The sequence below is a fragment of the Burkholderia sp. Z1 genome (genome assembly GCF_014893795.1).
GTDB classification, from domain to species: domain Bacteria; phylum Pseudomonadota; class Gammaproteobacteria; order Burkholderiales; family Burkholderiaceae; genus Burkholderia; species Burkholderia theae.
This window is the reverse complement of the sequence record NZ_JACFYL010000001.1, coordinates 114,022-229,364: the sequence shown is the minus strand read 5'-3', so window position 1 is coordinate 229,364 and position 115,343 is coordinate 114,022. Positions and strand designations below refer to the sequence as shown.

The 115,343-nt window shown below is 67.3% G+C and carries 96 protein-coding genes, 1 tRNA gene, 1 pseudogene and 3 riboswitches (1 of these 101 running past the window's edge); of the genes and pseudogenes, 35 read left to right on the top strand and 63 right to left on the bottom strand.

Annotation, left to right across the window (positions count from 1 at the left end):
- Positions 1 to 22: 22 nt before the first annotated feature.
- Positions 23 to 1,501, top strand: coding sequence for an amidase (locus H3H55_RS00995; protein ID WP_193097448.1), 1,479 nt, complete (start codon positions 23 to 25; stop codon positions 1,499 to 1,501).
- 87 nt (positions 1,502 to 1,588) lie between these two features.
- On the opposite strand, the gene metF is transcribed toward H3H55_RS00995, so the two are convergent.
- The 25 genes from metF to flhD all read right to left on the bottom strand — a co-directional run bounded on the left by metF (position 1,589) and on the right by flhD (position 27,277).
- Positions 1,589 to 2,419: a methylenetetrahydrofolate reductase [NAD(P)H] gene (gene metF / locus H3H55_RS00990; RefSeq protein ID WP_048248132.1), complete on the bottom strand. Its 831-nt coding sequence runs from the start codon at positions 2,417 to 2,419 to the stop codon at positions 1,589 to 1,591.
- A 19-nt stretch (positions 2,420 to 2,438) separates the two neighbouring features.
- Positions 2,439 to 2,792: a phage holin family protein gene (locus H3H55_RS00985; protein ID WP_011882923.1), complete on the bottom strand. Its 354-nt coding sequence runs from the start codon at positions 2,790 to 2,792 to the stop codon at positions 2,439 to 2,441.
- Positions 2,793 to 2,872: 80 nt separating this feature from the next.
- Positions 2,873 to 4,291, bottom strand: coding sequence for an adenosylhomocysteinase (gene ahcY, locus H3H55_RS00980; RefSeq protein ID WP_193097447.1), 1,419 nt, complete (start codon positions 4,289 to 4,291; stop codon positions 2,873 to 2,875).
- A gap of 32 nt (positions 4,292 to 4,323) precedes the next feature.
- Positions 4,324 to 4,451: riboswitch (S-adenosyl-L-homocysteine riboswitch) on the bottom strand.
- Positions 4,452 to 4,536: 85 nt separating this feature from the next.
- Positions 4,537 to 5,271, bottom strand: coding sequence for an RNA polymerase sigma factor FliA (locus tag H3H55_RS00975; RefSeq protein ID WP_006484033.1), 735 nt, complete (start codon positions 5,269 to 5,271; stop codon positions 4,537 to 4,539).
- 22 nt (positions 5,272 to 5,293) lie between these two features.
- Positions 5,294 to 6,112, bottom strand: a complete 819-nt coding sequence (locus H3H55_RS00970) for a MinD/ParA family protein (RefSeq protein WP_193097446.1) — start codon at positions 6,110 to 6,112, stop codon at positions 5,294 to 5,296.
- Positions 6,105 to 7,856, bottom strand: a complete 1,752-nt coding sequence (flhF, locus tag H3H55_RS00965) for a flagellar biosynthesis protein FlhF (protein WP_193097445.1) — start codon at positions 7,854 to 7,856, stop codon at positions 6,105 to 6,107. Before flhF ends, H3H55_RS00970 begins: the two co-directional genes overlap by 8 nt.
- Entirely contained in the window at positions 7,853 to 9,952 is a 2,100-nt protein-coding gene (gene flhA / locus H3H55_RS00960) for a flagellar biosynthesis protein FlhA (RefSeq protein ID WP_129513457.1), read from the bottom strand. Before flhA ends, flhF begins: the two co-directional genes overlap by 4 nt.
- Entirely contained in the window at positions 9,949 to 11,148 is a 1,200-nt protein-coding gene (gene flhB / locus H3H55_RS00955) for a flagellar biosynthesis protein FlhB (RefSeq protein WP_193097444.1), read from the bottom strand. The genes flhA and flhB overlap by 4 nt, the downstream gene beginning before the upstream one ends.
- Before the next feature lie 322 nt (positions 11,149 to 11,470).
- The gene (locus tag H3H55_RS00950) at positions 11,471 to 11,851 is read right to left on the bottom strand and encodes a DUF805 domain-containing protein (protein ID WP_129513455.1); all 381 of its coding nucleotides are present in this window, start codon (positions 11,849 to 11,851) and stop codon (positions 11,471 to 11,473) included.
- 390 nt (positions 11,852 to 12,241) lie between these two features.
- Complete coding sequence (locus H3H55_RS00945) at positions 12,242 to 12,739, bottom strand: VOC family protein (protein WP_193097443.1); 498 nt, start codon at positions 12,737 to 12,739, stop codon at positions 12,242 to 12,244.
- A gap of 162 nt (positions 12,740 to 12,901) precedes the next feature.
- On the bottom strand, positions 12,902 to 14,140 hold the full coding sequence (locus H3H55_RS00940; RefSeq protein ID WP_193097442.1) for a DUF3443 family protein: 1,239 nt from the start codon (positions 14,138 to 14,140) through the stop codon (positions 12,902 to 12,904).
- A 16-nt stretch (positions 14,141 to 14,156) separates the two neighbouring features.
- The gene (locus H3H55_RS00935) at positions 14,157 to 14,660 is read right to left on the bottom strand and encodes a DUF2844 domain-containing protein (protein WP_193097441.1); all 504 of its coding nucleotides are present in this window, start codon (positions 14,658 to 14,660) and stop codon (positions 14,157 to 14,159) included.
- Between the two features lie 265 nt (positions 14,661 to 14,925).
- Positions 14,926 to 15,657 (bottom strand): protein phosphatase CheZ, encoded by a 732-nt coding sequence (gene cheZ / locus H3H55_RS00930; protein WP_048248123.1) that lies wholly within the window; start codon positions 15,655 to 15,657, stop codon positions 14,926 to 14,928.
- 1 nt (position 15,658) lies between these two features.
- The gene (gene cheY, locus H3H55_RS00925) at positions 15,659 to 16,054 is read right to left on the bottom strand and encodes a chemotaxis response regulator CheY (protein WP_128843665.1); all 396 of its coding nucleotides are present in this window, start codon (positions 16,052 to 16,054) and stop codon (positions 15,659 to 15,661) included.
- A 67-nt stretch (positions 16,055 to 16,121) separates the two neighbouring features.
- On the bottom strand, positions 16,122 to 17,213 hold the full coding sequence (locus H3H55_RS00920; RefSeq protein ID WP_129513451.1) for a protein-glutamate methylesterase/protein-glutamine glutaminase: 1,092 nt from the start codon (positions 17,211 to 17,213) through the stop codon (positions 16,122 to 16,124).
- Positions 17,210 to 17,989, bottom strand: coding sequence for a chemoreceptor glutamine deamidase CheD (cheD, locus tag H3H55_RS00915; protein WP_048248121.1), 780 nt, complete (start codon positions 17,987 to 17,989; stop codon positions 17,210 to 17,212). The genes H3H55_RS00920 and cheD overlap by 4 nt, the downstream gene beginning before the upstream one ends.
- Positions 17,986 to 18,972 (bottom strand): CheR family methyltransferase, encoded by a 987-nt coding sequence (locus tag H3H55_RS00910; RefSeq protein ID WP_193097440.1) that lies wholly within the window; start codon positions 18,970 to 18,972, stop codon positions 17,986 to 17,988. Before H3H55_RS00910 ends, cheD begins: the two co-directional genes overlap by 4 nt.
- Before the next feature lie 3 nt (positions 18,973 to 18,975).
- Positions 18,976 to 20,940, bottom strand: coding sequence for a methyl-accepting chemotaxis protein (locus H3H55_RS00905; protein ID WP_193097439.1), 1,965 nt, complete (start codon positions 20,938 to 20,940; stop codon positions 18,976 to 18,978).
- Between the two features lie 37 nt (positions 20,941 to 20,977).
- Complete coding sequence (gene cheW / locus H3H55_RS00900; protein ID WP_129513448.1) at positions 20,978 to 21,493, bottom strand: chemotaxis protein CheW; 516 nt, start codon at positions 21,491 to 21,493, stop codon at positions 20,978 to 20,980.
- 48 nt (positions 21,494 to 21,541) lie between these two features.
- Positions 21,542 to 23,800, bottom strand: coding sequence for a chemotaxis protein CheA (gene cheA, locus H3H55_RS00895; RefSeq protein ID WP_193097438.1), 2,259 nt, complete (start codon positions 23,798 to 23,800; stop codon positions 21,542 to 21,544).
- A 33-nt stretch (positions 23,801 to 23,833) separates the two neighbouring features.
- Positions 23,834 to 24,211 (bottom strand): response regulator, encoded by a 378-nt coding sequence (locus H3H55_RS00890; protein WP_114175555.1) that lies wholly within the window; start codon positions 24,209 to 24,211, stop codon positions 23,834 to 23,836.
- 24 nt (positions 24,212 to 24,235) lie between these two features.
- The gene (gene motB / locus H3H55_RS00885) at positions 24,236 to 25,255 is read right to left on the bottom strand and encodes a flagellar motor protein MotB (protein WP_048248116.1); all 1,020 of its coding nucleotides are present in this window, start codon (positions 25,253 to 25,255) and stop codon (positions 24,236 to 24,238) included.
- Positions 25,256 to 25,268: 13 nt separating this feature from the next.
- A complete protein-coding gene (gene motA / locus H3H55_RS00880; protein WP_069255464.1) occupies positions 25,269 to 26,129 on the bottom strand; it encodes a flagellar motor stator protein MotA in 861 nt (286 codons plus the stop codon).
- A gap of 180 nt (positions 26,130 to 26,309) precedes the next feature.
- Positions 26,310 to 26,864 carry a flagellar transcriptional regulator FlhC gene (gene flhC, locus H3H55_RS00875; protein ID WP_011350591.1) on the bottom strand — a complete coding sequence of 185 codons (555 nt, stop codon included), beginning with the start codon at positions 26,862 to 26,864 and terminating at the stop codon, positions 26,310 to 26,312.
- Between the two features lie 92 nt (positions 26,865 to 26,956).
- The gene (gene flhD / locus H3H55_RS00870; protein WP_039346834.1) at positions 26,957 to 27,277 is read right to left on the bottom strand and encodes a flagellar transcriptional regulator FlhD; all 321 of its coding nucleotides are present in this window, start codon (positions 27,275 to 27,277) and stop codon (positions 26,957 to 26,959) included.
- On the opposite strand from flhD, the gene H3H55_RS00865 reads away from it, so the two are divergent.
- Both H3H55_RS00865 and H3H55_RS00860 read left to right on the top strand, forming a co-directional pair.
- Positions 27,276 to 27,713, top strand: coding sequence for a hypothetical protein (locus H3H55_RS00865; protein ID WP_193099507.1), 438 nt, complete (start codon positions 27,276 to 27,278; stop codon positions 27,711 to 27,713). The genes flhD and H3H55_RS00865 overlap by 2 nt on opposite strands.
- A gap of 230 nt (positions 27,714 to 27,943) precedes the next feature.
- Positions 27,944 to 29,008, top strand: a complete 1,065-nt coding sequence (locus H3H55_RS00860; protein WP_129513446.1) for a glycosyltransferase family 4 protein — start codon at positions 27,944 to 27,946, stop codon at positions 29,006 to 29,008.
- A 105-nt stretch (positions 29,009 to 29,113) separates the two neighbouring features.
- Here the strand turns inward: H3H55_RS00860 and H3H55_RS00855 are convergent, their stop codons facing one another.
- Entirely contained in the window at positions 29,114 to 29,410 is a 297-nt protein-coding gene (locus tag H3H55_RS00855; protein WP_129513445.1) for an H-NS histone family protein, read from the bottom strand.
- 301 nt (positions 29,411 to 29,711) lie between these two features.
- On the opposite strand from H3H55_RS00855, the gene aqpZ reads away from it, so the two are divergent.
- On the top strand, positions 29,712 to 30,452 hold the full coding sequence (gene aqpZ, locus H3H55_RS00850; RefSeq protein WP_129513444.1) for an aquaporin Z: 741 nt from the start codon (positions 29,712 to 29,714) through the stop codon (positions 30,450 to 30,452).
- Between the two features lie 130 nt (positions 30,453 to 30,582).
- On the opposite strand, the gene H3H55_RS00845 is transcribed toward aqpZ, so the two are convergent.
- Both H3H55_RS00845 and H3H55_RS00840 read right to left on the bottom strand, forming a co-directional pair.
- Positions 30,583 to 31,407: a Cof-type HAD-IIB family hydrolase gene (locus H3H55_RS00845; RefSeq protein WP_129513443.1), complete on the bottom strand. Its 825-nt coding sequence runs from the start codon at positions 31,405 to 31,407 to the stop codon at positions 30,583 to 30,585.
- 135 nt (positions 31,408 to 31,542) lie between these two features.
- Positions 31,543 to 32,424 (bottom strand): BadF/BadG/BcrA/BcrD ATPase family protein, encoded by an 882-nt coding sequence (locus H3H55_RS00840; protein ID WP_193097437.1) that lies wholly within the window; start codon positions 32,422 to 32,424, stop codon positions 31,543 to 31,545.
- A gap of 142 nt (positions 32,425 to 32,566) precedes the next feature.
- Between H3H55_RS00840 and H3H55_RS00835 the strand changes: the two genes are divergently transcribed.
- A complete protein-coding gene (locus H3H55_RS00835) occupies positions 32,567 to 33,169 on the top strand; it encodes a DNA-3-methyladenine glycosylase I (RefSeq protein ID WP_193097436.1) in 603 nt (200 codons plus the stop codon).
- A 63-nt stretch (positions 33,170 to 33,232) separates the two neighbouring features.
- On the opposite strand, the gene H3H55_RS00830 is transcribed toward H3H55_RS00835, so the two are convergent.
- The 3 genes from H3H55_RS00830 to H3H55_RS00820 form a co-directional block, all read right to left on the bottom strand.
- The gene (locus H3H55_RS00830) at positions 33,233 to 34,468 is read right to left on the bottom strand and encodes a PepSY-associated TM helix domain-containing protein (RefSeq protein WP_193097435.1); all 1,236 of its coding nucleotides are present in this window, start codon (positions 34,466 to 34,468) and stop codon (positions 33,233 to 33,235) included.
- Between the two features lie 431 nt (positions 34,469 to 34,899).
- Entirely contained in the window at positions 34,900 to 35,112 is a 213-nt protein-coding gene (rpsU, locus tag H3H55_RS00825) for a 30S ribosomal protein S21 (RefSeq protein ID WP_006401410.1), read from the bottom strand.
- Positions 35,113 to 35,438: 326 nt separating this feature from the next.
- The gene (locus H3H55_RS00820; protein ID WP_193097434.1) at positions 35,439 to 35,633 is read right to left on the bottom strand and encodes a hypothetical protein; all 195 of its coding nucleotides are present in this window, start codon (positions 35,631 to 35,633) and stop codon (positions 35,439 to 35,441) included.
- On the opposite strand from H3H55_RS00820, the gene H3H55_RS00815 reads away from it, so the two are divergent.
- The 5 genes from H3H55_RS00815 (at position 35,632) to vioA (ending at position 42,545) form a co-directional block, all read left to right on the top strand.
- Positions 35,632 to 36,789 (top strand): flagellin, encoded by a 1,158-nt coding sequence (locus H3H55_RS00815; protein WP_129513439.1) that lies wholly within the window; start codon positions 35,632 to 35,634, stop codon positions 36,787 to 36,789. The genes H3H55_RS00820 and H3H55_RS00815 overlap by 2 nt on opposite strands.
- Before the next feature lie 132 nt (positions 36,790 to 36,921).
- Complete coding sequence (gene fliD / locus H3H55_RS00810) at positions 36,922 to 38,445, top strand: flagellar filament capping protein FliD (RefSeq protein WP_193097433.1); 1,524 nt, start codon at positions 36,922 to 36,924, stop codon at positions 38,443 to 38,445.
- Between the two features lie 25 nt (positions 38,446 to 38,470).
- Positions 38,471 to 38,770 carry a flagellar protein FliT gene (locus H3H55_RS00805; protein WP_129513437.1) on the top strand — a complete coding sequence of 100 codons (300 nt, stop codon included), beginning with the start codon at positions 38,471 to 38,473 and terminating at the stop codon, positions 38,768 to 38,770.
- 252 nt (positions 38,771 to 39,022) lie between these two features.
- Complete coding sequence (locus H3H55_RS00800; protein WP_193097432.1) at positions 39,023 to 41,374, top strand: tetratricopeptide repeat protein; 2,352 nt, start codon at positions 39,023 to 39,025, stop codon at positions 41,372 to 41,374.
- 28 nt (positions 41,375 to 41,402) lie between these two features.
- Entirely contained in the window at positions 41,403 to 42,545 is a 1,143-nt protein-coding gene (gene vioA, locus H3H55_RS00795) for a dTDP-4-amino-4,6-dideoxy-D-glucose aminotransferase VioA (protein WP_193097431.1), read from the top strand.
- 10 nt (positions 42,546 to 42,555) lie between these two features.
- On the opposite strand, the gene H3H55_RS00790 is transcribed toward vioA, so the two are convergent.
- From H3H55_RS00790 to H3H55_RS00775, 4 genes are all read right to left on the bottom strand, one after another.
- Positions 42,556 to 43,218 (bottom strand): acetyltransferase, encoded by a 663-nt coding sequence (locus tag H3H55_RS00790; RefSeq protein WP_193097430.1) that lies wholly within the window; start codon positions 43,216 to 43,218, stop codon positions 42,556 to 42,558.
- Between the two features lie 93 nt (positions 43,219 to 43,311).
- Positions 43,312 to 45,252: a tetratricopeptide repeat protein gene (locus tag H3H55_RS00785; protein WP_193097429.1), complete on the bottom strand. Its 1,941-nt coding sequence runs from the start codon at positions 45,250 to 45,252 to the stop codon at positions 43,312 to 43,314.
- Positions 45,253 to 45,290: 38 nt separating this feature from the next.
- Positions 45,291 to 46,034, bottom strand: coding sequence for an acetyltransferase (locus H3H55_RS00780; protein ID WP_193097428.1), 744 nt, complete (start codon positions 46,032 to 46,034; stop codon positions 45,291 to 45,293).
- A 208-nt stretch (positions 46,035 to 46,242) separates the two neighbouring features.
- Positions 46,243 to 47,883 carry a TIGR04222 domain-containing membrane protein gene (locus H3H55_RS00775; protein WP_193097427.1) on the bottom strand — a complete coding sequence of 547 codons (1,641 nt, stop codon included), beginning with the start codon at positions 47,881 to 47,883 and terminating at the stop codon, positions 46,243 to 46,245.
- A 694-nt stretch (positions 47,884 to 48,577) separates the two neighbouring features.
- Between H3H55_RS00775 and H3H55_RS00770 the strand changes: the two genes are divergently transcribed.
- Positions 48,578 to 49,915: an ATP-binding protein gene (locus H3H55_RS00770; RefSeq protein WP_193097426.1), complete on the top strand. Its 1,338-nt coding sequence runs from the start codon at positions 48,578 to 48,580 to the stop codon at positions 49,913 to 49,915.
- Positions 49,902 to 50,858: an O-methyltransferase gene (locus H3H55_RS00765; protein ID WP_193097425.1), complete on the top strand. Its 957-nt coding sequence runs from the start codon at positions 49,902 to 49,904 to the stop codon at positions 50,856 to 50,858. The genes H3H55_RS00770 and H3H55_RS00765 overlap by 14 nt, the downstream gene beginning before the upstream one ends.
- A 2-nt stretch (positions 50,859 to 50,860) precedes the next feature.
- Here H3H55_RS00765 and H3H55_RS00760 read toward each other — a convergent pair whose 3' ends face one another.
- Together H3H55_RS00760 and H3H55_RS00755 are read right to left on the bottom strand one after the other, a co-directional pair.
- Positions 50,861 to 51,976, bottom strand: a complete 1,116-nt coding sequence (locus H3H55_RS00760; protein WP_319022285.1) for a DNA cytosine methyltransferase — start codon at positions 51,974 to 51,976, stop codon at positions 50,861 to 50,863.
- Between the two features lie 105 nt (positions 51,977 to 52,081).
- Complete coding sequence (locus H3H55_RS00755; RefSeq protein ID WP_193097423.1) at positions 52,082 to 52,498, bottom strand: very short patch repair endonuclease; 417 nt, start codon at positions 52,496 to 52,498, stop codon at positions 52,082 to 52,084.
- A 1,330-nt stretch (positions 52,499 to 53,828) separates the two neighbouring features.
- Between H3H55_RS00755 and H3H55_RS37740 the strand changes: the two are divergent.
- Positions 53,829 to 54,065: pseudogene (locus tag H3H55_RS37740) on the top strand (helix-turn-helix domain-containing protein); the annotation flags it as partial.
- Between the two features lie 65 nt (positions 54,066 to 54,130).
- Positions 54,131 to 55,246, top strand: a complete 1,116-nt coding sequence (locus H3H55_RS00750) for a tyrosine-type recombinase/integrase (protein WP_193097422.1) — start codon at positions 54,131 to 54,133, stop codon at positions 55,244 to 55,246.
- Positions 55,247 to 55,261: 15 nt separating this feature from the next.
- On the opposite strand, the gene H3H55_RS00745 is transcribed toward H3H55_RS00750, so the two are convergent.
- Positions 55,262 to 55,337: transfer RNA gene (locus H3H55_RS00745), tRNA-Arg, on the bottom strand.
- A gap of 252 nt (positions 55,338 to 55,589) precedes the next feature.
- Between H3H55_RS00745 and H3H55_RS00740 the strand changes: the two genes are divergently transcribed.
- On the top strand, positions 55,590 to 56,474 hold the full coding sequence (locus H3H55_RS00740; protein ID WP_193097421.1) for a c-type cytochrome: 885 nt from the start codon (positions 55,590 to 55,592) through the stop codon (positions 56,472 to 56,474).
- Between the two features lie 100 nt (positions 56,475 to 56,574).
- Here H3H55_RS00740 and H3H55_RS00735 read toward each other — a convergent pair whose 3' ends face one another.
- Positions 56,575 to 58,662: a UvrD-helicase domain-containing protein gene (locus H3H55_RS00735; protein ID WP_193097420.1), complete on the bottom strand. Its 2,088-nt coding sequence runs from the start codon at positions 58,660 to 58,662 to the stop codon at positions 56,575 to 56,577.
- A gap of 274 nt (positions 58,663 to 58,936) precedes the next feature.
- Here H3H55_RS00735 and H3H55_RS00730 point away from each other — a divergent pair, with 274 nt between their 5' ends.
- The 10 genes from H3H55_RS00730 to H3H55_RS00685 all read left to right on the top strand — a co-directional run bounded on the left by H3H55_RS00730 (position 58,937) and on the right by H3H55_RS00685 (position 72,165).
- Positions 58,937 to 59,644: an SGNH/GDSL hydrolase family protein gene (locus H3H55_RS00730; protein WP_193097419.1), complete on the top strand. Its 708-nt coding sequence runs from the start codon at positions 58,937 to 58,939 to the stop codon at positions 59,642 to 59,644.
- A gap of 233 nt (positions 59,645 to 59,877) precedes the next feature.
- Positions 59,878 to 60,930, top strand: coding sequence for an oxidoreductase (locus tag H3H55_RS00725; RefSeq protein ID WP_193097418.1), 1,053 nt, complete (start codon positions 59,878 to 59,880; stop codon positions 60,928 to 60,930).
- A 158-nt stretch (positions 60,931 to 61,088) separates the two neighbouring features.
- A complete protein-coding gene (locus H3H55_RS00720; RefSeq protein WP_048247837.1) occupies positions 61,089 to 61,451 on the top strand; it encodes a hypothetical protein in 363 nt (120 codons plus the stop codon).
- Positions 61,452 to 61,564: 113 nt separating this feature from the next.
- A riboswitch (glycine riboswitch) is annotated at positions 61,565 to 61,668 on the top strand.
- 31 nt (positions 61,669 to 61,699) lie between these two features.
- Positions 61,700 to 61,833, top strand: a riboswitch (glycine riboswitch).
- A gap of 84 nt (positions 61,834 to 61,917) precedes the next feature.
- The gene (gcvT, locus tag H3H55_RS00715) at positions 61,918 to 63,036 is read left to right on the top strand and encodes a glycine cleavage system aminomethyltransferase GcvT (protein WP_129513403.1); all 1,119 of its coding nucleotides are present in this window, start codon (positions 61,918 to 61,920) and stop codon (positions 63,034 to 63,036) included.
- A gap of 116 nt (positions 63,037 to 63,152) precedes the next feature.
- A complete protein-coding gene (gcvH, locus tag H3H55_RS00710; protein WP_048247841.1) occupies positions 63,153 to 63,533 on the top strand; it encodes a glycine cleavage system protein GcvH in 381 nt (126 codons plus the stop codon).
- Between the two features lie 65 nt (positions 63,534 to 63,598).
- Complete coding sequence (gcvP, locus tag H3H55_RS00705) at positions 63,599 to 66,526, top strand: aminomethyl-transferring glycine dehydrogenase (RefSeq protein ID WP_193097417.1); 2,928 nt, start codon at positions 63,599 to 63,601, stop codon at positions 66,524 to 66,526.
- Between the two features lie 151 nt (positions 66,527 to 66,677).
- Positions 66,678 to 67,820, top strand: coding sequence for an alginate lyase family protein (locus tag H3H55_RS00700; RefSeq protein ID WP_048247844.1), 1,143 nt, complete (start codon positions 66,678 to 66,680; stop codon positions 67,818 to 67,820).
- A gap of 30 nt (positions 67,821 to 67,850) precedes the next feature.
- Positions 67,851 to 69,239, top strand: a complete 1,389-nt coding sequence (locus H3H55_RS00695) for an L-serine ammonia-lyase (RefSeq protein WP_193097416.1) — start codon at positions 67,851 to 67,853, stop codon at positions 69,237 to 69,239.
- 122 nt (positions 69,240 to 69,361) lie between these two features.
- The gene (locus tag H3H55_RS00690) at positions 69,362 to 71,065 is read left to right on the top strand and encodes a thiamine pyrophosphate-binding protein (RefSeq protein ID WP_193097415.1); all 1,704 of its coding nucleotides are present in this window, start codon (positions 69,362 to 69,364) and stop codon (positions 71,063 to 71,065) included.
- A complete protein-coding gene (locus tag H3H55_RS00685) occupies positions 71,062 to 72,165 on the top strand; it encodes an ADP-heptose--LPS heptosyltransferase (protein ID WP_193097414.1) in 1,104 nt (367 codons plus the stop codon). Before H3H55_RS00690 ends, H3H55_RS00685 begins: the two co-directional genes overlap by 4 nt.
- A gap of 48 nt (positions 72,166 to 72,213) precedes the next feature.
- On the opposite strand, the gene H3H55_RS00680 is transcribed toward H3H55_RS00685, so the two are convergent.
- The 3 genes from H3H55_RS00680 to H3H55_RS00670 all read right to left on the bottom strand — a co-directional run bounded on the left by H3H55_RS00680 (position 72,214) and on the right by H3H55_RS00670 (position 75,695).
- Positions 72,214 to 73,248 (bottom strand): helix-turn-helix domain-containing protein, encoded by a 1,035-nt coding sequence (locus tag H3H55_RS00680; protein WP_193097413.1) that lies wholly within the window; start codon positions 73,246 to 73,248, stop codon positions 72,214 to 72,216.
- A gap of 200 nt (positions 73,249 to 73,448) precedes the next feature.
- Complete coding sequence (locus H3H55_RS00675; protein ID WP_193097412.1) at positions 73,449 to 74,000, bottom strand: hypothetical protein; 552 nt, start codon at positions 73,998 to 74,000, stop codon at positions 73,449 to 73,451.
- A gap of 168 nt (positions 74,001 to 74,168) precedes the next feature.
- Complete coding sequence (locus H3H55_RS00670; RefSeq protein ID WP_193097411.1) at positions 74,169 to 75,695, bottom strand: aldehyde dehydrogenase family protein; 1,527 nt, start codon at positions 75,693 to 75,695, stop codon at positions 74,169 to 74,171.
- A 336-nt stretch (positions 75,696 to 76,031) separates the two neighbouring features.
- Between H3H55_RS00670 and H3H55_RS00665 the strand changes: the two genes are divergently transcribed.
- Entirely contained in the window at positions 76,032 to 76,460 is a 429-nt protein-coding gene (locus H3H55_RS00665) for a pyridoxamine 5'-phosphate oxidase family protein (protein ID WP_129513394.1), read from the top strand.
- A gap of 111 nt (positions 76,461 to 76,571) precedes the next feature.
- Here the strand turns inward: H3H55_RS00665 and H3H55_RS00660 are convergent, their stop codons facing one another.
- Complete coding sequence (locus H3H55_RS00660) at positions 76,572 to 78,185, bottom strand: MFS transporter (RefSeq protein WP_193097410.1); 1,614 nt, start codon at positions 78,183 to 78,185, stop codon at positions 76,572 to 76,574.
- 150 nt (positions 78,186 to 78,335) lie between these two features.
- Here H3H55_RS00660 and H3H55_RS00655 point away from each other — a divergent pair, with 150 nt between their 5' ends.
- Positions 78,336 to 79,220 carry a LysR family transcriptional regulator gene (locus H3H55_RS00655; RefSeq protein WP_048247861.1) on the top strand — a complete coding sequence of 295 codons (885 nt, stop codon included), beginning with the start codon at positions 78,336 to 78,338 and terminating at the stop codon, positions 79,218 to 79,220.
- A gap of 10 nt (positions 79,221 to 79,230) precedes the next feature.
- On the opposite strand, the gene eutC is transcribed toward H3H55_RS00655, so the two are convergent.
- The 4 genes from eutC to H3H55_RS00635 all read right to left on the bottom strand — a co-directional run bounded on the left by eutC (position 79,231) and on the right by H3H55_RS00635 (position 84,570).
- Positions 79,231 to 80,022 (bottom strand): ethanolamine ammonia-lyase subunit EutC, encoded by a 792-nt coding sequence (eutC, locus tag H3H55_RS00650; protein ID WP_193097409.1) that lies wholly within the window; start codon positions 80,020 to 80,022, stop codon positions 79,231 to 79,233.
- The gene (locus H3H55_RS00645) at positions 80,019 to 81,416 is read right to left on the bottom strand and encodes an ethanolamine ammonia-lyase subunit EutB (protein ID WP_193097408.1); all 1,398 of its coding nucleotides are present in this window, start codon (positions 81,414 to 81,416) and stop codon (positions 80,019 to 80,021) included. The genes eutC and H3H55_RS00645 overlap by 4 nt, the downstream gene beginning before the upstream one ends.
- A gap of 91 nt (positions 81,417 to 81,507) precedes the next feature.
- Positions 81,508 to 82,920, bottom strand: coding sequence for an ethanolamine permease (gene eat, locus H3H55_RS00640; RefSeq protein ID WP_048247867.1), 1,413 nt, complete (start codon positions 82,918 to 82,920; stop codon positions 81,508 to 81,510).
- Positions 82,921 to 83,106: 186 nt separating this feature from the next.
- Positions 83,107 to 84,570, bottom strand: a complete 1,464-nt coding sequence (locus H3H55_RS00635) for a mechanosensitive ion channel (protein ID WP_193097407.1) — start codon at positions 84,568 to 84,570, stop codon at positions 83,107 to 83,109.
- Positions 84,571 to 84,846: 276 nt separating this feature from the next.
- Between H3H55_RS00635 and H3H55_RS00630 the strand changes: the two genes are divergently transcribed.
- Entirely contained in the window at positions 84,847 to 85,725 is an 879-nt protein-coding gene (locus H3H55_RS00630) for an AraC family transcriptional regulator (protein WP_193097406.1), read from the top strand.
- A gap of 80 nt (positions 85,726 to 85,805) precedes the next feature.
- On the opposite strand, the gene H3H55_RS00625 is transcribed toward H3H55_RS00630, so the two are convergent.
- Both H3H55_RS00625 and H3H55_RS00620 read right to left on the bottom strand, forming a co-directional pair.
- Positions 85,806 to 86,171, bottom strand: a complete 366-nt coding sequence (locus H3H55_RS00625) for a zinc ribbon domain-containing protein (RefSeq protein ID WP_193097405.1) — start codon at positions 86,169 to 86,171, stop codon at positions 85,806 to 85,808.
- 10 nt (positions 86,172 to 86,181) lie between these two features.
- Positions 86,182 to 88,287 (bottom strand): heavy metal translocating P-type ATPase, encoded by a 2,106-nt coding sequence (locus H3H55_RS00620; RefSeq protein ID WP_226799896.1) that lies wholly within the window; start codon positions 88,285 to 88,287, stop codon positions 86,182 to 86,184.
- 4 nt (positions 88,288 to 88,291) lie between these two features.
- Between H3H55_RS00620 and H3H55_RS37535 the strand changes: the two genes are divergently transcribed.
- From H3H55_RS37535 to H3H55_RS00610, 4 genes are all read left to right on the top strand, one after another.
- The gene (locus tag H3H55_RS37535) at positions 88,292 to 88,426 is read left to right on the top strand and encodes a hypothetical protein (protein WP_256218026.1); all 135 of its coding nucleotides are present in this window, start codon (positions 88,292 to 88,294) and stop codon (positions 88,424 to 88,426) included.
- Complete coding sequence (locus tag H3H55_RS37220) at positions 88,393 to 88,800, top strand: hypothetical protein (protein WP_319022247.1); 408 nt, start codon at positions 88,393 to 88,395, stop codon at positions 88,798 to 88,800. The genes H3H55_RS37535 and H3H55_RS37220 overlap by 34 nt, the downstream gene beginning before the upstream one ends.
- A 51-nt stretch (positions 88,801 to 88,851) precedes the next feature.
- Positions 88,852 to 89,283 carry a Cd(II)/Pb(II)-responsive transcriptional regulator gene (cadR, locus tag H3H55_RS00615; RefSeq protein WP_048247878.1) on the top strand — a complete coding sequence of 144 codons (432 nt, stop codon included), beginning with the start codon at positions 88,852 to 88,854 and terminating at the stop codon, positions 89,281 to 89,283.
- A 68-nt stretch (positions 89,284 to 89,351) separates the two neighbouring features.
- On the top strand, positions 89,352 to 89,924 hold the full coding sequence (locus H3H55_RS00610; RefSeq protein WP_193097403.1) for a PadR family transcriptional regulator: 573 nt from the start codon (positions 89,352 to 89,354) through the stop codon (positions 89,922 to 89,924).
- A gap of 45 nt (positions 89,925 to 89,969) precedes the next feature.
- Here H3H55_RS00610 and H3H55_RS00605 read toward each other — a convergent pair whose 3' ends face one another.
- From H3H55_RS00605 to H3H55_RS00590, 4 genes are all read right to left on the bottom strand, one after another.
- On the bottom strand, positions 89,970 to 91,400 hold the full coding sequence (locus H3H55_RS00605; protein WP_193097402.1) for an FAD-binding oxidoreductase: 1,431 nt from the start codon (positions 91,398 to 91,400) through the stop codon (positions 89,970 to 89,972).
- Positions 91,401 to 91,413: 13 nt separating this feature from the next.
- Positions 91,414 to 92,202, bottom strand: a complete 789-nt coding sequence (locus tag H3H55_RS00600; protein WP_193097401.1) for an ABC transporter substrate-binding protein — start codon at positions 92,200 to 92,202, stop codon at positions 91,414 to 91,416.
- A gap of 52 nt (positions 92,203 to 92,254) precedes the next feature.
- A complete protein-coding gene (locus tag H3H55_RS00595; RefSeq protein ID WP_129513381.1) occupies positions 92,255 to 93,409 on the bottom strand; it encodes a pyridoxal phosphate-dependent aminotransferase in 1,155 nt (384 codons plus the stop codon).
- A gap of 211 nt (positions 93,410 to 93,620) precedes the next feature.
- Positions 93,621 to 94,289, bottom strand: coding sequence for a TetR/AcrR family transcriptional regulator (locus H3H55_RS00590; protein ID WP_193097400.1), 669 nt, complete (start codon positions 94,287 to 94,289; stop codon positions 93,621 to 93,623).
- 120 nt (positions 94,290 to 94,409) lie between these two features.
- On the opposite strand from H3H55_RS00590, the gene H3H55_RS00585 reads away from it, so the two are divergent.
- Positions 94,410 to 96,062 carry an acyl-CoA dehydrogenase family protein gene (locus H3H55_RS00585; RefSeq protein ID WP_193097399.1) on the top strand — a complete coding sequence of 551 codons (1,653 nt, stop codon included), beginning with the start codon at positions 94,410 to 94,412 and terminating at the stop codon, positions 96,060 to 96,062.
- Between the two features lie 46 nt (positions 96,063 to 96,108).
- Positions 96,109 to 97,620 carry a class I adenylate-forming enzyme family protein gene (locus tag H3H55_RS00580; protein WP_193097398.1) on the top strand — a complete coding sequence of 504 codons (1,512 nt, stop codon included), beginning with the start codon at positions 96,109 to 96,111 and terminating at the stop codon, positions 97,618 to 97,620.
- 108 nt (positions 97,621 to 97,728) lie between these two features.
- Here the strand turns inward: H3H55_RS00580 and H3H55_RS00575 are convergent, their stop codons facing one another.
- From H3H55_RS00575 to hemE, 4 genes are all read right to left on the bottom strand, one after another.
- Complete coding sequence (locus tag H3H55_RS00575) at positions 97,729 to 98,868, bottom strand: branched-chain amino acid ABC transporter substrate-binding protein (protein ID WP_048247892.1); 1,140 nt, start codon at positions 98,866 to 98,868, stop codon at positions 97,729 to 97,731.
- A gap of 84 nt (positions 98,869 to 98,952) precedes the next feature.
- Complete coding sequence (gene putA, locus H3H55_RS00570; protein WP_193097397.1) at positions 98,953 to 102,885, bottom strand: trifunctional transcriptional regulator/proline dehydrogenase/L-glutamate gamma-semialdehyde dehydrogenase; 3,933 nt, start codon at positions 102,883 to 102,885, stop codon at positions 98,953 to 98,955.
- 379 nt (positions 102,886 to 103,264) lie between these two features.
- On the bottom strand, positions 103,265 to 105,526 hold the full coding sequence (locus H3H55_RS00565; RefSeq protein WP_193097396.1) for a primosomal protein N': 2,262 nt from the start codon (positions 105,524 to 105,526) through the stop codon (positions 103,265 to 103,267).
- Between the two features lie 448 nt (positions 105,527 to 105,974).
- Positions 105,975 to 107,069: a uroporphyrinogen decarboxylase gene (gene hemE, locus H3H55_RS00560; RefSeq protein ID WP_319022246.1), complete on the bottom strand. Its 1,095-nt coding sequence runs from the start codon at positions 107,067 to 107,069 to the stop codon at positions 105,975 to 105,977.
- A 148-nt stretch (positions 107,070 to 107,217) separates the two neighbouring features.
- Between hemE and H3H55_RS00555 the strand changes: the two genes are divergently transcribed.
- Positions 107,218 to 108,018: a transporter substrate-binding domain-containing protein gene (locus H3H55_RS00555; RefSeq protein ID WP_193097394.1), complete on the top strand. Its 801-nt coding sequence runs from the start codon at positions 107,218 to 107,220 to the stop codon at positions 108,016 to 108,018.
- A gap of 732 nt (positions 108,019 to 108,750) precedes the next feature.
- On the opposite strand, the gene H3H55_RS00550 is transcribed toward H3H55_RS00555, so the two are convergent.
- The 6 genes from H3H55_RS00550 to H3H55_RS00525 all read right to left on the bottom strand — a co-directional run.
- Positions 108,751 to 110,478 (bottom strand): AMP-binding protein, encoded by a 1,728-nt coding sequence (locus tag H3H55_RS00550; protein WP_193097393.1) that lies wholly within the window; start codon positions 110,476 to 110,478, stop codon positions 108,751 to 108,753.
- A gap of 243 nt (positions 110,479 to 110,721) precedes the next feature.
- On the bottom strand, positions 110,722 to 111,147 hold the full coding sequence (locus tag H3H55_RS00545) for a F0F1 ATP synthase subunit epsilon (protein ID WP_048247907.1): 426 nt from the start codon (positions 111,145 to 111,147) through the stop codon (positions 110,722 to 110,724).
- 148 nt (positions 111,148 to 111,295) lie between these two features.
- Complete coding sequence (gene atpD / locus H3H55_RS00540; protein ID WP_048247909.1) at positions 111,296 to 112,690, bottom strand: F0F1 ATP synthase subunit beta; 1,395 nt, start codon at positions 112,688 to 112,690, stop codon at positions 111,296 to 111,298.
- Between the two features lie 66 nt (positions 112,691 to 112,756).
- Positions 112,757 to 113,632, bottom strand: a complete 876-nt coding sequence (atpG, locus tag H3H55_RS00535) for a F0F1 ATP synthase subunit gamma (protein ID WP_193097392.1) — start codon at positions 113,630 to 113,632, stop codon at positions 112,757 to 112,759.
- Between the two features lie 70 nt (positions 113,633 to 113,702).
- A complete protein-coding gene (gene atpA, locus H3H55_RS00530) occupies positions 113,703 to 115,244 on the bottom strand; it encodes a F0F1 ATP synthase subunit alpha (RefSeq protein WP_096506711.1) in 1,542 nt (513 codons plus the stop codon).
- A 48-nt stretch (positions 115,245 to 115,292) separates the two neighbouring features.
- Positions 115,293 to 115,343 carry the 3' end of a F0F1 ATP synthase subunit delta gene (locus H3H55_RS00525; protein ID WP_048247914.1) on the bottom strand. Its footprint extends 489 nt past the window's final position, so the window shows 51 of its 540 coding nt (coding positions 490–540); its start codon lies beyond the right edge, outside the window; the stop codon is at positions 115,293 to 115,295.

Sequence of the window (115,343 nt, the reverse complement as noted above, 5' to 3'; positions counted from 1 at the left end):
CGTCACAACGGGGGTGACAGCGATGCACTCGGACTATCTCGCGCACGACGCGATCGGCCTCGCCGCACTCGTGCGCGAACGCAAGGTGAGCCCGCGCGAACTGCTCGACGCCGCGATCGGTCAGGCCGAAGCGGTCAACGGCGCGATCAACGCGATCGTGCTGCAGGACTACGAAGCCGCGCGCCAGCGTACGGCCGCGGCGCCCGATGGCGACACCGACGCGCCGTTCGCGGGCGTGCCGTATCTCGTCAAGGATCTCGGCGCGGCGGTCGCCGGGCTGCCGCTGTCGATGGGCAGCCGGCACTACCGTTATTTCGTGCCCGGCGACGATTCGCCGGTGATCGCGCGCAGCCGCGCGGCCGGCCTCAACGTGTTCGGCAAGACCAACACGTCGGAGATCGGCCAGATGCCGTACACGGAACCCGTCCTGTTCGGCGCATGCCGCAACCCGTGGAATCTCGACCACACGCCCGGCGGCTCGAGCGGCGGCGCGGCGGCGGCGGTCGCGGCCGGTATCGTGCCGCTCGCGCATGCGTCCGACGGCGGCGGCTCGATCCGCATTCCGGCATCGTGCTGCGGGCTGTTCGGCCTGAAGCCGAGCCGCAACCCGGTGCTCGTCGACCTGCCGTCGAACGGCGAACTCGTCGTCCAGCATGCGGTCTCGCGCAGCGTGCGCGACAGCGCGCTGCTGCTCGACGTGACGACCGGCCAGACGCTGCCGCATGGCGCACCCGGCACGTTCCTCGGCGCGCTCGACACGCCGCCCGGCCCGCTGCGGATCGGCCTCGTCGTCGATCCGATGCTCGCGCCGGCACTCGCCGACGACACGCGCGCGGCGCTCGACGATGCGGCCGCGCTGCTCGAATCGCTCGGCCACCATGTCGAACCGGCGACGCTGCGCGTCGACTATGCACGCGCGGCCGAAACCTTCCTCACGCTGTGGGCGACGATCGCCGAGGAGATGGTGCTCGGCGCGCGCGCGCTGACCGGTCGCACGCCGCGGCGCGGCGAATTCGAAGCCGCAACCTGGGCGATGGCCGTGATCGGCCGGCGCCTCGCGCGCACGCGCCTGACGGACGTGCTCGAATGGCAGCGCCAGCTCACCGTACAGGTGTCGGGCCTCGTGTCGCGCTACGACGCGATTCTGTGCGCGTCGCTCGCGGGCCCGCCGGTGAAGATCGGCGAATTGCTGCCGACGCCGTTCGAATCGGCGCAGATGAAGCTGCTCGCCGCGCTGCCGGTCAAGCCGCTGCTGAAGGAAATGCTCGCGAAGGCGTCGAACAAGGCGTTCACGTGGGCCGGCTGCACCGAGCTGTTCAACCTGACCGGCCAGCCGGCGATGTCGGTGCCGCTCTACTGGAACGCGCGCGGGCTGCCGATCGGCGTGCAGTTCGCCGCGCGCCACAACGACGACGAATTGCTGCTCAGGCTCGCGCGGCAGCTCGAACAGGCGCGGCCGTGGTTCGACCGCCGCCCGCCGCTGATGCAGGCGCAGCGCTGATACCAGCGCCATCGGCATCGGCATCAAAAAAAAGCCCCGCCGGCGAAACCGGCGGGGCTTTTGCACATACGAAACGCGCGGCGGCGCTTACACGTCGAGCCGTTCGCAGATCGTCCGCGTCGCGGCCGCTGCGTTCAGCGTGTAGAAGTGCAGCCCCGGCACGCCCGCGTCGATCAGGCGCCGGCACAGATCGGTGACGACGTCCGCGCCGAACGCGCGGATCGCGTCGCGATCGTCGCCGAAGCTCTCGAGCCGGCGCGCGACCCAGCGCGGCACTTCGGCGCCGCACATTTCGGAGAAGCGCATCAGCTGCGAGAAGTTCGTGATCGGCATGATGCCCGGCACGATCGGCACGTCCACGCCCAGCTTGCGCGCATCGTCGACGAAGCGGAAATACGCGTCGGCGTTGAAGAAGTACTGCGTGATCGCGGAATTCGCGCCGGCTTTCACCTTGCGCGCGAAATTCTCGAGATCGGCCTTCGGCGAACGCGATTGCGGGTGGTACTCCGGATAACCGGCGACCTCGATGTGGAACCAGTCGCCATGCTCGGCGCGGATGAAGCTGACGAGCTCGGACGCATAGCGCAACTCGCCGACCTCGCCCATCCCCGACGGCAGGTCGCCGCGCAGCGCGACGATATGCCGGATGCCGTGCGAGCGGTACTGGTCGAGGATCGCGCGCAGGCTGTCGCGCGACGAGCCGATGCACGACAGGTGCGGCGCGGCCTCGAGGCCGTCCTTCTGCATGTCGAGCACGGTATCGAGCGTACCCTGCTGCGTCGAGCCGCCGGCGCCGAACGTCACGGAGACGAATTTCGGCTTCAGCGGCAGCAGCTGCGCACGCGTCGCGCGCAGCTTTTCGACGCCGTCCGCCGTCTTCGGCGGGAAGAATTCAAACGAGAGTTCGATCGGTTTCATGATTCGATGGGTTCAGCCCTCAGCCGATGTCGCGCTGGCCGAAGATCAGGGCGGACAGCAGCCACGACACGATGCTGTACAGGATCGAACCGAAGAACGCGGACCAGAATCCCGACACCTCGAAGCCCTTCAGCAGCGACGACGCGAACCAGAAGCACAGCGCGTTCACGACGAGGATGAACACCCCGAGCGTAACGATCGTGACGGGCAGCGTCAGCAGGATCAGCACCGGGCGGATCACCGTGTTGATCAGGCCGAGCACGACCGCGACGATCAGCGCCGTGCCGAAGCTCTTGATGTGGATCGACGGCACGAGGTACGTGATGATCAGCAGCGCGAGCGCATTGATGACCCAGGTGAGGATGACGCTCATGGAGTGCTCCGGTTCGATGGTCGAGCGGTACGATCAGTGGCCGCCGCCCGTGCCCGAAGGCACGGCGCGGCGGCGGCGCATCAGTAGCGGTAGTGGTTCGGCTTGAACGGGCCGTCCTTCTGCACGCCGATGTACGAAGCCTGTTCGTCCGACAGCACGGACAGGTTCGCGCCGATGCGCGCGAGGTGCAGGCGCGCGACCTTTTCATCGAGATGCTTCGGCAGCACGTACACCTTGTTCTCGTACTCGGCGCCGCGCACGAACAGCTCGATCTGCGCGAGCGTCTGGTTCGCGAACGAGTTCGACATCACGAACGACGGGTGGCCGGTCGCGCAGCCGAGGTTCACGAGGCGGCCTTCCGCCAGCAGAATCACGCGCTTGCCGTCCGGGAAGATGATGTGGTCGACCTGCGGCTTGATGTTTTCCCACTGGTACTGGCGGGTCGACGCGACGTCGATTTCCGAGTCGAAGTGACCGATGTTGCAGACGATCGCGTTGTGGCGCATGGCCTTCATGTGATCGTGGCCGATCACGTGGAAGTTGCCGGTGGCCGTCACGAAGATGTCGGCCTTGTCGGCCGCGTATTCCATCGTCACGACGCGGTAGCCTTCCATCGCCGCCTGCAGCGCGCAGATCGGATCGATTTCGGTGACCCACACGGTCGCGCCGAGGCCGCGCAGCGACTGCGCGCAGCCCTTGCCCACGTCGCCGTAGCCCGCGACGACCGCGACCTTGCCCGCGATCATCACGTCGGTCGCGCGCTTGATGCCGTCGACGAGCGACTCACGGCAGCCGTACAGGTTGTCGAACTTCGACTTCGTGACCGAGTCGTTCACGTTGAACGCCGGGAACGGCAGGCGGCCGTCCTTTTCCATCTGGTACAGGCGGTGCACGCCGGTCGTGGTTTCTTCGGTCACGCCCTTGATGTGCGCGAGGCGCTTCGAGTACCAGGTCGCGTCGACGTCGAGGTGCGCAGCGATCGACTTGTACAGCGCGACTTCTTCCTCGTTGGTCGGCTTCGAAATCACCGAACGGTCCTTCTCGGCCTTCGCGCCGAGGATCAGCAGCAGCGTTGCGTCGCCGCCGTCGTCCAGGATCATGTTCGCGAATTCGCCGTTCGGCCATTCGAAGATGCGGTGCGAGAACTCCCAGTATTCGTCGAGCGATTCGCCCTTGAACGCGAACACCGGCGTGCCGGCTTCGACGATCGCGGCCGCGGCGTGGTCCTGCGTCGAGAAGATGTTGCACGACGCCCAGCGGACGTCCGCGCCGAGCGCCTTCAGCGTCTCGATCAGCACACCGGTCTGGATCGTCATGTGCAGCGAACCGGCGATGCGCGCGCCCTTCAGCGGCTGCTGTGCCTTGTATTCGTCGCGGATCTGCACGAGGCCCGGCATTTCGGTCTCGGCGATGTTCAGTTCCTTGCGGCCCCAGCCGGCCAGCGCCATGTCGGCGACGACGTAATCCTTGGAAGCTTGCGAATCGATAATGGCGTTCATCACGCCCTCCTTTCTAAAAAGTTTCTAGATTGGTGACGTGAGCGCCGTTCAGGAAGCGGAGCCGGCGCGACGGTCGCGAAACGCGCGCCGCACGGCTGCTTGGTGAAGCCTTCCGAGCCTGGCGGACCTGGAACGGTCCGTCGCAACGCTCCTCGGAAAACGGGAAGGATTGTAGCAAATCGGCGCGCAAAATGCGCAAGCGGCTCAAGCGCGCGGCGTCGGCGCGCGTGGCCGTCGAGAAAGGGTCAGGACTCCGCGCCGACCCACGCCTGTTCGCGCAGCCGCGCACGCAGGCGCGCGACGGCCTGGCTGTGCAGCTGGCACACGCGCGATTCGCTCACTTCGAGCACCGCGCCGATCTCGCGCAGATTCAGACCCCGTTCGTAGTACAGCGACATCAGCAGCTTCTCGCGTTCCGGCAGCCGCTCGATCGCCTCGACGAGCGCCTCGCGCAGGTGCTCGTCGAGCAGCGCCGACAGCGGATCGGCGTGATCGACGCGATAGCGGTCGAGGAACGGCTCGTCGTCGGCCGCGCGGTCGAAATCCTCGTAGTAGATGAGCTGGCTGCCGTGCAGGTCCTGCAGCATCCCCTGGTATTCGTCGAGCGGCATGTTCAGGTGCTGCGCGATCTCGGTCTCGCTCGCCGAGCGGCCGAGATGCTGCTCGACCTGGTGCACCGCGTGCTCGACCTCGCGCGACGTCTTGCGCAGGCTGCGCGGCAGCCAGTCGTTGCTGCGCAGCTCGTCGAGCATCGCGCCGCGGATGCGCTGCGTCGCGTAGGTCTCGAACTGCGCGCCCTGGTCTTCCTTGTAGCGGCCGGCCGCGTCCATCAGGCCGATCATGCCGGCCTGGATCAGGTCGTCGAGGTCGACGCTCGCCGGCATCTTCGCGACGAGCTGCAGCCCGAGGCGCCGCACGAGCGGCGCATATTGCGCGAGCACGTCCGCCTGGGACATCTTTCCTTGAGCGTTGTACATCATGGCTCTCTCCTTCCGGTGGTGCTCACGCGGCGTGTGCCGCGCCCGCCTCGTACGACGGCTTGCCGCCGGTACGGACGGCACGGCCCGCACCCGAACGCGGGCGCATCGGCCAATACAGCAGGTCGGCGGCAATCTGCCGGTAATCGCGCGCGGCGGACGACGACGGAAACGCGTCGACCGCGGCATGCATCAGTTCGCGCGCGTGCTCGACGAGCGGATCGGCGCCCACGCAGCCCGCGTCGGCGATCGACACGGTCAGGTAGCGGCTCGCGACGCCCGCGAGGTTGTCGAACGCCGTCTTCGCATCGGCGTGGCTGGCGACGTGATTGGTCAGCACGCGGAACTGCGCGAACGCGTGCGCGAAATGCAGCCGCTTCATGCACGCGTACGCCTCGGTGATCGCCTGCGCGGCGACCCGCGTGACGACCAGCACGTCGTGCGCTTCGCGCGCGAGCGCCGAGAACGAGCCATCGGCGCCGAGCTGCGCGTCGACCAGGACGATGTCGGCCGGGCCGTCGATGAAGTCGCTCAGTTGCGCGTCGCTGTAGCCGGCACGCGCGAGCCGCGCGGCCGCGCACAGGCCGAACCCGGCGGCCACCCGCGTGCGCTCGCCGTCGCGCAGCCACGCGCCCGCCAGCGTCGCGCTGGCCGAATGCACGTCGGCGCGCTCGTCGACGACGAGCACATCCTTGCCGAGCGATGCGAGCGCCGCCGCCAGATTCACGATGGTGGACGTGCAGCCGACACCCGCCGGCCCGCCCGTCACCGCGACGATGCGCGACGCGCGCCCGGCCAGCAGGCGCCGCAGCCCTTCGGCCTGGTCGATGATTCGTTTATCCAAATCGCACCTCGTGCAGCTCGGCGGTGGAACGTGCGGTCAGTGCGGAAAGCAGCGTCGGCATGTCCTCGTCTTGCGGCACGAAGGGCGAGCCGTCGCGCGGCACACAGAACGCGCTCTTCAGCAGGAATTTGGTCGAGGCGACGTACAGGTTCTCCGGCACCTTCTGGCCGGTCGACACGTAGTGGACCGGCAGCTTGTAGCGGATCACCGTATCGAGCACGCCGCCGAGGTGGGTCGCCTCGTCGAGCTTCGTGAGGATGCAGCCGGCGAGGTCCGGATGCTCGCCCGCGCTGCGGTACGCCTGCACGACTTCGTTGAGCGTGTCGCCGTGGCTCGTCGCGTTGAGCAGCAGCAGGCGCTGCACCGGCGCGTTCGCGCCGTGCAGCATCGCGATCTGGTCGGACACCGCGCGGTCGCGCTGGCTCATGCCGATCGTGTCGATCAGCACGATGTGCTTGTTGCGCAGCTCGGACAGCGCGAGCGCGAGATCGCCCGCGTCCTTCACCGCGTGCACGGGCACGCCGAGGATCTTGCCGAAGATGCGCAGCTGTTCGTGGCCGCCGATCCGGTAGCTGTCGGTGGTCAGCAGCGCGACCTTGCTCGCGCCGAAACGCATCACGCAGCGCGCGGCCAGCTTCGCGGTGGTGGTCGTCTTGCCGACACCCGTCGGCCCCATCAGCGCGAACACGCCGCCGCGCTCCATCAGCGCGTCCTCGCTGTCGAGCACCGGCAGGTTCGCCGCGAGCACCGACTGCGCCCATTCGGCCGCTTGTTCGAAGGTCTGCGCGCCGTCGCCGGACGGCAGGTTGTCGACGAGCATCCGCACGAGCTGCGCGGAAAAACCGGCCGCGAACAGGTGCTTGGTCAGCGCGCCATGCACGGCGCTGCGACGCTGGCGGTCGTGCCACATCAGGTTGTCGAACTGCTCTTCCATCATCCCGCGCAGTTCGCCGAGCTCGTGCATCACCGTGTCGTTGACGATCCGCTCGATGCGCGACTTCACCGCATCGGCCACCACGGCGGCCGCGTCGGCCGACAGGCGCGTGCGCTCGGCCGCCTTCGCGGCATGCGCGGCGCTCGGGTCCGGCGCGCGGGGGGCGGCGGCCGGGATCCGTCGTTCGGCGTCGCGCACGATGTCGCGCGCCCAGTCGGGCGACGTGGTGCTCGCGGCGCGCTGCTCGACCGGTGCGCTCGCTTGCGGCGCGGCCGGCGTGGCCTGGGTGCGCGCGATCAGCGCGTCGCGCTGCTGCGTCAGGCGTTTCGCGTGCTCGACGAGCCACGGCGCGGGTTCGGAAGCGCCTGCGGCGGGCACACCGGCGGCCGGTGCGGCGACCGACGGCGCTACCGCGGCCGGCATGTCCGCATCGATCGTCGACGGTTGCACCGCCGTGTCCTCCGCATCGGCGCTGGCGCCGAACACCGACGAGAACACGTCCGGCAGCCCGCCGTCGCCCGCCGCATACGGATTGACGGCCGGGCGCGCGAGCGCGGCGCCCGGGCGCGACACGATGCCCTGCACGGCGGCGGCCGGCACGGATTCCGGCAGTCGCGGCGCGGCGATTCGCGGCCGCGCGGCAGCCGGGGGCGTCACCGCGGCGAGGTCCGAATCGGCGAGTGCGACGATTTCGACGCTGCCGTCATCGAGCGTGCGGTTCGACAGCACGACCGCGTCGGCGCCGAGCGCCTCGCGCACCAGACGAAGTGCGTCGCGGCTCGTTGCGCCGGTGAATTTGCGAATGTTCAAGCGGAACCCCCGATGACGTTAACGACTTTGATCGTGCGTGTGTCCGGCACTTCGGCATACGACAGCACTTTCAATTGCGGCAGGCTGCGGCGCAGGAAACGCGCGAGCATCGCGCGCAGCGCGTGCTGCACGAGCAGCACGGGCGGCAGCCCGAGATTCTGTTGACGCAGCATCGCTTGCTGCGTGCCGGTCAGAAGGTTGTGTGCGAGGCCGGGTTCGAGGCCCGGGTTCGCGCCGGTGGCGAGCGCCTGCGACAGCACGCGTTCGAGATTCGAGTCGAGGCCCATCACCTGCATCTCGCCCGCGCCCGGATACCACTGCTGGGTGATCGCGCGGCCGAGCGAGAGCCGCACCGCGGCCGTGATCTCGAACGCGTCGCCGCGGCCCGCATGTTCGGACACGGCCTCGAGGATCGTGCGCATGTCGCGGATCGGCACGCCTTCCTCGAGCAGGTTCTGCAGCACCTTCTGCAGCGTCGTCAGCGAGATCGTCTTCGGCACGAGGTCCTCGACGAGCGACGGCGCGTCCTTGCCGGTGCGCTCGACGAGCGCCTGCACTTCCTGGCGGCCGAGCAGCTCGGCCGCGTGCTGGACAACGAGATGGTTCAGGTGCGTCGCGACGACCGTGCTCGCGTCGACCACGGTGTAGCCGTACACCTGCGCCTGTTCGCGCAGCGCGACGTCGATCCACACGGCCGGCAGCCCGAACGCGGGATCCTGCGTGACGGCGCCGGGCAGCGCGGCCGTCACCTGGCCGGGGTTGATCGCGAGCCACTGGCCCGGGAACACTTCGCCGATGCCGATCTCGACGCCCTTCAGCGCGATCCGGTATGCGTTCGGCCGCAGTTCGAGGTTGTCGCGGATATGGATCACCGGCGGCAGGAAGCCGATTTCCTGCGCGAATTTCTTGCGGATGCTCTTGATGCGCTTGAGCAGTTCGCCGTCGCTGTTCTTGTCGACGAGCGGGATCAGCCGGTAGCCGACCTCGAGGCCGAGCGGGTCGATCAGCTGCACGTCGTCCCAGGTCGCCTCGTGGCTGTCGGACGGCAGCACGGCGGGCGGCGCGATGTCGGTCACGTCGCCGGCCGCCTTGCGGGCCGCCGCGCGCTTCGTCAGCGAGCGGGACAGCCAGATCGCGCCGCCGCCGAGCCCGAGGAACGCGAAGTGCGGCATCCCGGGGATCAGCCCCATCAGCACGATGATCACGCCGGTGATCATCAGCACGCGCGGGTTCGTGAACAGCTGGCCGGTGATCTGCGTGCCGATGTCCTCGTCGGTCGCGACGCGCGACACGATCACGCCGGCCGCGGTCGAGATCACGAGCGACGGGATCTGCGCGACGAGGCCGTCGCCGATCGTCAGCAGCGTGTAGTTCGTGCCGGCCGCCGCGAAGCTCATGTCGTGCTGGACCATCCCGACGATCAGCCCGCCGATCACGTTGATCGCCATGATGATCAGGCCGGCGATCGCGTCGCCGCGCACGAACTTCGACGCGCCGTCCATCGACCCGTAGAACTCGGCTTCCTGCGACACGGCCAGGCGGCGCTTGCGCGCCTGTTCCTCGTTGATGAGGCCCGCGTTCAGGTCGGCGTCGATCGCCATCTGCTTGCCGGGCATCGCGTCGAGCGTGAAGCGCGCGGACACTTCGGCGATCCGCCCCGCGCCCTTCGTGATCACCATGAAGTTGATGATCATCAGGATCACGAACACGACGATGCCGACCGCGAAGTTGCCGCCGACCAGGAAGTGGCCGAACGCCTCGATCACCTGGCCGGCCGCGTCGGGGCCCGTGTGGCCCTCGAGCAGCACGACGCGCGTCGACGCGACGTTCAGCGACAGGCGCAGCAGCGTCGAGAACAGCAGCACGCTCGGGAACGCCGCGAAATCGAGCGGCTTCATCGTGTACATGCTGACGAGCAGCACCATCACCGACAGCGCGATGTTGAACGTGAACAGCAGATCCAGCAGCAGCGGCGGCAGCGGCAGGATCATCATCCCCAGGATCATGCAGATGAGAACCGGGCCCGCGAGCGCGCGCAGGTTGGTGCCCGCGAACGGGTTCGGGCGTTTCCCGAGCAGGCCGGTCGGGGTGCTCATGCGGATGCTCCTTGCTTGCCGAGCGTGTCCTCGGCTTCTTCGCGTTCATCGTCGGCGGGCACCGACGTGCCCTTGTCGAGGTCGGCCGGCACGTCGAGATCGACCGGCACCGCGGGGAACGCGCCGCCTTCCGAACGGAAGCGCTTGAGCTGGTAGACCCACGCGAGCACTTCGGCGACGGCCGAGTACAGCGAACCGGGAATCTCGCGCTCGAGTTCGACGTTGTGATACAGCGCACGCGCGAGCGGCGGCGCTTCGAGCAGCGGCACGTTGTGTTCGGCGGCGAGTTCGCGGATGCGCGCGGCGACGAGGTTCACGCCCTTCGCGACGACCTTCGGCGCGCGCATCTCGCCGTCCGTGTATTGCAGCGCGACGGCGAAGTGCGTCGGGTTCGTGACGACCACGTCGGCCTTCGGCACGGCCGCCATCATCCGGCGGCGCGCGATCGCGCGCTGCTGCTGGCGGATCCGCCCCTTCACGTGCGGATCGCCTTCGTTCTCGCGATGCTCGCGCTTCACTTCTTCCTTCGTCATGCGCAACTTCTTGTTGTACTGCCAGATTTGGTAAGGCACATCGAGCGCGGCGACCACCAGCATCCCGGCGACCGTCGTGCCGCAGCACACGGCGACCAGGTGCAGCGCATCGGGGAGCGCCGCGCCGAGCGGCTGCATCGCGAGGCCGAGCAGTTCGTCCTTGCTGCGCCAGATCGCGACGCCGCCGATTCCGCCGACGACGAGGGTCTTCACGAGCGACATCCCGAGCTGGATCGGCCCCTGGATCGAGAAGATCCGGCCGAGGCCCGAGATCGGGTTGAGGCGGTCGAACTTCAGCTCGAACGTCTTTTGCGAGATCAGCCAGCCGCCGAGCGCCATCGGCGCGAGCAACGCGGCGAGACCGCTGAGCACGAGGATCGGCAGCAACGCGGCGAAGCCTTCGAGGCTCGCGCTGCCGGCTGCCGACAGCATCCGGTTCGTGTCGAACGCGGTCGCGCGATCGAACGTGAAAGCACCGCGCAGCATCGCCTGCAGATGCGCACCCGACGGACCCGCGAGCAGCCATGCGCCGTAGAACCCGGCCGCGAGCAGCGCGAACGAAGCCAGTTCGCGCGAGCGCGCGACCTGCCCCTCCTCGCGCGCCTTCTCGCGGCGTCTGGGAGTGGCGGCTTCGGTCTTGTCGAGATCGCTCTCGTCTGCCACGGGGCCTCCAGTCGGGTACGGCGGAATGCCGCTTTCCAGTGACACCGATTATTCATGGAGGCGTCAAACGCCGATCGGTCGAGCAAAGCCGGGAAAGGGGGGTATTTCGGGGAATCGGGCGAGCCGGTGCGAACGGGGCTGGATCCGGGGCGAAGCGACGCGCGACGGGGCGGGAAAACCTGCCGGTCAGCGGCGTGGCGAAGCGTCGGTCCCGGACGGGACGGTGACGCAGGGAAGCGGCGAAACGGTGAAGCGGCGAGGCGAAAAAAGCAGGGAAATCAGGCCCCGACGCGGCAACGTCGCGCGTCGGGGCAGGCGCCGGTCAGACCGCCGGGATCGGATCCGAGCCGAAGCGATTCGGGCCTTCGGTGCCGCGCGAGCACATCCACACGAGCAGCAGGATCCCGCCGACGATCGGAATGAACCCGAGCAGCAGGAACCAGCCCGAGCGGCCCGTGTCGTGCAGGCGGCGGACGCTGACCGCGATGCCCGGAATGATCAGGGCCAGCGAAACCAGGAAGATCACGCCGAGCAGCAGCAGCGTGATCAGGCCTGCATCGCGGCCCACCGCGCCGATCACCTGGCCGACGACCGACAGAATGCCGCTCAACAGCGCGAAATACCAGTATTCAGCACGACGCGCACGGCCTTCGAATTTCGCGTATTGATTGAGTACGGAACGAACGGCTTCAGAAAAATTCATCTTATTACCCTCCTGTTTTATATTGGCACCCCGGAAACAACGCGGGAATTATATGTTTGAATTTCGACAGGCTCCATCTCTTTTCACATGTTGGTCAGGGCGTACACCCCGTCGCGTCGCGCGCCGATACGGCGCGGGAACGGCTGCCATAGCGTATTGCGGCGCCGCAGGCTTGCATGTCGCGTCATTTAAATAATCTTCAATACCTGACAGAAACTGCAGCCTCGATAATCCAGCGTTTGATTACAACCGAATGAAACCGGGCGCGATCGATAATCGGCGCGCGAGCGCGGCATTCGATTAACCGGCCGACCGGCAATACGCCAATGCGCGAGTCGCGCCACGCTTCGCCACTCCCGATCCCGATCGAATCGCACCATGCGCGCCGACCTAGCCGGCCGCTGCGCGCTGCAGGGCGGCGAGATCGAGCTTCTTCATCGTCATCACCTGCGCCATCACGCGCTCGGCGCGCGCCGGATCGCCCGTCATCAGCTCGGATATCTGCACGGGCACGACCTGCCACGACACGCCGAAGCGGTCGCGCAGCCAGCCGCACTGCTGCGCGCGCTCGTCGCCGCCTTCGGACAGGTGCGCCCAATAGCGGTCGATCTCGTCCTGGTCGCGGCAGTTGACGACGAACGACACGGCCGGCGTGATCTGGAATGCCGGGCCGCCGTTCAGCGCGACGAACGCCTGCCCGTCGAGTTCGAACGCGACGGTCATTACCGCCCCCTCCGCCTGCCGGGACGCGTGTGCGCCGGCCTTGCCGTAGCGCGCGACATGCACGATGCGCGCATGGTCGAATACCGACACGTAGAAATCGGCTGCCGCCTCGGCGTCGTGGTCGAACCACAGGAACGGCGTGATGCGTTGTATCCGCGGGCTCATGTCGCTGCCTCCTCGATGTCGTGCCGGCCCCTGTGCCGGTCTTACATCTTAGGCGCTGCGCCCGCGCGCGGCGGCGATCCGGCCCGTAGTCCGCGCGCGGCCCGGGAATAAAAAAAGGGGGCGATCGCTCGCCCCCTTGTTCCTGCGTGCGGCCGTGCCGCGTCAGAACGCGACGAAAGGCGCCGCGCCGCCGCTTGCCGTCTTGTCCATCCCGAAGTAGATCGTCCTGCCGTAGAACTGCGGCATGCCGATGTCGAGCCAGGCGGACGAGCCGAACGGGCCCGCGATGTTGTTGAACGCGAACGTCGACGGGTTCGAGAACAGCGAATCCGCGTTCGCGACGGACATCGACACGTTGCCCGACACGCCGTTCTGGCCGGTCAGCGTCGCCCCATAGGCGGCCGTGGACGCCGGGCAGTAGAACTGCGTATTCCTCGTGCAGACCGTCTGCGACGAATCGTTGAAGAAATACGCGTTCGAACCCGTATCGAAGAACGCGGTCACGCTGCGCCCGAGGAACGACGCGCTGACGTCGCCCGTCGTGGTCGACGTCATCACGGTCTTTCCGGTCAGATCCGGCAGGCCGAATGTCAGCGTCCCGGTCGCGCTCGCCTGCCCGTTGCTCGAGATGCTCGGCATCTGCACGCTCACGCCGTTGCTGTCGGCGAAACGATGCACCGGATTGGCCACCTGCTGCGCCACCGGCACGAGCGCGATCGCGCAGTTCGCGTTGCTGCCGTTCGGGCACGCATAGTAGTTGTTGCTGGTCGACGTCGACGTCGCGCAGAGCGTGCCGCAGTCGTTCGGCGCCGGCCCGATGCCGAGGATCCCGTTCGCGCCGAGCGCGCTCGCCGAGTTGGCCGACGTGCCGCCGTTCGTGCACGAACTCGGCACGTTCGTGGTGCCGAGGTCGCCGATGATCTGCACGGGCAGCGACGCCGCCTGCTCGGTGCCGATCGACAGGTCGACCGTGCGCACCGAACCCCACGTGTAGCTCGACACGAACTTGCCGCACTCGGCGACCGGCGAACCGCCGCTCGTCACCTGCGGCAGGTTGTTGAGCACGCCCGACACCGCGCTGCCGACGAGCCGCAGCCCGTAGGACGCGGTATCGACGAGCACGTTGGTGACCACCTGGCAGTTCGACGTGCCCGGCGCGCAGACCTTCACGCTGACGGTCGGGATGTTGATCACGTTCGCGACGCCGGTGCCGACCGTGATGACGGCCGTGTTCCCGCTGTTGCCGTCCGATCCGCCCGAACCGTTGCCGTTACCGTTGCCGTTGCTGCCGGAACTGCTGCCGCCGCCGTCGCCGCCGCCACATGCCGTCACGAGCACGGCCGTCGCGGCCGCGAGACCCAGCACGCCGAGCCAGCGCTTGAATGTACGAGGAATTCTCAAGATCACTCTCCCGCTGTCACTGGATGTCGGTGCCGGCGAAGCCGGCAGGCAACGCCGCCGGCAGCCACGCCTGGCCCGAGAAGGCGCCCATGTGGCCGCCGGTCCGGATCACGAGGCCGCTCGTCTCGACGGCCACGGGCGCGCGCCAGCCGCGCGCCGCGTGCGCGGCCTGGACACCGGCGGTGTACTGCGGGAAATAGCTGCCGAGCAGCGATGCGAGGTCCGGCATCGTCGGCCCGCGCCATGCGAGGCCGAACACGCTGCCGGCGGCAGAGGTGTATTCGTGGATGACGGTGCCCGATCCGAGCGTGATCTCGCGGACGGTATAGGCGGCCGTGCTCGCCTGCATGCCGTCGGCCGAACGCATCGCACGCTGCATCGTGCGCGCGCTTGCAGCCTGATCGTCCGCCGGCGGCGACATCGGCGCGCCGCCCAGTTCAGCGTATGCGTGGACGCTCCACAGCACACCCGTTGCAGCCGCCGCGTGCGCGACGGCCCAGCCCAAGCGTTTAAGCTTCAAGTTCCCTCCCAGGGACTGGCTTCGTTGCCGGCGGCGCGGCCATCGTGCCCGCGTCGCCTGCCAACATATGAAATCGTATGAATGACGCTCCGTTGCTGCTGACGCGTAGTATGCCTGCAGCATGTGTCGACGTGTCAATTCGACCCATGCTGCACCGGGCCGCATGGGTGCGGCAAGCACGGGTAAACGTTGGGGAAAGGGCGTGACGCGTGCATCGGGCGGCCCCGCGAAACGGGGCGCGCCGATGCAATGCGATGCGGCAGGGTCAGAAGCCCAGGCTCGCGAGCAGGTCGTCGACCTGCCCCTGGTCCTGGACCACGTCGGATTTACCTTCCGGCGCGATCTGCGGGCCGTTCAGCAGCGACTCGGGGCTGCCGGTCGCGCTCATCTGCTCGGCCGCGAGCGCGGCCGCGGTGGCCGCGAACTGCTCGCGCCGCTCGGGCGCGATGTTCTCGACGAGCACGGTGAGGAGCTGCTGCTCGATCAGGTAGACCATGTCCATGATCTTCTTGATCACTTGCCCCGTCAGATCCTGGAAATCCTGCGCGAGCATGATCTCGAGCAGCTGCGCGCTGGTCGCCGACGTCGACTCGGGCAGCGTGCGCAGGAACGTGCGCGTATCGTCCATCAGCTCGCGCACTTCCGCGTGCTCGATCGGCGCCGCGTACCACTGCGCCCAGCGCGCGTCGAGCGCCTCGGCCTCGTTCTGCACGCGTTCCTGCATCGGCTTCGCGATCTCGATCGCATTCAGCACGCGCACGGCCGCCTGCTCGGTCATCGTCGCGACGTAGCGCAGCCGGTCGCGCGCATCGGGCACGGCTTCCGCCGCACGCTCGACATGCTTGTCGAGCCCGAGCTCGCGCATCGAATCGCGCAGCGCGCGCGTGACCTGGCCGATGCGCGCGAGGATGCGGTCGCTCGCGAAATCGGCGCCTTCTGGGTGGCTGTCGGCGTTGAACCCCGCGCCGGCGAGCGCCGCATGGATCGGCTCGTTCACGTCAGCTCCCGGTCTTCGCCATCTTGTCGATAATCTTGTTCAGCTTCTCGTCGAGCGTCGCGGCCGTGAACGGTTTCACGACGTAGCCGCTCGCGCCCGCCTGCGCGGCCGCGATGATGTTCTCCTTCTTCGACTCGGCCGTGACCATCAGCACCGGCAGGTGCGTGAGCGTCGCGTCCGCGCGAATTTCCTTCAGCATCGCGAGGCCGTCGAGGTTCGGCATGTTCCAGTCCGAGATCACGAATTCGTAGCCGCCGCCGCGCAGCCGCGCGAGGCCGGCCAGGCCGTCCTCGGCCTCGTCGACGTTCGAATAGCCCAGTTCCTTGAGCAGGTTGCGGACGATCCGGCGCATCGTCGGGAAATCGTCCACCACCAGGATTTTCATGCTCTTGTCCATCGTCGTTCCTTTCCAGATTCGTTTCCGTCGGGACGCGTATCGTGGCACGCGCCCCGTGACATTCCATTCAAACGCGCTGCACGCGGTCGCCCATCGTCGCCAGTCGCGCCATCACGCGGCGGCTCATCTCGGCGAGCGGCGCGATCTCGTCCGCGCCGCCAAGCGCGATCGCCTCGCGCGGCATCCCGAACACGATGCAGCTTGCTTCATCCTGCGCGAACGTGTGGGCGCCCGCGCGTTTCATTTCCAGCAGGCCGGCCGCGCCGTCGCGGCCCATCCCGGTAAGAATTACACCGATCGCGTTCTTGCCCGCGTGCGTCGCCGCCGAGCGGAACAGCACGTCGACCGACGGGCGGTGACGGTTCACCGGCGGCTCGTCCGACAGTTGCGCAATATAGTTCGCACCGCTTCTCGCGAGCAACAGGTGCGCATGGCCCGGCGCGATATACGCATGCCCCGGCAGCACGCGCTCGCCGTGCTCGGCTTCCTTCACCGCGATCCGGCACAGGCCGTTCAGCCGCTGCGCGAACGATTTCGTGAAGCCGGGCGGCATGTGCTGCGCGATCAGCACGGCCGGCGCATCCGGCGGCAGCGGCGTCAGCACTTCGCGGATCGCCTCGGTGCCGCCCGTCGATGCGCCGATGATGATCAGCTTCTCGGTACTGACGAGCGGGTTGTTGACCATCGGCGCGGCCGCCGGGCTGTCCGCCGCGCGTGCAACCGCTTGCGGCTGCGGCGCCTGGCGCACGCGCGCGCGCGACGCCGCGCGGATCTTGTCGGCGAGCTTCTCCGCGTAGTCGAGCATCCCGTCGCGAATCCCGACGCGCGGTTTCGTGACGAAATCCACCGCGCCGAGTTCGAGCGCGCGCAGCGTGATTTCCGAACCGCGCTCGGTCAGCGACGACACCATCACGACCGGCATCGGCCGCAGGCGCATCAGCTTCTCGAGGAAGTCGAGCCCGTCCATGCGCGGCATTTCGACGTCCAGCGTGAGCACGTCGGGATTGTGCTGCTTGATGAGCTCGCGCGCGACGAGCGGATCGGGCGCGGTCGCGCACACCGTCATGTCGGGCTGGCTGTTGATGATCTCGGTCATCAGGCTGCGGATCAGCGCCGAATCGTCGACGCACAATACTTTGATCTTCTGCACTGCGGTCATGCCTCCTGCTTTCTTGATAGATTCGCCGCATACGGGCCTCCGGCGCCCGGGCTCCCCGGGTTCGCCGCCCGCACGCCGCCGGCACTCGCGCTGCCGCCCGGCGCCGCACCGCGCGCGCCGAACAGCTCGATGCGCGGGCGCGCCGGCTGCGGCGCGGCCGGCCGCTTCGCCTGGAACAGCTCGACATGCGCGCGCGGCCGTGCGGCACGCAAGCGGTCGGCCTCGCGTGCCAGCGCGGCTTCGCGCTCGGTCACGCCCGGCACCTGCAGCCGCAGCTTCTTCACCATCGCGCGACCCGTGCGCGGCATGAACGCGACCTTGCGCGGATGGACGTCCTGCAGGTCCTCCGCCGTGATGCGGATGCGCTCGAGCGCCAGGTAGCGGCGCACGAAATCCGCGTTGCGATCGCCGATGTTGATGGTCGTCATCCCGGCCAGCACGGCCGCGCCGCCGAACACCTTCGCCTCGAGGCGCTCGCGGCGCCCGCCGGCCTTGATCAGCTCGTTGATCAGCACTTCCATCGCATACGCGCCGTAACGCATCGATTCGGACGCGGTCGCGCCCGCATCGGCGCCGTCGTCGGGCAGCATGAAGTGGTTCATCCCGCCGATGCCGGCGTACGGATCGTGAATGCACGCGGCGACGCACGAGCCGAGCACGGTCATCAGCACCATGTCCTCGGACGTTGTGTAGAACTCGTTCGGCAACAGCTTCACGCCGGGACAGCCGAAATGGTTGTCGAAGTAGCGATTCGTCGCGATCGGCAGGGCACTCATCCGCGATCTCCATAAGCGGGCGCGGCGGCCCGCGCCGGAGCGCGCGACGGCATGGCCGCCGCCGCGGGCGCCTGCGCAGCACGCGGCCGCGCACCCTGCGCGGCGTCGCGTGTCAGTTCGTACACCGTCTGCCCGCGCAGCCGGAATCCCTGCGTGACGTACGTGAAGTTTTCCGAATGGCCGGCGAACAGCAGCCCGCCCGGCTTCACCAGCGGCTCGAAGCGCGACAGCACCTGCCCCTGCGTCGGCTTGTCGAAGTAGATCATCACGTTGCGGCAGAAGATCGCGTCGAACGGCTTCGCGATCCCGTAGTCCGCATCGGTCAGGTTCAGTTGCTCGAAGCGGATCATCGCGCGCAGCTCGGGGCGCACCTTCACGCGGCCGGCCTGCGGGCCCGTGCCCTTCAGGAAGAAGCGCTTCAGCCGCTCCGGCGTCAGGTGCTTGACCTGGTCGTACGTATAGATGCCGGCTTCCGCCTTCGCGAGCACCTGCGTGTCGAGATCGGTCGCGAGGATCGACGCGCCGCGCGCCGCCGATTCGCCGAGCGCCTCGATCAGCGTGATCGCAATCGAATAAGGCTCCTCGCCGGTCGACGCCGCCGAGCACCAGACCGACACGGGTGCCGGCCGCCCCTTCACGAAATCCGCCAGGATCGGGAAATGGTGCGACTCGCGGAAGAACGCGGTCAGGTTCGTGGTCAGCGCATTGGTGAACGCTTCCCACTCGAGCGGATCGTCTTCCTGCTCGAGCAGGTCGAGGTAGTCGCGGAACGTGTCGAGACCGCGCGCACGCAGCCGCCGCGCGAGACGGCTGTACGCCATGTCGCGCTTGTGCTCGGACAGCGAGATCCCCGCACGTTGGTGGATCAGCGCGCGAATGCGCGCGAAATCCGCGCCCGTGAACGCAAAGTCGCGCCCCGGCTCGCCCGCTCGGGGCGCGGCATCCGGTGCATCGGGTCGAAATGGCGCGCGCGCGTGCGGCATGGTTTAGAAGGTCTCCCAGTCGTCGTCGGACGTGCCGGCCGCGGCCGCGGCCGGCTTCTCGCCGTTCAGCGCCGGGCGCACGAGCGCGGGCTTCGCGGCCGGCTTGTCCGCCGGTGCGGCCGTCTTCGCGAGACGCGGGCCGTAGCCGCCGGCGGCGGTGCCACGGCCTGCCGGTGCCTCTTTCGGCGTGCGCGGCGCGGGTTCCGCCGCGCGCTTCGGTTCGCGGCTGGCGACCGGCGCGGCGGCATGCGACGCCGGCGCGGCGCGCCGTGCGGATGACGCGGCAGCCTGCGGTGCCGGCAACGCGGCAACCGGCGCGGCGTCGTAACGCGGCTCCGACGGCAACGCCGGCACGGCCGCCGCTTCATGCGCGATCGACCGCACGGCGCTGCGCGACGGCGCGAGCACGATGCCGCCCGCCACGCGCCAGTCCGACACGATCGCCTTCATCTGGCGCGTCTGCTCCTCGAGCGACGCAGCCGCAGCGGCCGCCTGCTCGACGAGCGCCGCGTTCTGCTGCGTGACCGAATCCATCTGGCCGACCGCGCGATTGACCTGCTCGATGCCGGTCGACTGCTCGTCCGACGCGGCGCTGATCTCGCCCATGATGTCGGTCACGCGGCGCACGGCCTGCACGATCTCGTCCATCGTCGAGCCCGCGCGCGCGACGAGCGCCGACCCGCTCTCGACCTTCTCGGACGAATCGCCGATCAGCTGCTTGATTTCCTTCGCGGCGCTCGCGCTGCGCTGCGCGAGCGAGCGCACCTCGCCCGCGACCACCGCGAAGCCGCGGCCCTGCTCGCCCGCGCGTGCGGCTTCGACCGCCGCGTTCAGCGCGAGGATGTTGGTCTGGAACGCGATGCCCTCGATCGTGCCGATGATGTCGACGACCTTGCCCGAGCTCGCCGCGATGTCCTGCATCGTCGACACGACCTGGCCGACCACGTCGCCGCCCTGCGTCGCGATGTCCGACGCGTTCACCGCGAGCTGGCTCGCCTGCCGCGCGTTCTCCGCGTTCTGCCGCACGGTGCCCGTCAGCTGCTCCATGCTCGACGCGGTTTCCTGCAGCGACGCGGCCTGCTCCTCGGTGCGCTGCGACAGGTCGACGTTGCCGGTCGCGATCTCGCGTGCGCCGACGTCGATCGATTCGGTGCCGCGATGCACGGCCTGCACCATCGTCGTGACGGCGTCCTGCATCCGCTTGATGCCGCCGAACAGGCGGCCGATCTCGTTCGTGCTGAACACGTTCACCGGCTGCGTGAGGTCGCCGCCGGCGATGCGCTCGAAGTGCGCGATCGCATCCTCGAGCGGCTTCACGATCAGCCCGCGCAGCGCGAAGCGGATCAAGATCACGACGACGAACGCGATCGCGATGCCGGCCGCGATCAGCGCGACCATCAGCGAGATCTGCGACTGCGTCGCGGCCTGGCGGTCTTCCGCGCGCTTCTGCAGCGACGCGACCACGGCCGACGCGGCGAGGTCGTAAGCGACGAACATCGGGCTGATCTTCGTGTCGGCGACCGCGTGGTACGCGGCCATGTCGCCCGCGCGCGCGGCCGCGAACTCGGGCTCGACGCCTTCCTTCACGATCGTCGCGTAACGTGCGGACAACTCGTCGACGAGCGCCTGCTCGACCCCGAGCTTCGGCGTCGACTGGAACGCCTGCCAGTTCTGGTTCGACTTCGCGTACAGCTCCTGCGCGCGGTCGAGTACCTTGGCCGCGTCGGCCGTGTTGCCGGCTTCCGTCAGCGACCGGAAGCGGTCGAGCGACACGCGTGCGCGCAGCAGATACGACGACGTGTCGTCGAGCGCATGGATCGCCGGCAGGTCGACGTGCGCGATCTCGTCGAGCGAGCGGCTCGCATGATTGAGCGCGTAGAGGCCGAGCCCGCCGACCGCGGCGGCCAGGCACACGAGGATGAGTCCGACCGCCGTCAGCGTCGTGCGGATCGACCAGTTATGCAACATTGCAGATTCTCCCGAAATTCCTGCGCGCGCGGCGCGCTTACCCGCCGAGCGTCTCGATCAGCGCCATTTCACGGCTCGACATCAGCTTCTCGATGTCCATCAGGATCAGCATCCGGCCGTCGACCGTGCCGAGGCCCGTCAGGTACTCGGTCGTCAGCGTCGCGCCGAATTCCGGCGCCGGCATGATCTGGTCGGTCTGCAGCGTCAGCACGTCCGACACGCCGTCGACCACCATCCCGACCACGCGATGCGCGACGTTCAGGATGATCACGACGGTCTGGTGGTCGTACTCGACGCGGCCGAGATGGAACTTGATCCGCATGTCGACGATCGGCACGATGATCCCGCGCAGGTTGATCACGCCCTTGATGAATTCCGGCGCGTTCGCGATGCGCGTGACGCTGTCGTAGCCGCGGATTTCCTGCACCTTCAGGATGTCGATCCCGTATTCCTCGTCACCGAGCGTGAACACGAGGAATTCCTGGCCCGTCGCATCGCCTTGTTCCGCGTCACGGCGGCTGTTTGCCGCGTTCGCCGCGGCCGGATTGATCATTTGGACTTCAGCAGGCACGTTTGCCCCCAATCGGTTGAATGGCGAGAGTCAGAACATCGCGAGCTCGGCGCCGGCACGGGCGCCGTGCATCGCACGGGTTTCGCGGTTCAGCGCCGCGACGTCGACGATCAGCGCGACACTGCCGTCGCCGAGGATGGTCGCCGCCGAGATGCCATGCACCTTGCGGTAATTCGTTTCGAGGTTCTTCACGACGACCTGCTGCTGGCCGACCAGCTCGTCGATCAGCATCGCGAAGCGACGCCCCTCGGTTTCCATGATCGTGACGATCCCCTGCGTCGGGTCGGTGCGCGCGTCCTCGACCGAGAACACTTCGTGCAGCGCGACGAGCGGCAGGTATTCGCCGCGCACGCGCACCACGCGCTCGCCGTTGCCGACCGTGTAGATGTCGTCGTTCGACGGCTGCAGCGACTCCATCACGAAGTTCAGCGGCAGGATGAAGATCTCGTTGCCGACCTTCACCGACATCCCGTCGAGGATTGCCAGCGTGAGCGGCAGCACGATCCGCGTGGTCGTGCCGCGGCCGGCCAGCGACGTGATCTCGACGTGGCCGCCCATCGACTGGATGTTGCGCTTCACGACGTCCATCCCGACACCGCGGCCCGACACGTCGGTCACGGTCTCGGCGGTCGAGAAGCCCGGCGCGAATATCAGGTTCCACACCTCTTCGTCGCTGATGTTGTCGGACACCTGCATGCCCTGCTTCGCGGCCTTCGCGAGGATCCGTTCGCGGTTCAGGCCCGCGCCGTCGTCGCTCACCTCGATCACGATGTTGCCGCCGTGATGCGCGGCCGACAGCACGAGCTGGCCGACAGCGTCCTTGCCGGCGGCGACGCGCTTGTCGACGGTTTCGATCCCGTGGTCGAGGCTGTTGCGCACCAGGTGCGTGAGCGGATCGATGATCCGTTCGATCAGGCTCTTGTCGAGCTCGGTCGCCTGGCCGAACGTGACGAGCTCGACCTGCTTGCCGAGCTTGCCGGCGAGGTCGCGCACGAGCCGCGGGAAGCGGCTGAACACGTAGTCCATCGGCATCATGCGGATCGACATCACGGCTTCCTGCAGGTCGCGCGCATTGCGCTCGAGCTGCGCCATCCCGTTGAACAGGCGGTCGTGCAGTGCCGGATCGAAGGCGGTCGCCGTCTCCGCGAGCATCGCCTGTGTGATCACGAGCTCGCCGACGAGGTTGATCAGCTGGTCGACCTTCTCGACGCCGACGCGGATCGAGCTGCCTTCGGCGCCCGATGCGGCCGCGGCGGCCGGGCGCGCGCGCTTGTCGTCGTGGTGCACGGCGGCCTGCGCCGCGTGTTCGGCCTGCGGCTGCTGGGGTTGTTGCTGCGGTTGTGCGGCGGCGGCCGGCTCCGCGGCGGCGGTCGCCGGTGCCGGTGCGACGGCCTGAGGCGCGAACACCTCGACCCGCGCGGCGGGTTGTGCGGCCGCGGCCGGTTCGACAGTCGGTTCGGCAGCTGGTGCCGCGACGTCCTGCGCGGCGGCCGGTGCCGCCGGCGCGGCAGGCGCCGTGCCGTGCGCGACGCGGATCTGGCTTTCGTCGATCACGAAGCAGCACACCGCGACGATGTCGTCGGACGGCACGTCCGATTCGAGCCACAGCGTCAGGTCGGCGCCCGCTTCCTCGCGGCCAACGATCCGGCCGAGGTTGCCGAGTTCCTCGCTGAGCAGCGCCTGGTCCTTCGCGTCGACGCCCAGCAGCGTGATCTTCAGGTGCGGGCCGCTTTCGCCGGCTTCGGCCGCCGGATGCGCGGCCGCGACCGCCTGCTCGATCACGTGATCGGGCGCACGATCGCCGCTGGCGGCGGGCTCCGCGGCCGGTGCGGCCGGTGCAGCAGCCACGGCAACAGGCGCGACAGGCGCAGCAGGCACGGCCGCCGGTGCCCCCGCGCCGCTCTCGGCCTTCAGCCGTTCGAGCTTCGCGCAGATCGTCGCGGCGGCGGCCGCGTCCGGTTCGGCGCTCGCGCGGTAGTCGACGAGCTGGTCGGACAGCACGTCCTTGGTCTCGAGGAACGCATCGACCATTTCCTTGGTCAGCGTCAGCTCATGGTTGCGCGCGCGGTCGAGCAGCGATTCGAGGATGTGCGTCGTATCGGTCAGCGCGGAAAAGCCGAACGTCGCCGCGCCGCCCTTGATCGAATGCGCGGCACGGAAAATCGCGGCAAGATCCTCGGGGTCGGGCGAGCCGACGTCGAGGTTCAGCAGCAATTGCTCCATCTGCGCGAGCAACTCGTCCGCTTCGTCGAAAAAGGTCTGGTAGAACTGCGTGATGTCGAGAGTCATGCCCGGTCACCGGTTGGATTCGTCGCGTTCATGTCAGGAGGCGGCCGGCTCGGACAGCGTCGCGACCAGGTCGACCAGCACGGCCGGGTCGATCGGCTTCTCGATCCAGCCGGTCGCACCCGCGTCGCGTGCGGCGTCCTTGAAGGCATCGCTGCCCTCCGTTGTCAGTACGAGGATCGGCGTGTCCGCATACGCGGTCAGCTTGCGCAGCGCGGCGATCACCTCGAGCCCGCTCTTGCGCGGCATGTTCTGGTCGGTCAGCACCAGGTCGTACGGCGCGGTCGCGGCCATGTCGAAGCCGGCTTCGCCGTCCGGCGCCACCGTCACGTCGTAGCCGGCCTGCGCAAGCGTTGCCTGCAGCAGCGCACGCATGGTCGCGGAGTCGTCGATGGCGAGAATGGTTCGGATCATGTCTGTCTCGGAATCTTGGATACGTCAGGGTTTCGGCGCCGCGACGGCGGCGCTCGCGACCACCGGACGCGCGGCCGGCGACGGGCCGCCGAGCTGCTGCGCGAGCAGCTTCGAGCCCGCCGCGTCGGCCGACAGCGTCGTGGTCGTCGCGTCGTCGCGCATCAGCGCTTCTTCGGATTTGCGGTTCAGCACGATCACGCTGATCCGGCGGTTTTCCGGATCGAGCGGGTCGGCCTTGTTCAGGTTCTGCGTCGACGCGAGCCCGAGCACGCGCAGCACTTTCGCCTCGTCCATGCCGCCGGAGATCAATTCGCGGCGCGACGCGTTCGCGCGGTCGGCCGACAGCTCCCAGTTGCTGTAGCCGCCCTCGCCGCCCGCGTACGGCACGGCGTCGGTGTGGCCCTGGACGATGATCCGGTTCGGCACGTCGTTCAGCGTCTTGCCGATCTCGCGCAGGATGTCGCGCATGTACGGCTCGACGTGGTCGCTCGACATCGCGAACATCGGCCGCTTCTGCGTATCGACGATCTCGATGCGCAGCCCCATCAGCGTCGAGTCGATGCGGATCTGCTGCTTGAACTGGCGCAGCGTCGGATTGGCCTCGATCGCGGCCATCAGCTTGATCTGCAGGTCGTGCAGGCGCGCCTGCTCGCGCCGCTCGATCGCGCCCTGCGCCTGCGCTTGCGCCTGCTCGTCGACCGGCTTCGCGACCCGCTCGGCCAGCGACGTCGTGCCGTCGGTGCGGCGCAGCGTGCCGGCGTCGACGCTCGACAGGTCGCGGCCGCCGGCGTTGATGATGCTGGAGTCCTGCGAGTTGCGGTCGCCGCTGCCGAGCAGCGCGGCCTTCAGCGGCGTGTTGAAGTATTCGGCGATCCCCTTCAGCTGCACCGGCGTGACCGAGCTCAGCAGCCACATCAGCAGGAAGAACGCCATCATCGCGGTCATGAAGTCCGCGTACGCGAGCTTCCATGCGCCGCCGTGGTGGCCCTTCTTCGCCGGGGCCACCCGCTTGACGACGATCGCGCGATCCTTGCTCTTGCTCATCGTGCGCTCCGCGTCACTTCGCCTTCACGCGGCGCACGTGCTCTTCGAGCTCGGAAAACGACGGCCGCTCGGTCGAGAACAGCACCTTGCGGCCGAACTCGACGGCAATCGCCGGTGCATAGCCGTTCAGCGTCGCGAGGATCGTCACCTTGATGCACTGGAACATCTTGGTCGACTCGGCGACGCGCTGCTCCGCGAGGCTCGCGAGCGGCCCGATCAGCCCGTACGACAGCAGGATCCCGAGGAACGTGCCGACCAGCGCCTGCGCGATCATCGCGCCGAGCACCGCGGGCGGCTTGTCGGCGGACGCCATCGTGTGCACGACGCCCATCACGGCCGCGACGATACCGAACGCCGGCATCGCGTCGCCGACGCGCATCAGCGCGTGCGCGGGGCCTTCGCCTTCCGCGTGGTGCGTCTCGATCTCCTCGTCCATCAGGCTCTCGATCTCGAACGCGTTCATGTTGCCGCCCACCATCAGGCGCAGGTAGTCGGTCAGGAATTCGACGATGTGGCGATCGGCGAGGATTTTCGGGTATTGCGTGAAGATCGGGCTCTTTTCCGGATCGTCGATGTCGGCCTCGAGCGTCAGCGTGCCTTCCTTGCGCGCCTTCGCGAGCAGCACGTACAGGAGCGCCATCAGCTCCATATAGACGTCCTTCGTGTATTTCGAGCCCTTGAAGAGCGTCGGCAGCACGCGCAGCGTCGCCTTGATGGTCTTGCCGCCGTTGCCGAGGATGAATGCGCCGACACCGGCGCCCGCGATCATCAGGATCTCGACGGGCTGGATCAAGGCGCCCAGATGCCCGCCTGCCAGCGCATAACCGCCGAAGACGGACAACAGCGTCACGAGTGTTCCCACGATAATCAGCACTGCCTGTCCCTCACGAAAGACCGGCGGGGAGACCGCCGTTAATCAGGTTTACGGCAGTCGGCAGGAAAACTTTCGCGGCCGCTCGATGACGGCCCGGCGGTGTTTACCAGCAATTCGCAGACGATTCGCGCGGCCCGCGGGCGCCGCTCGCGCCCCGTCCGGCCCCGCCCGGCCCGGCGCTCAGGCCGCGGCGGCGGCCAGTTCTGCGCGCGCGGCGGCGGCCTTGCGGGTCTTGCCCGCGCGCGACGGCGGCTGGCACAGGCCGCAGACGAAACCTTGATGCGGATCATGCGCATGCGCGACGAAGTGGCCGCCGCAGCGCGTGCACGGGGTCATCTGCAGCATCCCCGAATCGAAGAAGCGCACGAGCGTCCACGCGCGCGTGAGGCTCAGCGCGGCCTCGTCGCCGGACAGGTTCACGTGCTCCTGATAGAGCCGGTACGCCTTCACGATCGACTGGATCGGCTCGCAGCGGCCGTGGTCCTGCATGAACCGGTAGATGTTGTAGAACAGCGACGAGTGGATGTTCGGCTGCCACGTCATGAACCAGTCGGTCGAGAACGGCAGCATCCCCTTCGGCGGCGACACGCCCTTCAGTTCCTTGTACAGCTTGATCAGACGGTCCCGCGACAGGCTCGTCTCCGCCTCCAGCAATTGCAGCCGGGCGCCCAGTTCGATCAGTTCGATGGCGAGGGTGATTTCCTTCACCTCGATCACGACGCTTTTGCTTGCCATGGTGAAAACCGTCCGCTTGACGTTGTTCGGATGGATGGCCAATACGCTGCCCGCCGGCGCGGCACGCCGGGACACACGCAAGGCGGGATGGATCAGCGGACGCCTTCGACCTGCTGTCCGGCCATCAGGATGGCCGAGTGGGCGTGCGCGACGACATCGCTGCGGCCTTTGTCGGCGAGCGAGGACAGCAGCGCGTGATCGTCGAAGCGGAAACGGCACAGCATCTGGTTGGACGCGGCGAGCTTCACGGTCTGTGCGAGCGTGAGGTTCGCGAGCAGGTCGGCCAGTTCCTGGGAAATTCCCATGCGGAACATGCCCATCGCCTTGTCTTCCCGCAGCAGGCGTTGCGCGAGGAGGAGGTACGACAGGTTGACCTCTTTGATCTCACTGAGCATTTCGCTGGTAGCGCTCATGATTCCCCCGTTAAAGAGCTTTGCTTTGGCCATTCATGTTATGAAAACGTTTGCTCGCTCGGAGCGCTCTTGGCGCTCGGTCGGCTCGTTTATAGTCTTACAGGGCGAATTTTGGCCAAACGGCATTTATGCCGGTATCAGCGAAGTGGCGTATGCCATGCAGGATTTGTCTGTAAACCGTGTAGGAATTTTTCCGACAAGGCGAATTGAAAGGAACCGGAAGGAAAACGACGGGTGGCGCGGGTTCCGCCGTGATGTGCCCGATGGCCGCCGCGCAATGGCGGAAGGCTTGCCGGCAAGGCTGCCGACAATCGGATCGGTAAAAATTATAGAGCTTTTTCACGTTGACGCAACAATAGATGCGTCTATCTCCATTTGTGTTTCCGCGCCCTTTTTCTCGGGGTTTTCGTGTATTTCATCGTGTAACAAGCCTTAAGTGTTTGAAAAATCACTCGAACCCTACAGTGCGATATCGATAATGACCTCCAATGGGCGGCGGCGCGAGCCGTGCCGGCCCGCCCCGCAGCTTGCCGTCCGGCGCCCCGCGCACCCCGCCCAGGGCCCGGCCACGTACCGCCAACAGCGTGCGTCGGCGAGTTCCGCAACCTTGTAGGGGATCCGTATTGGCGCCCAAGCGCCCAAGCGGATCGACACCGGAGATCACCCATGCGAATTGCCCAGATCGCGCCGCTTTACGAAGCCGTTCCGCCGAAACTCTATGGCGGCACCGAGCGTGTCGTGTCCTACCTCACCGAGGCGCTCGTCGAACTTGGCCACGACGTCACGCTGTTCGCGAGCGGCGACTCCGTTACGTCGGCCCGTCTCGAGGCGGCCTGGCCGCGCGCACTGCGGCTCGACCCGTCGATCCGCGACTCGATGGCGCCCCATATGCGGCTCCTCGAGCAGGTCGCCCGTGTCGCGCACGAATTCGACGTGCTGCACTTCCACCTCGACTACCTGCCGTTCCCGCTGATGTCGCGCCTCGACACGCCTTACGTGACGACGCTGCACGGCCGCCTCGACTTGCCCGAGCTGCAGCCCGTGTTCGACGCGTTCCCGGACGCACCGGTCGTGTCGATCTCGAACAACCAGCGCAAGCCGCTGCCGCAGGCCGCGTGGGCCGGCACCGTGTATCACGGGCTGCCCGACACGCTGCTCACGCCGCAGCCGGGCGTGAAGCCCGAATACCTCGCGTTCCTCGGCCGCATCTGCCCCGAAAAGCGCGTCGACACGGCAATCCGGATCGCCGCGCAAAGCGGGCTCCCGCTGAAGATCGCCGCGAAGGTCGACAAGGCCGACGCCGACTATTTCAAGGAAGTGATCGAGCCGCTGCTCGGCGAGGCGCACGTCGAGTTCATCGGCGAGATCAACGAAGCGCAGAAGCCCGCCTTCCTGTCCGGCGCGAAGGCGCTGCTGTTCCCGATCGACTGGCCGGAACCGTTCGGCCTCGTGATGATCGAGGCGATGGCCTGCGGCACGCCGGTCGTCGCGTTCAACCGCGGTTCGGTGCCGGAAGTGATCGAGGACGGCGTGACCGGCTTCATCGTCGAGGACGTGCAGGGCGCGGTCGGCGCGCTGCACCGGATCGACAGCCTGTCGCGCACCGCGATCCGCGAACGTTTCGACACGCGTTTCAGCTCGAAGGCAATGGCGCAGCGTTATGTCGAAACTTACGAAACGCTTTGCACGACGACCCGGCAACCGACATTGCGCCGGGTTGCAGGCGCCTGACGCGGAAATCCGCGCGGAAATATTCCGTAAAATTCGCGCCGAAATCGGCGCGCAATACAAAAGAGCCGCATCGACGATGCGGCTCTTTTCTTTTGGGGCTTTCAGTCATTCGATCAGGAATCGATCGCGGTTTTTCCCGACGATCCAATTCGGCGGCTTGCCGCGCCCGCTCCAGGTCGCGCCGGACTTCGGATCGCGAAATTTCGGCGGCAGCGGCGACTTCTTGGGCGGACGGCCGCGCCGTGCCCGCTCCGCGAAGCCCAGGTCCTGGGCCGTCAAGCCGTATTCGGCAATCATTCGCTGGACGTCGGCAATGACGGCCGCCACTTCCTGGCGGCGCACGTCGTCCGCCTGGGCCTGCAGATCAGCGATCTGCGCCTTGAGTTTCGCGTATTGAGACATTTTTCGACTCCCTTTTTTCGATGATGCGGCCCCGGCGAATCCACCGGGACACAAACATCCGTTACGTCATCCGCACTGCCGCCCTACCCTTCGAAATAAATGCTGTCATCTTTAACCGAATCGGCTATATCGAGAATGCGGACTTATTCTAATAAAAGGCATTCGTCAGCCATTCAAATTTAACAATCGTTGACCCTCCCGGACCCGATTCATTTCCTATAATCCAGACCAATTCCGGGCGATCGAATAAATCCGTCGTGTCGTCCGGTCGTCTTCAACCCACTTGAACAAGGTCCCTTACATGAATCTTTCTCAGCGTCTCGCTGCAGAGGTATTCGGCACGTTCTGGCTGGTGCTCGGCGGGTGCGGAAGCGCCGTGCTGGCCGCCGCCTTTCCGGGCCTCGGCATCGGCTTTGCCGGTGTCGCACTTGCCTTCGGCCTGACCGTGCTGACGATGGCATTCGCGATCGGACACATTTCGGGCTGCCACCTGAATCCGGCGGTGAGCGTCGGCCTGACGGTCGCCGGCCGCTTCCCGGCGCGCGATCTCGCGCCGTACATCGTCGCGCAGGTGGTCGGCGCGACGCTCGGTGCGTTCGTGCTGTACCTGATCGCGACCGGCAAGCCGGGCTTCGACGTGGTCGGCAGCGGCTTTGCGACGAACGGCTTCGGCGAACGCTCGCCCGGCCACTACGCGCTCGGCGCGGCGTTCATCTGCGAAGTCGTGATGACGGCGTTCTTCCTGTTCGTGATCCTCGGCGCGACCGACAAGCGCGCGCCGGCCGGCTTCGCGCCGATCGCGATCGGCCTGTGCCTGACGCTGATTCACCTGATCTCGATTCCGGTCACCAACACGTCGGTGAACCCGGCCCGCTCGACCGGCCCCGCGCTGTTCGTCGGCGGCGAGGCGATCGGCCAGCTGTGGCTGTTCTGGGTGGCGCCGATCATCGGCGCGGTACTCGCAGGGATCATTTACCCGCTGGTCGCGGGGCGTGACAACGCCGTCGACCTGCTGCCGGCATCGGCTCGCACAAGCGAATAAAACACTACGGGGTCACGCGAGCAGAGCAGCGAGCCTCACGCTGTCCAAGAACACGAGGCAAGCAATTTCGACGGGCGCCCTTGGCGCCCGTTTTTCATTTCCGCCCGGGAAGCGCGCCTGAGCAGGGCGCTCAGGAAGCGGCGACGTTGCCCTCGAGCGAGAACAGCGTGCGCAGGTGGCGGGCGACGCCCGCGTCGAAGTTGTTGCCGATCCGCGGGATGTGCGGCAGCCGCGCGACCAGGTCGGGATTTGCGTTGTTCATCATGAACGCGTGACCGGCGGTTTCAAGCAGATCGATATCGTTCATGTTGTCGCCGAACGCGATGCAGTGGCCGGTGTCGACGCCGAGCCGCGCGAGCACCGTGCGCAGCGCGCGGCCCTTCGACACGTTCGCGGTCATCACTTCGAGACAGTCGGGCAGCGAGTACGTGACGTACAGCGCATCGCCGAAACGCACGCGCATCTGCTCGGCGACGACCGCCAGATCGGCCGGCTCGCCGATATACAGCACCTTCGCGATATTGGCGCCGTCGTGGGCGGCCATGTCGATCACGTCGTACCGGAAGCCCGAATCCTGGTGGAATTCGAGCAGGTGCGGCGCATCGCGGTCGATCAGCCAGCCCTGGTTGGTGAACAGGTTGACGATCACGCGGCCGTGCGCGCCGACGACGTCCGGCTGCACGAGGCCACGGACGATCGCGGGATCGATGTCCTGCGCGTGGATCATCGTGTCGTCCGGCGCATGCACGCGCGCGCCGTTCGACGTGATCAGGTACGGCCGGATGCCGAGCACGTCGCGAATGCCGGCGACGTCCGCGTAATGGCGCCCCGTGGCGATCACGAACTGCAGGCCGTCGCCGTCGAGGCGGCGGACGGTGTCGATCGTGTACGGATCGAGCTGGTGGTCGCTGTTCAGCAGGGTACCGTCGAGATCGGTGGCGATGACTTTGTACATGGGACGGAAGAATGGCGCTCAGGGCTCTGCGGAACGGCCATTTTAACGTCGTGCCCGATTGCGCGCCGGACGGTTCCCGGTCGAGCGCCGCCTTCGGCCCTGCTTCAGCGCATCGTCAACCGCCTTCCACCGCCTTCAGCCACCCTCCGCCGCCCGCAGCGCCTGCAGCGCGAGCCGCAGCGCGCCGTGCGCGGAATCGTCGAGCGGCGCGCGCAGCCGCGCGGCGTGGCGCGCCGGCACGGCCGGTGCGAGCGCGTCCGCCAACCCGCCGCACAGCGCGACCGGCAGTGCCTGCTGCGGATCGAGCGCATCGATCATCTTGCCGATCTCGTCGCCCGCCTGCGCGATCAGCGCGCTCGCGACCGGATGCGAGCGGTGCGCGAACACGATCGGCGCGAGGCGCGCGTAGATCGTCTGGTTCGCATCGCACGACCACTGGACGAGCGCGTCGCGATCCTGCGCGCCCGTTTCCGCGAGCAGCGCGTCGGCGAATGCATCCCGCGGCACGCGGCCGTCGAGCGCCTGTTGCGCGTACGCGAGCGCGCGCACGCCGAGCCACGCGCCGCTCGCCTCGTCGCCGGACGGAAAACCGAAACCGCCGGCGATGCGGCAGGCGCCGGCCGCATCGAGCGCCGCCGCGATGCTGCCGGTGCCGAGCGCGACGATGAGCCCCGGCGCGCCGCCGTGCGCGCCGACGACGGTCGTATAGGCGTCGCTCTCGACCGCGAGCGCACCGAGCGGCGCCTGCGCGCGGAACGCGGCGAGCCACGCCGCATTGTTGACGCCCGCAAGCCCGCAGCCGAGCGCGCACTGCGACCATTCGAACGCGAAACCGGCTTGCGTGAATGCGTCCGCGCAGGCCGCGCCGATCGACGCCCACGCGCGCTCGATACCGAGACCGAGCCCCGACGGGCCGCCGCGCCCCTGCGCGAGTTCGCGCCCTTGCCGGTCTGCCAGCACCGCGCGGGTGCCCGAGCCGCCGCCGTCGATGCCGATCGCAAAAAGTAATGCCGTCATGCCTTCATCCCGCTGATTCGAACAGGCGCCAAGCTTAACCGGATCGGCGCCGTGCGCCCATCTGCCGTTCGGCCGGCTATCCCGTGAAAAGGGCTTCCGCTATGCTGGCGCGATCGAATCGACACTGAAAACGAGGCTGACGATGTCGCAGCGGTGCAACTGGGTGAAGACGGAAGCGGACGCTCACTATCACGATACCGAGTGGGGGCGGCCGTCGCACGACGATCGCCACCTGTTCGAAATGCTGATCCTCGAAGGCGCGCAGGCCGGGCTGTCCTGGTCGACGATCCTGAACAAGCGCGCGGGTTATCGCGACGCATTCGCCGATTTCGATGTCGACACCGTCGCGCGCTTCACGCCGAAGCGCATCGAAAAATTGCTGGAGAACCCCGGCATCGTGCGCAACCGCGCAAAGGTCGAATCCGCGGTGAACAACGCGCGCGCCGTGCAGCGCATCCGCGACGAGCACGGGTCGCTTGCCGCGTTCCTGTGGTCGTTCGTCGGCGACACGCCGGTCCAGAACGCGTGGCAGTCGTACCGCGACGCACCCGCGTCGACCGAGCAGTCCGACGCGCTCAGCAAGGCGCTGAAGGCGTACGGCTGCAAGTTCGTCGGTTCGACGATCTGCTACGCGCTGATGCAGGCGACCGGCATGGTCAACGATCACGAGGTCGATTGCCCGTGCCACGCGCCGTGCGCGGCGCTCGGCGGCAAACAGCCGGCACGCCGGCGCAAGGCGGGCTGACGGCGCCGGCCCCCGCCGGCCGCCCACCCATCGCCCCTGCCCTGCAGTTGTCCCGCCGTCCGCTTACCGCGCGGTGCGCGACGACGCCGGCACGACTGCCCGTGTGCTCCGCGCGGCCCGCACGCGCGCGCTGCGCTTCTTCACCCAGATGCAGATGCCCGTCACGCTCAGCATCGCGATGACGACGCCGAGCACGCTCACCGCGACGCGGCCCGCGACGCCGGCGATCCGCCCCGAGTGCAACGGAAACTGCGCCTGCATGAACAGGTCGCCGGCCGAGCCGCGGCCCGGCACCTGGGCGGCGACGGGCTTGCCGGTCACCGCGTCCCAGTAAAGCCACGCATTGCCGAGCCCGACGTCGCCGTGGTCGTTGCCGGGCGTGAAGAACCCGACCGCATAGACATTCATCGCCGGCGCGAACAGCAGCGCGCCGGGCGGCGCGGCGATCCCCGCGTCGCGCCCGGCCGCACGCGCGATCTCGACGATCCGCTCGCGCGGCAGTACCTTGCTGCCCGGCGGCGCGGGCGGGAAGTGCTCGGGATTCGTGTAAGGCGTTTCGGCGAGCGGCGAGAACAGCGACACGAGCGGTCGCACGAGCGGATTGCCGAGATTCATCGAGATCGATGTGACCGCAACGACAAGCAGCAGCCCCCACACCCAGACGCCGCCCGAGCGGTGCAGGTCGAACACGAGCGGATAACCGCCGCGCCGCACGCGGAACGCGAACGACTTGCGCCAGCTTTTCAGGTTCGGAAACGCGAGCACGAGCGCGATCAGGCTGTCGAGCGCCCACACGATGCCGACCACGCCCATCACCCAGAATCCGAAGTTGATCCCGCCGTACTCGGGCAGGAACAGCGAGTAGTGCAACCGGTAGATGAACGGCATCAGGTCGAGCCGCGCGACCGATAGCGCCCCCCATTCGCGGCGGCCCTGCACCGCACCGGTCGCGGGATCGACGGCGATCTGGCTGAAATCGAGCGCGTGCGGCCGGCCGGTCGCCGGATCGGTGCGCGGCATCACGCCCGCCTGCAGCGTGTGCCCCGGTTCGACCGCGAGCGGCAGGTAGGTCACCTGCACGCGCGGGTCGGCGGCCTCGATGCGCGCCGCAAGCGCGAGCGGCGCAAGCGGTGCCGCGCCGCTGTGGGCGACGTAGAAATCCGGGTTCAGCGCCGCATCGAGCTCGTGGTCCCACGCAATCAGCGCACCGGTGAGCCCCGCGACGAACAGGAACAGCGCGATGGCCAGGCCGAACCAGCGATGCAGACGGACGAGAAACGGTCGCAGGAACGCATTCATCGCGGGCACAGCAAACGGTAAGCGGGCCGGCACGAGCGGCGGCCCCGATTCGGCGGGATCCAGGTCATTTGAGGTCAGGCGCCGCACAAGAGCCGGCCCCCCCCCAGGCGAGGCCGAATGCCCTTGCGCACGGCATGGAAGTGTTGCGCGTTCGACGGGTGTCGTTACGATGCGCGGCATTTTAATTCAATGCGAATGATTCTTGTTTTCGTTATTGCTCATTCGCGATGATTGTCGGCTTCGCCCGCCTTCCCGCTCTCCCATGCTGCCTGGTCGCCGCCCTCGCCAGCTTCTCCGCGTCGCTCGCGTATGCGGGCGATTCGCCCAGCGCGGCTGCGGCTCCAGGCCTTTCCCGGCCCCCAAAAGCAAAACGGCGGAGCGGCTTCTTTCGAAGCACACTCCGCCGTTTCGCGGCGAACCAGAAGACGCTCTTAGTGGAGCTTCTTCGGCAGCATCTGGCTGCGCAGGCGCTTGTGCAGGCGCTTGACGGCTGCTGCCTTCTTGCGCTTGCGGACTGCGGTCGGCTTTTCGTAAGACTGGCGCTCGCGCAGTTCAGCGATCAGGCCGTTTTTTTCGATAGCGCGACGAAAGCGGCGAATCGCCACTTCGAACGGCTCGTTTTCTTTCAGAAGAATCGTCGTCATGTCGTTCCTAAATTGCTTATACGGTCAAAAACGTAGCGGCCAAGCGCCACGCACCGGCCATCCGAGCGTCCCCACAACAGGCGAAACGAGCGGAAATACGGCCTCGGAGGCCGGAAAAGAGAGGCGGAAAGCACCGCGAGTACGCTTCACAACCGCGTGCAGCGCCGCGTTTGACTGCCAGCAAACATGCCGAGAACGGCAAAGGCGTGACAGAAAATCTCAATTCAGCCCGCCATCATATCAGGGAATCACAGACAAAACCATCCTTTTGTCGATTCCGTGTGCACAGCATTGTCACTCCGTCGGCAGGCCGGTCTCTGCCCCCGTTAACCGGGCCGTACGGCCGGACCCGTCAGAAATGACAAAGAAGGATAAAAAATCGGGCCGAATCTCAACGCGCCCCTCAAGTTTTGTTTTGGTACGCCGAAATCCTGCTCTGAGGCGGCCAGCAATGAACGAGTGCTTCCGCCGACGCCAAAACGGCTTTCCAGGGCTTTCGGCTTAAACAGGAGATTTTCCATGCTCGGAATTAACAGCAACATCAACTCGCTGGTTGCACAGCAGAACCTCAACGGCTCGCAGAACGCCCTGTCGCAGGCAATCACCCGCCTGTCGTCGGGCAAGCGCATCAACAGCGCAGCGGACGACGCAGCAGGCCTCGCGATCTCGACCCGGATGCAGACGCAGATCAACGGTCTGAACCAGGGCGTGTCGAACGCCAACGACGGCGTGTCGATGATTCAAACGGCATCGAGCGCACTGTCGTCGCTGACGAACAGCCTGCAACGTATCCGCCAGCTGGCCGTCCAGGCGTCGACGGGCACGATGTCCACGACCGACCAGGCAGCACTGCAACAGGAAGTCGCGCAGCAGATCCAGGAAGTGAACCGTATCGCGTCGCAAACGACGTACAACGGCACGAACATCCTGAACGGCAACGCAGGCATCGTGTCGTTCCAGGTTGGCGCGAACGTCGGCCAGACGATCTCGCTGGACCTGAGCCAAAGCATGTCGGCCGCACAAATCGGCGGCGGCGTCGTGCAGACGGGCCAGACCGTCGGCACGGTCACGGGCCTGAGCCTCGACTCGACCGGCAAGTACACGTCGTCGGGCGCAGCGATCACGGCTGTCAACGTGACGTCGGACGGCAAGGGCGGCTTCACGTTCACCGACCAGAACGGCACGGCGATCACGGGCGCAACGGCATCGGCAATCTTCACGACGTCGGCCGGTACCGCATCCAACGGTGCATCGGTCACGCAGATCACGATCAGCTCGAGCGCAACCAGCACGAGCATGTCGGCAGCATCGCTCACCGCGATCACGAACGCCGTCGCGCAGATCAACGCCGTCAACAAGCCGGCAACCGTGTCGGGCCTCGACATCAGCACGGTCAGCGGCGCCAACGTCGCGATGGTGTCGATCGACAACGCACTGCAAACGGTGAACAACCTGCAAGCAGCACTCGGCGCAGCGCAAAACCGCTTCACGGCGATCGCAACGTCGCAGCAGGCAGAATCGACCGACCTGTCGTCGGCACAATCGCAGATCACCGACGCGAACTTCGCGCAGGAAACCGCGAACATGTCGAAGAACCAGGTGCTGCAACAAGCAGGCATCTCGGTGCTCGCACAGGCGAACTCGCTGCCGCAGCAGGTCCTGAAGCTCCTGCAGTAATCGCGTAGCAACCCGCGGCCGGGCCTCGCGTAACGCGAGGCCCGGCCGCAAGCACTTGGCGCGCGGGGCCTTGCCCCGCAGCCAGGTCTTCACCCAGAATCTCACGGATCATCCGCCGCACGGAGCAATACGATGTCGACGATCAATTCCGCCGTCACCGCCGCCAACAGCTCGGCCAACAGCCAGTTGCAACAGGCTGCCCAATCGATCATCAGCGGTTCGACCGGCAACTCGTCGATGGACGTCAACTCGCTCGTGACGGCACTCGTCAATGCGAAGACCGCCGGTCAGGCTGCCGCGCTCAGCGCGCAGCAGAGCAGCGACAACACCCAGATTTCCGCGTACGGCGCCCTTTCGGCCGCGCTGAGCGCACTGCAGGCCAGCCTCACGACACTGTCGAACGGCTCGCTGCAGAACACCTTCACCGCAACTGCAAGCGGCACCGGCGTCACCGCGACCGCGGGCGCCGGCGCCGTCGCCGGCAGCTATTCGCTCGGCGTCACGCAGATCGCGACGTCGCAATCGTTGTCGTCGGCCGCCTTCGGTTCGTCGACGGCGCTCGGCACCGGCACGATGACGCTGTCGCTCGGCAGCCAGTCGTTCACGGTCAACGTGAACAGCACGAACAACACGCTGTCCGGCATCGCCGCCGCGATCAACAACACGACCGGCAACCCGGGCATCGTCGCATCGGTCGTCAACGGCAGCGACGGCGCGCACCTCGTGCTCAGCTCGACGCCGACCGGCGCGGCGAACACGATCAGCGTCGCGCTCAGCAACGTGTCCGGCGACAACGGCCTGTCCAGCCTCGGCGTCACGTCGACGGCCAGCACGACGGGCGGGCAGTCGACCTTCACGTCCGCGAACAGCGGCGCCGCATGGAAGCAAAGCACGGCCGCGCAGGACGCCGCGTTCACGATCAACGGCATCGCCGGCACGAGCGCGAGCAACACCGTGACGAGCGCGATCACCGGCGTCACGCTGAACCTGACCAGCGCCGCCGTCAATGCGAGCCAGACCCAGACGCTGACGGTCGCGGCCGACACCAAATCCCAGGCCGCCGCGATCAACAACTTCGCGACGCTGTACAACACGCTCGTCACGACGATGGGCTCGCTGTCGAGCTTCACGTCCGGCGCATCGTCGCAAGGCCCGCTGCTCGGCGACTCGACGCTGAACACGATCAACAACGCACTCGCGTCGATCGTCGCAAGCGGCGTGAACGGCAGCGGTGCGAACGGCAGCGGCGCGACGGTCAACCTCGCGTCGATCGGCGTCACGCTGCAGGCCGACGGCACGCTGCAGGTCAACAACACGACGCTCAACTCGGCACTGCAGAGCAACCCGTCGGGTGTTGCGACCCTGTTCAACTCCACGAACGGGATCGGCCAGCAGTTGACGACCAACATCACGAACTACACGCAGGCGAACGGACTGATCGCCGCGCGCACGAACGCGCTCACCAATGATCTGAAGAGCGTCACGCAGCAGCAGTCGAACCTGTCGGACTACGTCGCCCAGCTGACCACCCAGTATCAGGCCCAGTTCACCGCGCTCAACACGCTGATGGCGACGATGAACAGCAACTCCCAGTACCTGACGCAGCTGTTCGGCGGCGCGAACAGCGCCGGCGCGATGTCGAACAACAAGAGCTGATCGCTAGCCGGACAGGAGAGTCCAGATGGAACAGACCGAACTGATTGCGCAGATCGACGCACTCACCGATGCGATCGAACATGCGGCCGCGATGGCCGACTGGACCGAGGCGGTGCGCCTCGTCGATGCGCGCTGGTCGCTCGTCGCGATGCTCGCGGCCGTCCAGCAGCCCGACGGCATCGCCGCGATCCGCCGCATGCAGACCAGCAACGAGCGCATCTTCACCGATGCGCAACGCGCGCAGCAGGAACTGACCGACGAATACCAGGCGGCGATGAGCCGCGTGCAGGCCGTCGGCCAGTACCAGGCCATCGCGAACCGCTGACGCGCCGCCGGCGCCGCGCGCGATCGCGCGCACCCACCCGACAACAAGAACTACACGCTGATGTGAGGGCGTGCTCGTTCGCCTCCGCCCGCCTCGTGCGGGCGTTTTTTTTTGCGCCACCGGCCGGGGCGCCCGTGCCGCGGCCACCCGTTCAATCGGCCAAACTGACCGGGCTTTTACCGTCACCTCGCGGCATCGGCGCGGCGGCACGCTACCGATAATGGTATCGACCGACTCTCCGCAGATTTCATCATGCTCTCGTTCGAACTGTCCGCCTCCGCCACGCTTACGCCCGAACAGCAGCTTGCGCAGGACATCGCGCTCGTCATGGACAATGCGCTCGAGCGCCAGCGCAGCGGCGCTTTCGACGACGCGCGGGCGCTGTACGAGGCGATCCTCGACGCGGTACCGACCCACGCGGACGCGCACTACAACCTCGCGGTGCTGCTGGTCGATACGGGCCGCCCGGCCGATGCGGTGCCGCATTTCGAAGCCGCAATCGGCGCGAATCCGGCCAACGGCTACTACTGGGTCAGCTACATTCACGCGCTGCATCGCAGCGGGCAGACGCCCGCCGCATGGATCGCCGTCGAGATCGCGCAACAGCGCGGCGTGCGCGGCCCCGCGCTCGACGGGCTGATTGCACAGATGGCGATGCCCGACACGGTGCTCGCGACTGCGGCGGTGGCAGCCGCGGTACCGAGTGGTGTCGAGCTAGCCATCATCGCGGAAACCGCCAACGGTACGGCCGTGCACCACGACGCCGGCAAGCCGGTCCGCCGCGCGAGTCAGAATCTGCTGCAGAAGCACGCGGCATTGTTCGCCAAGGGCAAGTTCGCGGAAGCCACCGCGCATGCGCAACGGCTTGTCGCCACGTATCCGGACGACGGCGCATGCTGGCGCGCGCTGTCCGCGTCGCTGCACAAGGACGGTCGCTTCGCGGAGATGATCGACGCCGGCCTGCGCACGGTCGAATTGCTGCCGGACGAAGTGCTCGTGCGCATCCTGCTTGCCGATACGCTGCGCGTGATGAGCCGTCTTGCGGAAGCCGACGAACAGTGCCGGCGCCTGCTCGAACTCCAGCCGGACCACCCCGAGGGGCTGCGGATCCAGGGCCTGGTGCTGTTCGCGCTGCGCCGCACGGATGAAGCGATCGCCGCCTGCCGGCGCGCGGTCGAGCTCGCACCCGGCCACCCCGCCCCGAACGGCACGCTCGGGTTCGTGCTGCTCGAAATGGGCGCCACGCAGGAGGCGCTCGGCTGGCTGCGGCGTGCGATCGAACTCGACCCGACCGACAGCGTGACCCACAGCAGCATGCTGTTCTGCATTGCGCACAGCAGCGATTTCGGTCCGCAAGCGCTCGTCGACGAACACCGCAAGTTCGGCCAGCGTTACGACAGCCACAAACGCAAGCGTACGGCCGGTTTCTCGAACTCACGGGATCCGGCGCGCCAGTTGCAGATCGGCTTCGTGTCGGGCGACCTGTTCGGCCACGCGGTCGCCTCCTACGCGGTGCCCGTGATCGAGCATCTCGCGAACGATCCCGGTATCGCGATGCACTTCTATCACAATCACGTCGAGGAAGATCAGACGTCCGAACGCTTCAAGGCCCACGCGACGAACTGGCGCAACGTCGCCGGCATGAGCGATCAGGCCTTCCTCGAGCGCCTGCGCAACGACCGGATCGACATCGTGATCGACCTGTCGGGCCACACCGGCCGCAACCGGCTCGTCGCGCTGGCGCAGCGCGCGGCACCGGTTCAGGCGTCGTGGATCGGCTATCCGGCCACGACCGGCCTCGCCGAGATGGACTACTACCTGACGGACCGCTTCGTCGCACCGTACGGCGCATTTGAAGACCAGTTCGTCGAGCAGATCGTGCGGCTGCCCGCGATCGCGCCGTACATGCCGCCGCCGAACTGTCCGCCGGTCAACCTGCTGCCGGCGCTGCACAACGGCTATACGACGTACGGCAGCTTCAACCGCCTGAACAAGCTGAGCCCGCACGTGATCGAAGTCTGGACACGCGTGCTGCACGCGGATCCGACCGCGCGCATGGTGCTCGGCGCGATCGGCAACGAAGGCGACCAGCGCGCGCTGACCGAATGGTTTGCCGCCGCGGGCATCGAGGTCGGCCGCCTGACCTTCCACCGGCGCTCGAACATTCCTGTCTACATGCAGCAGCATCACGGCGTCGATCTCTGTCTCGACACGTTCCCGTACACGGGTTCGACGACCACGCTGAACTCGCTGTGGATGGGCGTGCCGACCGTGACGATCTCCGGCCCGACGCTCGCCGGACGAGGCAGCGCGGGCTGGTTGCAGCACGTCGGACTCGACGCGTACATCACCCATGGCGAGGACGAGTTCGTCGCGAAGGCACTGGCCCTCGGCCGAGACACCGCCGCGCTGCAGACGCTGCGCACGGGCCTGCGTGCGCGCTGCTTGCAATCCGCCGCGTTCCAGCCGGCCATCGTCGCGGCCGGGCTGTCGTCGGCGCTGCGCACGATGTGGACCCGCTGGTGCGCGGACGAACCCGTCACTGCATTCGACACGCCGCTGTTCGACGACACGGCCACCGCACAGGCCGCGGCCGAGGCCTGAGCTCCACGCGTCACCGAGAGAGATCACCATGACCGCCAGCCTGCCCGCGTCGTCCGTCGCGCAACTGCCGCACGAACGCATCTACGTCACGCAGCCGCACCTGCCGCCGCTCGAGGAATTCCTGCCTTATCTCGAGAAGATCTGGGAGAGCCGGACGCTGACCAACGGCGGCCCGTTCCACCAGCAGTTCGAACGCGCGCTGTGCGAGTATCTCGGCGTGCCGTACCTGTCGCTGTTCGCGAACGGCACGCTCGCGCTCGTCACCGCGCTGCAGGCGCTGCGCATCACCGGCGAGGTGATCACGACGCCGTACTCGTTCGTCGCAACCGCGCATTCGCTGCTGTGGAACGGCATCAAGCCGGTATTCGTCGACGTCACGCCCGGCACGCTCAATCTCGACCCCGCGCGCATCGAGGCGGCGATCACGCCGCAGACCACCGCGATCCTGCCCGTGCACTGCTACGGCAACCCGTGCGACGTCGACGCGATCCAGAAGATCGCCGACAACTACAACCTGCGCGTGATCTACGACGCCGCACATGCGTTCGGTGTGCAAAACGCCAGCGGCAGCGTGCTCACCCACGGCGACCTGTCGGTGCTGAGCTTCCACGCGACGAAGGTGTTCAACACGTTCGAAGGCGGCGCGATCATCTGCCCGGACGCGAAGACCAAGCAGCGGATCGACCACCTGAAGAACTTCGGTTTCGTCGACGAAGTCACGGTCGTCGCACCCGGCATCAACGGCAAGATGAGCGAGATCAACGCCGCCTTCGGGATGCTCCAGCTGCAGCACATCGACGGCGCGCTCGCACGCCGCCGCGAAATCGACACGCTGTACCGCACGCTGCTGGCCGACGTGCGCGGCATCCGCTGCGTGCCGCTCGGCGGCCAGACCGTCGCGAACCACGCGTACTTCGCGATCCTCGTCGACGAAGACTATCCGCTCGACCGCGATGCGCTGTATCAGAAGCTGCGCGACTACGACGTGTACGCGCGCCGCTACTTCCATCCGCTGATTTCGGAATTCCCGATGTATCGCGGGCTGCCGTCCGCCAACCGCGACAACCTGCCCGTCGCGTCGGAAGCCGCGCGCAAGGTGCTGTGCCTGCCGATCTACCCGGCACTCACCGACGACATGGTCCGCCGTATCGTCGAGCTGATCGCGCACTGACGCGCGGCGCCTACAGGTAACGCTCGCCGGCCGCGCGCGCGCGGATCCGGCGCGCCGGATTGCCGTACGCGACCGTGTACGGCTCGACGTCGCGCAGCACGATCGCGCCCGCGCCGACGACGCTGTGCTCGCCGACCGCGATCCGGTGCCGCAGCATCGCACCGAGGCCGATCGCCGCGCCCCGGCCGATCCGGCAGTTGCCGCCCGTGACGACGCCTGGCGCGAGGCTCGAGAAATCCTCCATCACACCGTCGTGGTCGAGCGACGCATTCGTGTTGACGATGCACCCGTCGCCGATCGCGCAGCACGGATTGATCACCACGCCGGCCATCACGACCGTGCCCGCGCCGATCGTCGACGCCTTGCCGATGCGGGCAGCCGGATGCACGGCCGACACGCACGGCAAGCCGGGCACGAGCGCCGCGAGATCGGCCGTCACGTTCGCGCGTGCGTGGTTGTCGCCAATGGCGACCAGCAGCCCGGCGATCCCGTGCACGGCGATCAGGTCCGGCAGGTCGCGCTCGGTGCCCAGCACCGGGTAGCCGAGCGTCTCCTCGCCGCGGGGCCGGAACGCGTCGATCAGCCCGGCGATCCGGTACTGGCCGGCCTGTTCGACGATGTCGATCACGACCTTTGCGTGACCGGACGAGCCGACGATGACGATGTTTTCCACGAGGGCCTCGATTGATCTGAAATGCGGAGGCGGCATAACCGCGTTCCCCGCAGTATGCCGGGTCGCCGCGCCTGCGCGGCACGCGCCATCTGGTCAGGCGGTGCGCGCCGTTTCGTCCGCCGCCGCGCGACGGACCGCGAAATGCGCCGCGAACGCCTCGCGCATGCGCTCGGCCATCCGGATCCAGTTGTCGTCGCGCCCGCGCCGGAACAGCCGCACCGTGCCGGGATACCACGGCGAATCCTCGCGGTCGTGCATCCAGCGCCAGTCCACGTCCTGATTCGGCAGCAGCACCCAGCAAGGCTTGCCGAGCGACGCGGCCAGATGCGCGGTCGACGTATCGACGCACACCACGAGATCGAGCTGGGCGACGATCGCGGCCGTATCGGCGAAATCGTCGATCTCCGAGCCCAGATGCAGCAACGGCAGGCCGCCCGGCGGCTGGCGCGCCTCATCTTCGCCCTGCCCCTTCTGCAGGCTCACGAAGTTCACGCCCGGCACGCTCCACAGCGGCGTCAGCAACGCGAGCGACGGCAGCGAGCGGTGCGCATCGTTGTGATGCTTCGGATTGCCTTTCCACACGAGCCCGACGCGCGGGCCGGCCGGCAGCGCATCGAGGCGCGCGCGCCAGCGCGCGACGCGAACCGGATCAGCTGCGAGCCGCACCGGCGGCGGAATCGTGTCGAGCGTCGTGCCCACGTGCATCGGCGCGCTCAGCAGGCTCGTCCAGTAGTCGAATTGCGCGGCGCGCGCCATGGCCGCGTCGTGATCGAGCACTTCGTCGACGCCGTCGACCGTCTCCATCAGCCGATGCAGCGCGGGCTGGCACGCGAACACGACGCGCGACGCGTGCCGTGCGCGAAACTCCGCGAAATAACGACTGAACTGCAACATGTCGCCCAGGCCGTCCTCCTGCCAGACGAGCAGCGTCTTGCCGGCAAGCGGCTCGCCCTGCCACTGCGCACACTGCAGCACCTCGCGCGTCCGGCGATGCACGAAGGCCGACTGCTCGTAGCGCGATTCGTAGCGCCGCCAGCCTTCCTCGAAGCGGCCGAGGCCGAGCAGCAGCGTCGCCAGCCCGAAACGCGCGTCGTCATAGTCGGCGCGCAGCTCGAGCGCGCGGCGGTACGCGCGTTCGGCGTCGTCGTGACGACCGGCATGCGCGAACGTCGTGCCGAGGTTGTAGTGCACTTCGGCCATGTCCGGCGCAAGCGCAAGCGCATCGGCGAACGCGGCCATCGCCTCGTCGTGGCGGCCCTGCGCACGCACGACGCAGCCGAGATTGTTGTGCGGCTGCGGCAGGCCGGGGCGGCAGCGAATCGCGTCGCGATAGGCCGCTTCCGCTTCGGGCAGGCGATCGAGATTCTGCAGCGCGACGCCGAGGTTGTAATGCGCTTCCGGGTGGTCCGGACACAGCGCGAGCGCCTGCCGGCTGGCTGCTTCCGCTTCCGGCAGCCGCTGCATGTCGACGAGGATCGCGCCGAGATTCGCATGGGCGAGCGCGTGGTCGGCACGCACGGCAATCGCGAGCCGGTAGGCGAGTTCCGCCTCGGCCGGCCGGCCGAGGACGCGGAGCACATTGCCGAGATCGGTCAGCACGTCGGCGGACTGCGGCTCGATCAGCAGCGCCTGCCCGAACGCCTGTTCGGCTTCATCGAGCCGGCCGAGCGCTTCGAGCACCTTGCCGAACCGGTGATGGTGCGACGCGTGCAACGGCGTGACGGACGCGAGCTGCCGGCGCACGATCGCCTCGGCTTCCGGCAGACGCCCCTGCGACACGAGCAGCGCGCCGAGGCCGTCGTACGGCGGATCGAACGTCGGCATCGCGTCTATCGCGCGCCGCCACCAGGCTTCCGCGTTGGCCAGCCGGTTCAGGCCGAGCTCGCAGACGGCCGCGACGTGCAACGCCGCGATCGCCGGCGCCGGCCTGTCGAGCAGCGGCGCGACGAGAGACAGCGCGTCGGCGAACCGTCCGTTCTGGCACAGGGTCGCGGCGTGTTGAACCAGCGCGGATTCGTCGGAAGCAGGCGTCATGTCATGCGGCGATGCGCGATGCGCATCGCGAAAGACGATCAGACGGGGGCCGCTGCGGCGGCCGGACGCCCGGACTGGCTCACCGCACGGTCCTTGGCCTCCTTGAGCGCCGCGAGCGTGTCGAGCGCACGCCCTTCGTCGGCATCGAGATCGACCAGAAATGCGTCGTTGTTCTGCTTGATCCAGTCGAGCGGCATGTCCCACCACGCGAGCTGCAGCAGTTGTTCGCGCACTTTCTCCGTGAAGCGGAAACGAACCAGACGGGCCGGCGAGCCCGCATAGATCCCGTAAGCCTCGGTGCGGAAATTGGGCGGAACGACGGCCCGCGCGCCAATCACGCATCCGCTCTCGATCTGGCTGCCGCCCAGGAACAGCGCTTCATCGCCGATCCAGACGTCGTTGTGGATCACGGTATCGGCGTACTGCGGCATCGACGCATTGGTGAGGCCGTTGCCGTAGATGCTGAACAGCGTCGTGGAAATGGTCCGGATCTCGTGCTGACCGTTCAGCAGGAATCGCAGGCGCATCCCGCCGGCCACGTTCTTGCCGATCACGAGTTTCTGCTCCCCCTGGTCGTACTTCGCGATCGAGCCCACGCCGAGCGTCGAGCAACGGCCGATATGAAAGGTGCCGACCTGGGCCTCTTCGTCGAGCCAGTTGCGGAAAAAGTTGTTCGGAATAGCCGAAAAGGCGCTATCCCGGTAGCCCAGCACGATGAAATGCTTCGCCCACGGATGGTCGGACAGCACGCCAATACAATCGTCGGAGGTCGTAACGTTCATTTGCGGTCGCAAGTATGCCGGCGCAGCATCTCGATGCAGAGACTGCTCGGTACGGGACTGGGAAACGACGCGGCACATCGGCCGCGATCCTGGACGATGCAGTATAGAAAGCGTGCGGCAACGATCGACAATGAATAAGAACGGCGTTCTGACTTCTGTTCCGTCGATGGGGGTCGGGGATCCCAAGTTGACCGGATGGTCCCGCCCCTCAGTTGCTCGACGAGCACCCGCCGCAACTGCTCGAGCTGCATGAGCTGGAACTGGAGCTGCACGAACTCGACGAACTGCAACTCGACGACGAACAGCTGCTGTCCGACGAGCTCGAACCGCCGCCGGTCCTCACCGCTCCGGCCCCGAACAGCGGCGGCGCCAGCACGATGCCCGAGTACGCGGCCCAAGCGGTACCGGCCAGCGCGCCTGCGCCGAACAGTGCGGCGGTCCACAACAGGTCGTCCGCCGCCGCGCGCTCGCCGTTGCGCGCGTCGGGCGTGCCGGCGGCATCCCGCACCACGCCCGCGTCGTGCACGGCGCGCGCATCGTGCGAGATCCGGCGGGCGACGAGCGCCGCCTGTCCGGCGGCCGTCGTCCCGCCCTGCCCGAAGCCCGTCAGGCGCCGCACGAGAATCCGGTACGCAATCGCGAACACGGCCATGCAAATGACGAGCAGCAGCACCGGCCGACCGCGGCTCAGCCCGACCGCGAGTTTCGCGGCGCCGGCGCCCAGCACGAGCAGCACGATCGCACGGGCGGCCAGCCGCGACGCTCGCATCTCGCCGGGTGCCCACAGCCAGCCCTGTGCACGCAGCCCGTCGGCCAGCTCCTGCGCATACCGCGCGAGCCGCTGGCGAAACGCGCTGTAGCGCACTTCGCCGTCCGGCTGCTCGCTCAGCCACGAACAATGGTCGTCGTACGGGCCCGCGCGCTGCAGGTCGCCGATCTTCACATACGCGCCGTGCTTCGGGACGGTTCGCAATTCGACCGCGCCCGCATGCGCGAGCGACATCGTCACGACCTGCGCGAGCCGCGCTTCGCCGCCGGTGAGAAAGGCGGCTTCATCGACCGTCAGTTCGTCGGACGTCTTGCGGGTGCGCTTGCCCCAGCGCCGCCACCGGTACTCGATCCATTGCAGGCCCGCGATCAGCAACAACGCGACGACGCAGGCCGGCACGTAGAGCGCGAGAAACTGCGGCCCCGTATAGTTCAGCACGTCGAAGTCCTGCGCCGATGCGCAGGTCGCGGCGACGCTCGCGGCGGCCGCCAGCCACACGAGTTTCGGCAGCCGGTTGCGCCAGGTTCTGCCGGCGGGCGGGACGGACGGCGGGTCCGCTTCTTCCGGTCGGCCCTCAGCCGGCAAGGCCGAAACCGGCGATTCGGATGCGGCGGGCTGGCCGGCGAGCGGCGGCCAGATCGACTCGGGCGGCTCGCAGCCGAACAGCCGGCGATAGCTGTCGAGCGTGTCGCGATAGCGCTGCGCGTACACGGCGGCCTCGTCCGGCGCACCCGTGCCGGGCATGTGATGCAGCCGCGCGCGCAGCACGCCGGCACAGAAGACGTCCCAGTATTCGAGCGTGTACTGGAGATGGAAATGCCAGGCGGCATCGACCGCGACCGACGGCGTGACCGGGTGCCCGGCCGCTTGCGCGAGAAACGCGAAGCGCTTGTATTCGTCGATCACGGCCAGCGCGTGCGCGTGCGACCAGCCTTCCGCGTCGGCGAGGCGTCGGCTGTACGGCAGCGGCGCGTTCGGATCGTCGGGGGAATAGTCTTGCAGACGCGCGAACAGTGCCTGCTGCGCGTCGGTCAGCGCGCGGGTATCGACTGCGATCGAGGTAGACGGAATGGCAGCCATCGGGAGTCGGCGCGATGCGCGGACGGCCGCCGCGATCGACGCTTGGAGTGGTCGTTGCGGACGATTCTCGCACAGCGGCGTGGCGGCACGACACGGCCTCGAGCACTTTCGGCAGGTCGAGCGAGCGACAGCCACCAACCGGCCGGGACGTTACTGCAAGCGGGAAAACGACGATGTGGCGAAACCGCCGAGAACCTGAACAGGCATGTTTTGGCGCACCCGGCTGGGATCGAACCAGCAACCCCTGCCTTCGGAGTTTTATCCGCACGCCACAACCCCTTACAAATCAATGCCTTGCGCAGCTCGCAACTTGCAAAATCAAGGCTAATCAAGGTCAATCAGGGCTATCCAAGCTCGTCCACACTAAAATTTCACTGTCCTTTGATCAAAGCATGGTGACGCAGTTCGTGGCGCTTAATCCCAACCACCATACCGTCGCAACATGTGGCCAGGATGACCTTACTGTTTAGTCGAGCGGCTGGACGCTCGCGACCGCGCCTGACGTATGCAAATGAATATTAGTCACACGCCAACGCGGCGGCTGCCGTCAGCGAAAGTGCGCATCGTTGCATCCGATTGTGCCAGCTCGCAGATCGTGAAATATACTTCTAGACAGCTCGTCGTTGAGACCATGAGCTCAGAGGGCAGGAAGTAGAACCGCTGCGAACACATACTGAAAATCGGGGGAAAAAGCGTGTCCTGGACAGCAAACGCGAAGCCGACAAAAGAGTTTTTTATCAATATGATCACTCGCGACATTGGTCTAGACGAGTGTATTTTTGATTTGCTCGACAATAGTATAGATGGCGCGAAACGAGGAACATCAAATGATCCCGCAAAGCGATACGCTGGATTTCACGCCAAAATAATCATAAACAAAGATCAGTTCATCCTCACAGACAATTGCGGCGGCATCAGTTTGAACGACGCCGTAAATTATGCCTTCCACTTTGGAAGACGATCAGACGCCCCACCAACAGAAGGCCAATCCATCGGCCTATATGGCATCGGCATGAAACGGGCCATTTTCAAAATGGGGAAGGACATCAAAATCAAGTCCGCCACCGAATTGAAATCCGCCGAGGCCTTTCAAACACACATCGTAGTAGACAATTGGGCAGCTACCGATGATTGGGATTTCACACTCAATCAATGGGATGCAGATTTTGTTGGAACCGAAATCGAAATTAAGTCCCTAAGAGAGGGCACGTCATCCGAATTTTCCGACGAAATGTTTTTAAACAAACTTCGGAGGGATATTGGCAAATACTACTCATTTATCATTCAAGATGGATTTGAAATATTTGTTAACGGAAAGATTGTTGCCGCCTACGATTTTCGCCTGCGCCACAGTAGCGAAATTGCCCCAATCTCTCTCTTATATTCTGACAACGTCGACACTGACGTAACCGTGCGAATTACAGCAGGTCTCGCCGGGGCAATTCCTGACGATGTTTCAGATCCCGAACTAGGCGTAAAGGATGCCGAGTATTGGGGTTGGTTCGTCGTTTGTAACGACCGAGTCGTACTCGCAGGCGACAAGACTGATAAGACAGTCTGGGGAGATTCAGGGTTTGCAGTATGGCATCCGCAATATAACGGCTTTATGGGTATCGTCGAATTTAGTTCAAGTTCACCTCGAAAGCTTCCGTGGACCACAACCAAGCGCCAGATCGACGACACCACGCCGATCTATCGTCGAGCCGTCGTAAAGATGAAAGAGGCAACGCGCACGTTTACTACATACACAACCGCGAGAAAAGCTGACCTCGATAAGGCTCGACAGTCCGAAATTGCTGCGCCGCTGACGCCCATTCGCAACCTCGCGACTCAGCCTGCAATGAAATTGCCAGTGTTTCAATCGCCAAATGCAGTGCAAATGGCGACTATTTCATTTCAACGTCCCAAAAAAGAAGTGGCTCGAGTGGCCGAATCGCTCGGCAACAAAAATATGACCAACAGACAGGTTGGTTTAGAAACGTTTAAGTACTATCTGGAAAATGAAGTCGGAGGCTCGGATGGCCTCATTTGAGTCTGTTAACTATACGCTGCGACTTAATAAAAACGTTGAGCGGAAGCTGATGTTTGAGGCGCTGCAATGCATCGGCCATAAGATATCGCTCATTGATTATCAATATATCGGCATGGGATCGATGTGGTTTGTTGATTTGATAATGGCCCACCGCCTTCTCCACATCCAAGACCTCATCTCACTCGAACACTCCGACTACGCCGATCGTGCAATCTTCAATAAACCGTACAACTGCGTGCAAGTTGTGCCCGGCGACACATCGACCCTACTCCCGACATTAGATTGGGGGAAAAAAACCATCATTTGGTTGGACTATGACACTGGAGTCTCCGGGCCACTCTTCGACGACTTAACGATAGTCGGAGAGAAAATAAATGCCGGATCGATAATAATGATTACCGCCAAGGCACACATCGGCGACCTTCCTACGAAAAAGGAAGATGGATCGGAGTTTACTCGACGTGAGGCCATGGAGTATACGCTCGGACAATATATCCCGCAGGACATGCAACCTGTAAAAGCGAGTCAGTATCCGGAGATCCTCGGACGCTCGATTTTCGTCGCCCTTCGCAGCCACCTCCGCGTGCGCTCTGCTGGCTTATCCCTCCTTCCTATTTTTCATTTTTATTATAAGGATGGGGCACCTATGGTCACGGTTGGTGCGATTGTCTTGGATGAAACACAAGGGTATCGCGAGCTCGTCGAATCAAGCGGAGTATTCTCTCGCTTCCCTTACTTCACTGGTGAGACGCAATATACGATCAAGGTTCCCCCACTTACCCAAAAGGAAAAAATGGCCCTCGATAATATGATGCCTTCGATAAGCGCCCCCAAAGAGCTTTTGGTAAAAGCAAAGTACGGATTTTCAATTGATCAAGAATTACTCGATAATTTTTTCCAACTTTACCGAGCGTATCCGACCTTCAGTGAACTCACGATATAGCGTTAGCGCAATTTCCTCTTAATCGCCGCCAACACTGACTCCGCCAATAGGGGACTCACACTGTTCCCTATCTGGCGGAATGAATGCCACTTCGTCGGATGAAACGTAAACCAGTCAGGAAAGCCCTGAATCCGTGCTGCCTCGCGAGGAGTAATGACGCGTGGGGATCCATAGTGAATCGGACGCACGGCCTGAAAGCTTCCACGTTCGGCACCCGTTCCGGCCCGAAGGGTCGGACAAAGTCCGTCGCGGCTTAGACGCATCGCCCTCGAAACCGGATCTTTCGCGCCTGGACGGAGCTTTCGAAATCGCTCGACGGTCGCCTCTTCATGAACCGTGCCGAAACAACCCGAAACCTCTCCCTTTGCCGTATATCGCTCCAACGCCGTTGGCTCTCCGACGTTATCGGGGACCCGCTCTTGAGCACTCCGGTGAAAAAACGTGTCCGGCAGCCGTCCAATCCGTCGCCACGACTGCTGCTCCGTACCCCAGTCAGCCCGGACCGACGGCAATCCCGCGAACGCGTCTCCGACCGTCGTGGCAATTACCTCTGCTCCCGGGACAAAGATATCCCCATTCAGATCGTCCATTTGCATAGGATCGAAGCCCACGAAGAAGCAGCGCTTTCGCGTTGTAGCGGCACCGAAGGTGCTTGCGACGAGCAATGTCGGATCCAATAAGACGTAGTGTCTAGGAACACGGGCAAGCGCCGCCTGCACAACGTCAGAATTTCGCTCCGCTAGCACACCCGGCACGTTTTCGGCGATGAAGAACGCCGGTCGAATTTCGCTTACAAGACGGAAGAAATGCCCCAACAGTTGATTGCGGGGGTCGGCTGCATTCTTCTTACCAATTTCGCTAAATCCTTGGCATGGTGGTCCCCCAATCAGTCCTGACACTTCACCGGCGCGCAGATCGCACTGTTGCAGCAGCGCAGAGCCAGTGAGAGACCCCACATCAGCGTCAATGTGACGTGTGCTCGGGAAATTTAGCGCGTGAGTTGTGACCGCGATCCGGTCCAGCTCGACTGCCCCCGCCACCTCAAAGCCGGCGCGAGCAGCCCCGAGGCTAAGCCCGCCAACCCCTGCAAACAAGTCGATTACTTTTGGTTTATGCACAATCAAGCCACGCTATTTGGATGGGTGGCATCTTAATCGATTCGTTTGTGTTCGTCGATCGCGGCGTCCGGCAAACGCCGGCTGGTACTACGTAACAACCGATATTTAGATCGTATTCCCAATGAGCAAAAACGCTACCACACGCTCAACAAGACTGTCGAAATCTCGAAACTCGCATTGCCAGACTACCAAGACCGACCAATCCGACTGCTCCAGGAGATTGATCACGGATGCGTCGCGCGCCTGATTCCGGACCACTTTTTGAGACCAAAAATCAACGTTTGACTTTGGCAATCGCCCGAGCCGACAGCCGTGCCCGTGCCAGAAGCAGCCGTGCACGAAGACGATCTTCCGACGACTTGGAAAAACCAAGTCGGGCGAGCCCGGCAGTCGCTTCACGTGCAGGCGATAACGGTACCCTAACGCGTGTAACGCTCGGCGAAGCTGGAGCTCAATTCCAGTATTCTTACTTCCAACCGCGCGCATGATCGCGCTACGTTTTGCCTTCTCAACCTTGTCCATGACGATGCTGCCCTGCAGTTCTGTGACACATCGCGCCTAGTTGCGGCTTTCATGCGATCTTGCACGAATACGGGCGAAAGCGCAGGAGGCGCGCCAAGGCCACCTAACTAAGGTGCATAAATTCGCATCGTCGCGCAGCAAAACGCACGATTTCCGCGCGTCACGAATTGCCCGGAGCCTCGCGCCACGAGGGCCGCCAAGCCTCTCGGCCTGGTGCACTAAAACCGCCCTGCCAAGCGAAGCCCGCAGGCGGGGAGGGGACCGCGCGGCGGCGCAAGGGGAGCCGTTTGCAGTGCTTAGGAAAACGGCGCCGCGACGCGAAAAAATCTGCGGCTACGATCGGAATCCTCGACAACTTATTGGAAACCGAAATGGCAAAACTCTTCCAACGTCGTCCCGAGTACGTCACCTGCCGAAACCACGACTGCGGCCGGTTACTGAAGCTCGCCGACTACCGCTCCTACTCCGACGCAACCACGAATTGTCACTACGTCCCGGATCCGCGACTCGCCGGAGACCGTGTAATGTGCAGCACCTGCGGGCATTACACCGAGTTTTACGGCCCCGCCGAGGACCGGCGAAGCATCGGCCATGCTGAGACTGCATAACCAAGGCGCATAAAAGTGCATAGAGGAATCGGGCCGCCGGTCTCCGCACGATCCGCACCGGGCGGCCCCGAGCGCCTGGCGCTTACTGCATAAAAACCGTTCATTTTTACGGGCAGGTGGGGCGGGGTCACAACTGCGCGGGCCGGGTCTGAATCGTCATCCCAGGAGCAGGGTCCGGCTCTTGGGGTGGCGCCTCAGGCGCGTCAGGCGACCCGCCACGGCCCTGCGACGGGCTGGCCCGACCCCTTGGGTGCATCTAGGCGGCGGCCGCCCTGAGGCGCTCTAATCCGCCGGGGCCGCGCCCAGGCGACGGACGCAAAAAAGCCGCCGGCACCGAAGTGCCCGGCGGCTTTGCTTTGCCAGGTGTGCCCTCGGGCGTCAGCCCTTCGGTATCTCGAAGTCCTTGAACCGCACAACCTCGACGCCGAGCCAGTCGTTCACCTCGCGCACCCGCCCCGCATTGCCTCGCATTTGCCCCTAGTTGCATCGATTTTGCCCCTAGTCCGATTTTTGCGCCGGCCGCGGTCGCCCCTTCCTCTTCTCTCTCTAATTCATTGAAAAAGAAGAAGAAAGAATACGAAGAGAGGCAAGGAATCGACCCAAACGCAATGCCCCGAGTCGTGCCCGTTTTGCCCCCAATCGCGGACGCTGCCTATTTTTTAGGCCCCCAATTAGAAGGGGGCGCCCCGTTTAATTGAGGATCAATAGGGGCAAGGAAATTCATGTCAAATCAACAAGTTACGAGCCATTTTTTGCCCCCCCCCAATCCCCGAGTTGCGCTGCGTGTGCCTCCCCCGCGCCACTACAAAAACGGTGAATCGATGAACACGATCAACCTCGAGCAAGCCGCCGTGCTGCTTGGCGCGCATCCCGAAACGGTGCGTCTGAAAGCGAAGGCCGGCGCGCTGCCTGGTCGGAAGGTCGGCAAGCGCTGCATGTTTTCGACGGTTGCCCTGCAGCGCTACCTCGCCGGAGAATGGATTCCGCGAGTTGTGCAGGGCGACCCGCAGGAGAAATTGGAATCATGTCGCTCTATAAACGCAGTAACAGTCCCAACTGGTATTACCGTCTCACCCCGCCTGGCGGTGGTCCGGTCGTACAGGGCAGCACTGGCACCAGCAACAAAGCCCAGGCGGAAGAGCTTCACGACCGGCCGAAGGTCGATCTGTGGAACCAGGCGCGGCTCGGCCACAAGCCGCGCTACACCGGGAACGACGCGGTCGTGCGCTACATCAGCGACCGCGAAGGGCTGTCGAGCCTGGAGACGTCGAAAACGCACCTACGCTGGCTCGACCAACACCTTTCTGGCGTCGCGCTGGCCGACATCGACCGCAACCGCATCGACGCGATCGCGCTCGCCAAGCGGCGGGAGCCGAAAGTGATCCGCACGAAGGGCGGGATCGTGACCACCGACCAGTGCGTCAGCGCAGGCACCGTGACGCGCGTGGTCGGCGTGCTGAAGGCGGTGCTGAACGCGGCCGTCGAGTGGGAATGGTTGGACCGCGTGCCGGTCACGAAGCGCGCGAAAGTCGTGCAGAAGCGGATCCGCTGGCTGACGCAGACCCAGGCCGAACGGTTGATCGCCGAGCGGCCCGATCACCTGCCCGAGTTGGCGCGCTTCGCGCTGGAGACGGGGCTTCGCCGCTCGAACGTGACCGGGTTGCAGTGGTCGCAAGTCGACCTTGCGCGGCGCGTCGCGTGGATCCACCCGGACCAGGCGAAGGCGCGCAAGGCGATCACGGTGCCGCTGTCGGATACCGCGATCGCCGTGCTGCAGCGCCAGCGCGCGAACCCGCGGGCGCCGGAATACGCGGACAGCGTGTTCACGTATCGCGGCAAGGCGGTCTATCAGACGGCCACGGCCGCATGGGCCAAGGCGCTGCAGCGCGCCGGCCTGCGCGACTTCCGCTGGCACGACCTGCGTCACACCTGGGCGAGCTGGCACGTGCAGCGCGGCACGCCGCTGCAGGTCCTCAAGGAACTGGGCGGATGGGAAACGATGGAAATGGTGCAGCGGTATGCGCACCTGTCGGCGGATCACCTGGCGCAATGGGTCACGCCGCTGACGGCCGAGCCCGCACCGATGCCAGCTGCAATTCAGCTGCAACGAAACTGTGCGACGACGGGAGAAAACCGCTGAGAGCCTGACTAGACTTGGCGCGCCCGGCTGGGATCGAACCAGCAACCCCTGCCTTCGGAGGGCAGTACTCTATCCATTGAGCTACGGGCGCGTGAGACAGTGAAGCGACCCCAATATACAGGCCGCCCACAATTGGCAAGACGGCAAGGATACCCGGTTTCCCATGACGCGTCCACCTTGCCCGCCGAATCCCCGTCGGGGCCCGCTGCGTGCGGGTAAACACGCGCCATCGTGCCGCTCGCCGTGATGTAAACGTTCCGTCTATAATCGTCCGAGCTTCATTGGACTGCCATTTTGCCGTTGCACCGCGCTCACAATTCCTATTCATGGAGACGAGGCAAGCATGAGCGAAGCATCCCACGAATCTCCCGTCAAAACCCCCGGGCAGCTGATTGCCGTCATCATCGCGTCGTTCGCGATTCCGATCGTCCTGATCATCCTGCTCGCCAACTATGCGAACCATGCGCTCCGTTCCGGCGCCGGCACGGACGCACTATCCGACGAGCAGGTCGCCGCGCGTATCGCACCGCTCGCGCAAGTCGACGTGAAGGACGCCAACGCGCCCCGCACGTTCAAGACAGGCGAGGAGGTCTACAAGGCCGTCTGCGTGACCTGCCACGGCACGGGTGCCGCCGGCGCGCCGAAGTTCGGCAACAAGGACGACTGGGCGCCGCGCATCTCGCAAGGCTTCGACACGCTGCTGAAAACGGCCCTGTCCGGCAAGGGCGCGATGCCGCCGCGCGGCGGCACGAGCCCCGACGACGTCAGCGACTATGAAATCGCCCGCGCGATCGTCTACATGGCGAACAACGACGGCGCGAACTTCCCCGAACCGGCCGCACCGGCCGCCAACGCGGCACCCGCCGCCGGCGCCGCCGCATCGGGCGCCGACGCGTCGAACGCGCAGGCCGCCGCCGCGATGGCTGCGATCGCCGCGCTCCCGAAGCCCGGCGAACAGCCCGCCGCCGCACCGGCCAGCGCCGATGCGGCAACCGCCGGCAAGGCGCTGTACACGTCGACCTGCCAGGCCTGCCACGCGGCAGGCGTGCTCGGCGCGCCGAAGTTCGGCAGCAAGGAAGACTGGGCGCCGCGCCTGAAGGACTCGATGGATACGGTCTACAACTACGCGCTGCACGGCAAGGGCGCGATGCCGCCGAAGGGCGGGTCGACCGCGTCGGACGCCGACGTGAAGGCGGCCGTCGACTACATGGTCAACGCGTCGAAGTAACGCCGGCCGGCCAGTAAAAAACCCCCGCGACGCACGCGCATCGCGGGGGTTTTGTTTTGCAGGATCGCCGGGCCGCGTACGCCCGACGGCGCCCGCCGCATCACTTCTGCAGCAACGCCTTCAGGCTCGCGAGCCGGTCCTTCGGCGACATCGGTGCTTCTTCCGGCGTCGGCGGCGGCGCTTCGTCGAGCCCCATCTCGGGGATGAAGCGCGACGGTTCGCACACGACCGTCTCGCGCGCCCGCTTGCGCTTCTTGCACCAGTTCAGGTGCAGGCTGCGCTGCGCGCGCGTGATCGCGACGTACATCAGCCGGCGCTCCTCCTCGATCCGCTCGTTGTCGATCGGGCCGTCGTCCTCGCTGCCGCCGCGGTGCGGCATGATGCCCTCCTCGACGCCGACGAGGAACACGTGCGGATACTCGAGCCCCTTCGACGCATGGACGGTCGACAGCCGCACGGCGTCCGGATCCTCGTCCTTGCCCTCGAGCATCGACATCAGCGCGACGGTCTGGATCAGGCCGAGCAGGTTCTTGCCCGTATCGGCGAGCCCGTCCGCGTTGTGGAAACCTTCGGCCTCGCCGTCGACGGCCGCCGTCTCCGGCTTCGTGCCCTTGCGCTTCAGCCATTCGAGGAATTCGAGTACGTTCTGCCACTTCGACTGCGCCTGCCGCTCGTCGAACGCGTCGTACAGGTAGGCCTCGTAGTGGATCGCTTCCATCATGTCGTCGAGCACGACGGTGGCGGGTTCCTTGTCCGCGCGATCGGTCAGGCGCTGGATGAAGTCGCAGAACATGCGCAGCGGCTCGATCTGACGCGCGGACAGCCGCGCCTCGATCCCGCCCATGTACACGGCTTCGAACAGCGACACCTTGGCCTGGCCCGCGAACGAGCCGAGCGCTTCGAGCGTCGTGTTGCCGATCCCGCGGCGCGGCGTCGTGACCGCGCGGATGAACGCGGGATCGTCGTCGGCGTTCGCGATCAGCCGCAGGTACGCGCACAGATCCTTGATCTCGGCCTTGTCGAAGAACGACTGGCCGCCCGACAGCACGTACGGGATCCGCTCGCGCCGCAGCACCTGCTCGAAGATCCGCGCCTGGAAGTTGCCGCGGTACAGGATCGCGTAGTCGCGGAACTGCGCGCGCCGCTCGAACTTGTGCGCGGACAGCCGGAACACGACCGATTCGGCTTCATGTTCCTCGTCGTTGCACGGCGTGACGGTGATCGAATCGCCCATCCCGTGCTCGGACCACAGCTTCTTCTCGAACAGCTTCGGGTTGTTCGCGATCACGTTGTTGGCGGCGGTCAGGATCCGCACCGTCGACCGGTAGTTCTGCTCCAGCTTGACCAGGTGCAGCTTCGGGAAATCCTTGCCGAGCTGCGCGAGGTTCTCGAGCGTCGCGCCGCGCCAGCCGTAGATCGCCTGGTCGTCGTCGCCGACCGCCGTAAACGCGGCGCGCGGGCCCGCGAGCTGCTTCAGCAGCTCGTACTGGCACGCGTTGGTGTCCTGGTATTCGTCGATCAGCAGGTAGCGCAGCTTGTTCTGCCAGCGGTCGCGCACCTGCTCGTTCTTCGCGAACAGCTCGGCGGGCAGGCGGATCAGGTCGTCGAAGTCGACCGCCTGGTACGCATGCAGCGTCGCGACGTAGTTGCGGTAGACCAGCGCGGCCTGATGCTCGTCCTCGTTGGCCGCGATCGCCATCGCCTCGTCGGGCATGATCAGGCCGTTCTTCCACAGCGAGATGATGCTCTGGATCTTGCGGATCAGCCCCTTGTCGGTCGTGCCGAGCTGCTCCTGGATCATCCCGAAGCAGTCGTCCGAATCCATGATCGAAAACTGCGGCTTCAGGCCGACGTGCTCGGCCTCCTGGCGCAGGATCTGCACGCCGAGCGAGTGGAATGTGCAGACGGTGAGCTGGTTGACGGGTACCTTGCGGCCTTCCTTGCCGGGCGTGGTGAGCGTCTTGCCCTCGAGCAGCTTCCCCACGCGCTCGCGCATTTCGGCGGCCGCCTTGTTCGTGAACGTGACGGCGGCGATGTGGCGCGGCTCGAAACCTTTCGCTTCGATCAGGTGCGCGATCTTCTGCGTGATCACGCGGGTCTTGCCGCTGCCCGCGCCGGCGAGCACGAGACAGGGACCGTCGAGGTAGCGCACCGCTTCGTTCTGGGCGGGATTGAGGCCTGCGGACATGATGGCGGATGGTGTTGCGGTTGACGGCGGAGCGCCGGGAGGATGCCGTGCGCGGCAGGCTGGCGAAGCAGGCAGACCGCAGGCAGGACGCGCATGTTAACACGTCGGCGGCGCGCATTTCGGGAGCGCCGCCGGACGGGGCCGAGCGGGCGTACCGCCCGGCCGCACCCTGTCCGTTCGGCCAATCCGGCCCCGTTCGCGCATCGATCGGCCACAATATGCACACCCTCGGCGGCGCCTCGCGCCAGCCCGCATCAACCACCGGATCGACACCATGGGATACCCGCTCGCCACCGCCGCTCTCGGCCCGCTGCTGTTCGCGCAGGGGCGCTACGTGCGTCGCGTCACGCCGCGGCTGCCCGAGGCGGCCGGCCCGCGCGAGGGGGTTGCCGGCGACGGCCCGCCGCTGCGCGTGCTGGTGGTCGGCGATTCGGCCGCCGCGGGCGTCGGCGTCGCGACGCAGCACGACGCGCTGTCCGGGCACCTGGCGCGTGCGCTGGCGGCCACGCACCGCGTGAGCTGGAAGCTGCTCGCGCGCACGGGCCTCACCACGCGGGAGCTCGTCGACTGGCTGGCCGCCGAGCCGGCCGAACCGTTCGACGTGGCCGTGACGTCGCTCGGCGTCAACGACGTGACGGGCGGCGTGCCGCCGGCCCGCTGGCAGGCGCAGCAGGCCGAACTCGTCCGGCTGCTCGCCGGGCGCTTCCAGGTCGGGCACGCGATCCTGTCGGCGGTGCCGCCGATGGAGCGCTTTCCGGCGCTGCCGCAGCCGCTCGCGTGGTATCTCGGGCGGCGCGCGAAGCGGCTCAACGCCGCGCTCACCGGCTGGGCCGCCACGCAGCCGCACTGCACGTTCCTGCGGGTGGCGCTGCCGCTCGAACGCCACCTGATGGCCGCCGACGGCTTCCATCCAGGCGAAGCCGCCTGCGCCGTCTGGGCCGAGCAGGTCGCGGCCGCCGTGCTGCGGCGGGCACCCGCGTGACGCGGCACGACGCCCGCGCACCGACCGCCCGCCGCGCCACCGGGCAGCCGGCCATGTGCACCCGGCGCGCGGGCCTGCGCAAAATGCCGGCTTCCCTTGTGCACGCGCCGCGCCCTCCCGCGCGTTTCGCCCAACGCCCCGGTGCAAGCGGCGGCGCCATGCCAAAATAGCCGGTCGTCTTCGCGCCGCCTCGGCGCGCCATCCTTTAGTTTCCTTCGTAGCCAGGGATTGCCATGTCGTCATTGCTCAGGATTGGTTTGATGGGTTTCGGTTTCGCCGGCGCGACGTTCCACGCGCCCGTGATCGCCACGAGCGGCCGCACCGAAGTGGCCGCGATCGCGACGGGTCAGCCCGAGCGCGCGCAAGCCGCGTACCCGGGCGCGCGCGTCGTCCCCGACCTCGACGCGCTGCTCGGCCTCGACGACATCGAGTGCGTGGTGATCGCCACGCCGAACGACACGCACTTCACGCTCGCCCGCAAGGTGCTCGAAGCCGGCCGGCACGCGGTCGTCGACAAGCCCGTCACGCTCACCGCCGACGAGGCGCTCGCGCTCGCCCGGCTCGCGAACGCGCGCAGCCGGCTGTTCGCGCCGTTCCACAACCGCCGCTGGGACGGCGATTTCCTCACCGTGCGCCGCGTCGTCGAATCGGGCGAGCTCGGCCGCCTGACCTACTTCGCATCGCACTTCGACCGCTTCCGGCCGACGCCGCGCACGCGCTGGCGCGAGGAGCCCGCCCGCGGCGGCGGCCTGCTGCTCGACCTCGGCCCGCACCTGATCGATCAGGCGCTCGCGCTGTTCGGCCTGCCGGAAACGGTGGCCGCGACCGTCAAGACGCGCCGCGAGAACGGCACGGCACCCGACTTCGTGCACCTGCTGCTCGGTTATCCGGACAAGGACGTCGCGCTGCATGCGAGTGCGCTGTCGGCGATCGAACCCGCGCGCTTCACGCTGCACGGCACGCGCGGCAGCTACCAGAAGTTCGGGCTCGACACGCAGGAGGACCAGCTCAAGGCCGGCCTCACCGCGGACGACGTCGAATTCGGCGGCGGCAACCCGCCCGGCCTGTTGCGCGTGCTCGACGGCGACCTCGAGGTCGAGCGCCCGGTGCCGACGCTCGACGGCCAGTACGCGGAGTTCTACCGCGCGCTCGCCGCATCGATCCGCGACGGCGCGCCGTTCCCGGTCACCGCGCAGGACGCCGTCGACGTGATGACGATCATCGAGCTGGCCGCGCAGAGCGAGCACGACGGCCGCCGGCTGCCGTTCGTACGTCGCACGGTCTGACACCGCGCGCCGGCCGGTTGCGGCCGGCCGGCACGCCGCGCTTGGATCAATCGGAACATTCGGTTACAAATGCCGGGGGAACGAAAGTCAGCGGGTGACCGGTCTGACGCGTTTCTTAAAAAAAGTCGATCCGACACCAATCCGTCAGGAGAATGTTGATGCAACGGTTGATTCGCGCGGCAGTGTGCTGCGCCCTGGTTTCCTCGCTCGCGGCCTGTATCGTGCAGCCGCAGCAACCGGTCCGTCCGGCCCCCCCGCCGCGGCCGAATCCGCAAGTCGTCGCGAACGAGCGGATGCAACAGATCCAGGGCCGGATCGACAACCTGCACCGCCGCATCGATGCGCGCGTGAACGGCGGCTACTATCCGCCGCCCTATGGCGCGCAGCTTCACCATCGCCTCGACGTGATCCGCCAGGAAGCGAACGACATGTCGGCGCAGCACAGCGGCGGCCTGTCCGGCGACGAGCAGCGCGTGCTGAACCAGGAACTCGACACGGCCGCGCGCGCGATCGGCGAGTAACGCACCGGCGCCCGCCGGAGCGGAAAAAGCGGCGGCACGCGCTGCCGCCGCTTGTCGCGAAGCGACATTCTTTTGCTCAAATTGACAAGGCCAACCTGCTCGCGTACAGTCGCCCGCACGCGTCGGGAGAGCGTGTGACCGCGTTGCTGAAACGCCGGTCGCGCCGCCGAAGGGGCACACCCGCAAACTCTCAGGCAAAAGGACCGACCGCGTCGGGGAATCCCGTCCGCGCATTGCGCGGGCCGCACTCCCCGCACTCTGGAGAGCGGCAGTAGCCCGCTGCGCACATGCTGCGCGGGCAAGCTGCCCACCGAAGGGGCGCGCGTTCACCGGGCTTGGCCCGCAACGCAATCTCTCAGGTATCGAGGACAGAGGGGCATGTACCGGATCGCTCGCGCGCCATGCGCCGCGGCGGACGGCACATGGCCGTTCTGATCCGCGCGCAAGCGCCTTGCCTGAGGCCTCGATGACTGCACTGAATCACACCCCGCTCAACGCCGCGCACCGCGCGCTCAATGCCCGCATGGTCGACTTCGGCGGCTGGGACATGCCCGTCAACTACGGCTCGCAGATCGAAGAACATGAAGCCGTGCGCACCGACGCCGGCATGTTCGACGTGTCGCACATGTGCGTCGTCGATTTCACCGGCAGCCGCGTGCGCGCGTTCTTCGAGCATGCGATCGCGAACAACGTCGGCAAGCTCAAGACGCCCGGCAAGGCACTCTACTCGTGCCTGCTCAATCCGCAGGGCGGCGTCATCGACGACCTGATCGTCTATTACTTCACCGAAGACTTCTTCCGCGTCGTCGTCAACGCCGGCACCGCCGAGAAAGACATCGCGTGGTTCAACCAGCTGAACGAGCAAGGCGGCTACGGCCTCACGATCGCGCCGCGCCGCGATTTCGCGATCGTCGCCGTACAGGGCCCGAACGCCCGCGAAAAGGCCTGGGCGACGGTGCCCGCCGCGCGCGCCGCGACGAGCGAACTGAAGCCGTTCAACGCCGCGCAGGTCGCCGGCACGCCGTTCGGCGATCTCACCATCGCGCGCACCGGCTATACCGGTGAAGACGGCTTCGAGGTGATCGTCCCGGCCGTGCACGTCGAAGCGCTGTGGCACGCACTGCAGCAAAACGGCGTGCGCCCGTGCGGGCTCGGCGCGCGCGACACGCTGCGCCTCGAGGCCGGCATGAACCTGTACGGCCAGGACATGGACGACAACGTCTCCCCGCTCGACGCGGGCCTCGCATGGACGGTCGACCTCAGCGCGCCGCGCGACTTCGTCGGCCGCGCCGCGCTCGAGCGCGACGGCTCGCGCGCCGCATTCGTCGGCCTGATCCTGCAAAAGGAAAACGGCAAGGCGGGCGGCGTGCTGCGCGCACACCAGAAGGTCGTCACGCCGCACGGCGAAGGCGAAATCACGAGCGGCACGTTCTCGCCGTCGATGCAGGAATCGATCGCGTTCGCACGCGTGCCGGCAGCCGTCCAGATCGGCGACACGATCCAGGTGCAAATTCGAGACAAGAATCTTCCCGCGCGCGTGGTAAAACTGCCGTTCGTGCGCAACGGCAAGGTCCTCGCTGCGTAACGGCCGGGGGGCCTGCCTCCCGGGAAGCCGGGAGATGGCGCCCGGCGCAACCACACCCGGCGTGCCCCGGTGGCGCGCCAGCAAAACGAACAAACCCCTTTTATCAGGAGCATCCGATGAGCAACGTCCCGGCCGATCTGAAGTACACCGACGAACACGAGTGGATCCGCACTGAAGCCGACGGCACGCTGACGATCGGCATCACCGATCACGCGCAGAACACGCTCGGCGACATCGTTTTCCTCGAACTGCCGCCCGTCGGCAAGCAAGTGAAGGCAGGCGACGCGATCGGCGTCGTCGAATCCGTGAAAGCCGCGTCGGACATCTATTCGCCGGTGTCGGGCGAGGTGGTCGCGATCAACGCGGACGCAGTCGACACGCCGGAAGAGGTGAACAGCGACGCGTACGACACGTGGCTGTTCAAGGTCAAGCTCGCGGCCGGCGCATCGACCGACAGCCTGCTCGACGCTGCCGCCTACTCCAAGCTGATCGACTAATTTCCTTACCCGAACCGCGCGGGGCCGGTCAGCCGCCCCGTCCCGCGCGGGACCAGAGTCACGCCATGAAGCTCGAACACCCGGACCGCCTGATGAACCGCACGCCCCTCTCGCTCGCCGCGCTCGAAACGCACGACGCGTTCGCCGAACGCCACATCGGCCCCGACGCCGCCAGCCAGCAGGCCATGCTCGACACGCTCGGCTTTGCGTCGCGCGCCGCCCTGATGGACGCCGTGATCCCGGCCTCGATCCGCCGCGCCGAAACGCTGCCGCTCGGCCCGTTCGCGCAGCCGAAGAGCGAGGCCGAAGCCCTCGCCGCGCTGCGTGTTCTCGCGGACAAGAACCAGGTGTTCCGCTCGTATATCGGTCAGGGTTACCACGACACGCACACGCCGGCCGTCATCCTGCGCAACGTGCTCGAAAACCCGGCTTGGTACACGGCCTACACGCCGTACCAGCCCGAAATTTCCCAGGGTCGCCTCGAGGCGCTCCTGAACTTCCAGCAGATGGTGGCCGACCTCACGGGCCTCGCGATCTCGAACGCGTCGCTGCTCGACGAGGCCACCGCCGCGGCCGAAGCGATGACGCTGCTGCAGCGCACCGGCAAGCCGACGTCGAACGTGTTCTACGTTGCCGACGACGTGCTGCCGCAGACGCTCGAAGTGATCCGCACGCGCGCGCTGCCGGTCGGCATCGAAGTCAAGACGGGCCCGGCCGCCGACGCCGCACAAGCCAACGCGTTCGGCGTGCTGCTGCAATACCCGGGCGTGAACGGCGACGTGCGCGACTACCGCGCGCTCACCGACGCGATCCACGCAGCCGGCGGCCACGTGGTGGTCGCGGCCGACCTGCTCGCGCTCACCGTGCTGACGCCGCCCGGCGAATGGGGCGCGGACGTCGCGATCGGCAACACGCAGCGCTTCGGCGTGCCGATGGGCTTCGGTGGCCCGCACGCCGCGTATCTCGCGGTGCGCGACGAATTCAAGCGCCAGATGCCGGGCCGCCTCGTCGGCGTGACCGTCGACGCGCAGGGCAAGCCCGCGCTGCGCCTCGCGCTGCAGACGCGCGAACAGCACATCCGCCGCGAGAAGGCGACGTCGAACGTGTGTACCGCGCAGGCGCTGCTCGCGATCATGGCCAGCATGTACGCGGTCTACCACGGTCCGCACGGGCTGAAGACGATCGCGCTGCGCGTGAACCGCATCGCGGCGCTGCTCGCCGCCGGCGTGAAGCAGCTCGGCTTCGCGACCGTCAACGACACGTTCTTCGACACGCTGACGATCGACACCGGCGCGCGCACCGCGCAGGTTCATGAATTCGCGAAGGCGAAGCGCATCAACCTGCGCCGCGTGAGCGACACGCAAGTCGGCGTGTCGGTCGACGAAACGACGACGCGCGACGACCTCGCCGATCTACTCGCCGTGTTCGCGCAGGCAGCCGGCGGCACCGCACCGGCCGTCGACGCGCTGGACGCGGGCCTCGGCGGCGTCGCCGCGCTGCCGGCCGGCCTCGAGCGCACGAGCGCGTACCTGACGCACCACGTGTTCAACCGCCACCATTCCGAAACCGAAATGCTGCGCTACCTGCGCAGCCTGTCGGACAAGGATCTCGCGCTCGACCGCTCGATGATCCCGCTCGGCTCGTGCACGATGAAGCTGAACGCGACGTCGGAAATGCTGCCCGTCACGTGGCCCGAATTCGGCGGCATCCACCCGTTCGCACCGGCCGAGCAGACCGTCGGCTACCGCGAGATGATCGACCAGCTCGAGCAGATGCTCGTCGCGGCCACCGGCTACGCAGCCGTGTCGCTGCAGCCGAACGCGGGCTCGCAGGGCGAGTACGCGGGCCTGCTGATCATCCACGCGTACCACGCATCGCGCGGCGAAAGCCACCGCGACATCTGCCTGATCCCGGCGTCCGCGCACGGCACGAACCCGGCATCCGCGCACATGGCCGGCATGAAGGTCGTGGTCGTCGCGTGCGACGCGCAGGGCAACGTCGACATCGCGGACCTGAAGGCGAAGGCCGACGAGCACTCGAAGGACCTCGCGGCGATCATGATCACGTATCCGTCGACGCACGGCGTGTTCGAGCAGAACGTCCGCGAGATCTGCGAGATCGTCCATGCGCACGGTGGCCAGGTGTACGTCGACGGCGCGAACATGAACGCGATGGTCGGCCTGACCGCACCGGGCCAGTTCGGCGGCGACGTATCGCACCTGAACCTGCACAAGACCTTCTGCATCCCGCACGGCGGCGGCGGCCCGGGCGTCGGCCCGGTCGCGGTCGGCGCGCACCTCGCGAAGTTCCTGCCGAACCAGCGTTCGACCGGCTACTCGCGCGACGAAAACGGCATCGGCGCGGTGTCGGCCGCCCCGTACGGCTCGGCGTCGATCCTGCCGATCTCGTGGATGTACATCGCGATGATGGGCGCGAAGAACCTGACCGCCGCGACGGAAACCGCGATCCTCAACGCGAACTACATCGCGAAGCGTCTCGCGCCGCACTACCCGGTGCTGTACTCGGGCCCGGGCGGGCTGGTCGCGCACGAATGCATTCTCGACCTGCGTCCGATCAAGGAAACGAGCGGCATCAGCGTCGACGACGTCGCGAAGCGCCTGATGGACTACGGCTTCCACGCGCCGACGATGAGCTTCCCGGTGCCGGGCACGCTGATGGTCGAGCCGACCGAATCGGAATCGCAGGAAGAGCTCGACCGCTTCATCGCCGCGATGATCGCGATCCGCGACGAAATCCGCGCGGTCGAGGAAGGCCGCGCCGATCGCGAGGACAACCCGCTGCGTCACGCGCCGCACACGGCGGCCGTCGTCACCGCGAACGAATGGCCGCACGCGTACTCGCGCGAGCAGGCTGCGTACCCGGTCGCATCGCTCGGCACGAACAAGTACTGGCCGCCGGTCGGCCGCGCGGACAACGTCTACGGCGACCGCAACCTGTTCTGCTCCTGCGTGCCGATGTCGGAATACGCATAACGCGCGCCAGGTCCGGAGCCGTCCGATGGTGATCGCACCGCACGCAACTCCGTGTTGCGTGCGGTTTTTGCGTTCGCCGCTCGAACCGGTTCACGTTCGTCCGCCAATCCGGCTAACATCACACGCGATCCAGCCAATGAAGGAGTTCCGCATGGTGCGTCCGATGTTTCCGGGCCATGGTGCAATGCAGGGGCGGCCGCGCACGCATGCGCGCCGCTTCGTGCCGATGCTCGTCGCGTCCTTGTCGTTCGCCGCTGCCGGCCTCGGCGCGGCCGGCAGCGCGCGCGCGGCGATGAATTTCTGCGCGGCGCCGGCACTGCAGGCGAGCGAGACAACGCAGGCCGAGCCGGGCGTGCAGGCGCTGATCCGCAGCGTCGACGCGCGCATCGGCGAGCAGCCGAAGGCGATGCCGCGCGTGCACACCGAGGGCACGCTGCCGCACGAAGGTATCTACGACCAGAGCGCGGCCGCGCTGAAGGACCTCGACCTGATGCGCGACGCGGCGCTCGCGTGGCGCGTGACGAACGCACCGCGCTATCTGCAGCTCGTCGACCGGTTCCTGTCCGCGTGGGTCGCGACCTACCAGCCGAGTTTCAATCCGATCGACGAGACGCGCTTCGAAAGCCTGATCGTCGCGTACGACATGACGGCGAGCGCGCTGCCGGTGAAGACCCGCAACGCGACGGCCGCGTTCATCGCGAAGCTCGGCGCCGGTTATGTCGCGCAGATCGATGCGCAGAAGCGCCCGCTCACCGGCACGTGGCGCAACAACTGGCAAAGCCACCGGATCAAGCTGATCGCGCTGTCCGCGTTCACGCTCGGCGACCGCAAGATGATGAACGCCGCGCAGCGGCTGTTCGTCGAGCATCTCGCCGACAACATCGGCCCGGACGGCAAGACGTGGGACTTCGAGGAGCGCGATGCGCTGCACTACGCCGTCTACGACCTGCAGCCGCTGGTGACGGCCGCGCTCGCCGCGCGCCGCTTCAACCGCAACTGGCTGCGCGAACGGGGCGCGAACGGCGCGACGCTCGCCGCCGCGCTCGACTGGCTCGTGCCCTATGCGCTCGGCGAGAAGACTCACGAGGAATTCGTGAATTCGCCGGTGCCGTTCGACGCGAAGCGTCGCGAGGCCGGCCTGCCGGGCTACACGGGGCAGTGGGACCCGAAAAACGCCACCGAACTCTTTCATCTGGCCGCGCGGCTCGACGGGCGTTATGCCCGCGTCGCGCAGCAACTCTCCCCAACGCCGCCCGCATGGCTCGCCGCGTGCCTGCCATTGCAGGCGCGCTAGTACTACTCTTAAAGCAAGGCAGGAATCGAAATGGCAGTCAGCGTGTTTGACCTCTTCAAGATCGGCATCGGCCCGTCCAGCTCGCATACGGTCGGACCCATGCGCGCGGCGCTGATGTTCGTCCAGAGCCTCGAGCGCGACGGGCTGCTCGACGCGACCGCCCACGTGAAGGTCGAGCTGTACGGCTCGCTCGGCGCGACCGGCAAGGGCCACGGCACCGACCGCGGCGTGATGCTCGGCCTGCTCGGCGACGCGCCCGACACCGTCGATCCCGAAACCATCGACGTGCGGCTTGAAGAAGTCCGCAAATCGAAGAAGCTCGCGCTGCTCGGCACGCATCCGGTGCCGTTCGTGCTGAAGGAGAACATCGCGTTCTACCGCCAGGCGCTGCCCGAGCACCCGAACGGCATGAAGCTGCGCGCGAGCGACGCGAACGGCGCGGTGCTGATCGAGCGCACCTACCTGTCGGTCGGCGGCGGCTTCGTCGTGACGGCCGGCGCGCCGAACACGAAGGTGCTGAGCGCGGCCGAGCAGATGACGCACCCGTTCCGCACCGGCGCGGAGCTGCTCGCGCTGACCGAATCGACCGGCAAGTCGATCGCGCAGCTGATGTGGGAAAACGAGCGCGCGTGGCACACCGAGGACGAGACGCGCGACGGGCTGCTGAAGATCTGGGCCGTGATGCAGTCGTGCGTGTCGCGCGGCTGCGGGATCGGCAACCCCGATGCCGACGGCAACCTGCCCGGCCCGTTCCAGGTCAAGCGCCGCGCGCCGCAACTGTACCGCACGCTGACGGGAAGCCCGGAGCGCGCGCTGCAGGACCCGCTGTCGATGATCGACTGGATCAACCTGTATGCGATCGCGGTCAACGAGGAAAACGCGGCAGGCGGCCGCGTCGTCACCGCGCCGACCAACGGCGCGGCCGGCATCATCCCGGCCGTGCTGCACTACTACACGCGCTTCACGCCCGGCGCGAACGAACAGGGCGTGATCGACTTCCTGCTGACGGCCGCCGCGATCGGCATTCTTTACAAGCTCAACGCGTCGATCTCGGGCGCGGAAGTCGGCTGCCAGGGCGAAGTGGGCGTCGCGTGCTCGATGGCGGCCGGCGCGCTCGCGGCCGTGCTCGGCGGCACGCCGCACCAGGTCGAGAACGCGGCCGAAATCGGGATGGAACACAACCTCGGCCTCACCTGCGACCCGGTCGGCGGGATGGTGCAGATCCCGTGCATCGAGCGTAACGCGATGGCGTCGGTGAAGGCCGTCAACGCGGCGCGCATGGCGCTGCGCGGCGACGGCTCGCACTACGTGTCTCTCGACTCCGTGATCAAGACGATGCGCGAGACGGGCGCCGACATGAAGACGAAGTACAAGGAAACGTCGCGCGGCGGCCTCGCGGTCAATATCGTCGAGTGCTGATGCGGTAACGGCGGCGCGCTCGCTCGTTGCGTCGCGCCGTCAACCTGTTCGTTCCGACACTATTCAGCGCCCCGCCAACGGGCGTAAGCTGTACGTCCCGCTACCCAGGGAGACGGCAGCCCATGTCGCATTCCAAGGATCTCGAGCCGCGCGCCACCACCGGTGCGCGACTGCTCGTCGATGCGTTGCTCGCCAATCACGTCGAACGCGTGTTCTGCGTGCCGGGCGAGAGTTTCCTCGCCGTACTCGATGCGCTGGCGGACGACACCGCGCGCATCCAGACGGTCGTCTGCCGCCACGAGGCGGCCGCCGCGAACATGGCCGAGGCGGTCGGCAAGCTGACCGGCCACCCCGGCATCGCGTTCGTCACGCGCGGGCCCGGCGCAACGCATGCGTCGATCGGCGTGCACACCGCGTTCCAGGATTCGACGCCGATGATCCTGTTCGTCGGCCAGTGCGCGCGCGAGCACCTCGACCGCGAAGCCTTCCAGGAAATCGACTACCGCCGGATGTTCGGCCAGATGGCGAAGTGGGTCGCGCAGATCGACGATCCGCGCCGCATCCCCGAATACCTGAGCCACGCGTTCCACGTCGCGACGTCCGGCCGGCCCGGCCCGGTCGTGCTCGCGCTGCCGGAGGACGTACTGTCCGAAGCGTGCGCGGCGCAGCCCGCCGTGCCGGCCGCGAAACGCGTCGCGGCGGCGCCGTCCGCCGCGCAGATGGACGAGCTGCGCGAGCGGCTCGCGCGCGCGGAACGGCCGTTCGCGATCGTCGGCGGCAGCGGCTGGACACCCGAAGCGTGCGCGAACCTGCGCACCTTCGTCGAGCGCTGGCAACTGCCGGTCGCGTGCGCGTTCCGCTACCAGGACACGATCGACAACGCGCACCCGAACTATGCGGGCGACGTCGGGCTCGGGATCAACCCCGCGCTCGCGAAGCGCATCCGCGACGCCGACCTGCTGCTCGTGATCGGGCCGCGCCTCGGCGAAGCGACCACCGGCGGCTACACGCTGCTCGACATCCCGAAGACACGCCAGACGCTGATCCACGTGCACCAGGGCGCGGACGAGCTCGGCCGCGTGTATGCGGCCGACCTGCCGATCGTGTCGGGGATGCCCGAAATCGCCGCGCCGCTCGCCGCGCTCGAAGCGCCCGAGCGCCCGGCCTGGGCCGGCGCGGCCGACGACGCGCATCACGCGTACCGCGAATGGCATGCGCCGCTGCCGATGCCCGGCGACGTCCAGCTCGGCGACGTGATGGTGCAGCTGCGCGAGCGCCTGCCGCACGACGCGATCCTGACCAACGGCGCAGGCAACTACGCGATCTGGCTGCATCGCCACTTCGCGTACCGGCACTTCCGCTCGCAGCTCGCGCCGACGAGCGGCGCGATGGGCTACGGGATTCCCGCCGCGCTCGCCGCGAAGTCGCTGTACCCGTCGCGCGCGGTCGTCGCGCTTGCGGGCGACGGCTGCTTCATGATGGCCGGCAACGAACTCGCGACCGCGATGCAGTACGGGCTGAACATCGTCGCGATCGTCGTCAACAACGGGCATTTCGGCACGATCCGCATGCATCAGGAGCGCAACTACCCGGGCCGCGTGCATGGCACGGGGCTCACGAATCCCGATTTCGCCGCGTATGCGCGCGCGTTCGGCGCGCATGGCGAGACGGTCGAGCGCACCGCCGATTTCGCGCCGGCGCTCGAGCGCGCGCTGACCTGCGGGCTACCCGCGCTGATCGAGATCCGCATCCCGCAGGACGCCAGCACGCCGGCCGCGACGCTCGAACAGATCCGCGAACAGGGCCGCCGCGCACGCGGCGGATGACGGTGGCCACGCGCAGCGCGCCGCCCGGCATCGCGCTCGCGCACGACGACGCGCTCGTGCTCCCCGGCACGCTGCTCGCGCCCGACGGCACGCTCGTCGCGCCTTACGACATCGAGCACGGCGATGCGCGCGCCGTCGGCCACGTGCCGGCCGCGGCCGCGCTCGGCCTGCTGCACGCCGCGCATCGGCCGTTCCGGCTCGACTACGACCGCGCAAGCGATGTGCACGTGATCAACGGAATGGGCGTCACGCTCGGCGATTCGGTGATCGGGCTAACCGCGCTCGCCGCACTGCGCGCGGCGCATGCGGGCCTGCGCTTCACGCTGTACCGGCCGGCCCGCGCACCGCGCCATGTCGACGCGCTGTATGCGCTCGCGGCCGACGTCGTTGCGCCGTCACGCGCGCTGCCGTGCCCCGCCGACGTGCTGCCTGCAGACGCGCCGTGCATCGACGTCGGCAATCACCTGTACTGGCCCGCGTTCGCGCGGCTGCCGATGATCGATTTCTTCCTCGACGCGCTCGGCGTCGACCCGGCCACCGTGCCGGCCGCCGAGAAGCGCAACCGCTGGCTCGCGCGGCTGCCGCTGCCCGCGCTGCCGGCCGCATGGCAGCGGCCGTACGTGCTGTTCTGTGCGAACGCGAGCACCGCGGTGCGCAGCGTGCCGCCCGCGCTGCGCGCGGCGTTCGTGGAGATGCTCGTGCAACGCTATGGGCTGCCGGTGGCCGGGTTCGGGCCCGTTGCGCATCCGGCTTACGTCGACGTGAGCGGCGACGCGGCCGACACCGCGCGGTTCATTGCCTGGGTCAAGGGCGCCAGCCTGCTGTTCGCGCCCGACACGGCCGCGCTGCATCTCGCCGACGGTTTCGACGTGCCCACGCTCGCCTGCTTCACGACGATCAGGCCGGCGCTGCGCGCGCGCGACTATCCGCATTGCGTGCCGGTCACGCTCGACCTGCCGGCCAAATTGCACGGGATGCATCGCAGCGAGCGGCCGGACGATCTCGCGGCAGTCGAAGCCGCGTATCGCGCGGTCGACTGGGATAAGCTCGCGTGGCCCGCGCCGCGCGAAGCGGCGGCGACCACCACCACCACTGGATAAGAGAACCGCACGCGGCAGCCGGCCGGTAGGCCGAAGGCGCCGCCGTCGTCACCCCGCCGCGACCATCACCGCGCGGTCGCGCAGCGTCTCAGACGGCCGCTTGCCGAACAGCCGCCGATAATCGGTCGCGAACTGGCTCAGATGCCAGAAGCCCCACGCCTCCGCGACGTCCTGCACCGAGCCGGCCGCGCGGCCGCACAGGTCGCGCCGCGCGCCGTTCAGCCGCAGCGTGCGCAAATAGGTCGCGGGCGCCATCCCGAGCACGTCCTGGAAGCAGTACTGCAGCGTGCGCCGGCTCACGTGCAACTGCTCGCACAGCTCGGGCACGCCGACCGGGCGCGTGCGGTGCGCGAGCACGTAGTCGCGCGCCTGCTCGACGATCCAGCGGCGCGTCGACGGCGTGCGGCCCGCGCCATCGTCGCCCGGTTGCGCGCACGCATCGAACAGCGCGGTGAGCACCTCGGCCTGCAGCTCATCGCGCTGCGCATCGGGCAGCGGGCCGGCCACGGCCACCGCGCCGTCGAGCCGGCGGCCGAGCAACGCGCACAGGCGCGCGAGCCGCGCATCGCCGACCTGCATCACGCGCTGCGTGAACAGCTGCTCGTCGAGCGCGCGGTGCTCGACCTCCTCCGCATAACGACGCAGCACGTCGCCACGCACGACGACGCCGTAGATCGAAAACTGCGCGGGCGTCACCAGTTCGAATTCGACGTTGCCGGGCCGGAACGCGAGCGCGCCGGGCCCGATGCGGCACGCATCGACGCGCGCCGTGCCGTCGCACACGAGCGGGATGCCAAACCAGTACGCATCGCCGCGCACCTCGCATGCCTGGCGCAGCAGGTGGCTCGTCGATTCACGAAACAGCTTCATCGTGTCGAGCGGCAGCTCGGTCAGCGTGCCGACGAAGCGGCCGGCCGCGAGCTGGTCGTAGGTCTGCCGCCAGCCGATCAGGTTGCGCGCCTGCTCGTCCGCATCGTGCGCGACGCTGACGACGGCCTGCCCGGCCAGCCCATCGTCGCCCTGCGCGTTGCGCCGCGTGTCTTCGGCGGTCGGTTCTTCGATATACGCCACGTATTGATCCATCGTGTCCTCCCTCACCTGCCCGGAACCGCGTTTGTCACGCAAGTCCCGTGCCGAACCGCGCGGCCCGGCAACCAGCCCGTCATTCCACGCTGCCCGGCCGGTGCGCGCCATACGGGCGCACCCGGACGCGGCGCGCGGCGCACGCCGCCGGTGCGATCCGCGCGACGACCGCGCATGCGCGTCGCCGCTTGTTACCGAGACTATCGACTACCGGCTGCCGGCCGTAGCCGCACGACCCGCGTGCCGCAGTTGCCGTACGCCTGTGCGACCGCCAGCTCGACGATCGCGCTGCCGGCCGGCCAGGGTGCCGCGTCGGCCTCCGGCAGATCGGCACGCAGCGTGGCGCGGCCGTTGATCCGGTAGCGGATGCCACGCATGAAATCGACGAACAGCAACCCGACACCGCTGCCGTCGCACGCTGCCGCGTCGATCCGGCCAGCGCCACCCTGCGCGGGCAACGCGAACCGCAGCGTCTTCGTGTCGATCACGCGGACCACGGGCAACAGCTCGCCGTGCGCGTCGCGCAGGCTATGCACGATGTCGCAGGTGACGCTTGCGCGAGCGCCGCACGCGGTGCCGATGAACATGAACGGCTGCGATTCGACGAATTGCCACACGCCGATGCTCACGCGCGTCGTCACCACGTCGCTCATCCGCTCGGCTTCGTCGGCGACGCCGAAACGCTGCTGCGCGTCGAGTTCGCCCGCGTGGAATACGGGGTGGCGCGCAAAGGATCGGGGCAGTTCTGACATGCTGGTTTCCGTCACGCGCGTCCGCACACCATGCCGCCGCGAACCCGCGACGGCCGGTATCGTTTCCAGCGCGGGCCGCAACGCTACGCGGCCGACGCCGGCTGCCGGATGTCGAAATCGAACAGGGCGAAGTGCCGGATGACCGGCACCTCGCCACCGCATCGGCGATCAGAAGAACCCGAGCGCCTCGGCCTGATAGCTGACCAGCAGGCACTTCGTCTGCTGATAGTTCGACAGCGCCATCTTGTGCGTCTCGCGGCCGATCCCCGACTGCTTGTAGCCGCCGAACGCCGCGTGCGCGGGGTACAGGTGGTAGCAGTTGGTCCACACGCGGCCGGCCTCGACCTCGCGGCCCATCCGGTACGCACGCGTGCCGTTGCGCGTCCACACGCCCGCGCCGAGCCCGTAGAACGTGTCGTTCGCGAGTTCGATCGCGTCCTGCTCGTCCTTGAACGTCATCACCGACGCGACCGGCCCGAAGATCTCTTCCTGGAACACGCGCATCTTGTTGTTGCCGAGCAGCATCGTCGGCTTCACGTAGTAGCCCGTGCCGAGTTCGGCGGCCGGCGCCGTGCGCTCGCCGCCCGTCAGGCATTGCGCGCCTTCGCCGCGGCCGATGTCGATGTACGACAGGATCTTGTCGAGCTGCTGCTGCGACGCCTGCGCGCCGATCATCGTCTGCAGGTCGAGCGGGTGGCCGGACTTGATGCGCTCGACGCGCGCGACGGCCTTCTCGATGAAGCGTTCGTAGATCGATTCCTGGATCAGGATGCGCGACGGGCACGTGCACACTTCGCCCTGGTTCAGCGCGAACATCGCGAGCCCTTCGAGCGCCTTGTCGAGGAATGCGTCGTCCTGGTCGAGCACGTCGGCGAAGAAGATGTTCGGGCTCTTGCCGCCCAGCTCGACCGTCGACGGGATCAGGCTGTCGGCCGCCGCGCGCAGGATGTGCTTGCCGACCGGCGTCGAACCCGTGAACGCGATCTTCGCGATCCGCTTGCTGGTCGCGAGCGCTTCGCCCGCTTCCTTGCCGAAGCCGTTCACGATGTTGATCGTGCCGGCCGGGAACAGGTCGCCGATCAGTTCCATCAGCACGAGCACCGACGCGGGCGTCTGCTCGGCCGGCTTCATCACGACGCAGCAGCCGGCCGCGAGCGCCGGCGCGAGCTTCCACGCGGCCATCAGCAGCGGGAAGTTCCACGGGATGATCTGGCCCACGACGCCGAGCGGCTCGTGGAAGTGATACGCGACGGTGTTGTCGTCGATTTCGGAAATGCCGCCTTCCTGCGCGCGAATGCAGCCCGCGAAATAGCGGAAGTGATCGATCGCGAGCGGCAGGTCGGCCGCCATCGTCTCGCGCAGCGGCTTGCCGTTGTCGATCGTCTCGGCCACGGCGAGCAGCTTCAGGTTCTTTTCCATCCGCTCGGCGGCGGCGAGCAGCAGGTTCGCGCGCTCGGCCACGGACGTCTTGCCCCACTTGCGGCGCGCGGCATGCGCGGCGTCGAGCGCCAGCTCGATATCGTCGGCACCCGAGCGCGGCACGCGGCAGAACGGCTGGCCGTTGATCGGCGACACGTTCTCGAAATACTCGCCCTTCACCGGCGCCACCCACTTGCCGCCGATGTAGTTGTCGTACTGCTGACGGTACGGGTATTCGACGTCGAGGCCCAGTTGCTTCAGGTCAAACGGGTTCATACATGTCTCCTGTTCATCGTGCTTGTGTGAGTACAGCGCCGGTTGGACCGCGCTGCACTCGTTTACGCAACATGCGTGCCAATCAGGACGGGAGCGAAACGGAAGCAGCGCGACCGCGGCCGGCCCGGGTGCGCGCCGTGCCGTGGCCGCGCACGCGGCACGGCGAGTGTGCCGATTCTGAACACCGCGACTGCGCAGCGGCGTGGCCGGTGTTCGAAACTTCCACAGTGGGTGTGCGGGGCGGCACGGGCAGGCGGGCAGCGCCGCGTGGCATGTCGCTTGCGTGCGAATCGCGCATCCTGACCACACGCTACGGCGTTCGCGCCGATCGACCCCATGAGCGACCCCGGCCCCCTGACCGACGACGCCGTCGCGTTCATCCGCGAGCAGGCGTTCCTGATCGTCGCGACCGCCGACGCGGCGGGCGACAGCGATTGCTCGTACCGCGGCCGCCAGCCGCGCGCCGACGGCTCGTTCGCGCCGCTGGTCGACCTGCCCGACCGCCGCACGCTCGTGCTGCCCGACTTCGCGGGCAACAACCTGTTCAACACGATCGGCAACCTGCTGGTGAATCCGGCCATCGCGCTGCTGTTCGTCGATTTCGTGCGCCAGACGACCTGGCTCGTGCAGGGGCGCGCGACGATCGACGAGGATGCGGGAAGCCGCGCGCATCTGTGGCCCGACGCGAAGCGCTATGTGGTGGTCGCGGTCGAGCGGGCGCAAGCGCGTGCCGATGCGGCACTGCCGCCGCTCGTGTTGGCGTGATGCGATGAGCGCAGCGTCGGCGTGCGGATGCCGGTCACGATGAAACACGACGGCGCGACGGCTGCGATGGCCGAAGCGCCATGCTGCTCGACGACTCGATAACGCAACCGCTCAGCCCCCGTGCGTCTCCACGCAGGCCGGTTCGATCCGGCTGCGTGCCGGCACGTCGGCATGCGCATGCCCGTCCGTGTCGTCGCCCGTTTCGGCGGCCGCCGGCCGTTCACCGAGAAACACGAACACCACCACCGCGCACAACACCGTGACGACGGCCAGCCCGGTCAGCAGCCGGTCGAACGCATGCGTATAACTCGCGAGCAGCACCGCATGGCCGACGCCCGGCAACACGGCCGCCGCGCCGGCAAGATCGCCGGTCGCGAGCCGCGCGGCCGCACGCAGCGTCGCGTCGGGCGTGCCGGCGGCGCCGGCCGCCTGCCGCAGCCCCGTCTGCGCGAGCGCGGCCAGCACCGCGCCGACGATCGCGAGCGCGATCCCCTCGCCGGCCACGCGCGTCGTGCTGAAGATGCCCGTCGCCATCCCCGCGCGCTCCTTCGGCACGACACTCACCGACAGCCCGTCCATCAGCCCCCACGGCATGCCGGCCCCGACGCCGATCGCGAGCATCGGCGCGATCGCCGCAGGCCCCGCGCCGCCGCGCAGCGCGATGCCGAGCCACACGAGCCCGGCCGCCGCGACCAACAGCCCGAGCCCCGAGATCACGCCGGCCGACAGCCAGCGCGTGAGCGTCGCCGCGACGAGCGGCACGACCAGCATCGGCGCGGAGATCGCGAGCATCAGCCAGCCGGCGTCGATTTCGCTGAAGCCGTCGATGCCGATGAAGCGCAGCGGCAGCACGACGAGCAGCACGATGTAGCAGCAGCAGGTCGACACCGGCAGCACCTGCACGCCGACGAAGCGCGCGATGCGGAACAGCGACAGGTCGAGCATCGGCCGCGCGACGCGCGTCTCGATCATCACGAACGCGCACGCGCCGAGCGCCGCGCCGGCCAGCAGCGCGATCACGAGCGGGCTCGACCAGCCGCGCGCGGGCGCCTCGATCACGCCGAACGTGAACAGCGTCAGCGCGGCGGTGAACGCGGCCGTGCCGGGCCAGTCGAGCCCGGTCGCGTGCGGATCGCGCGACTCGTGCATGCGCGGCAACCCGAACACCAGCGACAGCACGCCGGCCACCGCGCCCGTCACGAAGATCGCGCGCCAGCCGTAATGCCCGATCAGGACGCCGGCCAGCACGGGCCCGAACGCGAGTCCGATGCCGAAGGTCGTGCCGAGCAGGCTGAACGCACGCGTGCGCGCCGCGCCGTCGAATTCCTGCGCGAGCGCCGCAGTGCCGCCCGCGAGCGCCGCGGCCGCCGCGAGCCCTTGCGCGGCGCGCAGCAGGTCGACCGCGAGCATCGACGGCGCGAAGGCGAGCGCGGCCGACATCAGCGTGAAACCGCCGACGCCGATCGCGAACACGCGCTTGCGGCCGAACTGGTCAGCCAGCGCGCCCGCCGCCATCAGGAAGCTGCCGAACGCGAGCATGAACGCGTTGGTGATCCAGTTCATCGCGACCGGGCCGCCGTGCAGGTCGCGGCCGATCGCCGGCGTCGCGACCGCGCCGCCCGAAAACGACAGCGGCAACGCGACGGCGGCCATGCAGACGGCGGCCAGCACCCACGTGCGCCGGCGCGCCGACACGGCTGAAGCGGCTGAAAACGGGTGATCCATCATCGCTCCTCGAAAAGCCGGCGCGGATGCGCCGTTGGAGCGACAGAAGATAAATCCGATTCAATCCGCGAAAAACCACGCGAAGTTCCGCATATAACGGACTAAAATTCCGCAATTCACCCAGCCACCTGCATCGGCGCACGCACTTCGATGGAAAACCTGACCGGCATCGTCGCCTTCGTCCGCACCGCCGACGCGCTGAGCTTCGTCGCGGCCGGCCGCGCGCTCGGCATCTCGGCGTCGGCGGTCGGCAAGACGATCGCGAAACTCGAGCTGTCGCTCGGCGTGCGCCTGTTCAACCGCACGACGCGGCGCGTCACGCTGACCGACGAAGGACGGCACTTCTACGAACGCTGCCAGCGGATCCTCGAGGATTTCCGCGATGCCGAAGCGACCGTGACGGCATCGGCACAGCGCCCGCGCGGCAAGCTGCGCGTGAGCCTGCCGGTGATCGGCTACCGCTTCCTGCTGCCCGTGCTGCCCGAATTCCGGCAGCGCTACCCGGACGTCGAGCTCGATCTGGATTTCAACGACCGGATGGTCGACGTCGTCGAAGGCGGCTTCGATGCGGTGATCCGCAGCGGCCCGCTGTCGGATTCGCGCCTGATGTCGCGGCGGCTCGGCCCGTTCGCGTTCGTGCTGTGCGCGACGCCCGCGTATCTCGCGCAGGCCGGCACGCCGCGCACCCCACACGATCTCGAAGCGCACGATTGCGTGCGCTACTGCTTCCCGACCACCGGCAAGCTGCAGGACTGGGCGCTCGCGGCCGCCGACGGCACGCCGCTGAAGCTGCGCACCGCGATGACCTGCAACAACATGGAAGCGCTGCGCGGCACCGTGCTCGCGGGGCTCGGCATCGGCTACATGCCCGACTTCCTCGCGCGCGACGCGCTCGAACACGGCGCGCTCGTCACCGTGCTCGACGACTACCGGATCGCACCGGGGCAATTCTCGATCGTGTGGCCGTCGAGCCGACAGTTGTCGCCGAAGCTGCGCGTGTTCGTCGATTTTCTGTGCGAGCGGCTGTTCAAGTAGCCGCGCGCCGTCACACCGCCCCGATCCGCTCCGTGTCGGACGGCGGCAGCAGCGCATCGCTGTCGTCCTTCAGCCCGACGCCCGTCAGCTGGAGCCGGCGCGCATGCGTCATCAGGTAATGCAGCTTGTGCGCGGCGGCCGCGTGCGGCAGCCCTTCGGGCCGCACGTTCGAAATGCAGTTGCGCAGCGCATCGTGGCAGCCGACTTTCGGCGCCCACGTGAGGTACACGCCGAGGCTATCGGGCGAGCTGAGCCCCGGCCGTTCGCCGATCAGCATCGCGACGACCTTCGCGCGCAGCAGTTCGCCGATCTCGTCGCCGAGCGCGACCCGCGCCTGCGTCGCGACCACCACCGGGCCGATCCGCCAGCCGTCCGTGTCGAGCCTCGATCGCACGGCCTGCAGCAGCGGCAGCGCCTGCTTCGCGGCCGCGAACGCCGACAGCCCGTCGCCGACCACGAACACGACGTCCGGCGCATCATCGAGCGCCGCGCCGTGAGCGGTCAGCAGCGCGCGCCCTTCGTCGGACAGCTTGCGGCCGAGATCGGGCCGGCGCAGGTAATGCTGGCGATCGGGCGCGGCACTCTGCACGCCGAGCGTCGCGAAGCCGGCCGCGTCGAGTTCGGCCCGCAGCGCATCCGCGTCGAGCGGCTGGTGCACGGCGTCGCGCGCCTGCGCGTGCGACAGGTTGAACGCGAGCAGCGGCGCGGTCGGCAGGCTGTTGCCCGCGCGGCCGAGCGCGATCCGCGCGTTCGTGAACGACTTCAGCTGCGCCCACGGGTTCTTTTCGACGGCGTCGCTCATGCCGAAATCCCCATCCAGTCGTTCGCGCCCGCCAGCAGCGGCACACGCGACGTCGCGGCGCGCAGCGCGCCGTGCGCGTCGGCGATCTCCATCGTCTCCAGCCACTCCTCGAACTCCGGCGCGCGGCGCAGGCCGAGCACCTCGCGCACGTAGAGCTGGTCGTGGAACGACGTGCTCTGGTAGTTCAGCATCACGTCGTCCGCACCCGGAATCCCCATGATGAAGTTGATGCCGGCCGCGCCCAGTAGCGTCAGCAGCGTATCCATGTCGTCCTGGTCGGCTTCCGCGTGGTTCGTGTAGCAGATGTCGCAACCCATCGGCACGCCGAGCAACTTCCCGCAGAAGTGATCCTCGAGCCCCGCACGGATGATCTGCTTGCCGTCGTACAGGTATTCGGGGCCGATGAAGCCGACCACCGTGTTCACGAGGAACGGCTCGAACTTGCGTGCGACCGCATATGCGCGCACTTCGCAGGTCTGCTGGTCGACGCCGTGATGCGCGTTCGCCGACAACGCGCTGCCCTGGCCGGTTTCGAAGTACATCAGGTTGTTGCCGACGGTGCCGCGCTTGAGCGACAACGCGGCCTCGCGCGCCTCGCCGAGCAGCGCGAGCGAGATCCCGAAGCTCGCGTTCGCCTTCTCGGTGCCCGCGATCGACTGGAACACGAGATCGACCGGCGCGCCCTTCTCGATCGCCGCGATCGTGTTGGTCACGTGCGTGAGCACGCACGACTGGGTCGGCACGCCGTAGCGTTCGCGAAACCCGTCGATCATCGCGAGCAGCTTCACGATCGCCGCGAGGCTGTCGGTCGCCGGGTTGATGCCGATCATCGCGTCGCCGCAGCCGTACATCAACCCGTCGAGCATCGACGCGGCGATGCCCTTCACGTCGTCGGTCGGGTGATTCGGCTGCAGCCGCACCGACATCCGGCCGGCCAGCCCGACCGTGTTGCGAAAGCGCGTGACCACGCGGCGCTTGCGCGCGGCCGCGATCAGGTCCTGGTTGCGCATCAGCTTCGACACGGCCGCGACCATCTCGGGCGTGAGGCCCGGCGCGATCCGTTCGAGCGCCGCGCCGTCGGCCGCGGGCGACAGCAGCCAGTTGCGGAAATCGCCGACCGTCAGGTGCGAGATTTCCGCGAACGCCTGCGCGTCGTGATCGTCGACGATCAGTCTCGTGACTTCATCGTCTTCGTACGGAATCACCGCTTCGTTCAGGAACGCCTTCAGCGGCACGCCCGCGAGCGCGATCTTCGCGGCCACGCGCTCCTCCTCGCTCGCCGCCGCGACACCGGCGAGCTGGTCGCCGGAACGCAGCGGGCTCGCCTTCGCGAGCAGCGTCTTCAGGTCCGCGAAGCGGTACGTGCGCGGACCGATCGTCTCCGTGTAGGACATCGTGCGAGTCTCCTTGCCAAAAGCCGACGGCGCGCCCGTTCGACGGGGCGCGCCGGATGCCGTCAGGAACGGCCGTTCACCTTCACCCTGCTCACTCCTCCAGCAGCGCGTCGCCCGGCGCACTCTCGCGCTGCGAGCGGGTCGCGAGGAAGTACGCGTAGCCGAACGCGAGGAAGCCGAGGAACACCAGCGCGACCAGCCCGTTGAAGTACACCATCGTACCGAGACAGATGACCGCCGCAACGATCGCGAATGCCGGGAAGATCGGGTACAGCGGCGCGCGGAACGGCCGCGCCATGTTCGGCTGCGAGCGGCGCAGCTTGAACAGCGACGCCATGCTGACGATATACATCACGATCGCACCGAACACCGACATCGTCACGATATTCGCGGTCAGCGTCTGCCCGCCGAACTGGATCAGCTCGTCGCTGTAGATCGCCGCGATGCCGATCACGCCGCCCGCGAGGATCGCGCGATGCGGGGTCTTGAAGCGCGGATGCACCTTCCCGAGCCACTCCGGCAGGTAGCCTTCGCGGGCCAGCGCGAAGATCTGGCGCGAATAGCCGAGGATGATCCCGTGGAACGACGCGACGAGCCCGAACAGCCCGAGCCACACCAGCATGTGCATCCAGCCGCTGTTCGCGCCGACGATGTACTTCATCGCCTGCGGCAGCGGATCGTTGATGTTCGCGAGCTTGGTCCAGTCGCCCGCGCCGCCGGCGAACACCATCACGCCGATCGCGAGCGCGACGAGGGTCAGGATCCCGGCCACGTAGGCGATCGGAATCGAGCGCTTCGGGTTCTTCGCTTCCTCGGCGGCCATCGCGACGCCCTCGATCGCGAGGAAGAACCAGATCGCGAACGGGATCGCCGCGAACATCCCGTGGAATGCGCCGACGCTGAAATGATCGGCGCCCGACCAGCCGCCCTTCATGAAGTTGCTCCACGCGAAGCCCGGCGACACGACGCCCATGAACACCAGCAGCTCGAAGATCGCGAGCAGCGTGACGACGAGCTCGAAGGTCGCGGCGATCTGTACGCCGACGATGTTCAGCGCCATGAACACGAGATACGCGCCCATCGCCGCATGCTTCGGCTCGAGGCCCGGGAACTGCACGTGCAGGTACGCGCCGATCGCGAGCGCGATCGCGGGCGGCGCGAACACGAATTCGACGAGCGTCGCGGCGCCGGCGAGATAACCGCCGGTCGGGCCGAATGCGCGGCGTGCATACGCGAACGGGCCGCCCGCGTGCGGGATCGACGTCGTCAGCTCGGTGAAGCTGAAAATGAAGGTCGTGTACATCGCCGCGACGAACAGCGCGGTAATGACGAAGCCCAGCGTACCGGCGCTCGCCCAGCCATAGCTCCAGCCGAAGTATTCGCCGGAAATCACGAGACCGACCGCGATGCCCCACAGTTGCCAGGTCCCGAGCGTCTGCTGCAGCGCGGGCTGGCCGGACGACTTGGCGCCGGCGGCGGGCCGGCCATTCGACTCTGCTTTCATCGGACTTTCTCCTCAAAGGCGCCGGGCCTGTCGGCGTGCGCGACTGAGAATCGATGCTAGAGAGTCATTAAACGACGTGTTATCGAAATTCGGCAAAGATCGCGGGTTACGTTTCGCTGACGGAAACGCCGGCCGCGATCGTCGCCATGGCCGTCCGGCCGCACGACGCGGCCGGACCACCGGCACTTACTGGCCGCCGCCGCGCTGGTTGAACCAGCGGTCGAGCAGCTTGCCGGCCGCTTCGCGGCCGCCGAGGCCGAACGACAGCGCGACGGCCACCGCGATCGCGCCGAGCACGAGGCCGAACGCGAGCTGGACGATCTCGTTGGCGATGCCCATCGCGCGCAGCCCCATCGCGAACACGAGGCCGAGGATCGCGAATTGCGCGATGCGCGCGAACAGTACGCTGTGCTCACGGTCAGCCTGCTCGATCACGCGGCGCGCGAGGCTCGCGAGCCACACGCCGATCACGAGGATCAAGCCACCCATCAGCACGTGGCCGCCGAATTCGATGAACAGCGTGACGACGTCGCGCACCTGCGAGAAACCGAGCCGGTTCGCGGCTTCGACCGACGCGAACAGCATCGCGAAGAACACGATCAGCCGCGCCACCAGCACCGACGGCTGCAGGATCCCCGAGAACACGCGCTCGACGCCGAGCACGGCCGGCAGCCCGTCGGCACCGGCGGCTTCCAGCAGCTTCTGCGCGAGCGACGCGACGAAGCGTGCGAAGTAGAACGTGACGAGCACGATCACGATCGCCGCGACGATGTCCGGCACCGCGCCGAGGAACTGGTTCAGCATGTTGGTCGCGGGACCCGAGATCGCGTCGATCTTCAGCGCGTCGAGCGCGGAGATCAGCGTCGGCACGAACACGAACACGTAGACGATCGTGCCGATCAGGCTCGATACGCGCACGGGCGTCGGGCTGTCGAGACGCTGCGTGAGGCGGTCGGCGCCTGCCGCGACGAGCAGGTTCGTCACGAGGCCGCGCAGCACGCGCGCGACGACCCAGCCGACGAAGCCGATCACCGCGGCCGCGAACAGGTTCGGCACGATCGCGAGCAGCTTGTCGACCATCCCCTGCACGGGCGACAGCAGCCCCGACAGTGCGAACGACGCGAGGATCGCCGGCAGGAACATCAGGATCACGAGCCAGAACAGCACGTCGCCGAGGTAGCCGCTCATCGGCTGCATGCCCGCGCCTTCGGACAGCTTGTCGTCGATCTTGCTCGCCTTCAGCGCGCGGTTCGCGAGGCTGCGCAGCAGCGACGCGATGAGCCACGCGATCAGCGTCAGCGCCGCGCCGCCGATCAGGTTCGGCAGGTAGTTGACGATATGCGTGACGAGCAGCGAGAACGGATTGGAGACCGCGTACAGGTTGAGCACGTTGAAGATGCCCACCGCGGTGACGAGCAGCACGAGCCAGAACAGGCCGCCGGCGATGATCCGCTCGACATACGCGCCCTGGCCGGTGCTTTCGTTGATCCGCTGATCGACCTTCAGCGCGCTGAGCAGGCGCAGCGCGCCGGCCCGCACGACCACCGCGATCAGCCAGCCGATCACCAGGATGCCGATCGCGCCGGCGATCTTTGGCAGATATCCGCCTAGCGTGGCCTGCAGCGACGTGATGAAGCTGGAAGCATCCATTTCTTGTTCTCCCGAAAAACGTGGCGTTGCGATTGAACATCGACGAACTACCTGCGTACTTCGAAACACCTGCGTTGCCGCTTGAGCAAAGTACCCGAGAAAAATGACGCCTTCACCCGATTTCACCGTCTTTAACTTTAGTTGTTGATCACGGGGGGGCAAGACCCCATTTCGATGAAATAAAAAGGGGCGGATTAGCCGGCCGCTACGCATTTCCGCAAGATTTGTCCATTCGGGCCGTGCTACCGTGACGTCGGTTCCTGCCCGGACACGCCGATGACAGTCGAAACGAAAACCGAGACGCCCGCGTGGATCCGCTATGCGGCAAGCGTGGCGCGCGTCCACGACTACATCCGCGCGCACCTCGACGGCCCGCTCGACCTGAACCGGCTCGCCGAAGTCGCGTGCCTGTCGCCGTATCACTGGCAGCGCGTCTATCGCGCGCTGTACGGCGAGTCGATCGTGCTGACGGTGCGGCGGATGCGGATCGTTCGCGCGTCCGAGGATCTCGTCTGCACCGACCGGCCGATCGACGAAATCGCGCGGCGCGCGGGCTACGGTTCGACGCATGCGTTCGCCCGCGCGTTTCGCGACGCCTACGGCGTGCCGCCCGCCCAGCACCGGCGCACGGGTGCCCACCGGCCGATTTATCCGCTACAGAGAGGAGAGGAAGACATGTTCAAGCACGAAGTCGAGATCCGGCGCCTGCCGGAACTGCGCGGCTACGCGGTGGCGCACACCGGCGCGTACATGAAGGTCGGCGACGCGTTCGGCCGGATTGGCGCGTGGGTCGGACAACACGGGCTGATCGGCCCGGGCGCGAAGATGATCGGCATTTTCTACGACGATCCGGATACGACACCGGAAGCGCAACTGCGCGCGAAGGCCTGCTTCACACCGGCCGACGGTGCGCCGGACGTCGAGCCCGTGCCGCCCGTCGAACGCGTGACGGTGTCGGGCGGCGAATACGCGGTGCTGCTGCACACGGGCCCGTATGCGGACCTGAAAACCGCCTACCAGTGGCTCTACGGCGACTGGCTGCGCCACTCGGGCCGCGAAGCCGCCGACGCGCCGCCGTTCGAGCTCTACCTCAATACGCCGATGGATGCCGCGCCGGCCGACCTGCGCACCGAGATCCACCTGCCGCTGCGCTGATCGAAGGGCCGGTGCGCCGGCCCTGAAACGAATCGCGCCGGCCGGCATTCATGCGCGGCCGGCGCGAATGGCCTGCACACTCAGGCGGCCTGCGTGCCGCACCCCGGACAGAAACGCGCATCGGTGGCCAGCGCCGCGTGGCAGCGGCTGCACGCCTTGCCGCGTTGCGCCGCACCGCACTGCGTGCAGAAACGCGCATCCGCCGCGTTGAGTGCGCCGCAGCCCGCGCAGGCGAGCTGGCTCAGCGGCACGTTGCCGCCCTGGCCACCCTGCCCGTCGGCCGGCGCCTGCCAGCCCCAGCCGTGGCGATCGCGGCCGCGCGCTTCGTGGCCGCCGTGTCCTTCCCGGCGCTGCCCGCCATGATGCCCGCCACCGTGGCCGCTGCTGCCCTGCCCGCCGCCATGGCCACCGCCGTGGCCGCCCAGGATCCGTTTCAGAAAGCTCATCGCCCGCTCCTCAACGCTTGGCCCGCGCGTCGCCGAACGCCCCGGAGGACGACAGCAGCCGCAAGCCGTTGGCCACGACGATCAGGCTCGCGCCCGCGTCGGCGAAGACCGCCATCCACATCGTGCCGAGCCCCGCGACCGTCAGGCCGAGGAACACGATCTTCACGCCGAGCGCGAAGCCGATGTTCTGCACCAGGACGCGGTGCGTCGCGCGCGACAGCCGCACGAACGCGGGAATCTTGCGCAGGTCGTCGTCCATCAGCGCGACGTCGGCCGTCTCGATCGCCGTGTCGGTGCCCATCGCGCCCATCGCGAAACCGATGTCGGCGCGCGCGAGCGCCGGCGCATCGTTGATCCCGTCGCCGACCATCCCGACCGCGCCCGCGCCGCCGGCCGACAGCTCCTCGACCGCCGCGAGCTTGTCTTCCGGCAACTGGTTGCCGCGCGCGTCGTCGATGCCGGCCTGCTGCGCGATCGCCTGCGCGGTATGCGGGTTGTCGCCCGTCAGCATCGCGGTACGGATGCCGAGCGCATGCAGATCGGCGATCGCCTCGCGGCTCGTGTCCTTGATCGTGTCGGCCACCGCGAAGATGCCGAGCACGCGTGCGTCGTCGACCAGCACCACGACGCTCTTGCCCTGCCGCTCGAGCGCATCGAGCTTCGCTTCGAGGGCCGGCGAGCAGCGCTCGAGCTCCTCGACGAGCCGGTGGTTGCCGAGCCAGTAGCGCGCGCCGTCGATCGTGCCGCGCACGCCGCGCCCGACCAGCGCTTCGAAGTCCTGCACATCGGCGAACGCCGCCGTTCCGGCGTCGCGCGCCGCGGCCGCGATCGCCTGCGACACCGGGTGATCCGAGCGCGCCGCGAGGCTCGCGCCGAGGTGCCGGACCTGCGCGGCATCGGCGTCGGACGCATGCACGTCGAAGTCGGTCTGCACCGGCTTGCCGTGCGTGATCGTGCCGGTCTTGTCGAGCGCGAGCCACGCGAGCTTGCGCCCTTCTTCCAGATACACGCCGCCCTTCACGAGAATCCCGCGCCGCGCCGCGGCCGCGAGGCCCGACACGATCGTCACGGGCGTCGAGATCACCAGTGCGCACGGGCACGCGATCACGAGCAGCACCAGCGCGCGGTAGATCCAGTCCTGCCACCCGCCGCCCGCGACGAGCGGCGGCACCACCGCGACCAGCAGCGCGACCGCGAACACGATCGGCGTGTAGACGCGCGCGAACTGATCGACGAAGCGCTGCGTCGGCGCCTTCGCGCCCTGTGCCTCCTCGACCGCGTGGATGATCCGCGCGAGCGTCGAATTGGCCGCGACGGCCGTCACGCGGTATTCGAACGAACCCGATTCGTTGATCGTGCCCGCGTACACCGCGTCGCCAGCCGTCTTCTCGACGGGCAGGCTCTCGCCGGTGATCGGCGCCTGGTTGACCGTCGAGCGGCCCGCGACGACTTCGCCGTCCAGCCCGATCCGCTCGCCCGGCTTCACGCGCACGACCGCGCCGAGCGCGACCTGCGCGGCCTCGATCGTGCGCCACGAACCGTCGGCTTCCCGCACGGTCGCGGTGTCCGGCGCGAGCTGCATCAGGCCCTGGATCGCATTGCGCGCGCGGTCGAGCGACTTCGCCTCGATCAGTTCGGCGATCGTGAACAGCACCATCACCATCGCGGCCTCGGGCCACTGGCCGATCGCCATCGCGCCCGTCACCGCGATGCTCATCAGCGCGTTGATGTTCAGGTTGCCGTTGCGAATCGCGATCCAGCCCTTCTTGTACGTGGTGAGCCCGCACGCGAGCACCGCGACGAGCGCGAGCGCCGCCGCCAGCCACACGGGCAGCCCGGCCCAGGTCGCGCCCTCGGACGCGATCGCGGCGACGCCCGCCAGCGCCAGCGGCCACCACGGCTTGGGCGCGTCGGCGACGCGTGCCGCCGGTGCGCCGGGCGACGCGGCCTCGGGCGTCATCCCGAGCGTGCGGATCGCGCTTTCGATCGCCGGCTGCGCACCGGGCACGTGCTCGACGGTCAGCATCCGCTGCATCAGGTTGAATTCGAGCGCCGACACTTCGTTCATCCCGCCGAGCTTCTTGCGGATCAGCGTTTCCTCGGTCGGGCAGTCCATCTGCATGATCCGGAACGCGGAGCGCACGTGGCCCGACGCGGTCGCCTGCGCGACCGGCAGCGGCGCGAGCGTCAGCGCGGCAGGCGCGCAGCAGTCGCCGGCCGCGTGGTCGTGGTCGTGGTCGTGGTCGTGGTCGTGACCGGCATGGTCGTGCCTGGCGTGGTCGTGCGAGCACGCGGCGCCATGGACATGCGCATCGCCGTGCGCATGATCGTGATCGTGGTCGTGACCCGCGTCATCGTGCGCGGCGTGGTCGTGCGAGCATGCCGCGCCGTGCTGATGCGCGTCGTCGGCAGCATGGTCGTGATCGTGCCCCTTGCCGCCATGGCCATGATCATGGTCGTGGGCATGCGCGCGCTCGCCGGCCGCCGGCGCCGCGTCGGCAACGGTCGCCGTCTGCGTGTCGCGCGAGTCGGCGCAGCACGTATCGGCGCCGTCGGCATGACGGTGTCGTGGGTCGTGGGTACGCTGGGCGTCGGTCATGACAACCTCCTTTGTGGCTTGACGGTGTAGAGTTAACACCCTGAAGCCACTACAAGGTCAACCCTTACACGGGAGAAAGGCATGAAGATCGGCGAACTGGCCAAAGCGGCCCGCTGTACACCCGAAACGATCCGCTTCTACGAGAAAGAGGGTCTGATGCCGGATGCGGAGCGCACCGACTCGAACTATCGCAACTACACCGACCTGCACGTCGAACGGCTGCGCTTCATCCGCAACTGCCGCGCGCTCGACATGGCGCACGACGAGATCCGCGCGCTGCTGCAGCTCACCGACGTGCCGGCCGACCGCTGCGATTCGATCAATTCGCTGCTCGACGACCACATCGGACACGTCGACGCGCGCCTCGCGGAACTCACGCATCTGCGCGACCAGCTCACCGAATTGCGCCGTCAGTGTGTCGGCGAACATTCGGTCGAGGATTGCGGAATCGTGCACGGTCTCGCGACAATGGAAACGGTCGCGCCGGCCGCGAAGCGCTCGCACCTCGGCTGAAACCCTTGTGAAATAAGATAGTCTGGTTGAGAATAGTTATATTCTTACTAGATATATCATAACTATTCATGCCTACGAGCCGCCCGTCCTCGCTCGCGCTGGCCGTCCTCGCGACGCTCACCGAAACGCCGATGCATCCGTACGGGATGCTGCAGCAACTGAAGGCCCGCGGGTACGACGAAGTCGTCAACGTGCGGCAGCGCACGAGCCTCTACCAGACGATCGACCGGCTGCTGCGCGACGGGCTGATCGCCGTGCACGACACCGAGCGTGACGGTGCATTTCCGGAGCGCACGCTCTATGCGCTGACCGAGGCCGGGCACGCGGCCGGGCAAACCTGGCTGCATGCGCTGCTCGCCGAGCCCGCACGCGAGTTTCCCGCCTTCGGCGCCGGCCTCGCGTTCCTGCCGCTGCTCGACGCCGACGATGCACGGCACCAGCTCGAGCTTCGTATTGCCCGGCTCGACGCCGAGCGCGAACGCCTGGAAACGCTGCGCAACGCCGCGCAGGCCGACCAGGTGCCGCGCCTGTTCCTGCTGCAGAACGAACATGCGCTCGTGCTGCTCAACGCGGAGCTCGGCTGGGCGCGCAGCGTCGTCGAACACCTGAAGATCGGCGCGCTGCGCTGGGTGGACGGCTGACAAGGAACGAAGGCCGATTCCCGCCTGCAACGGGATCAGACCCTGTCAAAGTACCTTGCCGGGATTCAGGATGCCGTGCGGGTCGAGCGCGGTCTTCAGCCGCCGCATCAGCCCGATTTCCGCGTCGCTGCGCGTGTGCGCGAGATAAGGACGCTTGAGCACGCCGATGCCGTGCTCGGCCGACACCGAGCCGCCCATGTCTCGCACCACCGCGTACACGCAGTGATCGAGCGCGTCGACGTCCGCGTCGGTCATGCCGGCCAGCGACACGCCGATATGCACGTTGCCGTCGCCGACATGGCCGAAGAACAGGCACGTGACGTCCGGCCAGCGCGCCCGCAGCGCCGCCTCGCAGCGCTCGGCGAAAGCGCCGAGTTCGCCCGTCGGCAGGCTCACGTCGAAGTTGACGAGATGGGGCAGTGCATCGATCGCGAGACCTTCGCGCAGCGTCCACAGGTCGCGCGCCTGCCGCTCCGACGTCGCGAGCACCGCGTCTTCCACGAGCCCTGCGTCGATCCCGGCTGCGAGGCCGGTTTCCAGCGCATGGTGCGCATCGCCGCCCGGCGCGCTCGTCGCGCATTCGATCAGCACCGCGAAACCGCCGTCGCCCGCGAACGGCGCGGCCACGCCCGGCGTGTGATGCGCAACGTAGTCGTAGAACGACGGCCACATCGCCTCGAAGCTGACGACCTCGGGCAGCGTACGCATGCGGTTCCACAATCCGGCCACCGCGTCGTAGTCGCGCACGCGGCAAAGCGCCGTGGCCGGCGCGGCCAGCAACGGATGCAGCCGCAGCACGGCGCGCGTGACGACGCCGAGCGTCCCTTCGCTGCCGATGAACAGCTGCTTCAGGTCGTAGCCCGCGTTGTTCTTCAGCATCCGGTTCATCGACGACACGACCGTGCCGTCCGCGAGCACGGCCTCGAGCCCGAGCACCTGCTCGCGCATCATCCCGTAGCGGATCGCGCGCGTGCCGCCCGCATTGGTCGCGAGCATGCCGCCGATCTGGCACGAGCCGCGCGCGCCGAGATCCACGCCGAACGTGAAGCCCGCCGCTTCCGCGGCCTCCTGCACCGTCTGCAGCGGCGTCCCGGCGCGCACGGTCATCGTGCCGGCCGCCGCGTCGAGCGCGTCGATGCCCGCGAAGCGCTCCATCGACAGCACGATCTCGCCGCCGAGCGCGACCGCGCCGCGTGCGAGCCCCGTCAGCCCGCCTTGCGGCACCACCGGCTGGCCGAGCCGCGTGCACAGCGCGAGCGTGCGCGACACGTCGTCGACGCCGCGCGGGCGCACCAGCGCGCGCGGCCGGACGCCGGCCGGCTCGTTGTACGCCGTGAAGTAGCGGGGATCGATGTCGGCCGAGCGCGTGACGAGCGCGTCGCCCAGTTCGGCGACGAGCACGGCTTCGAGCGCGTCGCCCGACAGCGGCGCGCCGCCCTGCGCACTACCCGCGGCGGCCGTTTCCCGGTTCTGCATCGCGCGTCCCCGCTTACTTCGTCGAGATGTCGATGTCGCCGAAATACTTCAAGCCCAGCGACTTCACCGTGCCGTCCGCCTTCAGCTTGTCGATCGCCGCATCGAGCTTCGCCTTCAGCGCGTCGTCGCCCTTGCGCAGGCCGAATGCGATACCGCTGCCGAGGATCCGGTCGTCGTGCACGGGCTGGCCGACGAACGAGAAACCCTTGCCGTCCGGGCGCGACAGGAAGCCGCGCTGGCCGGACGGCGCGAGCACGAGCGTCGCATCGAGGCGGCCCGACACGAGGTCCGTGTACGCCTGGTTCTGGTCCTGGTACGGGACGATCGCGACGCCGGCCGGCTCCCAGTGCGCCTTCGCGTAGGTTTCCTGGATCGACGCCTGCAGCACGCCGACGCGCTTGCCCTTCAGCGATTCGGGTGTCGGCAGCAGGCCGCTGCCGGTGCGCGCGATCAGCTGGGTCGGCACGCGATAGATGATCGTCGTGAAATCGATCGCCTGGCGCCGCTGCTCGGTCGCGTTCATCGCCGAGTTGATCGCGTCGAACTTGCGGCCCTTCAGCGCCGGAATCAGGCCGTCGAACGACGTCTCGACCCATTTGCACGACAGCTTCGCCGTCTGGCAGACGGCGTTCCCGACGTCGATGTCGAAGCCCTGCAGGTCGCCGTTCGGCGCTTTCGATTCGAACGGCGGATATTGCGCCTCGAGGCCGAAGCGCAGCGTCTGCGCATCGGCGAGTGCCACGCCGGAGCCGATTGCGCACGCGAGTGCGAATGCGAGTTTCAGGGTTGCCGTGTGCTTCATCGTGATCTCCTTGTGCCTGGTCGATGCGACGTCCCCGTCGCCGGTTTTCGTACTACAGCGAACGCAGCCGCCGCGCGCCTTCGACCAGCGTCGCGTCGTCCTTCGAAAAACTGAGCCGGATCACGCCGGCATCGGTGCCGTCGGTATAGAACGCCGACAGCGGAATCGTCGCGACGCGCGCGTCGCGGATCAGGCGCAGCACGAAATCGCTGTCGCTTTCGTCCGAGAAGTGCCGGAAGCGCGCGAGCATGAAGAACGAGCCTTCGCTCGGCAGCAGCTCGAAACGCGAATCGGCCAGCTCGCGCGCGAGCAGGTCGCGCTTGGCCTGGTAGAACGCCGACAGGCCGAGATAGCTGTCCGGCCGCGCGAGGATCTCCGCGAACGCGACCTGCATCGGCGTGTCGGCCGCGAACACCATGAACTGGTGCACCTTGCGGATCTCGTCCATCAGCTCGGCCGGCGCGAGGCAATGGCCGACCCGCCAGCCCGTCACGTGGAACGACTTGCCGAACGACGACACGATCACGCTGCGCTCGGCCAGCTCGCGGTGGCGCGCGACGCTCTGGTGCAGCGCGCCGTCGAACACGACGTGTTCGTACACTTCGTCGGACAGGATCACGATGCCGGTGTCGCGCGTGAGCTGCGCGAGCCGCGCGAGATCGTCGGCCGAGAACACGGTCGCGGTCGGGTTGTGCGGCGTGTTCACGATGATCATCCGCGTGCGCGGCGTGATCGCCGCGGCCACCTCGTCCCAGTTCACGCGGAAATGCTCGGGCGACAGCTTGATCGCGACGGGCGTCGCGCCCTGCAGCCGCACGATCGGCGCGTAGCTGTCGAACGACGGCTCGAAATAGATCACCTCGTCGCCCGGATGCACGAGCGCGCTGATCGCCGCATAGAGCCCTTCGCTCGCGCTCGCGATCACCGTGATCTCGGTCGCCGGGTCGTAGCGCGCGCCGTACAGCGCCTCGGTCTTCTCCGCGAGCCGCTCGCGCAGCGACGCGAGCCCGGCCATCGGCGCGTACTGGTTGTGCCCGTCGCGCATCGCACGGGCGACGCCTTCGACGAGCGCCGGATCGGGCGCGAAATTCGGCGCGCCCTGCGACAGGTTCAACGCATCGTGCTGAGCGGCCAGTTGGCCGATCACCGTGAAGATCGTCGTCCCGACGTCGGGCAGTTTCGAACGGGGCGCGGTGGCGCTTCGCATGACTCCTCCTTCTGATGTCCTTCGGGCTGGCCCACGCGCAGCGCGCGGCCCTGCATCTGCCGCATGATTTAGCCCCAGCCAATATCGGCGGACAATCGAAAGTTCGTCATGGCGGCCATGCATTTTTCTCATGCCACCCGGTGTGAAGCACGCATCGGCAAGGCCAACCTGCCGACCTCACATGCGAATCAGGCATTACCCCTAGGGCCTGTTACCGGCCGGCCGCCGCCAGATACGCAAGCAGCACGGCCCGCAGTTCGCCGCGCAACGCGGCCATGTCGGGCGCGGGCCCGAGCGTCAGCAACGCCTGCGAGAGGCCGCCGTAGCAGACCGTGTGCGCCATCCGCGCGAGCCCGTCGAGCCGCGCGGCCGGCGGCGGATCGGCCGCATGCGCAAGCGCGTCGCGCCACAGCGCGACATACGCGTCGTAATGCCGGCGGTAAGCGGCGAGCGGCGACACCTGCCGCTCCAGCGCGAACAGCGCGCTCCACAGCGCCGCGTCGGCGCCAATCGCGTCGACCTGCAGGTCGACGAGCGCCACGGCGAGTTCGGCCCGCGGCGCACCGCGCAACCGCTGCGCCAGATCGCGCAGCCGGTCGGCCATCGCCAGCACGTACCGGTGGATGCAGAGCGCCGCGAGGCTCTGTTTGTCGCCGAAATACTCGTAGAAGGTGCCGACGCTCACGCCCGCGACGGCCGCGATCTCGCGGATCGTCGCCTTCGCGTAGCCGCGTTCGAGCAAAAGCTGAACGAACGCCTGCTGCAGCGCGTCGGAACTCGCCTGCGCACGCGACTGGCGCGGCCGGCGGCGCAACGCGGGCGCGGGTTGCGCCGCCGGCTGGCCGGGCGGCGCCGGAACCTGAACATGTCGCGGCGGCATATTTGCTACTCTGAAATCAGCAGGGAATGCGTTTTACCGGGAGCCGGAACCAGCGCCGCAGCGCCACCGGTGTTGCATGACGCCGGCCGCCCGCGAAGCATGAGACCGGAGACCACCTCGATGACCGAATCGACTCACGCCGTCACGAACCAGTTCGACGAACTGACCGACTATAACCTCTTCGCGACGGACGTCGCGCTGCGCGACGCACTCGCCCGCGCGGGCGCCGACTGGGCCATGCCGCAACTCGACGCGTACGGCGCGCGGCTCGGCAGCGCCGACACCGCGCGGCTCGCCGACGAAGCGAACCAGCACACGCCGGAACTGCACACGTTCGACCGGCGCGGCCGGCGCATCGACCGCGTCGACTTCCACCCGGCGTGGCACACGCTGCTCGGCCAGTACCGCCACGAAGGTTTCGTGTCGCTCGCGTTCCGCGAGTCGCGCCGCGGCCGCTGGGCCGCGACCGCCGCAGGCTTCTACCTGCACGGTCAGATCGAGGCCGGCACGCTGTGCCCGGCGACGATGACGCAGGCCGCGATCCCCGTGCTGCAGAAGGAGCCCGCGCTGTGGGACCTGCTGCGCGACAAGCTCTACAGCGACGACTACGATCCGCGCGACGTGCCGGTCGCCGACAAGCGCGCGATCTGGTTCGGCATGGGGATGACCGAGAAACAGGGCGGCTCCGACGTGCGCGCGAACACGACGCTCGCGACCGCCGTCGGCGCGGGCGGGCGCGGCGGCGAATACCGGCTGCGCGGCCACAAGTGGTTCTTCTCCGCGCCGATGTGCGACGCGCACCTCGTCGTCGCGCACACCGAAGGCGGCAGCCCGTCGTGCTTCTACGTGCCGCGCTGGCGGCCGGACGGCACGAAGAACGCGGTCGAGATCCAGCGGCTGAAGAACAAAGTCGGCAACCGCAGCAACTCGAGCAGCGAGATCGAGCTGAACGACGCGTGGGGGATCATGCTCGGCGACGAAGGCCGCGGCATTCCGACCATCATCGAGATGGCCACCTACACGCGGCTGAACTGCGTGCTCGGCAGCGCGGCGATGCTGCGCCAGGGGGTCGTGCAGGCGATCGCGTACACGCGCCAGCGTCACGCGTTCGGCCGCGCGCTCGCCGAGCAGCCGCTGATGCGCACCGTGCTCGCCGATCTCGCGCTCGAAAGCGAAGCCGCGCTCGTGCTCGCGATGCGCCTTGCCGACGCGTTCGAGCGCGACGACTCGCCGAGCGAACGCGCATGGAAGCGGATCGTCACGCCCGCCGCGAAATTCTGGGTCTGCAAGCGCGCGGTCGAGCTGACCGGCGAGGTGATGGAAGTGTTCGGCGGCAACGGCTACGTCGACGACGGCCCGATCGCGCGGCTGTTCCGCGAGGCGCCCGTCAACTCGATCTGGGAAGGCTCGGGCAACGTGATGTGCCTCGACGTGCTGCGCGCGGTATCGCGCGAGCCCGACGCGGCCGCCGCGCTGTTCGCCGAGCTCACCGACCTCGGCGCGGGCGAACCACGCATCCGCACGGCGCTCGACACGCTGCGCGCGATGCTCGGCGCGCCCGCCGACACGCTCGAGGCATCGGGCCGCGTGTTCGCGCAGCGACTCGCGCTCGTCGCGCAGGCGTGCCTGCTGCGCCGCGATGCGCCCGCGGCCGTCGCCGACGCGTTCGTCGCGACGCGGCTCGCCGCACCCGACTGGGGCCGCATCGCGGGTGGCTTCGACCCACACGCGATCGACGTCGCCGCGCTGCTGCAGCGCGCGTATCCCGCCTGACGAACGCCCGTTCGTTCGCCTTCGTTCGCCCCGCCCGGAGCCCCCGATGAACCTCGTCGCCGCCCTCGACCGCGCCGCCCGCGCGACGCCCGACAAGCCGTTCCTCGTCAGCGAATCCGCGACGATCACCTATGCGGCCGCGCGCGAGCGCTCGCACCGCGCGGCGGGCGTGCTGAGCGCGCTCGGCATCGCAGCCGGCGATCGCGTCGCCGCGATGTGCTTCAACACGCCGGCGTTCGTCGACCTGATGTTCGGCGCGTGGCGGCTCGGCGCGACGTTCGTGCCGATCAACCACAAGCTGCAGGCGCCGGAAGTCGACTACGTGCTCGAACACAGCCGCAGCAAGGCGCTCCTGTTCGACGTGACGCTCGCGCCGGTGCTCGAACGCATCGTGCATCCCGCGCGGCGGCTCGTGACCGAAGGCGAGCTCGACGGTGTGCCGTCCTTCGACACGATGTGCGCCGCCATGGACGGCCTCGCGGGCATCGATCCCGCCGACGGCGACATCGCACAGATCCTCTACACGTCCGGCACGACCGGCCGCCCGAAAGGCTGCGTGCACAGCCACCGCACCGTGACGCTCGCGGCGATGTCGGCGGCCCTCGCGATCGGCATCGGCCGCCACGAGCGCACGCTGATGGCGATGCCGATCTGGCATTCGTCGCCGCTCAACAACTGGTTCGGCGGCACGCTGTATGCGGGCGGCACCGTCGTGCTGCTGCGCGAATATCATCCGCTGCGCTTCCTGCAGGCCATCGAGCGCGAGCGCGTGACGCTGTATTTCGGTGCGCCGGTGTCGTACACGCTGCCGCTCGACACGGTCGACGGCTTCGCGGCATTCGATCTGTCGAGCGTGCGCGCATGGCTGTACGGCGGCGGCCCGATCGGCGCCGCGCAGGCCGAACGGCTCGCACGCGCCTATCGCAGCGATGCGTTCTTCCAGGTGTACGGGATGACGGAAACGGGGCCGGCCGGCTCGACGCTGTATCCGGACGAGCAGGTCGCGAAGGCCGGTTCGATCGGCCGCCACGGCGGTCCGGGGGTCGACCTGCGCGTCGTGCGGATGGACGGCATCGACGCGCGACCGGGCGAGACCGGCGAAATCTGGCTGAAGGCCGACAGCATGATGCTCGGTTATCTCGACGACGCGGCCGCGACGCGCGCCGCGTTCGCGCCGGACGGCTGGTATCGCACCGGCGACATCGCGCGGATCGATCAGGATGGCTATCTGTTCATCGTCGACCGGCTGAAGGACATGATCGTGACGGGTGGCGAGAACGTCTATTCGAAGGAAGTGGAGGACGTGCTCGGCGCGCACCCGGACATCGCCGAAGCGGCCGTGGTCGGCGTCCCGCATCCCGACTGGGGCGAGACGGTCGTCGCGCACGTCGTGCTGCGTACGGGCGCGGTGCCCGACGCGGACGCGCTGCGCGCGTTCTGCGGCGAACGGCTCGCCGCGTACAAGATCCCGCGCGAGTTCGTGTTCGCGCAGGCGCTGCCGCGCACGCCGACGGGCAAGCTGCAGAAGTTCCTGCTGCGCGTGCGCAAGGACGACTAGCGCCCGCTCGCGCAGATGAAAAAAGCCACCGGGCCGTCGGGCCCGGTGGCTTTTTCGCTTGATCGACCGGGCAGCGACACGCGCCGCCGCCCGCGATTCAAAGGCTGCTTACTTGCCGCCGATGCTCTTCAGCGGCTTCCACTCGCCCTTCTCGACCTTGTACATCGTGATGCCGCCGTTCTTCAGGTCGCCCTTCGCGTCATACGCGACGTGCGTCGACGTGACACCCGCCATGTCGCTCTTCGCGAGCACCGGCAGGTACTTCGCCGGATCGGTCGAATCGGCCTTCTTCATCGCGTTGAGCATCGCCATCGCGCCGTCGTATGCGTACGGCGAGTAGGTCTGCACGTCTTCGCCGAAGCGCTTCTTGTACTTGTCGGCGTACGTCTTGCCGCCAGGCATCTCTTCGAGCGGGAGACCGGCCAGCGACGCGATCGTGCCTTCCGATGCGTTGCCCGCGATCTTCAGGAACGTCGGCGTCTTCACCATTTCGCCGCTCATCAGCGGTGCCGTGATGCCGAGCGTCTTCATCTGCTTGACCATCGGCGCTGCCTGCGAATCCGCGCCGCCGTAGTAGACGAGGTCCGGCTTCACGGACTTCAGCTTGGTCAGGATCGCCTTGAAGTCGACAGCCTTGTCGTTCGTGAATTCGCGGTCGACGATCGTCGCGCCGCCGGCCTTCGCGGCCTTCTCGAACTGGTCGGCGAGACCCTGGCCGTAGGCCGTGCGGTCGTCGACGATCGCGATCTTCTTCATGCCGAGATCCTTCGACGCGAACGTGCCGGCCACCGAGCCCTGCTGCGTGTCGGACGTCATCATGCGGAAGGTCGTCTTGTAACCCTGCTGCGTGTATTCCGGCGCCGTCGCCATCGCGATTTCCGGAATGCCCGCGTTCGCGTAGATGCGCGAAGCCGGAATCGTCGTGCCCGAGTTGAAGTGGCCGAGCATGCCCTTGATGCCGTCGTCGACCAGCTTCTGCGCAACCGTCGTGCCCGTGCGCGGGTCAGCCTGGTCGTCCTGCGTGCTCAGCACGAACTTCACCGGCTTGCCGCCGATCTTCGGGTTCGTCGCGTTGAAATCTTCCAGCGCGAGCACGATCCCGTTCTGCATATCCTTGCCGTAGTGCGCCTGCGCACCCGTCATCGGCCCTGCGTAACCGATCTTCACGTCATCTGCATGGGCCGTCCCCGCCAGCGACATGACGGCGACAAACGTCGCGCCTGCCAGCTTTTTCATCGTGTGTTGCATAGCATCTCCTTGGTACCAGGGTAAATGGAGCGGCTTCGGGATCGCCTTGCCGCTTCCTTTGTTTGATCCGAACGGCAAGGATGATCAGCCGATCGTCATCAAATTCGCATTGCCGCCCGCCGCGGCCGTATTCACGCTCACCGAGCGTTCGGTCAGCAGCCGCTCGAGCGCGTAGTCTTCCGCGTCGCCGTTCTCGAACGCGCCCACCGACACGCCCTGCACCGACACGATCGGGCCCGGCCGCTGCGCGACGTCCTTCACGAGCGTCTGCAGTTCGTCGCTGTCGCCTTCGAACAGCACCGCGTCGAACGCCGCGTCGGCCTGCTTGCGCACGACCGCGTGCGACTTCAGCGACGCCGGCAGCGCGGCGACGAGCGCCTCGCCCGCCGCGCCGGCGAACAGTGCGCGGTTACCGGTCGCCAGCACCGCAGCGAACTGCGCGCGCGCGCCGCCCGGCGTCGCCGCGACACACAGCACCGTGCCGCGCGGGCCGAGTGTATACGTGTTTCGCTCGCCCGTCGGCCCGGTCAGCACCGCGGTTGCACCGGCCGGCACCTGTGCGAGATAACCGTCGCAACGCGCGGCCAGCACCGGCTCGCGCTGCTCGATCAGCCAGTCGCGCAGCGTGGTGAGCGCTGCCGCCGGGTTGCCGCGTGCATCGCCTTCGACCGCGCCGTCCGCCACCAGCGCCTGCGCGAGCGTGCGCGGCAGGCCCGACGGACGCGTCGCAAGCAGGCGCTGCAGGTACAGCGCGCCGCCGGCCTTCGGGCCCGTGCCCGACAGCCCTTCGCCGCCGAACGGCTGCACGCCGACCACCGCGCCGATCACGTTGCGGTTCACGTAGATGTTGCCCACGTGCGCATTCGAGATCACGTGCGCGATCGTCTCGTCGATCCGCGTGTGGATGCCGAGCGTCAGGCCGTAGCCGGTCGCGCGGATCTGTTCCAGCAGCTTGTCGAGCTGGCTGCGGCGGTAGCGCACCACGTGCAGCACGGGGCCGAACACTTCGCGCTTCAGCTCGTCGATGCTGCCGATCTCGATCAGCGTCGGCGGCACGAACGTGCCGTGCGTGCAGGCTTCGGGCGCCGGCAGTTGCGTGACCGCGTGGCCCTTGTCCTTCATCGTCGCGACGTGCGTGTCGATCGTCTGTTTCGCTTCGCCGTCGATCACCGGGCCGACGTCCGTCGACAGCCGGTCGGGGTTGCCGAGCGCGAGCTCGTGCATCGCGCCCTTGAGCATCGTCAGCGTGCGGTCCGCGACATCGTCCTGCAGACACAGAACGCGCAGCGCCGAACACCGTTGACCGGCCGAGTCGAACGACGACTGCATCACGTCCGCGACGACCTGCTCCGCGAGCGCCGACGAATCGACGATCATCGCGTTCTGGCCGCCCGTTTCGGCGATCAGCGGAATCGGCTTGCCGTCCGGGTCGAGACGCGCGGACAGCGTCTTGTTGATCAGGCGCGCGACTTCGGTCGAGCCCGTGAACATCACCGCACGCGTGCGCGGATCGGCGACCAGTGCCGCGCCGACGGTCTCGCCGTCGCCCGGCAGCAGTTGCACCGCGCCGGCCGGCACGCCGGCCTCGCGCAGCAGGCGTACGGCCTGCGCGGCGATCAGTGGCGTCTGTTCGGCCGGCTTCGCGAGCACCGTGTTGCCGGCTGCCAGCGCTGCGGCCACCTGGCCCATGAAGATCGCGAGCGGGAAGTTCCATGGGCTGATGCAGACCACGGGGCCGAGCGGGCGATGCGTGTCGTTCGAGAATTCCTCGCGGATCTGCGCGGCGTAGTAGCGCAGGAAGTCGACCGCCTCGCGGATCTCGGCGATCGCGTTCGGCAGCGACTTGCCGGCTTCGCGCACGATCAGGCCCATCAGCGTGTGCATCTGCGCTTCGAGCAGGTCGGCCGCGCGCACCAGGCAATCGGCGCGCGCATCGACCGGCGTCGCCTGCCAGATCGGCGCGGCAGCCACCGCGTGCGCGAGTGCCGCGCTCACGTGCTCGGCCGTCGCTTCGCTGACCGTGCCGACCGTGTCGCGCTGGTCGGCCGGGTTGCGCACGTCGCGGGCCGGTGCATCGGCGAGCGCGTCGTCGGCGAGCATCGGCGCCGCGCGCCACGGGAAATGCGCGCTCGCGAGCAGCGCGGACGACAGCGATGCGAGACGATGTTCATTCGACAGGTCGAGGCCCATCGAGTTGGGACGCTCGTCGCCGTACAGGTTGCGCGGCAGCGGGATCTTCGCGTGCGGCGCGCCGAGCGGCACGACCTTCGCCGCTTCGTCGACCGGATCGGCGACCAGTTCCTTCACCGGCACGGTCTTGTCGGCGATGCGGTTCACGAACGACGTGTTCGCGCCATTTTCCAGCAGGCGGCGCACCAGGTACGCGAGCAGCGTCTCGTGCGTGCCGACCGGCGCGTAGACGCGGCACGGACGGTTCAGCTTGTCGCGGCCCGTGACTTCCTCGTACAGCGGCTCGCCCATCCCGTGCAGGCACTGGAATTCATACTGGCCCGGGTAGTAGTTCTGGCCCGCGAGCTGATAGATCGCGGCCAGCGTGTGCGCGTTGTGCGTCGCGAACTGCGGATAGACGGCGTCGGGCGCCGCGAGCAGCTTCTTCGCGCACGCGAGGTACGACACGTCCGTGTAGATCTTGCGCGTATAGACCGGATAGCCTTCGAGGCCGTCGACCTGCGCACGCTTGATCTCGCTGTCCCAGTACGCGCCCTTCACGAGGCGGATCATCAGGCGGTGACGGCTGCGGCGCGCGAGATCGATCAGGTAGTCGATCACGAACGGGCAGCGCTTCTGGTAGCCCTGCACGACAAAGCCGATGCCGTTCCAGCCCGCGAGATCCGGATCGAAGCACAGTGCCTCGAGCAGGTCGAGCGACAGTTCGAGGCGGTCGGCTTCTTCCGCGTCGATGTTCAGGCCGATGTCGTAGCGGCGTGCCAGCAGCGCGAGCGCGCGCACGCGCGGCAGCAGCTCGCTCATCGTGCGGTCCTGCTGCGAGCGCGAATAGCGCGCGTGCAGTGCCGACAGCTTGATCGAGATGCCCGGGCCTTCGTAGATGCCGCGGCCGCCGGCCGCCTTGCCGATCGCGTGGATCGCCTGCTCGTACGACGCGTAGTAACGCTGCGCGTCCTCTTCGGTCGTCGCCGCTTCGCCGAGCATGTCGTACGAGTAGCGGAAGCCGCGCGCTTCGTACTTGCGGCTGTTCGCGAGCGCTTCCGAAATCGTTTCGCCGGTGACGAACTGCTCGCCCATCAGGCGCATCGCCATGTCGACGCCCTTGCGGATCAGCGGCTCGCCGCCGCGGCCGATCAGGCGCGTGAGCGCCGACGACAGGCCCGCTTCGCTGTTGGTGGTCACGAGCTTGCCCGTGATCATCAGCCCCCAGGTCGCCGCGTTGACGAACAGCGACGGCGCGTGGCCGACGTGCGAACGCCAGTCGCCCTTGCTGATCTTGTCGCGGATCAGCGCATCGCGCGTCGCGCGGTCGGGAATGCGCAGCAGCGCTTCGGCGAGGCACATCAGCGCGACGCCCTCCTGGCTCGACAGCGAGAACTCGTGGATCAGCCCTTCGACGCCGCCGCCCGAGCTCTTCTCGCGCAGCGCCTCGACGAGCTTGGTCGCGAGCGCCTGCACATCCGCCTGCAGGTTCGCGGGCAAGCGTGCCTGGCCGAGCAGGAACGGCACGCATTCCGGCTCGGGGCGGCGGTATGCCGCCGTGATCGCCGCGCGCAGCACCGATTGCGGCTGCACGTTCTGCGCGAACTCGAGGAACGGATGCGGCGAGTTGTCGTCGTCGCCGTCCGCGGCCTGGCCGTCGGCGAGCTCCGTGACGCCGCTGTGGCCCGACAGCTCGGGCGGCAACTGACCGTGCTCGATCCGCTCGAGATACGCGAAGATCGCCTGCTTGATCAGCCAGTGGGGGGTGCGCTCGAGACGCGCGGCAGCGTCCTTGAGGCGCGAGCGGAGAAGATCGTCGACTTTGACGCCGAGAGTCGTGCTTGCCATGGTGGGTTCGTGCGCCGGTGCGAGCCCGGCAATGTGGTGTGAGAGGATGCGCGAAATCCTACGGCACGCAATAAAAAGGTGCAACCAAATTGAGAGATAGGTTGCACCCTTTGGATAGTCAATATAATCAGCCACTTAGACGGTTGCAACCTAGGGGTTGCCCGTGGTCGGCGGATCGGTGTTTTCCCTGAGCGGGCCGGTTTGACACGCGTGGGCAACCCGCGGTGTGTGCGAAAGCGGAACAAAACGGGTTGCACTGGGTGTGCCGGCGGGTGCGGCGCCGGGTTGCGGGCGCGCGACGAGAGACAGTTCGAGGGTGCCCGGCGGCCCGGGCGTCAACACCGGGCAGCGCGCCGCGCGATGGCCGCGCGGGCGCCGCTCAGATATCCAGCGGATCGACTTCGACGCTCCACCGCAGCACGCCCTTCAGCGCGCGCAGTTCCGGCTGCCACGCGCGCAGCGCATGCTGCAGCGCCGCCCGCGACGCGCTTTCGAGCAGCAACTGCGCGCGGTGGACGTTCGCGACCTTGACGATCGTCATCGGCACCGCGTCGTACACGGTCACGCGATCGGCGCCCGGCAGCCCCGGCAACGCGGCCGCGGCCTGCAGCAGGAACGCGAGCGCCGCGTCGAGCGTGCGTCCTTCGGCGCGCAGCAGCGCCTGGTAGACGAACGGCGGCAGGTGCGCATCGCGGCGCTCGCCGAGCGTCGAATTCGCGAAGCCGATGTAGTCCTGCCGCCCGAGCGCGTGGTACAGCGCGTGGCGCGGGTAACGCGTCTGCACGAGCACCTCGCCCGGCAGCCCGGCGCGTCCCGCGCGGCCGCTCACCTGCATCAGCTGCGCGAACAGCCGCTCGCTCGCGCGGAAGTCGTGCGAGAACAGCGCGGTGTCGGCATTGAGCACACCGACGAGCGACACGCGCTGGAAGTCGTGCCCCTTCGCGATCATCTGCGTGCCGACGAGGATGTCGACCTCGCCCGCGTGCACGTCGGAAAAGAGCGCCTGCGCGCTGCCCTTGCGGCGCGTGCTGTCCGCGTCGATCCGCAGCACGCGTGCGCCCGGCACGGCTTCGGCGAGCGCCTCCTCGATGCGCTGCGTGCCGCGCCCGAGCGGCGCGATGTCGACGTTCCCGCATTCGGGGCACGACCGCGGAATGCGCGACTCCCAGCCGCAGTGATGGCAGCGCAGCGCATGTTCGGGTTTGTGCAGCACGACGTATGCGCTGCAGCGCGGGCAGCCCGCGACCCAGCCGCATGCGTCGCACGCGAGCTGCGGCGCGTAACCGCGCCGGTTCAGGAACACGAGGCTTTGTTCGCCGCGCTCGAGCCGCCCCTTCAACCCGGCGACGAGCGGCCCCGACAGCCCGCCCAACGACGCGCGCCCGCGCCGCCGCTCCTCTTCGAGATCGATCAGCCGCACGGTCGGCAGCGTCGCGTCGGCCACCGCGCGGCGCGACAGCGTGAGCCGCGTGTAGCGGCCCTGCTCGGCCTGCCACCAGGTTTCGAGCGACGGCGTGGCCGAACCGAGCACGACGGTGATGCCGAGCTGCTTCGCGCGCCACACGGCGAGATCGCGCGCCGAATAGCGCAGCCCTTCCTGCTGCTTGTACGCAGGCTCGTGCTCCTCGTCGACGACGACCAGCGCGAGCGTCGGCATCGACGCGAGCACCGCGAGGCGCGTGCCGAGCACAATCCGCGCGCGGCCCGTATGCGCGGCGAGCCAGTTGCGCGCCCGCTCGCCCTCGGCGAGCCCGCTGTGCAGCGTGACGATCGCGTCGTCGGCGAGCGCCCCGGCGAAGCGTGCGCGGAACGCGGCCTCGAACTGAGGCGTCAGGTTGATTTCGGGGACGAGCACGAGCGCCTGCGCGTCCGGCCGCGCATCGAGCAGCGACGCGAGCGCATGCAGATAGACCTCGGTCTTGCCGCTGCCCGTCACGCCGTGCAGCAGGAACGGCGCGAAGCCCTGCGCGGCGCGGATCGCGTCGAGCGCCTCGGCCTGCTGGTCGGTGAGCGCCGGCGGCACAGTTCGTCCACCGGTTGTCGACAGGTTATCCACAGCTTTGGGCACAGGCGTATCGGCCCAGCCGATCTCCTCGACGTCGACCCAGCCGCGCGCCGCCCAGTCGTCGAGCGTCGCGGCCGCCTTCGGATGCAGCGCGCGCGCATCGGGCAGCGTCAGCGAGCCGGTATCGACGAGCGCCTGCGCGAGCCGCCGCAGCGCGGCACCGCGCGCGGGCAACGCGTCGGGCAGTGCCGCGCGGCCCGCGTCCGTCGGCCGGTAGCGCACCTCGGGCGCGAGCAGCCGCCCCCAGCGCCCGGCGTCGCGCAGCGCTTGCGGCAGGGCCGGCAGCGCGACCTCGCCGCGCCCGCGCTGATAGTAGTCGGCAGCGAACGACACGAGCGCGAGCCAGTCCGCCGACAGCGGCGGCAGGTCGGAGCAGATCGCGTCGATCGCGCGCAGTCGGGACGGCGGCACGTCGGTGTGAGTCGTCACTTCGCAAACGAGCCCGACGGCCTGCCGCTTGCCGAACGGCACCTGCACGAGCGTGCCGGGCACGGGCGCCGGCTGCGCGTCGCAGCGGTAGTCGAACAGGGTCGCAAGCGGATGGTCGAGCGCGACGCGCAGGTAGGTGCCGTCCATCAACGCGCTCCGGCGGCGGCACGCGCCGCGTGGACGGCTTGCATCCGCGTCCGCATCGCGGCAGCGAACTTAAAGTAAAACTTCAGATTCGGCGCTAAGTTTTGGATTCGCATTAGGAATCGCCGTATACCCTGCCCAGCCTGTGGATAACTTTGTTGAGAACTCGTCGCTCAATGGCCGCAACGCGCGCGGGGCCGTGCTTTCCGCCGTTTTTCGCCGCTTGTTGCGGCGCCCCGCGGAGCCTTATTCCATAAGGCTGCTATTCAAATTACCAGACCATAGCGAGACAAATTGACCGATACGGGGCTCTACCGCGCTGCAACGTGGAAAATGTGTATAAGTCAAGTCTTGACAAGCAACGAATCGGCAACCGGTGCGGGGTTGCGCCCTGTTTAGTTTCAATAACGAAACATCGTCACCCTGCAGTGCAGCATGACGGCGCTTGCGTTCAGCCGGCGGCTCCGCTACGGATCGCGCGGCTGTGGTTGTGCACCTCGTCGACGAGTTCGGCGACGTGGTCGGGCGATGTGAATTGCGAGATGCCGTGCCCGAGGTTGAACACGTGGCCCGGATGGTTGCCGTAGCTGTCGAGCACCGCGCGCGCCTGTTCGCGCACCGCGGCCGGCGGCGCAAACAGGATCGTCGGGTCGAGGTTGCCCTGCAGCGCGACGCGCCCCGCGACGCGCTCGCGCGCGGCGCCGAGGTTGACCGTCCAGTCGAGCCCGACCGCGTCGACACCGATCGCCGCGATTTCCTCGAGCCACAGCCCGCCGCCCTTCGTGAACGTGATCACCGGCACACGCTCGCCGTCGTGCTCGCGCTTGAGCTGCGCGACCACGCGGCGGATGTAGTCGAGCGAAAAGCGCTGGTACGCGCCGTCCGCCAGCGCGCCGCCCCACGTGTCGAAGATCATCACGGCCTGCGCGCCCGCTTCGATCTGCGCGTTCAGGTACGCGGCCACCGCCTGCGCGTTCACGTCGAGGATCCGGTGCATCAGGTCGGGGCGCGAATACGCCATCGACTTCACCGTGCGGAAATCGTCCGACCCGCCGCCTTCGACCATGTAGCACGCGAGCGTCCACGGGCTGCCCGAGAAGCCGATCAGCGGCACGCGCTGGCGGCCCTGGCCATCGGTGAGCGCGCGGCGGATCTCGCGCACCGCGCCGGTCACGTAGCCGAGCGTCTCGTCGATGTCCGGCACCGCGAGTTTCGCGACGTCGGCCTCGGTACGCACCGGGTGCGCGAACTTCGGCCCTTCGCCGACCTGGAAGTCGAGGCCGAGCCCCATCGCGTCCGGAATCGTCAGGATGTCCGAGAACAGGATCGCGGCGTCGAGCGGAAAGCGCTCGAGCGGCTGCAGCGTCACTTCGGTCGCGTAGTCGGGATTCTTCGCGAGACCGAGGAAGCTGCCGGCGCGCGCGCGCGTCGCGTTGTATTCGGGCAGGTAGCGGCCGGCCTGGCGCATCAGCCAGATCGGCGTGTAGTCGGTCGGCTCGCGCAGAAGCGCACGCAGGAAGGTGTCGTTGAGCAGGGTATGGGCCACGGTAGGAGCGACGATGCGAGAGCAAACCGGCATTTTACCGGACTGCCGCCGCCGGGCTGCGCATCCGACGCGATGGCGGCCATATGACGCGCGCGATGGCTCCGTTATGATCGGACGCTCATATCGAACGACACGAAGGAGGAGACCGATGAAGACATTCGCCACGCTCGCCGCGGCCGCGTTGCTTTGCTGCGCCGCCGCGCACGCGCAGACCGGTGCGGGCGCCGCCGCGGCCACACCCGGCGCCGGCTCGCGGCTCGACGACGTGCTCGCGCGCGGCGCGCTGCGCGTCTGCACGACGGGCGACTACAAGCCGTATTCGTACTACCGCGCGGACGGCCGCTTCGAGGGCATCGACATCGACATGGCCGAATCGCTCGCGAAGTCGCTCGGCGTGAAGACCGACTACGTGAAGACGAGCTGGTCGAACCTGACCGGCGATTTCGTCGCGAAGTGCGACATCGCGGTAGGCGGCATCTCGACGACGCTCGAGCGCCAGAAGCGCGTGTTCTTCACGCAGCCGTACGTGGTCGACGGCAAGACGCCGATCGCACGCTGCGCGGACGCCGACAAATACCAGACCGTCGCGCAGATCGACCGGCCCGAAACGCGCGCGATCGTGAACCCGGGCGGCACCAACGAGCGTTTCGCGAAGCAGTATTTCCCGCACGCGAACCTGACCGTCTATCCGGACAACGTGACGATCTTCAAGCAGATCCTCGCGGGCAAGGCCGACGTGATGGTGACGGATGCGTCCGAGACGCTGCTGCAGCAAAAGCTGAATCCGGGCCTGTGCTCGGTGCATCCGGACAAGCCGTTCCAGTTCGGCGAGAAGGCATACATGGTGCCGCGCGGCGATGTCGCGTTCCAGCAGTACGTCGACCAGTGGCTGCATCTCGCGCTGTCGACCGGCGAATACCAGGCGATTTCGGACAAGTGGCTGAAGTAAGCGAGCCGGCGCGCGGCGGCCGATAACGGGCACCGACCCCGTGGCCGCCGCCCGTAAAAGTGGCTGCGCGGCGGTGGCCGGCCGACCGCCGTTACACTTCGACGCCGCACGCCGGCGGCGAGAAACCCGCCCGAAACCGCCGAATTGGCTGAACGGCCGACTTCCGCGCATTCCAATCACGTTTCAAAATCTTTCCGACGAATGAATCGTCATGCGCGGTATCTGCCGCGCGGCGCACTTTCTCGCGTGCAAATCGGCAGTTCATCGAGCCTGATACGCATGAAAAACGCATCGTGCGCATGCGATGAAAACGCTGAGGAAAATATGGGTAAAAATGACCTTTTTCAGAATCACGAAAACAGCAAAAAATCCCGGGAAGCCTTATCTGGCGGGCGTTACAACCTGAAACACTTTGTTACCGCGACGGGTCATTAATTCGCCCACAATGGCCTCAACGGTTTCAACACGGATGCGGTCTCGTGTGCCAAGTGTGAGCGGACGCGAAGCGCTGCGAGCCAGTCGGTCACGTACCGAAGCCCTTCCCAGGGGCATCCCTGTTGGAGTCGTTTCCGGCCCCCCGCCGGACTCGGTTTCATCTTTGGTCTCCTCGCGCTAACCCCGTAGCGTGTGGTTTTTAGCGGGCTAATAAGCCCGCTTTTTTTCGTCCATCGAAAACGCAACGGCCTTCAGGTCGTCGCGCTTTTTTTTTGGCCGCCGAGCCGCCAGGCCGATTTACGCGGTCTTCTGCACGTCGAGCTTCAGTTCCTCGATCATCCGGTCGCGCATCACGAACTTCTGCACCTTGCCCGTCACCGTCATCGGGAGCTCGTCGACGAAGCGGATATAGCGCGGAATCTTGTAGTGCGCGATCTGCCCGTTGCAGAACGCACGCACGTCGTCCTCGGTCATCTGCTCGTCCGCGCGCAGCACGATCCACGCGCACAGCTCCTCGCCGTATTTCGCATCGGGCACGCCGAACACCTGCGCGCTCTGGATCTTCGGATGCCGAAACAGGAATTCCTCGATCTCGCGCGGATAGACGTTCTCGCCGCCGCGAATCACCATGTCCTTCAGCCGGCCGACGATGTTGCAGTAGCCGTCCGCGTCGAGCGTCGCGAGATCGCCCGTATGCATCCAGCCGTCGACCAGCACCTCGCGTGTCTTCGTGTCGTCGTCCCAGTAGCCGAGCATCACCGAATACCCCTTCGTGCACAGCTCGCCCGTCGCGCCGACCGGCACGATCTCGCCGCTCGGATCGACGATCTTCACTTCCAGATGCGGCTGGATGCGCCCGACCGTCGTCGTGCGCTTCTCGAGCGGATCGTCGGTCGAGCTCTGGAACGACACGGGGCTCGTCTCCGTCATCCCGTACGCGATCGTGATCTCCGACAGGTGCATCTGCGACACGACGCGCTTCATCGTCTCGATCGGGCACGGTGAGCCGGCCATGATCCCGGTGCGCAGCGTCGACAGCTCGAAGGTCGCGAACTGCGGATGATCGAGCTCCGCGATGAACATCGTCGGCACGCCGTGCAGCGCGGTGCAGCGCTCGTCGGCCACCGCCGCGAGCGTCGCGACCGGGTCGAACGCTTCGCCGGGGAACACCATCGCCGCGCCCTTCGACACGCAAGCGAGCACGGCCAGCACCATCCCGAAGCAGTGGTACAGCGGCACCGGAATGCACAGCGTGTCCTGCTCGGTGAAACGCATCGCCGTCGCGATCGAGCGCCCGTTGTTGACGACGTTGCGATGCGTGAGCGTCGCGCCCTTCGGGCTGCCCGTCGTGCCGCTCGTGAACTGGATGTTGATTGCGTCGGTGGACGTGAGCGTCGCGCCGATCGCATCGAGCAGCGCGGAATCGACGGCCTGGCGGCCGCGCGCCATCAGGTCCGCGAAACGGAACATGCCGGCCGGCGCGACGTCGCCCATCGACACGACCGTGCGCAGGCTCGGCACACGTGCCGCATGCAGGTCGCCCGGCGTCGCGGTCGCAAGCTCGGGCGCGATGGTCTGCAGCATCTCGACGTACGCGGAAGTCTTGAAGCGCTCGGCCGCGATCACGGCCTTGCAGCCGACCTTGTTCAGCGCGTATTCGAGCTCCGACAGCCGGTAGGCCGGATTGATGTTGACGAGCACCGCGCCGATCCGGGCGGTCGCGAACTGCGTCAGCAGCCATTCGCTGCGGTTCGGCGACCAGATACCGACGCAATCGCCCTTCACGATACCGAGCGCGGCCAGGCCGGCCGCCAGCACGTCGACCTCGTTCGCGAACTCGCGCCAGGTCCAGCGCACCTGCTGCTCGCGGAACACGACGGCCAAACGGTCGGGGAAGCGGCCGGCCGTGTCGAGCAGGAAGCGGCCGATGGTCGCTTCGGATAGCGGCACGTCGGTCGCGCCGCGCACGTACGACAAACCGTTTTCGGGCGCGATCAGCGCCGCTACGCCAAGGTCTGCTGCCATGAATGTCTCCGTCCTTTTTGTCCGATCGGCCCGCGCGCACTTCCGGCGCCCGCCTCCGCCGCCGCGATCGCGACGGACAGCCTCACCGCGGATGATGACCCGCTCTGCTGACAACACTCTGACATCAAATCGCGGCGGACGGATGAAATAGCACGACCGGACGAAACGACCTGGCGCGCAAACGGCAGACGAAAAAAAAGCAGCCCGAAGGCTGCCTTTCTTTCGCGGGATACGCGGCGCGGCTCAGTGCCGGCTGCGAATCTTCGCCAGACGCTGGATCGCCTCGAGCTGCGCCATCGCGGTCGCGAGCTCGGATTGCGCTTTCGCGAGGTCGAGATCCGACTTCGCGTTCTGCAGCGTTTCCTCGGCACGCTTGCGCGCTTCCTCGGCTTTCGCCGCGTCGAGGTCCTTGCCGCGGATCGCGGTATCGGCGAGCACCGTCACGGCACCCGGCTGCACTTCGAGAATGCCGCCCGCGACGAACACGAATTCGTCGTTGCCGCCCTCGACTTCGATGCGCACCGCACCCGGACGAATCCGCGTGATCAGCGGCGTGTGGCCCGGCAGAATGCCCAGTTCACCCGCTTCGCCCGGCAGCGCGACGAATTTCGCCTGGCCCGAGAAGATCTGCTCTTCCGCGCTGACGACGTCTACTTTGATGGTTGCCATATCGACTCCTGTCGGCGGGAGTGAGTGCTTTGGCACTTACCCCCGCCCCATGCCGCGGTTGGCAAGAGTTAGCGCCTCAGCACTGACTCTTGCCCTGCGGCGGTCGGCGGGAGTGAGCGCTTCAGCGCTTACTCCGATCACATGACCCTTACTGGATCTTCTTGGCCTTTTCGAAGGCTTCGTCGATCGTGCCGACCATGTAGAACGCCTGCTCCGGCAGGTGATCGCACTCGCCGTCGACGATCATCTTGAAGCCACGGATCGTTTCCTTCAGCGGCACGTACTTGCCCGGCGAGCCCGTGAACACTTCAGCAACGTGGAACGGCTGCGACAGGAAACGCTGGATCTTACGTGCACGCGCGACCGACAGCTTGTCTTCCGGCGACAGTTCGTCCATGCCCAGAATCGCGATGATGTCGCGCAGTTCCTTGTAGCGCTGCAGCGTCTGCTGAACGCGACGCGTGATCGTGTAGTGCTCTTCACCGATCACGTTCGGGTCGATCTGGCGCGACGTCGAGTCGAGCGGGTCGACCGCCGGGTAGATACCCAGCGAAGCGATGTCACGCGACAGAACGACGGTTGCGTCCAAGTGGCCGAAGGTCGTCGCCGGCGACGGGTCGGTCAAGTCATCCGCAGGGACGTACACGGCCTGGACCGACGTAATCGAGCCCTTCTTGGTCGACGTGATGCGCTCTTGCAGCTTGCCCATTTCTTCAGCCAGCGTCGGCTGATAGCCCACTGCCGACGGCATACGGCCGAGCAGTGCCGACACTTCGGTACCGGCCAGCGTGAAACGGTAGATGTTGTCGACGAAGAACAGCACGTCGAGGCCTTCGTCACGGAAGTGCTCGGCCATCGTCAGGCCGGTCAGCGCAACGCGCAGACGGTTGCCCGGCGGCTCGTTCATCTGGCCGTACACCAGCGCGACCTTGTCGAGAACGTTCGAGTCCTTCATTTCGTGGTAGAAGTCGTTCCCTTCACGGGTACGCTCGCCCACGCCCGCGAACACGGAGTAACCGCCGTGTTCCTTCGCGATGTTGTTGATGAGCTCCATCATGTTGACGGTCTTGCCCACGCCAGCACCACCGAACAGACCGACCTTGCCGCCCTTGGCGAACGGGCAGATCAGGTCGATGACCTTGATACCCGTTTCGAGCAGTTCGGTCGACGGCGACAGTTCGTCGAACGCCGGCGCCTTCTGGTGGATCGAGCGGGTGTGTTCGCTCTCGATCGGGCCAGCTTCGTCGATCGGACGGCCGAGCACGTCCATGATCCGGCCGAGGGTCGGCTTGCCGACCGGCACCGAGATCGGCTTCCGCGTGTTCTTCACCACCAGACCGCGGCGCAGGCCGTCGGATGCACCCAGACAGATGGTCCGGACCACGCCGTCGCCCAGCTGCTGCTGGACTTCGAGCGTCAGTTCCGAGCCATCGAGAATAAGCGCGTCGTAGATCTTCGGCATGCTGTCGCGCGGGAATTCCACGTCGATAACGGCGCCGATGCACTGTACGATCTTGCCTTCTACCAAAGCAGCAGTACTCATCGCTTTTCCTTTAAATACCTGATTCTTTACTCGCGCAAAGGCGCAGTTGTCGTCCCGGGCGCGCGCTTAAACAGCGGCTGCGCCGCCGACGATCTCCGACAGTTCTTTCGTAATCGCGGCCTGACGGCTCTTGTTGTACACGAGCTGCAGTTCGCTGATCACCGTCTTCGCGTTGTCGGACGCGGCCTTCATCGCGACCATGCGCGCCGATTGCTCGGACGCCATGTTCTCCGCGACGGCCTGGTACACCAGCGCCTCGACGTAACGCACGAGCAGTTCGTCAACGACTGCCTGCGCGTCCGGCTCGTAGATGTAGTCCCACGACGTCGACGGCGTGCCGTCATCCGTTTCGAAGTGTTCCGACGACAGCGGCAGCAGTTGCTCGATCACGGCTTCCTGCTTCATCGTGTTGACGAAGCGCGTGTACGCGATATAGACCGCCGACAGCTTGCCTTCCGAGTACAGATCGAGCTGCGTCTTCACGGCGCCGATCAGCTTGTCCAGATGCGGGGTGTCGCCGAGGTGCACGACCTGCGACATCACCTTCGCGCCGAAGCGGTTCAGGAACCCGAGGCCCTTGCTACCGATCGCGGTAGCTTCGACCTTCTGGCCCTTCTCTTCCAGCTCCTTGAACTTCTGCACCGTCGCACGCAGCACGTTGGTGTTCAGACCACCGCACAGACCCTTGTCCGTCGTGACAAGGATGATGCCGGCCGTGTTCACGCCTTCGTTCGCCACCATGAACGGGTGGCGGTACTCCGGGTTCGCGCGGCTCATGTGCGCGGCGATGGCACGGACCTTGTCCGCGTACGGACGAGCTGCGCGCATGCGTTCCTGCGCGCGGCGCATCTTCGATGCGGCCACCATCTCCATCGCCTTCGTGATCTTGCGCGTGTTTTGCACGCTCTTGATCTTGCCGCGAATTTCCTTCATTCCAGCCATAGCTTGCTCCTTGACCGAAGCGGCGCGGGCGCGTCAAGCACCCGCGCGGCCTCAGTGTGTCACTCGCGGATCAATAGGCACCGGACTTCTTGAAGGATTCGATCGCCGCGCGCAGCGCGCCTTCGTCGTCCTTCGAGAGATCCTTGGTGTCTTCGATGCGCTTGATGAGGTCAGCGTGGCTGGTCTTCAGGTTGTCGCGCAGGCCCTTCTCGAACGCCAGCACTTGCTTGACGTCGAGGTCGTCGAGGTAGCCGTTGTTTGCGGCGTACAGCGACACGGCCAGTTCCCACACCTGCAGCGGCTGGTACTGCGGCTGCTTCAGCAGTTCCGTCACGCGGCGGCCACGCTCGAGCTGCTTGCGGGTCGCTTCGTCGAGGTCCGATGCGAACTGCGCGAATGCGGCGAGTTCACGGTACTGCGCGAGGTCGGTACGGATACCGCCCGACAGCTTCTTCACGACCTTCGTCTGAGCGGCGCCACCGACTCGCGACACCGACACGCCGGCGTTGATTGCCGGGCGGATGCCTGCGTTGAACAGGTCGGTTTCCAGGAAGATCTGGCCGTCGGTAATCGAGATCACGTTCGTCGGAACGAACGCGGTCACGTCGCCAGCCTGCGTTTCGATGACCGGCAGTGCCGTCAGCGAACCGCTCTTGCCCTTCACTTCGCCGTTCGTGAACTTCTCGACGTACTCTTCCGACACGCGAGCCGCACGCTCGAGCAGACGCGAGTGGAGATAGAACACGTCGCCCGGGTATGCTTCACGGCCCGGCGGGCGGCGCAGCAGCAGCGAGATCTGACGGTATGCCCAGGCTTGCTTGGTCAAGTCGTCATAAATGATCAGCGCGTCTTGACCGCGGTCGCGGAAGTATTCGCCCATCGTGCAGCCGGCGTACGGTGCCAGGTACTGCATTGCGGCGGAATCCGATGCCGAAGCGGCGACGACGATCGTGTATTCCATCGCGCCCGTTTCTTCGAGCTTGCGAACCACGTTCATGATCGACGAAGCCTTCTGGCCGATCGCGACGTAGATACAGATCAGGTCCTTGCCCTTCTGGTTGATGATCGCGTCGAGCGCCACCGCGGTCTTGCCGCACTGACGGTCGCCGATGATCAGCTCACGCTGGCCACGGCCGATCGGCACCATCGCGTCGATCGACTTGATGCCCGTCTGCACCGGCTGCGACACCGACTTACGCCAGATCACGCCCGGAGCGATCTTTTCGATCGCGTCGGTCAGCTTTGCATTGACCGGGCCCTTGCCGTCGATCGGGTTGCCGAGCGCATCGACCACGCGGCCGACGAGTTCCGGACCAACCGGGACTTCCAGAATGCGGCCCGTCGTCTTGACGATGTCGCCTTCCGAGATGTGTTCGTATTCGCCGAGAATCACCGCGCCGACCGAGTCGCGCTCGAGGTTCAGCGCGAGGCCGAACGTGTTGCCCGGAAACTCGAGCATTTCGCCCTGCATCACGTCCGACAGGCCGTGGATACGCACGATACCGTCGGTCACGGAGATCACGGTGCCCTGGTTGCGAACGTCTGCGCTCGCTTCAAGGCCCTGGATCCGGCTCTTGATCAGCTCGCTGATCTCAGAGGGATTGAGTTGCATTATTCGCTCCTGATAGTCAATTCTGTTGCGTGCCGGCTGCCTGGGCGCTCAAGCGCTCAAGGCTGTCTGCATGCTGGCGAGCCGCGCGCGGACCGAGGT

Coding starts and splice junctions, on each gene's coding strand:
- H3H55_RS00995 (WP_193097448.1), top strand. CDS start 23: ATGCACTCGGACTATCTCGCGCACGACGCGATCGGCCTCGCCGCACTC.
- metF (WP_048248132.1), bottom strand. CDS start 2,419: ATGAAACCGATCGAACTCTCGTTTGAATTCTTCCCGCCGAAGACGGCG.
- H3H55_RS00985 (WP_011882923.1), bottom strand. CDS start 2,792: ATGAGCGTCATCCTCACCTGGGTCATCAATGCGCTCGCGCTGCTGATC.
- ahcY (WP_193097447.1), bottom strand. CDS start 4,291: ATGAACGCCATTATCGATTCGCAAGCTTCCAAGGATTACGTCGTCGCC.
- H3H55_RS00975 (WP_006484033.1), bottom strand. CDS start 5,271: ATGATGTACAACGCTCAAGGAAAGATGTCCCAGGCGGACGTGCTCGCG.
- flhA (WP_129513457.1), bottom strand. CDS start 9,952: ATGAGCACCCCGACCGGCCTGCTCGGGAAACGCCCGAACCCGTTCGCG.
- H3H55_RS00950 (WP_129513455.1), bottom strand. CDS start 11,851: ATGAATTTTTCTGAAGCCGTTCGTTCCGTACTCAATCAATACGCGAAA.
- H3H55_RS00945 (WP_193097443.1), bottom strand. CDS start 12,739: ATGAGCCCGCGGATACAACGCATCACGCCGTTCCTGTGGTTCGACCAC.
- cheY (WP_128843665.1), bottom strand. CDS start 16,054: ATGGACAAGAGCATGAAAATCCTGGTGGTGGACGATTTCCCGACGATG.
- H3H55_RS00920 (WP_129513451.1), bottom strand. CDS start 17,213: ATGACCGCAGTGCAGAAGATCAAAGTATTGTGCGTCGACGATTCGGCG.
- cheD (WP_048248121.1), bottom strand. CDS start 17,989: ATGAGTGCCCTGCCGATCGCGACGAATCGCTACTTCGACAACCATTTC.
- H3H55_RS00910 (WP_193097440.1), bottom strand. CDS start 18,972: ATGCCGCACGCGCGCGCGCCATTTCGACCCGATGCACCGGATGCCGCG.
- H3H55_RS00905 (WP_193097439.1), bottom strand. CDS start 20,940: ATGTTGCATAACTGGTCGATCCGCACGACGCTGACGGCGGTCGGACTC.
- cheW (WP_129513448.1), bottom strand. CDS start 21,493: ATGATCAATCCGGCCGCGGCGAACGCGGCAAACAGCCGCCGTGACGCG.
- cheA (WP_193097438.1), bottom strand. CDS start 23,800: ATGACTCTCGACATCACGCAGTTCTACCAGACCTTTTTCGACGAAGCG.
- H3H55_RS00890 (WP_114175555.1), bottom strand. CDS start 24,211: ATGATCCGAACCATTCTCGCCATCGACGACTCCGCGACCATGCGTGCG.
- motB (WP_048248116.1), bottom strand. CDS start 25,255: ATGAGCAAGAGCAAGGATCGCGCGATCGTCGTCAAGCGGGTGGCCCCG.
- flhC (WP_011350591.1), bottom strand. CDS start 26,864: ATGGCAAGCAAAAGCGTCGTGATCGAGGTGAAGGAAATCACCCTCGCC.
- H3H55_RS00865 (WP_193099507.1), top strand. CDS start 27,276: ATGATTCCCCCGTTAAAGAGCTTTGCTTTGGCCATTCATGTTATGAAA.
- flhD (WP_039346834.1), bottom strand. CDS start 27,277: ATGAGCGCTACCAGCGAAATGCTCAGTGAGATCAAAGAGGTCAACCTG.
- H3H55_RS00860 (WP_129513446.1), top strand. CDS start 27,944: ATGCGAATTGCCCAGATCGCGCCGCTTTACGAAGCCGTTCCGCCGAAA.
- H3H55_RS00855 (WP_129513445.1), bottom strand. CDS start 29,410: ATGTCTCAATACGCGAAACTCAAGGCGCAGATCGCTGATCTGCAGGCC.
- aqpZ (WP_129513444.1), top strand. CDS start 29,712: ATGAATCTTTCTCAGCGTCTCGCTGCAGAGGTATTCGGCACGTTCTGG.
- H3H55_RS00845 (WP_129513443.1), bottom strand. CDS start 31,407: ATGTACAAAGTCATCGCCACCGATCTCGACGGTACCCTGCTGAACAGC.
- H3H55_RS00840 (WP_193097437.1), bottom strand. CDS start 32,424: ATGACGGCATTACTTTTTGCGATCGGCATCGACGGCGGCGGCTCGGGC.
- H3H55_RS00835 (WP_193097436.1), top strand. CDS start 32,567: ATGTCGCAGCGGTGCAACTGGGTGAAGACGGAAGCGGACGCTCACTAT.
- H3H55_RS00830 (WP_193097435.1), bottom strand. CDS start 34,468: ATGAATGCGTTCCTGCGACCGTTTCTCGTCCGTCTGCATCGCTGGTTC.
- rpsU (WP_006401410.1), bottom strand. CDS start 35,112: ATGACGACGATTCTTCTGAAAGAAAACGAGCCGTTCGAAGTGGCGATT.
- H3H55_RS00815 (WP_129513439.1), top strand. CDS start 35,632: ATGCTCGGAATTAACAGCAACATCAACTCGCTGGTTGCACAGCAGAAC.
- H3H55_RS00820 (WP_193097434.1), bottom strand. CDS start 35,633: ATGGAAAATCTCCTGTTTAAGCCGAAAGCCCTGGAAAGCCGTTTTGGC.
- fliD (WP_193097433.1), top strand. CDS start 36,922: ATGTCGACGATCAATTCCGCCGTCACCGCCGCCAACAGCTCGGCCAAC.
- H3H55_RS00805 (WP_129513437.1), top strand. CDS start 38,471: ATGGAACAGACCGAACTGATTGCGCAGATCGACGCACTCACCGATGCG.
- H3H55_RS00800 (WP_193097432.1), top strand. CDS start 39,023: ATGCTCTCGTTCGAACTGTCCGCCTCCGCCACGCTTACGCCCGAACAG.
- vioA (WP_193097431.1), top strand. CDS start 41,403: ATGACCGCCAGCCTGCCCGCGTCGTCCGTCGCGCAACTGCCGCACGAA.
- H3H55_RS00785 (WP_193097429.1), bottom strand. CDS start 45,252: ATGACGCCTGCTTCCGACGAATCCGCGCTGGTTCAACACGCCGCGACC.
- H3H55_RS00780 (WP_193097428.1), bottom strand. CDS start 46,034: ATGAACGTTACGACCTCCGACGATTGTATTGGCGTGCTGTCCGACCAT.
- H3H55_RS00775 (WP_193097427.1), bottom strand. CDS start 47,883: ATGGCTGCCATTCCGTCTACCTCGATCGCAGTCGATACCCGCGCGCTG.
- H3H55_RS00765 (WP_193097425.1), top strand. CDS start 49,902: ATGGCCTCATTTGAGTCTGTTAACTATACGCTGCGACTTAATAAAAAC.
- H3H55_RS00755 (WP_193097423.1), bottom strand. CDS start 52,498: ATGGACAAGGTTGAGAAGGCAAAACGTAGCGCGATCATGCGCGCGGTT.
- H3H55_RS00750 (WP_193097422.1), top strand. CDS start 54,131: ATGTCGCTCTATAAACGCAGTAACAGTCCCAACTGGTATTACCGTCTC.
- H3H55_RS00740 (WP_193097421.1), top strand. CDS start 55,590: ATGAGCGAAGCATCCCACGAATCTCCCGTCAAAACCCCCGGGCAGCTG.
- H3H55_RS00735 (WP_193097420.1), bottom strand. CDS start 58,662: ATGTCCGCAGGCCTCAATCCCGCCCAGAACGAAGCGGTGCGCTACCTC.
- H3H55_RS00730 (WP_193097419.1), top strand. CDS start 58,937: ATGGGATACCCGCTCGCCACCGCCGCTCTCGGCCCGCTGCTGTTCGCG.
- H3H55_RS00725 (WP_193097418.1), top strand. CDS start 59,878: ATGTCGTCATTGCTCAGGATTGGTTTGATGGGTTTCGGTTTCGCCGGC.
- H3H55_RS00720 (WP_048247837.1), top strand. CDS start 61,089: ATGCAACGGTTGATTCGCGCGGCAGTGTGCTGCGCCCTGGTTTCCTCG.
- gcvT (WP_129513403.1), top strand. CDS start 61,918: ATGACTGCACTGAATCACACCCCGCTCAACGCCGCGCACCGCGCGCTC.
- gcvH (WP_048247841.1), top strand. CDS start 63,153: ATGAGCAACGTCCCGGCCGATCTGAAGTACACCGACGAACACGAGTGG.
- gcvP (WP_193097417.1), top strand. CDS start 63,599: ATGAAGCTCGAACACCCGGACCGCCTGATGAACCGCACGCCCCTCTCG.
- H3H55_RS00700 (WP_048247844.1), top strand. CDS start 66,678: ATGGTGCGTCCGATGTTTCCGGGCCATGGTGCAATGCAGGGGCGGCCG.
- H3H55_RS00695 (WP_193097416.1), top strand. CDS start 67,851: ATGGCAGTCAGCGTGTTTGACCTCTTCAAGATCGGCATCGGCCCGTCC.
- H3H55_RS00690 (WP_193097415.1), top strand. CDS start 69,362: ATGTCGCATTCCAAGGATCTCGAGCCGCGCGCCACCACCGGTGCGCGA.
- H3H55_RS00685 (WP_193097414.1), top strand. CDS start 71,062: ATGACGGTGGCCACGCGCAGCGCGCCGCCCGGCATCGCGCTCGCGCAC.
- H3H55_RS00680 (WP_193097413.1), bottom strand. CDS start 73,248: ATGGATCAATACGTGGCGTATATCGAAGAACCGACCGCCGAAGACACG.
- H3H55_RS00675 (WP_193097412.1), bottom strand. CDS start 74,000: ATGTCAGAACTGCCCCGATCCTTTGCGCGCCACCCCGTATTCCACGCG.
- H3H55_RS00670 (WP_193097411.1), bottom strand. CDS start 75,695: ATGAACCCGTTTGACCTGAAGCAACTGGGCCTCGACGTCGAATACCCG.
- H3H55_RS00665 (WP_129513394.1), top strand. CDS start 76,032: ATGAGCGACCCCGGCCCCCTGACCGACGACGCCGTCGCGTTCATCCGC.
- H3H55_RS00660 (WP_193097410.1), bottom strand. CDS start 78,185: ATGGATCACCCGTTTTCAGCCGCTTCAGCCGTGTCGGCGCGCCGGCGC.
- H3H55_RS00655 (WP_048247861.1), top strand. CDS start 78,336: ATGGAAAACCTGACCGGCATCGTCGCCTTCGTCCGCACCGCCGACGCG.
- eutC (WP_193097409.1), bottom strand. CDS start 80,022: ATGAGCGACGCCGTCGAAAAGAACCCGTGGGCGCAGCTGAAGTCGTTC.
- H3H55_RS00645 (WP_193097408.1), bottom strand. CDS start 81,416: ATGTCCTACACGGAGACGATCGGTCCGCGCACGTACCGCTTCGCGGAC.
- eat (WP_048247867.1), bottom strand. CDS start 82,920: ATGAAAGCAGAGTCGAATGGCCGGCCCGCCGCCGGCGCCAAGTCGTCC.
- H3H55_RS00635 (WP_193097407.1), bottom strand. CDS start 84,570: ATGGATGCTTCCAGCTTCATCACGTCGCTGCAGGCCACGCTAGGCGGA.
- H3H55_RS00630 (WP_193097406.1), top strand. CDS start 84,847: ATGACAGTCGAAACGAAAACCGAGACGCCCGCGTGGATCCGCTATGCG.
- H3H55_RS00625 (WP_193097405.1), bottom strand. CDS start 86,171: ATGAGCTTTCTGAAACGGATCCTGGGCGGCCACGGCGGTGGCCATGGC.
- H3H55_RS00620 (WP_226799896.1), bottom strand. CDS start 88,287: ATGGACTGCCCGACCGAGGAAACGCTGATCCGCAAGAAGCTCGGCGGG.
- H3H55_RS37535 (WP_256218026.1), top strand. CDS start 88,292: ATGATCCGGAACGCGGAGCGCACGTGGCCCGACGCGGTCGCCTGCGCG.
- cadR (WP_048247878.1), top strand. CDS start 88,852: ATGAAGATCGGCGAACTGGCCAAAGCGGCCCGCTGTACACCCGAAACG.
- H3H55_RS00610 (WP_193097403.1), top strand. CDS start 89,352: ATGCCTACGAGCCGCCCGTCCTCGCTCGCGCTGGCCGTCCTCGCGACG.
- H3H55_RS00605 (WP_193097402.1), bottom strand. CDS start 91,400: ATGCAGAACCGGGAAACGGCCGCCGCGGGTAGTGCGCAGGGCGGCGCG.
- H3H55_RS00600 (WP_193097401.1), bottom strand. CDS start 92,202: ATGAAGCACACGGCAACCCTGAAACTCGCATTCGCACTCGCGTGCGCA.
- H3H55_RS00595 (WP_129513381.1), bottom strand. CDS start 93,409: ATGCGAAGCGCCACCGCGCCCCGTTCGAAACTGCCCGACGTCGGGACG.
- H3H55_RS00590 (WP_193097400.1), bottom strand. CDS start 94,289: ATGCCGCCGCGACATGTTCAGGTTCCGGCGCCGCCCGGCCAGCCGGCG.
- H3H55_RS00585 (WP_193097399.1), top strand. CDS start 94,410: ATGACCGAATCGACTCACGCCGTCACGAACCAGTTCGACGAACTGACC.
- H3H55_RS00580 (WP_193097398.1), top strand. CDS start 96,109: ATGAACCTCGTCGCCGCCCTCGACCGCGCCGCCCGCGCGACGCCCGAC.
- H3H55_RS00575 (WP_048247892.1), bottom strand. CDS start 98,868: ATGCAACACACGATGAAAAAGCTGGCAGGCGCGACGTTTGTCGCCGTC.
- putA (WP_193097397.1), bottom strand. CDS start 102,885: ATGGCAAGCACGACTCTCGGCGTCAAAGTCGACGATCTTCTCCGCTCG.
- H3H55_RS00565 (WP_193097396.1), bottom strand. CDS start 105,526: ATGGACGGCACCTACCTGCGCGTCGCGCTCGACCATCCGCTTGCGACC.
- H3H55_RS00555 (WP_193097394.1), top strand. CDS start 107,218: ATGAAGACATTCGCCACGCTCGCCGCGGCCGCGTTGCTTTGCTGCGCC.
- H3H55_RS00550 (WP_193097393.1), bottom strand. CDS start 110,478: ATGGCAGCAGACCTTGGCGTAGCGGCGCTGATCGCGCCCGAAAACGGT.
- H3H55_RS00545 (WP_048247907.1), bottom strand. CDS start 111,147: ATGGCAACCATCAAAGTAGACGTCGTCAGCGCGGAAGAGCAGATCTTC.
- atpD (WP_048247909.1), bottom strand. CDS start 112,690: ATGAGTACTGCTGCTTTGGTAGAAGGCAAGATCGTACAGTGCATCGGC.
- atpG (WP_193097392.1), bottom strand. CDS start 113,632: ATGGCTGGAATGAAGGAAATTCGCGGCAAGATCAAGAGCGTGCAAAAC.
- atpA (WP_096506711.1), bottom strand. CDS start 115,244: ATGCAACTCAATCCCTCTGAGATCAGCGAGCTGATCAAGAGCCGGATC.